General features: G+C 67.6%; 99 protein-coding genes, 1 tRNA gene and 1 pseudogene (2 of these 101 only partly in view). 58 read left to right on the top strand and 43 right to left on the bottom strand.

Going from position 1 to position 111,098, the window contains the following annotated elements:
* On the bottom strand, positions 1–1,286 hold the 5' portion of the coding sequence (locus tag ACZ5V4_RS08585) for a methyl-accepting chemotaxis protein (protein ID WP_464317767.1). It extends 760 nt beyond the left edge of the window; 1,286 of the gene's 2,046 nt are visible here — the first part of the coding sequence; its start codon is at positions 1,284–1,286; its stop codon lies beyond the left edge, outside the window.
* A gap of 9 nt (positions 1,287–1,295) precedes the next feature.
* Positions 1,296–1,757 carry a multiheme c-type cytochrome gene (locus tag ACZ5V4_RS08580; protein ID WP_464317766.1) on the bottom strand — a complete coding sequence of 154 codons (462 nt, stop codon included), beginning with the start codon at positions 1,755–1,757 and terminating at the stop codon, positions 1,296–1,298.
* A gap of 212 nt (positions 1,758–1,969) precedes the next feature.
* Here ACZ5V4_RS08580 and ACZ5V4_RS08575 point away from each other — a divergent pair, with 212 nt between their 5' ends.
* The 5 genes from ACZ5V4_RS08575 to ACZ5V4_RS08555 all read left to right on the top strand — a co-directional run bounded on the left by ACZ5V4_RS08575 (position 1,970) and on the right by ACZ5V4_RS08555 (position 6,508).
* Positions 1,970–2,578: a hypothetical protein gene (locus tag ACZ5V4_RS08575; RefSeq protein WP_464317765.1), complete on the top strand. Its 609-nt coding sequence runs from the start codon at positions 1,970–1,972 to the stop codon at positions 2,576–2,578.
* 182 nt (positions 2,579–2,760) lie between these two features.
* Positions 2,761–3,138: a hypothetical protein gene (locus tag ACZ5V4_RS08570; protein ID WP_464317764.1), complete on the top strand. Its 378-nt coding sequence runs from the start codon at positions 2,761–2,763 to the stop codon at positions 3,136–3,138.
* Between the two features lie 77 nt (positions 3,139–3,215).
* Positions 3,216–4,469 (top strand): sulfite exporter TauE/SafE family protein, encoded by a 1,254-nt coding sequence (locus ACZ5V4_RS08565; protein WP_464317763.1) that lies wholly within the window; start codon positions 3,216–3,218, stop codon positions 4,467–4,469.
* Positions 4,470–4,472: 3 nt separating this feature from the next.
* Complete coding sequence (locus ACZ5V4_RS08560) at positions 4,473–5,240, top strand: hypothetical protein (protein ID WP_464317762.1); 768 nt, start codon at positions 4,473–4,475, stop codon at positions 5,238–5,240.
* A 170-nt stretch (positions 5,241–5,410) separates the two neighbouring features.
* Complete coding sequence (locus ACZ5V4_RS08555) at positions 5,411–6,508, top strand: NADH:flavin oxidoreductase/NADH oxidase (protein WP_464317761.1); 1,098 nt, start codon at positions 5,411–5,413, stop codon at positions 6,506–6,508.
* Positions 6,509–6,590: 82 nt separating this feature from the next.
* Here ACZ5V4_RS08555 and ACZ5V4_RS08550 read toward each other — a convergent pair whose 3' ends face one another.
* A complete protein-coding gene (locus tag ACZ5V4_RS08550; RefSeq protein WP_464317760.1) occupies positions 6,591–7,901 on the bottom strand; it encodes a homoserine dehydrogenase in 1,311 nt (436 codons plus the stop codon).
* A complete protein-coding gene (locus tag ACZ5V4_RS08545; protein WP_464317759.1) occupies positions 7,898–9,076 on the bottom strand; it encodes an aminotransferase class I/II-fold pyridoxal phosphate-dependent enzyme in 1,179 nt (392 codons plus the stop codon). The genes ACZ5V4_RS08550 and ACZ5V4_RS08545 overlap by 4 nt, the downstream gene beginning before the upstream one ends.
* Positions 9,077–9,197: 121 nt before the next feature.
* On the opposite strand from ACZ5V4_RS08545, the gene ACZ5V4_RS08540 reads away from it, so the two are divergent.
* Positions 9,198–9,291, top strand: a tRNA-Ser gene (locus ACZ5V4_RS08540).
* 288 nt (positions 9,292–9,579) lie between these two features.
* On the opposite strand, the gene ACZ5V4_RS08535 is transcribed toward ACZ5V4_RS08540, so the two are convergent.
* The 3 genes from ACZ5V4_RS08535 to ACZ5V4_RS08525 are packed head-to-tail and all read right to left on the bottom strand — an operon-like array spanning position 9,580 to position 14,544.
* Entirely contained in the window at positions 9,580–10,716 is a 1,137-nt protein-coding gene (locus ACZ5V4_RS08535; RefSeq protein WP_464317758.1) for an ABC transporter permease, read from the bottom strand.
* Positions 10,717–10,720: 4 nt separating this feature from the next.
* Positions 10,721–13,462, bottom strand: coding sequence for a ribosome-associated ATPase/putative transporter RbbA (rbbA, locus tag ACZ5V4_RS08530; protein WP_464317757.1), 2,742 nt, complete (start codon positions 13,460–13,462; stop codon positions 10,721–10,723).
* The gene (locus ACZ5V4_RS08525) at positions 13,459–14,544 is read right to left on the bottom strand and encodes an HlyD family secretion protein (protein ID WP_464317756.1); all 1,086 of its coding nucleotides are present in this window, start codon (positions 14,542–14,544) and stop codon (positions 13,459–13,461) included. Before ACZ5V4_RS08525 ends, rbbA begins: the two co-directional genes overlap by 4 nt.
* A gap of 268 nt (positions 14,545–14,812) precedes the next feature.
* Between ACZ5V4_RS08525 and ACZ5V4_RS08520 the strand changes: the two genes are divergently transcribed.
* Both ACZ5V4_RS08520 and ACZ5V4_RS08515 read left to right on the top strand, forming a co-directional pair.
* Positions 14,813–15,499 (top strand): TylF/MycF/NovP-related O-methyltransferase, encoded by a 687-nt coding sequence (locus ACZ5V4_RS08520; RefSeq protein WP_464317755.1) that lies wholly within the window; start codon positions 14,813–14,815, stop codon positions 15,497–15,499.
* The gene (locus ACZ5V4_RS08515; RefSeq protein WP_464317754.1) at positions 15,496–15,693 is read left to right on the top strand and encodes a YwbE family protein; all 198 of its coding nucleotides are present in this window, start codon (positions 15,496–15,498) and stop codon (positions 15,691–15,693) included. Before ACZ5V4_RS08520 ends, ACZ5V4_RS08515 begins: the two co-directional genes overlap by 4 nt.
* A gap of 212 nt (positions 15,694–15,905) precedes the next feature.
* Here the strand turns inward: ACZ5V4_RS08515 and ACZ5V4_RS08510 are convergent, their stop codons facing one another.
* A complete protein-coding gene (locus tag ACZ5V4_RS08510) occupies positions 15,906–16,898 on the bottom strand; it encodes an iron-sulfur cluster assembly scaffold protein (protein WP_464317753.1) in 993 nt (330 codons plus the stop codon).
* A 262-nt stretch (positions 16,899–17,160) separates the two neighbouring features.
* Here ACZ5V4_RS08510 and ACZ5V4_RS08505 point away from each other — a divergent pair, with 262 nt between their 5' ends.
* From ACZ5V4_RS08505 to ACZ5V4_RS08485, 5 genes are all read left to right on the top strand, one after another.
* On the top strand, positions 17,161–18,528 hold the full coding sequence (locus ACZ5V4_RS08505; protein ID WP_464317752.1) for a sigma-54 interaction domain-containing protein: 1,368 nt from the start codon (positions 17,161–17,163) through the stop codon (positions 18,526–18,528).
* Between the two features lie 373 nt (positions 18,529–18,901).
* Positions 18,902–19,648, top strand: coding sequence for a helix-turn-helix domain-containing protein (locus ACZ5V4_RS08500; RefSeq protein ID WP_464317751.1), 747 nt, complete (start codon positions 18,902–18,904; stop codon positions 19,646–19,648).
* 832 nt (positions 19,649–20,480) lie between these two features.
* Positions 20,481–20,783, top strand: coding sequence for a hypothetical protein (locus ACZ5V4_RS08495; RefSeq protein WP_464317750.1), 303 nt, complete (start codon positions 20,481–20,483; stop codon positions 20,781–20,783).
* 39 nt (positions 20,784–20,822) lie between these two features.
* Positions 20,823–21,224 carry a DUF669 domain-containing protein gene (locus ACZ5V4_RS08490; protein ID WP_464317749.1) on the top strand — a complete coding sequence of 134 codons (402 nt, stop codon included), beginning with the start codon at positions 20,823–20,825 and terminating at the stop codon, positions 21,222–21,224.
* A gap of 164 nt (positions 21,225–21,388) precedes the next feature.
* Positions 21,389–21,568, top strand: coding sequence for a hypothetical protein (locus ACZ5V4_RS08485; RefSeq protein WP_464317748.1), 180 nt, complete (start codon positions 21,389–21,391; stop codon positions 21,566–21,568).
* A 145-nt stretch (positions 21,569–21,713) separates the two neighbouring features.
* Here ACZ5V4_RS08485 and ACZ5V4_RS08480 read toward each other — a convergent pair whose 3' ends face one another.
* Positions 21,714–22,109, bottom strand: coding sequence for a Ros/MucR family transcriptional regulator (locus ACZ5V4_RS08480; RefSeq protein ID WP_464317747.1), 396 nt, complete (start codon positions 22,107–22,109; stop codon positions 21,714–21,716).
* 346 nt (positions 22,110–22,455) lie between these two features.
* On the opposite strand from ACZ5V4_RS08480, the gene ACZ5V4_RS08475 reads away from it, so the two are divergent.
* Positions 22,456–23,103, top strand: coding sequence for a riboflavin synthase (locus tag ACZ5V4_RS08475; protein ID WP_464317746.1), 648 nt, complete (start codon positions 22,456–22,458; stop codon positions 23,101–23,103).
* Between the two features lie 13 nt (positions 23,104–23,116).
* On the opposite strand, the gene ACZ5V4_RS08470 is transcribed toward ACZ5V4_RS08475, so the two are convergent.
* Positions 23,117–25,363 (bottom strand): PAS domain S-box protein, encoded by a 2,247-nt coding sequence (locus ACZ5V4_RS08470; protein WP_464317745.1) that lies wholly within the window; start codon positions 25,361–25,363, stop codon positions 23,117–23,119.
* Positions 25,364–25,705: 342 nt separating this feature from the next.
* On the opposite strand from ACZ5V4_RS08470, the gene ACZ5V4_RS08465 reads away from it, so the two are divergent.
* The 4 genes from ACZ5V4_RS08465 to leuS are packed head-to-tail and all read left to right on the top strand — an operon-like array spanning position 25,706 to position 30,385.
* Positions 25,706–26,923, top strand: a complete 1,218-nt coding sequence (locus ACZ5V4_RS08465; RefSeq protein ID WP_464317744.1) for a bifunctional 3,4-dihydroxy-2-butanone-4-phosphate synthase/GTP cyclohydrolase II — start codon at positions 25,706–25,708, stop codon at positions 26,921–26,923.
* 10 nt (positions 26,924–26,933) lie between these two features.
* On the top strand, positions 26,934–27,404 hold the full coding sequence (gene ribH / locus ACZ5V4_RS08460; protein ID WP_464317743.1) for a 6,7-dimethyl-8-ribityllumazine synthase: 471 nt from the start codon (positions 26,934–26,936) through the stop codon (positions 27,402–27,404).
* Positions 27,404–27,880 carry a transcription antitermination factor NusB gene (gene nusB, locus ACZ5V4_RS08455; RefSeq protein WP_464317742.1) on the top strand — a complete coding sequence of 159 codons (477 nt, stop codon included), beginning with the start codon at positions 27,404–27,406 and terminating at the stop codon, positions 27,878–27,880. Before ribH ends, nusB begins: the two co-directional genes overlap by 1 nt.
* 15 nt (positions 27,881–27,895) lie before the next feature.
* A complete protein-coding gene (gene leuS / locus ACZ5V4_RS08450; RefSeq protein WP_464317741.1) occupies positions 27,896–30,385 on the top strand; it encodes a leucine--tRNA ligase in 2,490 nt (829 codons plus the stop codon).
* 93 nt (positions 30,386–30,478) lie between these two features.
* Here the strand turns inward: leuS and chrA (ACZ5V4_RS08445) are convergent, their stop codons facing one another.
* Together chrA (ACZ5V4_RS08445) and chrA (ACZ5V4_RS08440) are read right to left on the bottom strand one after the other, a co-directional pair.
* A complete protein-coding gene (chrA, locus tag ACZ5V4_RS08445) occupies positions 30,479–31,624 on the bottom strand; it encodes a chromate efflux transporter (protein WP_464317740.1) in 1,146 nt (381 codons plus the stop codon).
* Positions 31,625–31,641: 17 nt separating this feature from the next.
* Positions 31,642–32,790: a chromate efflux transporter gene (chrA, locus tag ACZ5V4_RS08440; RefSeq protein WP_464317739.1), complete on the bottom strand. Its 1,149-nt coding sequence runs from the start codon at positions 32,788–32,790 to the stop codon at positions 31,642–31,644.
* A 177-nt stretch (positions 32,791–32,967) separates the two neighbouring features.
* On the opposite strand from chrA (ACZ5V4_RS08440), the gene ACZ5V4_RS08435 reads away from it, so the two are divergent.
* From ACZ5V4_RS08435 to lon, 6 genes are all read left to right on the top strand, one after another.
* Positions 32,968–33,534 carry a flavodoxin family protein gene (locus ACZ5V4_RS08435; RefSeq protein ID WP_464317738.1) on the top strand — a complete coding sequence of 189 codons (567 nt, stop codon included), beginning with the start codon at positions 32,968–32,970 and terminating at the stop codon, positions 33,532–33,534.
* Positions 33,531–34,205: an NAD(P)H-dependent oxidoreductase gene (locus ACZ5V4_RS08430; protein WP_464317737.1), complete on the top strand. Its 675-nt coding sequence runs from the start codon at positions 33,531–33,533 to the stop codon at positions 34,203–34,205. Before ACZ5V4_RS08435 ends, ACZ5V4_RS08430 begins: the two co-directional genes overlap by 4 nt.
* A 44-nt stretch (positions 34,206–34,249) precedes the next feature.
* Positions 34,250–35,185: a DNA polymerase III subunit delta gene (locus ACZ5V4_RS08425; RefSeq protein WP_464317736.1), complete on the top strand. Its 936-nt coding sequence runs from the start codon at positions 34,250–34,252 to the stop codon at positions 35,183–35,185.
* A gap of 113 nt (positions 35,186–35,298) precedes the next feature.
* Positions 35,299–35,985 (top strand): RadC family protein, encoded by a 687-nt coding sequence (radC, locus tag ACZ5V4_RS08420; RefSeq protein WP_464317735.1) that lies wholly within the window; start codon positions 35,299–35,301, stop codon positions 35,983–35,985.
* Positions 35,986–36,044: 59 nt separating this feature from the next.
* On the top strand, positions 36,045–36,317 hold the full coding sequence (locus ACZ5V4_RS08415; protein WP_464317734.1) for an acylphosphatase: 273 nt from the start codon (positions 36,045–36,047) through the stop codon (positions 36,315–36,317).
* A 21-nt stretch (positions 36,318–36,338) separates the two neighbouring features.
* Positions 36,339–38,843, top strand: coding sequence for an endopeptidase La (gene lon, locus ACZ5V4_RS08410; protein WP_464317733.1), 2,505 nt, complete (start codon positions 36,339–36,341; stop codon positions 38,841–38,843).
* Between the two features lie 100 nt (positions 38,844–38,943).
* Here the strand turns inward: lon and ACZ5V4_RS08405 are convergent, their stop codons facing one another.
* A complete protein-coding gene (locus tag ACZ5V4_RS08405; protein ID WP_464317732.1) occupies positions 38,944–39,483 on the bottom strand; it encodes a hypothetical protein in 540 nt (179 codons plus the stop codon).
* Entirely contained in the window at positions 39,480–40,838 is a 1,359-nt protein-coding gene (locus tag ACZ5V4_RS08400) for an HD domain-containing protein (RefSeq protein ID WP_464317731.1), read from the bottom strand. Before ACZ5V4_RS08400 ends, ACZ5V4_RS08405 begins: the two co-directional genes overlap by 4 nt.
* Positions 40,839–41,007: 169 nt before the next feature.
* Here ACZ5V4_RS08400 and aroC point away from each other — a divergent pair, with 169 nt between their 5' ends.
* Positions 41,008–42,066: a chorismate synthase gene (gene aroC, locus ACZ5V4_RS08395; RefSeq protein ID WP_464317730.1), complete on the top strand. Its 1,059-nt coding sequence runs from the start codon at positions 41,008–41,010 to the stop codon at positions 42,064–42,066.
* Here aroC and ACZ5V4_RS08390 read toward each other — a convergent pair.
* From ACZ5V4_RS08390 to ACZ5V4_RS08370, 5 genes are read right to left on the bottom strand one after another with little or no spacing between them, the layout of a single operon-like run.
* Entirely contained in the window at positions 42,049–42,495 is a 447-nt protein-coding gene (locus ACZ5V4_RS08390) for a hypothetical protein (RefSeq protein ID WP_464317729.1), read from the bottom strand. The genes aroC and ACZ5V4_RS08390 overlap by 18 nt on opposite strands.
* Positions 42,492–42,881, bottom strand: a complete 390-nt coding sequence (locus tag ACZ5V4_RS08385) for a diacylglycerol kinase (protein WP_464317728.1) — start codon at positions 42,879–42,881, stop codon at positions 42,492–42,494. Before ACZ5V4_RS08385 ends, ACZ5V4_RS08390 begins: the two co-directional genes overlap by 4 nt.
* Positions 42,871–44,694: a protein-disulfide reductase DsbD family protein gene (locus tag ACZ5V4_RS08380; RefSeq protein ID WP_464317727.1), complete on the bottom strand. Its 1,824-nt coding sequence runs from the start codon at positions 44,692–44,694 to the stop codon at positions 42,871–42,873. Before ACZ5V4_RS08380 ends, ACZ5V4_RS08385 begins: the two co-directional genes overlap by 11 nt.
* A 51-nt stretch (positions 44,695–44,745) precedes the next feature.
* Positions 44,746–46,014 (bottom strand): putative Na+/H+ antiporter, encoded by a 1,269-nt coding sequence (locus tag ACZ5V4_RS08375; protein WP_464317726.1) that lies wholly within the window; start codon positions 46,012–46,014, stop codon positions 44,746–44,748.
* Positions 46,015–46,025: 11 nt separating this feature from the next.
* Positions 46,026–46,493: a chemotaxis protein CheX gene (locus tag ACZ5V4_RS08370; RefSeq protein ID WP_464317725.1), complete on the bottom strand. Its 468-nt coding sequence runs from the start codon at positions 46,491–46,493 to the stop codon at positions 46,026–46,028.
* 323 nt (positions 46,494–46,816) lie between these two features.
* Between ACZ5V4_RS08370 and ACZ5V4_RS08365 the strand changes: the two genes are divergently transcribed.
* Positions 46,817–47,929: a J domain-containing protein gene (locus tag ACZ5V4_RS08365; protein WP_464317724.1), complete on the top strand. Its 1,113-nt coding sequence runs from the start codon at positions 46,817–46,819 to the stop codon at positions 47,927–47,929.
* Between the two features lie 102 nt (positions 47,930–48,031).
* Here the strand turns inward: ACZ5V4_RS08365 and amrA are convergent, their stop codons facing one another.
* Positions 48,032–48,586 carry an AmmeMemoRadiSam system protein A gene (amrA, locus tag ACZ5V4_RS08360; protein ID WP_464317723.1) on the bottom strand — a complete coding sequence of 185 codons (555 nt, stop codon included), beginning with the start codon at positions 48,584–48,586 and terminating at the stop codon, positions 48,032–48,034.
* A 132-nt stretch (positions 48,587–48,718) separates the two neighbouring features.
* Here amrA and ACZ5V4_RS08355 point away from each other — a divergent pair, with 132 nt between their 5' ends.
* The 5 genes from ACZ5V4_RS08355 (at position 48,719) to ACZ5V4_RS08335 (ending at position 53,435) form a co-directional block, all read left to right on the top strand.
* Positions 48,719–49,735 carry a glycosyltransferase family protein gene (locus ACZ5V4_RS08355; RefSeq protein ID WP_464317722.1) on the top strand — a complete coding sequence of 339 codons (1,017 nt, stop codon included), beginning with the start codon at positions 48,719–48,721 and terminating at the stop codon, positions 49,733–49,735.
* Entirely contained in the window at positions 49,722–51,311 is a 1,590-nt protein-coding gene (locus tag ACZ5V4_RS08350; RefSeq protein WP_464317721.1) for a glycosyltransferase, read from the top strand. Before ACZ5V4_RS08355 ends, ACZ5V4_RS08350 begins: the two co-directional genes overlap by 14 nt.
* 113 nt (positions 51,312–51,424) lie before the next feature.
* The gene (locus tag ACZ5V4_RS08345) at positions 51,425–52,282 is read left to right on the top strand and encodes a diguanylate cyclase domain-containing protein (protein WP_464317720.1); all 858 of its coding nucleotides are present in this window, start codon (positions 51,425–51,427) and stop codon (positions 52,280–52,282) included.
* A 7-nt stretch (positions 52,283–52,289) separates the two neighbouring features.
* Positions 52,290–52,979 carry a protein phosphatase CheZ gene (locus tag ACZ5V4_RS08340; protein ID WP_464317719.1) on the top strand — a complete coding sequence of 230 codons (690 nt, stop codon included), beginning with the start codon at positions 52,290–52,292 and terminating at the stop codon, positions 52,977–52,979.
* A gap of 9 nt (positions 52,980–52,988) precedes the next feature.
* Positions 52,989–53,435: a DUF3795 domain-containing protein gene (locus ACZ5V4_RS08335; RefSeq protein ID WP_464317718.1), complete on the top strand. Its 447-nt coding sequence runs from the start codon at positions 52,989–52,991 to the stop codon at positions 53,433–53,435.
* Positions 53,436–53,499: 64 nt separating this feature from the next.
* On the opposite strand, the gene ACZ5V4_RS08330 is transcribed toward ACZ5V4_RS08335, so the two are convergent.
* The 4 genes from ACZ5V4_RS08330 to ACZ5V4_RS08315 all read right to left on the bottom strand — a co-directional run bounded on the left by ACZ5V4_RS08330 (position 53,500) and on the right by ACZ5V4_RS08315 (position 62,444).
* Positions 53,500–57,342, bottom strand: coding sequence for an AsmA family protein (locus tag ACZ5V4_RS08330; protein WP_464317717.1), 3,843 nt, complete (start codon positions 57,340–57,342; stop codon positions 53,500–53,502).
* Between the two features lie 76 nt (positions 57,343–57,418).
* Complete coding sequence (locus tag ACZ5V4_RS08325) at positions 57,419–60,034, bottom strand: cobyric acid synthase (RefSeq protein WP_464317716.1); 2,616 nt, start codon at positions 60,032–60,034, stop codon at positions 57,419–57,421.
* A complete protein-coding gene (locus ACZ5V4_RS08320) occupies positions 60,031–60,933 on the bottom strand; it encodes a LysR family transcriptional regulator (RefSeq protein WP_464317821.1) in 903 nt (300 codons plus the stop codon). The genes ACZ5V4_RS08325 and ACZ5V4_RS08320 overlap by 4 nt, the downstream gene beginning before the upstream one ends.
* Positions 60,934–60,938: 5 nt before the next feature.
* On the bottom strand, positions 60,939–62,444 hold the full coding sequence (locus ACZ5V4_RS08315) for an aminotransferase-like domain-containing protein (RefSeq protein WP_464317715.1): 1,506 nt from the start codon (positions 62,442–62,444) through the stop codon (positions 60,939–60,941).
* A 103-nt stretch (positions 62,445–62,547) separates the two neighbouring features.
* Here ACZ5V4_RS08315 and ACZ5V4_RS08310 point away from each other — a divergent pair, with 103 nt between their 5' ends.
* From ACZ5V4_RS08310 to ACZ5V4_RS08300, 3 genes are all read left to right on the top strand, one after another.
* A complete protein-coding gene (locus ACZ5V4_RS08310) occupies positions 62,548–62,901 on the top strand; it encodes a DUF2917 domain-containing protein (protein ID WP_464317714.1) in 354 nt (117 codons plus the stop codon).
* A 49-nt stretch (positions 62,902–62,950) separates the two neighbouring features.
* Positions 62,951–63,991: a GGDEF domain-containing protein gene (locus ACZ5V4_RS08305; RefSeq protein ID WP_464317713.1), complete on the top strand. Its 1,041-nt coding sequence runs from the start codon at positions 62,951–62,953 to the stop codon at positions 63,989–63,991.
* 216 nt (positions 63,992–64,207) lie between these two features.
* Positions 64,208–67,168: an FAD-dependent oxidoreductase gene (locus ACZ5V4_RS08300; RefSeq protein WP_464317712.1), complete on the top strand. Its 2,961-nt coding sequence runs from the start codon at positions 64,208–64,210 to the stop codon at positions 67,166–67,168.
* Between the two features lie 226 nt (positions 67,169–67,394).
* Here the strand turns inward: ACZ5V4_RS08300 and ACZ5V4_RS08295 are convergent, their stop codons facing one another.
* From ACZ5V4_RS08295 to groES, 6 genes are all read right to left on the bottom strand, one after another.
* Positions 67,395–67,658, bottom strand: a complete 264-nt coding sequence (locus tag ACZ5V4_RS08295) for an RNA recognition motif domain-containing protein (RefSeq protein ID WP_464317711.1) — start codon at positions 67,656–67,658, stop codon at positions 67,395–67,397.
* Between the two features lie 180 nt (positions 67,659–67,838).
* Positions 67,839–68,348 carry a hypothetical protein gene (locus ACZ5V4_RS08290; RefSeq protein ID WP_464317710.1) on the bottom strand — a complete coding sequence of 170 codons (510 nt, stop codon included), beginning with the start codon at positions 68,346–68,348 and terminating at the stop codon, positions 67,839–67,841.
* 21 nt (positions 68,349–68,369) lie between these two features.
* A complete protein-coding gene (locus ACZ5V4_RS08285; RefSeq protein WP_464317709.1) occupies positions 68,370–68,720 on the bottom strand; it encodes a hypothetical protein in 351 nt (116 codons plus the stop codon).
* The gene (locus ACZ5V4_RS08280; protein WP_464317708.1) at positions 68,672–69,697 is read right to left on the bottom strand and encodes an HD domain-containing protein; all 1,026 of its coding nucleotides are present in this window, start codon (positions 69,695–69,697) and stop codon (positions 68,672–68,674) included. Before ACZ5V4_RS08280 ends, ACZ5V4_RS08285 begins: the two co-directional genes overlap by 49 nt.
* 131 nt (positions 69,698–69,828) lie before the next feature.
* Entirely contained in the window at positions 69,829–71,466 is a 1,638-nt protein-coding gene (gene groL / locus ACZ5V4_RS08275) for a chaperonin GroEL (protein WP_464317707.1), read from the bottom strand.
* A gap of 43 nt (positions 71,467–71,509) precedes the next feature.
* Positions 71,510–71,800: a co-chaperone GroES gene (gene groES, locus ACZ5V4_RS08270; RefSeq protein ID WP_464317706.1), complete on the bottom strand. Its 291-nt coding sequence runs from the start codon at positions 71,798–71,800 to the stop codon at positions 71,510–71,512.
* Positions 71,801–72,227: 427 nt separating this feature from the next.
* On the opposite strand from groES, the gene motA reads away from it, so the two are divergent.
* Positions 72,228–73,082, top strand: coding sequence for a flagellar motor stator protein MotA (gene motA / locus ACZ5V4_RS08265; RefSeq protein WP_464317705.1), 855 nt, complete (start codon positions 72,228–72,230; stop codon positions 73,080–73,082).
* Between the two features lie 81 nt (positions 73,083–73,163).
* On the opposite strand, the gene ACZ5V4_RS08260 is transcribed toward motA, so the two are convergent.
* On the bottom strand, positions 73,164–73,745 hold the full coding sequence (locus ACZ5V4_RS08260) for a hypothetical protein (RefSeq protein ID WP_464317704.1): 582 nt from the start codon (positions 73,743–73,745) through the stop codon (positions 73,164–73,166).
* 495 nt (positions 73,746–74,240) lie between these two features.
* On the opposite strand from ACZ5V4_RS08260, the gene ACZ5V4_RS08255 reads away from it, so the two are divergent.
* The 7 genes and pseudogenes from ACZ5V4_RS08255 to ACZ5V4_RS08225 all read left to right on the top strand — a co-directional run bounded on the left by ACZ5V4_RS08255 (position 74,241) and on the right by ACZ5V4_RS08225 (position 81,863).
* Positions 74,241–76,181: an NADH-quinone oxidoreductase subunit 5 family protein gene (locus tag ACZ5V4_RS08255; protein WP_464317703.1), complete on the top strand. Its 1,941-nt coding sequence runs from the start codon at positions 74,241–74,243 to the stop codon at positions 76,179–76,181.
* Complete coding sequence (locus tag ACZ5V4_RS08250) at positions 76,181–77,026, top strand: respiratory chain complex I subunit 1 family protein (protein ID WP_464317702.1); 846 nt, start codon at positions 76,181–76,183, stop codon at positions 77,024–77,026. The genes ACZ5V4_RS08255 and ACZ5V4_RS08250 overlap by 1 nt, the downstream gene beginning before the upstream one ends.
* Before the next feature lie 19 nt (positions 77,027–77,045).
* Positions 77,046–77,498, top strand: a pseudogene (locus tag ACZ5V4_RS08245) (NADH-quinone oxidoreductase subunit B family protein); the annotation flags it as partial.
* Between the two features lie 24 nt (positions 77,499–77,522).
* On the top strand, positions 77,523–77,909 hold the full coding sequence (locus ACZ5V4_RS08240) for an NADH-quinone oxidoreductase subunit C (protein ID WP_464317701.1): 387 nt from the start codon (positions 77,523–77,525) through the stop codon (positions 77,907–77,909).
* A 5-nt stretch (positions 77,910–77,914) separates the two neighbouring features.
* Complete coding sequence (locus ACZ5V4_RS08235; protein ID WP_464317700.1) at positions 77,915–78,988, top strand: hydrogenase large subunit; 1,074 nt, start codon at positions 77,915–77,917, stop codon at positions 78,986–78,988.
* Positions 78,989–79,003: 15 nt separating this feature from the next.
* Positions 79,004–79,378, top strand: coding sequence for a 4Fe-4S binding protein (locus tag ACZ5V4_RS08230; protein ID WP_464317699.1), 375 nt, complete (start codon positions 79,004–79,006; stop codon positions 79,376–79,378).
* A 403-nt stretch (positions 79,379–79,781) separates the two neighbouring features.
* Entirely contained in the window at positions 79,782–81,863 is a 2,082-nt protein-coding gene (locus ACZ5V4_RS08225) for a methyl-accepting chemotaxis protein (RefSeq protein WP_464317698.1), read from the top strand.
* 103 nt (positions 81,864–81,966) lie between these two features.
* On the opposite strand, the gene ACZ5V4_RS08220 is transcribed toward ACZ5V4_RS08225, so the two are convergent.
* The 5 genes from ACZ5V4_RS08220 to ACZ5V4_RS08200 form a co-directional block, all read right to left on the bottom strand.
* The gene (locus tag ACZ5V4_RS08220) at positions 81,967–82,836 is read right to left on the bottom strand and encodes a tetratricopeptide repeat protein (protein WP_464317697.1); all 870 of its coding nucleotides are present in this window, start codon (positions 82,834–82,836) and stop codon (positions 81,967–81,969) included.
* 82 nt (positions 82,837–82,918) lie between these two features.
* Positions 82,919–84,085, bottom strand: coding sequence for a GNAT family N-acetyltransferase (locus ACZ5V4_RS08215; protein ID WP_464317696.1), 1,167 nt, complete (start codon positions 84,083–84,085; stop codon positions 82,919–82,921).
* A 37-nt stretch (positions 84,086–84,122) separates the two neighbouring features.
* The gene (locus ACZ5V4_RS08210) at positions 84,123–84,461 is read right to left on the bottom strand and encodes a hypothetical protein (RefSeq protein WP_464317695.1); all 339 of its coding nucleotides are present in this window, start codon (positions 84,459–84,461) and stop codon (positions 84,123–84,125) included.
* 9 nt (positions 84,462–84,470) lie between these two features.
* The gene (locus ACZ5V4_RS08205; protein ID WP_464317694.1) at positions 84,471–84,821 is read right to left on the bottom strand and encodes a hypothetical protein; all 351 of its coding nucleotides are present in this window, start codon (positions 84,819–84,821) and stop codon (positions 84,471–84,473) included.
* A gap of 20 nt (positions 84,822–84,841) precedes the next feature.
* Positions 84,842–86,158 (bottom strand): EAL and HDOD domain-containing protein, encoded by a 1,317-nt coding sequence (locus ACZ5V4_RS08200; protein WP_464317693.1) that lies wholly within the window; start codon positions 86,156–86,158, stop codon positions 84,842–84,844.
* 95 nt (positions 86,159–86,253) lie between these two features.
* Here ACZ5V4_RS08200 and ACZ5V4_RS08195 point away from each other — a divergent pair, with 95 nt between their 5' ends.
* Complete coding sequence (locus ACZ5V4_RS08195; RefSeq protein WP_464317692.1) at positions 86,254–87,942, top strand: GspE/PulE family protein; 1,689 nt, start codon at positions 86,254–86,256, stop codon at positions 87,940–87,942.
* A 120-nt stretch (positions 87,943–88,062) separates the two neighbouring features.
* On the opposite strand, the gene ACZ5V4_RS08190 is transcribed toward ACZ5V4_RS08195, so the two are convergent.
* Complete coding sequence (locus ACZ5V4_RS08190; RefSeq protein ID WP_464317691.1) at positions 88,063–88,698, bottom strand: class I SAM-dependent methyltransferase; 636 nt, start codon at positions 88,696–88,698, stop codon at positions 88,063–88,065.
* A gap of 566 nt (positions 88,699–89,264) precedes the next feature.
* Here ACZ5V4_RS08190 and ACZ5V4_RS08185 point away from each other — a divergent pair.
* Positions 89,265–89,423: a hypothetical protein gene (locus tag ACZ5V4_RS08185; RefSeq protein ID WP_464317690.1), complete on the top strand. Its 159-nt coding sequence runs from the start codon at positions 89,265–89,267 to the stop codon at positions 89,421–89,423.
* Between the two features lie 220 nt (positions 89,424–89,643).
* On the opposite strand, the gene ACZ5V4_RS08180 is transcribed toward ACZ5V4_RS08185, so the two are convergent.
* The 5 genes from ACZ5V4_RS08180 to ACZ5V4_RS08160 all read right to left on the bottom strand — a co-directional run bounded on the left by ACZ5V4_RS08180 (position 89,644) and on the right by ACZ5V4_RS08160 (position 94,519).
* Positions 89,644–90,006 carry a hypothetical protein gene (locus ACZ5V4_RS08180; RefSeq protein WP_464317689.1) on the bottom strand — a complete coding sequence of 121 codons (363 nt, stop codon included), beginning with the start codon at positions 90,004–90,006 and terminating at the stop codon, positions 89,644–89,646.
* 205 nt (positions 90,007–90,211) lie between these two features.
* Complete coding sequence (locus ACZ5V4_RS08175; RefSeq protein WP_464317688.1) at positions 90,212–91,744, bottom strand: AlbA family DNA-binding domain-containing protein; 1,533 nt, start codon at positions 91,742–91,744, stop codon at positions 90,212–90,214.
* 39 nt (positions 91,745–91,783) lie between these two features.
* Entirely contained in the window at positions 91,784–92,233 is a 450-nt protein-coding gene (locus tag ACZ5V4_RS08170) for a hypothetical protein (protein WP_464317687.1), read from the bottom strand.
* Positions 92,230–93,414, bottom strand: a complete 1,185-nt coding sequence (locus tag ACZ5V4_RS08165; RefSeq protein WP_464317686.1) for a type IV pilus twitching motility protein PilT — start codon at positions 93,412–93,414, stop codon at positions 92,230–92,232. The genes ACZ5V4_RS08170 and ACZ5V4_RS08165 overlap by 4 nt, the downstream gene beginning before the upstream one ends.
* Before the next feature lie 25 nt (positions 93,415–93,439).
* On the bottom strand, positions 93,440–94,519 hold the full coding sequence (locus ACZ5V4_RS08160) for a type IV pilus twitching motility protein PilT (RefSeq protein ID WP_464317685.1): 1,080 nt from the start codon (positions 94,517–94,519) through the stop codon (positions 93,440–93,442).
* Between the two features lie 685 nt (positions 94,520–95,204).
* On the opposite strand from ACZ5V4_RS08160, the gene ACZ5V4_RS08155 reads away from it, so the two are divergent.
* The 13 genes from ACZ5V4_RS08155 to ACZ5V4_RS08095 all read left to right on the top strand — a co-directional run bounded on the left by ACZ5V4_RS08155 (position 95,205) and on the right by ACZ5V4_RS08095 (position 109,064).
* A complete protein-coding gene (locus tag ACZ5V4_RS08155; RefSeq protein ID WP_464317684.1) occupies positions 95,205–97,058 on the top strand; it encodes a hypothetical protein in 1,854 nt (617 codons plus the stop codon).
* Positions 97,059–97,598: a hypothetical protein gene (locus ACZ5V4_RS08150; RefSeq protein ID WP_464317683.1), complete on the top strand. Its 540-nt coding sequence runs from the start codon at positions 97,059–97,061 to the stop codon at positions 97,596–97,598.
* A gap of 3 nt (positions 97,599–97,601) precedes the next feature.
* Positions 97,602–98,093 carry a hypothetical protein gene (locus ACZ5V4_RS08145; RefSeq protein WP_464317682.1) on the top strand — a complete coding sequence of 164 codons (492 nt, stop codon included), beginning with the start codon at positions 97,602–97,604 and terminating at the stop codon, positions 98,091–98,093.
* A 34-nt stretch (positions 98,094–98,127) separates the two neighbouring features.
* Positions 98,128–99,993 (top strand): secretin N-terminal domain-containing protein, encoded by a 1,866-nt coding sequence (locus tag ACZ5V4_RS08140; protein ID WP_464317681.1) that lies wholly within the window; start codon positions 98,128–98,130, stop codon positions 99,991–99,993.
* 1 nt (position 99,994) lies between these two features.
* Complete coding sequence (locus ACZ5V4_RS08135) at positions 99,995–101,587, top strand: AAA family ATPase (RefSeq protein ID WP_464317680.1); 1,593 nt, start codon at positions 99,995–99,997, stop codon at positions 101,585–101,587.
* A 4-nt stretch (positions 101,588–101,591) separates the two neighbouring features.
* On the top strand, positions 101,592–102,815 hold the full coding sequence (locus ACZ5V4_RS08130; RefSeq protein ID WP_464317679.1) for a type II secretion system F family protein: 1,224 nt from the start codon (positions 101,592–101,594) through the stop codon (positions 102,813–102,815).
* The gene (locus tag ACZ5V4_RS08125; protein ID WP_464317678.1) at positions 102,812–104,149 is read left to right on the top strand and encodes a sigma-54 interaction domain-containing protein; all 1,338 of its coding nucleotides are present in this window, start codon (positions 102,812–102,814) and stop codon (positions 104,147–104,149) included. Before ACZ5V4_RS08130 ends, ACZ5V4_RS08125 begins: the two co-directional genes overlap by 4 nt.
* An 834-nt stretch (positions 104,150–104,983) precedes the next feature.
* Positions 104,984–105,391, top strand: coding sequence for a type IV pilin protein (locus ACZ5V4_RS08120; protein ID WP_464317677.1), 408 nt, complete (start codon positions 104,984–104,986; stop codon positions 105,389–105,391).
* Positions 105,392–105,553: 162 nt separating this feature from the next.
* Entirely contained in the window at positions 105,554–106,099 is a 546-nt protein-coding gene (locus ACZ5V4_RS08115; RefSeq protein WP_464317676.1) for a hypothetical protein, read from the top strand.
* Positions 106,096–106,494, top strand: coding sequence for a type IV pilin protein (locus ACZ5V4_RS08110; RefSeq protein ID WP_464317675.1), 399 nt, complete (start codon positions 106,096–106,098; stop codon positions 106,492–106,494). The genes ACZ5V4_RS08115 and ACZ5V4_RS08110 overlap by 4 nt, the downstream gene beginning before the upstream one ends.
* On the top strand, positions 106,491–106,985 hold the full coding sequence (locus tag ACZ5V4_RS08105; protein ID WP_464317674.1) for a type II secretion system protein: 495 nt from the start codon (positions 106,491–106,493) through the stop codon (positions 106,983–106,985). The genes ACZ5V4_RS08110 and ACZ5V4_RS08105 overlap by 4 nt, the downstream gene beginning before the upstream one ends.
* An 8-nt stretch (positions 106,986–106,993) precedes the next feature.
* On the top strand, positions 106,994–108,427 hold the full coding sequence (locus ACZ5V4_RS08100; RefSeq protein ID WP_464317673.1) for an L-type lectin family protein: 1,434 nt from the start codon (positions 106,994–106,996) through the stop codon (positions 108,425–108,427).
* A gap of 73 nt (positions 108,428–108,500) precedes the next feature.
* Positions 108,501–109,064 (top strand): lytic transglycosylase domain-containing protein, encoded by a 564-nt coding sequence (locus ACZ5V4_RS08095; RefSeq protein WP_464317672.1) that lies wholly within the window; start codon positions 108,501–108,503, stop codon positions 109,062–109,064.
* 101 nt (positions 109,065–109,165) lie between these two features.
* Here the strand turns inward: ACZ5V4_RS08095 and ACZ5V4_RS08090 are convergent, their stop codons facing one another.
* Complete coding sequence (locus ACZ5V4_RS08090) at positions 109,166–109,951, bottom strand: prepilin peptidase (protein WP_464317671.1); 786 nt, start codon at positions 109,949–109,951, stop codon at positions 109,166–109,168.
* 130 nt (positions 109,952–110,081) lie between these two features.
* Here ACZ5V4_RS08090 and ACZ5V4_RS08085 point away from each other — a divergent pair, with 130 nt between their 5' ends.
* Positions 110,082–111,098, top strand: the start of a protein-coding gene (locus tag ACZ5V4_RS08085) for an ATP-binding protein (RefSeq protein ID WP_464317670.1). Its footprint extends 1,503 nt past the window's final position; only the first 1,017 of its 2,520 coding nucleotides appear in the window; it begins with the start codon at positions 110,082–110,084; its stop codon lies beyond the right edge, outside the window.

The raw sequence follows: 111,098 nt of genomic DNA, 5'->3' as shown, positions 1-111,098 counted from the left end.
TGGATGCGGTTGCGCTGGTGGCTCGTGCCCTGGCTGGTCTCGTCGATGCGCGTGAGCAGCTGCTCGGAGGCCCCGGCCAGGTGCCTGGCGATGCCGTCGGCCTGCCCGGCGGCCTGGGCGATGACCGCGTTCTGCTCCTCGATGAGGCGCTGCTGGTCGCGGCGCTGGGTCACGTCGCGCCAGAAGGTGATGGAGCCCAGGAGCACGCCGTCCATGTCGAAGAAGGGCGTGGTGTTGATGGCCACCATGCGTCGGGTGCCCTTGGGCGATATCCACTCGATCTCGGCGGTCATGGCCTGCCTGGCCTTGATGGCCTTGTCCGAGAGGGTCTCGCGGTTCTCGTCGTTCCAGAAGAACTTGCCCGAGCGCAGGCCCTTGTAGCTCATGGGCTCGCCGGTCTTTTCGAGCAGCTCACACATGAGCGCGTTGGTCCAGAGGATGTTGAAGTCGGGGCCGACGATGCCGCAGGGCACGGGGATGCCCGCGAGCACGCCCTCGGAGAAGCCGAGCTTGTCCTTGAGTTGTCCGACCATGGTGCCGATGTCGCCCGCGAGCATGGAGAGTTCGTCCGAGCCTTCGGCGTCGAAGCGCACGTTGAAGTCGCCCGAGGCCACCTGCTCGCTGCCCTTGGCCAGGGCCTTGATCCTGCGGATGAAGAGCGCCCGCACCGCCCAGACCGACGCGCCGATGAGCAGCGCCACCCCGGCGAGGCCCACGGTCCCGGCGGTGAAGAGCTGCGAGGTCATGGCGCTCCAGGCGCCGGTGACGTCCGAGAGCAGGATCATCTGCCCGATGATCGGCTCGGAACCGCCATGACAGTGGTGGCATTTGGGCTGGTTGGGGATGGAGATCACCCGGGCCAGGATCTTCTTGCCGTCCAGGTCCACGAAGGCGGATTCGCGGATGTTCTGCTTGAGGCCGCGCCTGTGCAGTTCGGCCAGGGCGTCGCTCTTCAGCACGGAGGCGAAGTCCTTGCGCACGGCCGAGGGGTCGGTGCTGTAGGTGACGTTGCCCGTGTAGGCGGTCATGTAGGCGGAGAGGTCCTTGAACTTCTCGCGGATGGCCGCGAATTCGGCGATGGTGCCCTTGTTGTCGCCCACGATCATGGGCTTCTCGATGCCCATGTAGGCCAGGTCCGCCTCGGTCTCGGCGGCGTGGCGGATGAGCTGCGAGGTGAGCTTGCTTGTGCCCACGGCCTCGAAGACCATGATGCAGGCGATCACCGCCAGGGAGATGGCGGCGATGACCACGGTGACCTTCACGTTCAGCGAGCGTGCTGCTTTCATGGCGGGGTCCTAGTGCGCTCCGGAGAAAAGGAGCGGCTTGAAGCGGAAGTCCTCGACGCGCTGCGGATTGTGGCATTGCGTGCAGGTCTGCGTGGCGGGGCGGCGCGTGACGAGCTTGGGGTCGCCGGAGGCGGCGTGTTCGGAGCCGGGGCCGTGGCAGGTCTCGCAACCCACGTCGGCCAGCTGCGGGGTGGACTCGATGCTCACGAAGCCGCCCGGCTTGCCGTAGCCCGTGGTGTGGCACTCGTAGCACTGCTTGAGCTCGTTTTCCTTGAGCTTGGGCTTCATGATGGCCACGGACTGCCAGGAATGGGCCTTCTTGGAGTATTTGGAGAAGTTGGCGTGCTGTTGCTCATGGCACTGCGCACAGGCTTTGGAGCCGATGTAGGAGCGCTCGCCAGCGGCGTTTCCGGGATCAGGAAAACAAATGAGGACACAACAAAAGCCGAACAGCAAAAGAATCTGTCCCATGATCACCCCCGAAATACTGTCACCCAGGGCCGGATTGCTACGGTGGTACGAAATTGTCAAGGTTTGTCGGGCAAATCGCCCCCAAACTTCCGGGTGGGGCGGCGCCGCCGGGCCTCGGCGCGCTTTCCCGGCCCGTTGCCCCGTCTTGAGGCTTTTCAGGCGCGCAGGCCCGGGCTATACTTTCGGCCCTCGATCAGAGACGGAGGTGTCGGATGACCACAGAGAGGCTCGATCTCTTCGCAATGAGCAAGGCCGAATTCGCGGCCTCGGCCAGGCCCAGGCTCGTCACGGTTGACGCGGGCTGGTTTCTCTGCGTGGACGGCCTGGGCCACCCCGGGGGGGACAGGCACGCGGCGGCCCGCGAGGCCCTCTCCGCCGTGGCGAGGTCCCTGCGCGAGGCCAGCAAGGCAGCCGGGCGGGACTACGCCGTGCCCCGGTTCGAGTGCCTGTGGAGCCTGGAGCCGGGCTATTTCGAGTTCGACAAGGCCCCGCACTCGGCCTGGAACTGGACGCTTCTTCTGCGCACGCCCGACTTCATCGGCGAGCGCGACCTGGACAAGGCCGTGGCCGGACTCCTGGACCGGGGCGCGGGCGACGCGGTCCGGCGCGTCGAGCTCATGGGCTTCGAGGAGGGCCGGTGCGTGCAGTCGCTCTGCGTGGGCCCCTTCGGCAAGGACGGCCCCGAGGTGCTGGCCCTGCGCGCCTTCGCGGAGAAAAAGGGCCTGACCGTGGTGGGGCGGCTCCACGAGATAGAGGCCTCGGACTCCAGGCGCACCCCTGCGGAGCGGTTCAAGACCATCATCCGCCTGCCCGTGATCTGATCGCGGGCAGGAAGGCGACAATCTTCTTTTACCGGGTGTAAAAAAACTGGACACCCCGGGCCGGACGCCACATGGCGTCCGGCTTTTTTTATTTATTCATTCCGGCATGTTGGGTTGTTGCTCTTTCGGCACGGGCTTTGCCTTTGCCAGGTATGGCATCGGCTGCTCCAGCATCTCCCACCGTGATCCTGACGGATCGCAACCGGCACGTCCGGGAACTCCTGGCCAGGGAGTTCGCCAGGGCGGGATTCGAGGTGAGGTGCTTCGGGCTGGGCAGGGAGGCTGCCTGCCTGGCCGAGCGCGAAGGCGACGTGCTGGTCGTGGACGGGGACCTCCCGGACATGGACGCGACCAGCGTAGTGCGCAAGGTCAGGCTGTCGAGGCCGCGCATCCCGGTGGCGGTGCACGGCCACGACAGGGAGGAAGCCGGGGAGAGCCTGGCCGATGCCCTGGTTTTCTTCGTCCCCAAGGCTGACGACCCGGCGCTGCTCGTGGGCCGGGTGCTGGAGGTCCTCGGGGCGGCGTCCGGCTCCCTGGGGGGGGCGGACCGGAATTCATAGGCAAGGGCGGACGCCAGGCCGGGCGTTCGAGGCGAAACAGAGGGGTGTCAACCAACCCGGAAACGGAGGTGCGGCGGATGCGATTCTTCAGAGAAGTATACGAATTCATGATGGTAGCGACCCGGGCCCACGCGCGGTGGGACTACGAGGTCTCCATGAACATCATCAAGAACCGCAAAAAGCTTTTGATTCTCGCGGTTCTGGCCCTGCCCATCCTGGGCTTCAGCCTGGTCGAGGCGGCGGACGTGATCGGCGGCAAATCCGCCTACATGCCCTCCTACTACAACACCACCATCTTCCTGGCCTCCATCGGGGTGGGCCTGGCCGCAGGCCTGATCACGGGCTGCATCGGCGCGGGCGGCGGCTTCATCATCACCCCGGCGCTCATGGCCGCTGGCGTGAAGGGCATCCTTGCCGTCGGCACGGACCTCTTCCACATCTTCGCCAAGGCCATCATGGGCACGGCCGTGCACAAGAAGCTGGGCAACGTGAGCGTGAAGCTGGCCATCGGCTTCCTGCTCGGCTCCGGCTTCGGCGCGGTGGCGGGCGGCACCCTGAACAAGATGCTCTACGAGTCCGACCCGTTGATGTCGGAACTGTTCATCTCCTCCATCTACGCGGTGCTCCTGGGCTTCCTCGGCTTCTACGGAGCCTATGACTTCCTGAAGTCGCGCAAGGAGGAAGGCGCGGGCGACGCCCACGGCGGCCCGGCCGGCGCTGGCGTGCCTCCCCTGGCCCAGAAGGTCCAGGCCCTGAAGATTCCCCCGATGATCACCTTCGACGAGGACTTCGTGCCCGGCGGCCGTCAGCTCTCCATCTGGGTGCTGGCCGCGGGCGGCTTCATCGTGGGCGCGTTGGCCGCCATCATGGGCGTGGGCGGCGGCTTCGTCACCTTCCCCATGTTCGTGTACGTCTTCGGCGTGTCCTCCATGACCACGGTGGGCACGGACATCCTGCAGATCATCTTCACCGCCGGTTTCGCGGGCATCGCGCAGTACGCCGTGTACGGCTTCGTGTTCTACACCCTGGCCATGGGCATGCTCATCGGCTCGCTGCTGGGCATCCAGGTCGGCGCGCTGGTGACCAAGGTGGTCAAGGGCGTGCACATCCGCGGCTTCTACGCCCTGTCCATCATCTCCGGCTTTATCAACCGTGCGGCCACCCTGCCCAAGAAGCTCACCGAACTCGGCTACCTGAACTGGTCCCCCCAGCTCAACAACATGATCGAGGACGTGGGCAACATCGTGTTCTGGGTCAGCGTCGGCCTGTTCGGTGTGTGGGTGTTCGGAAAGTTCTTTGCCAACATCGGCATGCTGCGTGGGGAGGAATAACCGATGACCATCTACAACAAGGGCGCATTCGGCAAGGGTGCACTGCTTCTGGCGAGCTTCTGCGTGGTCTTCGCGATGATCATGTCGCCCATGTTCAAGGACCACAACGGCAAGGCCCAGACCGGGCTCGAGTTCGCGGACGACTTCTTCAACAAGCTCTCCAAGAACTCGTCTGACTACTTCGACCAGGCCAAGCAGGCCGCGGCCAAGGAAAAGGGCAAGCAGGTCGTCGTCACTGCGATCATCGCCAAGCCCGACCCCAAGGTCGAGCCCGACGACGCCAAGGCCCAGGCCAAGGCCAACAAGGACGCCCAGGATATCGGCAAGGCCCTGCAGGCCGCCGGCGCCACCGTGGAGATCAAGGACAACTCCATCAACATCAAGGGCGACCTGGGCGCCATGCTGGAATACGGCGTGACCAAGGGCCAGAGGCTCTTCCCCCTGGTCGGAGCGGAAGCCGACAAGCCCGAGAACATCAACGACCGCAAGCAGCTCAAGCTGCTGTGGCAGGGCTTCGGCGCCATGATCAAGCCCCTGCAGAAGGAGCTGAAGGTCGGCGAGGCCAAGGCCCTGGACTCCGTGATGAAGAAGGGACTGGAGCCCGCCTACAACTTCTACGGCATCCCCGGCGAGCCCGTCTCGCAAAACATCTTCCTGCTGACCTTCCTGCTGTCGTTCTACGTGGTGTACACCATGTGGTACGGCTACGGGATCTTCTTCCTCTTCGAGGGCATCGGTCTGTCCATGAAGAAGTCCAAGAAGAAGCACTAGTTTCCCAAACCCTATAACCCCCCCTACCCAGAGAGGCCGCCTTCGGGCGGCTTCTTTGTTTTCCGGGGCTTGCCCTGCCCAGGGGCTTTCGTGCTATCAAGGAGCGAAACCGCCCCCTCGCCGCGCCCTCGACGAAGGCCCGCGCGGCGGGAGAAGCAAGGAGTTCCCCCATGAGCACGCAGGAAACCGCCGCCTCCCTGGCGCTCTTCACCCCGCTCGCCCTGCGCGGCGTGACCCTCCCCAACCGCATCGCGGTCTCGCCCATGTGCCAATACAGCTGCACCGACGGCCTGGCCGACCACTGGCACCTGGTGCATCTGGGCAGCCGCGCGGCTGGGGGGGCCGGGCTCGTTTTCGTGGAGGCCACGGCAGTCACCCCCGAGGGGCGCATCTCCCCCGGGGACATGGGCCTGTGGAGCGACGCCCACGCCGAGGCCCTGGCCCCGGTGGCCTCCTTCATCCGCCGCATGGGCGCGGTGGCCGCCATCCAGATCGGGCACGCCGGGCGCAAGGCCAGCTGCCTGGCGCCCTGGCTGGGCGGGGCCAGGATAGTCTCCCCGGACGAGGGAGGCTGGATCACCCACGCGCCCTGCCCGCTGCCCTTCAAGCCCGGCGAGCCCCTGCCCGCGCCCTTGGACCTGAAAGGCATCGAACGCGTGAAGGCCGCCTTCGTGGCCGCGGCGAAGCGCGCGGTCATGGCGGGATTCCAGGTGGTGGAGTTGCACGCGGCCCACGGCTACCTGATGCACCAGTTCCTCTCGCCCATCTCCAACGTGCGCGAGGACGCCTACGGCGGCAGCCTGGAGAACCGCATGCGCCTGCCCCTGGAGACGGCGGCGGCGGTGCGCGCGGTCCTGCCGGACGACATGCCGCTCTTCGTGCGCCTCTCGGCCACTGACTGGGTGGACGGCGGCTGGGACCTGGAGCAGTCCGTGGCGTTTTCCGGGGAGCTTTCGAAAATCGGGGTGGACCTGATCGACGTGAGCACCGGCGGGCTCGTGCCGGAGGCGAAGATCCCGGTGGCCCCGGGGTTCCAGGTTCCCTTCGCCGCGGCCATTCGCGAGCGCGCCAAGGTCATGACCAGCGCCGTGGGGCTCATCACCGGGCCGGCCCAGGCCCAGGAGATCGTGGAGTCCGGCAAGGCCGACGTGGTCATGCTGGGCCGCCAGATGCTCCGCGAACCGTACTGGGCCCTGCGCGCGGCCGAGGAACTGGGCGCCGCGCCCAACTGGCCCGTGCAGTACGGCTACGCCGTGCGCAGGCGGTGACGCGCGACGCGGCACGGAAAAATAAAACGGCGCGCCCGGGTGTTCCGGGCGCGCCGTTTCGGCTTCTGGAGGCTCGCGGGGACTAGAGGACCCGCAGGTGCATGGGCTCGGCCTTGACGAAGGGGAAGGCCCTGATCTTTTCCAGGGCCGCGTCCACGTCGCGCTGCCTGGCCTGGTGGGTCATGAACACGATGGGCACGATGGACTCGTCCGCCGTGTCCGGGTCCACCTTCTGCACTGCCTGGTAGATGGAGATGCCGACGTCGCCCAGGGCCTTGGCCAGGGCGGCCAGCACGCCGGGCTTGTCCTCCACGGTGAAGCGGAAGTAGCGCCTGCTGGTTTCCTCCTCGTGGGGCAAGAGCTCCGCCGGGGGGAGGGTCTTCTCCGGGAAGCCCGTGTTGTTGGGCGCGGCCCCGTCGCGGGCCAGGGCCATGATGTCGGCCAGCACGGCGCTGCCCGTGGGGCGGCCTCCCGCGCCCTGCCCGTAGAGCATCACCGCGCCCACGGCGTCGCCCACCACGCGCACGGCGTTGAACGCCCCGCTGACCTGGGCCAGCAGGTAGCTCTTGGAGAGGAGCATGGGGTGCACCCCGGCCATGATCTTGCCGTCCGCCATCTTGGCCTGGCCGATGAGCTTGACCTCGCAGCCGAACTCCCGGGCGTAGGCGATGTCCAGGGGCGTGACCCCCGTGACGCCGGTCACGGGCAGGGCGGCCAGGGGGTAGTCCCGGCCGTAGGCCAGCCTGATGAGCACGATCAGCTTGTGCGCGGCGTCCAGGCCTTCCACGTCCAGGGTGGGGTCGGCCTCGGCGTAGCCCTTCTTCTGCGCCTTCTTCAGGGCCTCGGCGTAGGAGAGGCCCTTCTTGGTCATGCGCGAGAGGATGAAGTTGGACGTGCCGTTGAGTATCCCGGTCACGGCCAGGATGTGATTGCCCGCCAGAGACTCCTTGAGGGTCTGCACGATGGGGATGCCGCCGCAGACGCTGGCCTCGTAATAGAGGCCCACGCCCTTGGCCGCTGCCAGGGCGAAGAGCTCCTCCCCGCGTTCGGCCAGCAGGTGCTTGTTGGCCGTGACCACGTGCTTGCCCGAGGTCAGGGCCAGGCGGATGAGGTCGTAGGCGGAGGTGAGTCCGCCCATGAGCTCCACCACGATGTCCACGTCCTCGGCGGCGGCCAGCTCCAGGGGGTTGGCCGTGATGCGCGTGCCCTCGGGCAGGGCCACGGGGCGCGGCTTGCCCGGGTCGCGCACGGCGGCGGCGGCGACGCGCACCGGGCGGCCCAGGCGGCGCTCGATCCAGTCCGAGCTTTCGGTCAGGATGGAGACGAGCCCCTGGCCCACGGTGCCGAACCCGGCCAGGCCCAGGCGCACGGGCGAGGCGTCCCGGGCGCTCATGCGCCCCTCGACAGGGCCTTCTTGATGCCCCGGGTGGCCTGGTTGATGCGGTGGCGGTTCTCCACCAGGGCGAAGCGCACGTGGTCGTCGCCGAAGTGGCCGAAGCCCAGGCCCGGGGACACGGCCACGTGGCCCTCGCGCAAGAGCAGCTTGGAGAACTCGATGGAGCCCAGGTGGCGGTACTCCTCGGGGATCTGGGCCCAGACGAACATGGTGGCCTTGGGAGGCGGAACTTCCCACCCGGCGCGGGACAGGCCCTCGATCAGTGCGTCGCGGCGGTCGCGGTAGATGTCGCAGATCTCCTGCACGCAGTCCTGCGGGCCGTTCAAGGCCACGGCGGCCGCGATCTGGATGGGCTGGAAGATGCCGTAGTCCAGGTAGCTCTTGATGCGCGTGAGCGCGTAGACCATGTCGCGGTTGCCGCAGCAGAAGCCCACGCGCCAGCCCGCCATGGAGTAGCTCTTGGAGAGCGAGTAGAACTCCACGCCCACGTCCTTGGCGCCCTTGGCCTGGAGGAAGCTCGGGGCCTTGTAGCCGTCGAAGCAGAGGTCGGCGTAGGCGAAGTCGTGGATGACGAGCATGCCGTGCTCTTTGCAGAACTCCACGATCTTTTCGAAGAACGCCACGTCCACCACTTCGGCAGTGGGGTTCTGGGGGTAGCTGATGATGAGCAGCTTGGGCTGGGGCCAGGTCTGCTTGGTGGCGGTCAGGAGGTCGTGGAAGAAGTCGCGGCCCTTGCCCAGGGGGATGCGCCTGACGTCCGCGCCGGAGATCACCGATGCGTAGGGGTGGATGGGGTAGGCCGGGTCCGTGGCGAAGACCACGTCGCCGGGCTGGAGCATCACCAGGGCCAGGTGGGCCAGGCCTTCCTTGGCGCCCATGGTGACCACGACCTCGGAGTCGGCGTCGAGCTCCACGCCGAAGCGGCGCAAGTACCAGTTGGCCATGGCCAGGCGCAGGCCCGGGATGCCCTTGGAAGCGGAGTAGCGGTGGTTGACCGGCTTCTGGGAGGCCTCGATGAGCTTGTCCACGATGTGCTTCGGGGTCGGGATGTCGGGGTTGCCCATGCCGAGGTCCACGATGTCCACGCCCTGGCGGCGCATCTGCATCTTGAGTTCCGTGACCACGGCGAAGACGTAGGGAGGCAGGCGCTCCATGCGCGCGAACTTTTGCATCGCAGACGGCTCCTTCTGAGGTGAATGAATCTTTGAGATGTAACGGCGGCCGGGCCTGGTGTCAAAGGTACACATTGGGCCTTGACCGGAAAGGCCCGTGAAGGTATGGGCTTTGTTTCGCGGAGAGGTGGCCGAGCTGGCCGAAGGCGCTCCCCTGCTAAGGGAGTATACTGGCAAAACCGGTATCGAGGGTTCAAATCCCTCCCTCTCCGCCAGTTTTTACGTTGAAAAGCCCCGACGGGAGACCGTCGGGGCTTTTTTGATTCGCGGCTAGGTTTCGGGAAAAAGCCTGGGAAAAAGCGTCTCGGCCGAGTCCACCGTGACCCGCAGGTGCACCGGGCCTTTCGGGGTGCCCGAGGCCGGGATGCCGTCCCCGGTCAGTTGGGACGGCAGGGCGTGGACAGTACGCTCCGCCAGGCCGGTACACGCAGGCCTCGGCGCGCACTCTAGCCACGTTCAGGCGGCCGTCCGGCCCGCTGCTTGCGCTTCAACCCTTTCCCCTCTCACTGCATTGCCCCGATCATCTTCCGCAGGCGCGTGAGCGCAAGCACGAAGAACCCCAGCCCGATTCCGGACATCAACAGGATCTGCGGGGCGATCACGGCCAGGTCCGCGCCCCTGAACAGCACGGCTTGGGCCAGGCTCACGTAGTGCGTGGTGGGCGTGAGCGACATGAGCCACTGCACGCCCTCGGGCATGCTCTCGCGCGGCGTGGTGGAGCCGGACAGGATCTGGAGCGGCAGAAGCACCAGGATGGCCATGAGTCCGAACTGCGGCATGCCCCGCGCCAGCGTGGCCATGAAGATGCCGATGGAGGCGGCAGCGAACAGGTACAGAAGCGTGCACAGCCCAAAGAGCACGGCCGAGCCGTTCAATTGCGCGCCCAGAATCCCCTTGGCCACCACCTGCAGCGAAAACGACGACGCCACCAGCACCACGAGGCCCATGGACCATATCTTGGAAAGCATGATCTGAAGCGGAGTCACGGGCATCACCAGCAGGTGCTCGATGGTGCCGTGCTCGTTCTCGCGGATGAGCGCGGCCCCGGTGAGCAGGATGCCCAGGAGCGTGACGTTGTTGATGATGGCCGACACGCCCGCGAACCACGAGGCAGTGAGATTGGCGTTGAAGAGCACCCGGATGTTCAGCTCCACCGGCGTGGACTGCTGCGAGCGGTAACGCTGCACGAAGGCCCGCACCTCGTCGGAGATGATGTTTTCGATGTAGCCCGTGCCGGTCTGGGCCTGGCTCAGGCGCGTGGAGTCCACGTTGAGTTGGATGGCTGGCTGGCGTCCGGCCAGCACGTCGCGCTGGAAGTTCGGCGGGATGTCGATGACGAAGGTGTAGCGGCCGCTGTCCATGCCCGCGTCCATCTCGCCGAGCCCCACGCGCTCCGGCGGCAGGAACTGCGGCGGGTGCAGGGCCATGACGATCCGGGTGGAGAGCTGCGAGCGGTCCTCGTCCACCACGGCCACGGAGGCGCGGTTCAGGCTTTCGGGCTTGGCCTTGGCGTCCGCGTACACCGAAGCCGTGAACATGAACAGGATGAGAAACAGCATCACCTTGTCGCGTAGAAGCGAGCGGAATTCCTTGACCCCAAGGTTGTAGACGTTGGCGAGGCTTGAAAGACGCGCGTTCATCGAGCTACCTGGCCTGCTTCCTGAGAAGCGCCGCCGAGGCGGCCGTGAGCACGGGGATGGCGATCATGAGCGGCAGGAAGGAGCCGGTCAGGTCGGAAAACCCGAGCGCCTTGGAGAAGGTCCCCCGGCTGATGGTCAAGAAGTGCGCGGTCGGGTACACGGTGCCCACGAGAGCCCCGAAGCCCTCCAGGGTGGACACCGGGTCCATGAGCCCGGAGAACTGGATGGCGGGCAGCAGGGTGGCGATGGAGGCCGCGCCGATGGCCGCCACCTGGCTGTCGATGAGCGTGGAGGTCAGCAGGCCCAGGCCCGTGGTGGCCGTGACGTAGAGGAGCGCGCCCAGGCACAGCGTGGCCAGGCTGCCCTTGAAGGGAACCTGGAAGAGCGCGAGCGCCGCCAGGTACATGAGCGCGAAGCTGACCATGGACAGCCCGATGTAGGGCAATTGCTTGCCCACCAGGAATTCCAGGCGCGTCACGGGCGTGGTGTAGACGTTGAGTATCGAGCCCAGTTCCTTTTCGCGCACCACGCCGAGCGCGGTGAGCATGGCCGGGATGAACACCAGGAGCAGCGGGATCACGGCCGGGACCATGGCTATGATGCTCTTGAGCTCCGGGTTGTAGCGGTAGCGCACCTCGATGCGGGCCGGGGCCGTGGATTGGCCGGACTCCCCGGCCAGGGCAGCCGTGTGCAGGCCGGCCACGTAGCCGCGCGCCACTTCGCCGCGCATGGGCATGGCCCCGTCCAGCCAGACGCCGACTTCAGGCTTGGCCCCGCGCGCCAGGTCGCGCCCGAAGCCGGGCGGTATCTCCAGGGCCATGGCCAGCCCTCCCTCGCGCATGCGCTTGTCCAGGTCCGCGTGGCTTTCCAGGGGCTTTTGCTCCGAAAAGTAGCGCGACCCCAGGAAGTTGAGCGTGTAGGCTTGGCTCGCCGTGCTGTTGTCCAGGTCCAGCACTGCGTAGCTCAGGTTCTCCACGTCCATGGTCAGGCCGTAGCCCATGACCAGCATGAGCAGCAGGCTGCCCAGCAACGCCAGCGACAGTCGCACCGGGTCGCGGCGCAGCTCGAGCAGCTCCCGGTGGCTGAAGCTCCAGAGCCTGGTCGGGCTGAACGCGGCCGGGCGCAGGCGCTCGGGCGCGGAGGCGGGCATGGATGGGGCCGGGGCAGGGCCGGAAGTCCCGGCCGAGAGCCCGGCGGCCTGCTCCAGGCGGGCGATGAAGGCATCCTCCAGGCTTTGCTCACCGCTTCTCTGCACAAGGGCCCGGGGCGAGTCGCAGTCGAGGATCCTGCCCGCGTGCATGAGCGATATCCGGTCGCAGCGCTGAGCCTCGTTCATGAAGTGGGTGCTTATGAAGATGGTCACCCGGTCGTTGCGCGACAGGCCGATGATCATCTCCCAGAAGCGGTCGCGCGCCACCGGGTCCACGCCCGATGTGGGCTCGTCCAGGATGAGCACGTCCGGGGCGTGCAGCACCGCCACGGCCAGTTGCAACCGCTGGCGGAGGCCCAGGGGCATGTCCCCGGGCAGGCTGTGCAGCATCCGGGTGAGCTCGAAGCGCTCGGCCAACTCGTCGATGCGCCTGCCCGCCTGGTCCTTTGGCAGGTGGAAGAGCCTGGCGTGCAGTTCGAGGTTCTGGAGCACCGTTAGCTCGCCGTAGAGCGAGAAGGACTGCGACATGTAGCCCACCCTGCGGCGCGTCTCCATGTTTTTCGCGTCCACCGGGCGGTCCAGCAGCAGGGCCGTGCCGCGCGTGGGCTGCTGCAGGCCCGTGAGCATGCGCATGGTGGTGGACTTGCCGCAGCCGTTGGAGCCCAGGAAACCGAAGATCTCGCCCCGGCGAACCTCAAGGTTCACGTCGTCCACGGCCGTGAAATCCCCGAAGCGCATCTGCAGCCCCTTCGCCTCGATCACCACCTCGCCGGGATCGAGCGGCGGGACGGCGAGTTCGCGGTGCCCGCCGAGGCGCTCCGGCGGCAAGAGCGCCAGGAAGGCCGACTCCAGGCTGGCCGCGCCCGTGCGCTCCAACAGTTCGGCCGGGCTGCCCACTGCCAGCACCTTGCCCCGGTCCATGGCCGCCAGCCAGTCGAAGCGTCCGGCCTCCTCCATGTAGGCCGTGGCCACGAGCACGCTCATGTGCCGCCGGTTGGCCCGGATGCTCCCGATAAGTTCCCAGAACTGGCGGCGCGACAGCGGGTCCACCCCCGTGGTGGGCTCGTCCAGGATCAGGAGGTCCGGGTCGTGCACCAGGGCGCAGCAGAGCCCGAGCTTCTGCTTCATGCCGCCCGAGAGCTTGCGGGCCTGGCGGTCCGCGAAGGCGGACATGCCCGTGCCAGCGAGCAGGCCCTCGATACGCTGCTCGCGTTCCTTGCGGGGCTGGCCGAACAGGCGGCCGAAGAAATCGATGTTCTCGAACACCGAGAGGGTGGGGTAGAGGTTCCTGCCCAGGCCCTGGGGCATGTAGGCGATGCGCGGAGTGAGGGCCTCGCGGTGGGCGCGGTCGGCCATCTCGCCGCCGAGCACGCGCACGGACCCCTCCTGGAGCCTGCGCGCGCCGGCCACGAGGCCCAGGAGGGTGGATTTGCCCACGCCGTCAGGCCCGATGAACCCGGCCATGCCCCCGGCCGGGATGTCCAGGCTGACGCCATCCACGGCGCGCACCGGGCCGTAGCGGTGCACGAGGCCCCGCAGGCTGGCCACGGGCGGGAGGACGTCCGGTGGCGGAGGCTCGTTCTCGCGGCCGGTCATCCGGGCGCTCCGTCTGGCAGCCTGACCTTGAGCCGGTCCGGCCAGGGGCGGTTCTGGTCCAGGCGCACGTAGGCCATGCCGGGCAGGCCGGTCTTCACGTGCTCGGCGTAGGCCCGGAGCAGTTCGGGCTCGATGCGCGCCTTGACGCGAAACATCATCTTCTGGCGCTCGCTCTTGGTCTCCACGGTCTTGGGCGTGAACTGGGCCACGCTGGCCACGTAGGAAACCTGCGCCGGGATCACATACTGGCTGGCCGCGTCCAGCACGATGCGGGCTTCGCTGCCCATGGCCACGCGCCCGGCCTCCAGCTCGGGCAGAAAGAAGGTCATGTACACGTCGGACACGTCCACGAGGCTCAGTACCTTGCCCCCGCCCGCCACCACCTCGCCGGGCTCGGCCACGCGGTACTGCACGCGCCCGGCGCGCGGGGCGCGCAGGATGCCGTCGTCGAGCTCCGTGCGCAGGCGCTCCACGGAGGCCATGGCCGCCTCGACGCCCGCCTGGGCCTGGTCCACCTGGGCCTGGGCCGCCCGCACCGCGCTCTCGGCCGCCAGGACCTGGGCGTGGGCAGCGTTCACGCTGGCCTTGGCGTTTCGCGCCTTGGCCGCGCTTTCGTCGGCCTCCTGGGCCGAGAGGGCGCGCTCGGAGAAGAGCTTGCGCGTGCGGGCGTCGGTCTTTGCGGCGAAGTCCAACTCACTTTGGCGCTGCACCAACACGGCCTGGGCAGCGGCCAAGTCCGCCTTGCGCTGGGCTACCTGGGCCAGGGCGGCCTCCTTCGAGTTCTTCGCGCTGGCCGCCTCGGCCAGGGCCTGGTCGAGTTGGGCCTGCACGGACTTCATGTCCATGCGCGCCACCACCTGCCCCTCCTGCACGAAATCGCCCTCGTTGACCTCGATGCTCTCGACGCGCCCGGCCGTCTTGGCCGCGACGTCGATCTCCGTGGCCTGGATGCGGCCGTTGCCCTGGGCGATGAAGCCGTCGTCCGCAGGCCCGGCCGAGAACCGCCATGCGCCCCACGCGGCCCCGGCGAGAATCGCCAGCAGAGCCGCCCTCTTGAGCCAGGGGTTGGAGAGGATGTTCATCTGCGCGCCTCTCTCCTTGCCGGGCGTCCCGTCCGCCAAGGAGCATGTTCGTTATGTACACGAAGTTTCTGATATGATATATCTTCCGCTACGGCCGATCTACAAAAAACCGCTTCCGGAAGGGCTGTTTCGACAAGTGCGAGGCCCTTTGCGCGTGGACAGCGTCTCACGCATGTCTTTACTTAGCCCCGAGGGGCGGCGGTTATCCGGGCTCGCCGCGAAGCCGTCCGTCACAACCCCTAGGCCACCCGGGCCGCAAGGAGCGTCCATGTTCTCCCAGGAACACATCCAGGCCGCCGTGAAGCTGCTTCTCTGCGGCGACGTCGGCGTGTGGGAGCAGGGCTATTACGACCTGCTCTTCAGCAAGACCATGCCCGCCAAGGTCCAGGGCTTGGATCTCCTCTCCTACGAGTACGAGCGCCGCGACGTCCTCTACAGGGCCGTGCACGACCTGGCCGTGAAGAACAGGCCCATGGACTACCTGGAGTTCGGCGTGTTCCAGGGCGACAGCATGCGCAAGTGGACCTCCATCAACACCAATCCGCAGTCGCGCTTCTACGGCTTCGACAGCTTCGAGGGCCTGCCCGAGGACTGGGCCAGCGGCCAGCGCGAGAAGGGCGCGTTCACCACCGGCGGCGAGGCCCCGGTGATCGACGACCCGCGCGTGGGCTTCGTCAAAGGCTGGTTCAACAAGTCGCTCGTGCCCTTCCTCTCCACCTTCGAGCCGCGCAACCAGCTGGTGCTGCACATGGACGCGGACCTTTACTCCTCCACCATGTACGTGCTCATGACCCTGGACCCGATCATCAGGCGCGGCACGGTGGTTGTCTTCGACGACTTCAACCCCCGCGACGATTTCGCGGCCCTCTACCAGTACGCGCGCTGCTGCGGCCGGGAATGGACCGTGCTGGCCGCGCGCGAGAACCTGGGCAAGCTCGGGGTGGTGATCCATTGAACCCCACGAAACGGGCCGACATCCGGCCGGGCCTGCGCGTGCTGGTGGTGCTCAAGAAGGACCAGCGCACGGGCAAGGCCACCGAGGGCGTGGTGAAGGACATCCTGACCAAGGCCCCGGTGCACACGCGCGGCATCAAGGTGCGCCTGGCCGACGGCCAGGTCGGGCGCGTGCGCGAGATCCTGCGCGGCTGAAGCCTCAATCCCCGCCGGCGGCCGAAAGAGGACCGCCCCGGACGGGATCGTCCGGGGCGGCGTTTGGGTGCTCGGGAAGGTCGGTGGGGCGGCTGACCCGACCCGAGGCCCTGGCGGGAGGTATCTGGGTCCGCCTGCCTGATTCCCCTCCGGCGGCCCCGCAAGGTGTGCGGGGGGAGCGGGGCCGCCGGAAGGGAGGGGCGTGGGGCGGACTATGCGGCGTTTCTCTTTTCCCAGTTGCGCAGCGCGATCTTCATGGCTCCGACAGTGAAGGTGTCGCAGTCGAGCTTGGGGAACACCTTGGGCAAGAGGGGCCGGATGTCCTCGTTGCTCACGGGGTAGCAGTCGTAGACGGACCTGCCCGTGACCAGCTTGGCCAGCGCGGCCAGGCACTGCTTGCTGTACTCGCATCCGGCGGCCTCGCCTCCGGCCTGGACCACCACCTCGTTCTCGATGCGCAGCTCCACGCGGATGGAGTTCTTGCAGGTGGTGCAGCCGTGCTGGCCCACCGCGTTGGGGACCGACACGGGGATGACGAAGTTCTGCGGGTTGATCTCGCAGGACGGGGCCAGGTCGACGGGCGCGGGCCTGGACGCGCTGGCGGCCACCTCGGGGGCCTGGGCCGGAGTTTCCATCGGCGCTGCGGCCGGGGACTCGATGCCAAGCTCGCGGCGGACCTCCTCGAGGTCGATGACCCTGGGGTCCACCAGGCTGAAGCCGCAACTGCCGCCCCAGTCCTGCTCGTCCGCGAAAGCGCCCTTGTAGCGCACGTCGTCGAGGATCAGGAAGTCCTGCTCGCCCAGGATGCGGTCCCAGCGGTGCACGAAGAAGTCGAAGCCCGAGGGGTCGTAGTCCTCCACGTTGCTCCACTTCCAGACCATGTGGCAGTACTCGTCGTCGTAGCCCAGGAGGGCCAGGTAGCGCGCCTTGCTCTCGAGGTAGTGGCGGCGGCGCAGGAGCACCGCGCCGTCGGCCATGCGCTCCGTGGCGTAGGGCACGCTCGAGCCGTCCAGGCTCACGCGCACGGAGCACTCGTCGTCGAGCTTCATGCCGCAGGTGCTGGTGTTGCCGTTGCGCCACCAGTGGATGTACTTCTTGGTGTAGAACTTGCTGCCGAGAGCCTGGATGCGTTCCACGGTCTTGGCGGAAACCGGATGCAACGAAAGATCGCATCTGCGACCCGATATGGTAAAGATGAGTTCCATTTTCCTTCCTCCTATTCAGGTAGCTGCCCGGCCACCCAAGGGGATTGTTTTCCGGGACGCGCCCACGCCCCGTTTGTGAAAAAAGGAGCATAAAACGGGCCAACATAGTTTGTTATTTTATTCTAATATGTTATCAAAAAAATGCGGAAACGGCTGGCGCGCGCCGGACGAGAAATTCGTCCGGGCGGTTGACCGCGCCAGCCCGGAAGGGTAGATTTGGGCCGGGCAGACAAGGGAAAGAGTGGCCGTCAAAGGGGCGATGATGAAGACGTTGGGGAAGCCGTTTCCCTGCACGTCCATGTGTTCGTTCATCATGGACAGTGTTGCGGACGGCGTATTCACGATTGATAGGGACTGGTCCATCACCTATTTCAACCGCGCAGCCGAGGAGATCACGGGCATCGCCTGCTCCGAGGCGCTGGGCGAGAAGTGCTGGGACGTTTTCCAGACCAAGGACTGCAAGCAGGCCTGCGTGCTGCGGGCCTGCATGGAGGAGGACCGGCGCATCGCCCACCGGGTGATGACCATCACGCGCGGCGACGGGCAGCCCGTGCACGTGAGCGTGAGCGCCGCCCCGCTCAAGGACCACAAGGGCCGGATCATCGGCGGGATTGAGACCCTGCGCGACCTCACCGGCGTGGGCGAGGACCAGGCCCTGGGCGGATGGAGCTCGCCGCGCGAGTTCTGCACGCGCGACCCGCAGCTGGCCGAGATCGTACGCATCCTTCCCCAGATCGCCGAGAGCGACGCCACCGTGCTGCTGCTCGGGGAGTCGGGCACCGGCAAGGAACTCTTCTCCCGGGCCATCCACAACCTCTCGGGGCGCAGGCACGGGCCCTTCGTGGCCGTGAACTGCGGCGCCCTGCCCGCGCAACTCATGGAGTCCGAGCTGTTCGGCTACAAGGCCGGGGCCTTCACGGACGCCCGCAAGGACAAGCCCGGCCGCTTCCATCTGGCCGAGGGCGGCACCCTGCTTTTAGACGAGATCGGCGACCTGCCGCTCTCGCTGCAATCGAAGATCCTGCGCGTGCTCCAGGAGCGCGTGTTCGAACCCCTGGGCGGCGTGGAGGGCGTGGCCGCGGACGTGCGCATCGTCGCGGCCACCAACCGCGACCTGGCGCGCATGGTGGAGGAGGGCTCCTTCCGGGGCGACCTCTACTACAGATTGAACGTGGTGCAGCTGAACCTGCCGCCCCTGCGCGAGCGCAGGCAGGACATCCCGCTCCTGGTGGAGCACGCGCTCAAGAACCGCCGCGTGGCCCACGGCAAGGACATCCGGGGCGTCTCGCGCGAGGTCATGGGGATACTCAGCCGCTACGCGTTCCCGGGTAACATCCGCGAGCTCGAGAACGTCCTCGAATACGCGAGCATCCTCTGCCCGGGCGGGCTCATCCAGGTGGAGAACCTGCCGCGCCACCTGCGCCCGGCCGTGAACCACGCCCCGGCGGACGGCCCCATGACCATGGACGAGGTGCGCTACCAGGCGGCGGTCAAGGCCGTGAAGCGCAACCAGGGCAACCGCAACGCGGCCTGCCGGGAGCTCGGCATTTCCAAGGACACCTTGCGCAAAATCCTCAGGCTGGTCGAAACGGACGAAAATCTCGTCCGGGAAAGCGCCGGAACGAAATAATCGTCCGTACCGGTGATTCCTTGAGGGGAAGCTGAAAAGCGCCTTGCGAAAAAAAACGCCGCAGGGCGCTTTTTGCGTTCCTTAAGGCGGAGACGGTGGAGAGTCCGGAGTGTGGGAAAGGGGGCGGCGCCGTCCGCCTGGGGCTGCCTTTTCATGGCCGGGCTTCTTCGCGCGTCTCGCCCCGACCCTTGGAGCGGGCCGTGGTCCGGCCATCCTGTCATGTTTTTGGTTGCAATTGAAGAGATTTGCTTTACAAGTGCTTTCCATGATAGGCGACGGCGGATGGCTCCAGGTCTGCCAGGGATATATTCCTGTTTGAAAGTGACCAGGAGTGTATACTCCATTTAAGCATCCCCAGCAAGGAAGCACGCCCATGAGCATGTTCGAAAAAGTGAGGCAGGGCATCGCCAGGCTCGCCCGCGATCATGGAGGCCCCTCGGCGCTGGCCGAGAAGGCCGGGGTGGGGCAGCCCAACATCTCCAAGTTCCTGTCCGGCAAGGCGGTGCCGCGCTTCGACACCGTGGCCCGCATCCTGGAGGCCCTCGGGGCCAGGGTCTCGTTCCCCGACGAGGAGCGCGACACCACCAAGAACGTGGTCTTCGTGGCCAACCGCCGTTCCAGCGGCGTCACCGAATCCTCGGGCCAGCCCACGGCCGAGAACTACATGGCCGTGCCCCTGGCACAGGGGGCCGTGGCCGCGGGCCCCGGGCTCATCGCCGAGGACGCCGTGCGCGGCTGGGTGCTGGCCATGAAGGACCAGTCCTCCATCCGCTACCGGGTGAACCTGGTGGCCGTGGAGGTGGGCAAGGGCCAGGAATCCATGGTGCCCACCCTGCACCCGCTGGACATCGTGCTCATCGACCGCGACGACTTCCGGCCCGAGCCCGACGGCTCCATCTTTCTCGTGCGCGAGCCCGGCCCCGACGCCGAGGTGGCCATCAAGCGCGTGTACACCAGCCGCAAGGACGGCCAGACCCTGATCACCTTCATCTCCGACAACCCGGACAAGCGCTCCTACCCGCCCTCGGTGCACAGCCTGGAGAGCGACTACCAGGGCGACCTGCGCCGGGCCATCGTGGGCCGGGTGGTCTGGGCCTGGTCGGACATGACGCGCAAGTAGCCCGGAATCCTCCCTGGCCGGCTCGAGGCAAAACGCGACAGGCGGACCGGGGCCGCGCGCCGCGCCCCCACGCCCAGGGCGGCCGGGGTCTCCCGTCCCGGGCGCCCGCCCCCTGCGCCCGGCTCCCCCGCGCCTCGTGCGCGTCCCGCGCCGACGGTCTTCTTCCTCATGTCTTCCTGGGCCACCCGGCGATCCCGCATGCCTTTTCGTCTCGGAGGGCTGCTCCTTCCATGCACGGTTGCCTCGGGTGAGCCTGTACCGCCGGAACGGCAGCAGGGCCTGCGGGCAGGTGCTGTCCTTGCCTCAATATTCTTTTTCGTTTGCAGTCAGCTATATTCAATTCTAGAAAGCGAGTGGTTGCGAGGCTTACGAAGGCTAAGTCTAATCAATACAGCATTTTTTCTCGTATTCTAATAAGTAAAAGCGGTGTTGACAAAAATACGAAAAAGAATAGATTCGGGCCGACGCATGCGCACGGGAATGCGGCAAGCGCGGGGAGGCCGGTACCGGAAGGCCCAAGGCGCAAGACGCCCCCAAGCCCAATAAAGCGGGACAGGCGGGAGCGAGGGAAGGCCGCAAACCGGCGGCCGCAGAACCCGACGCGTTGTGCGTACAATGTCCGTCCAGACAGGACGGTCCCAAGGCCGGTGAGGGGACACGCACCCGGCCCCCCGCAACTCCACGGGGGCGCAGGCAGCCACGCGGCATTCACCAGGGCCGGGACGGCAAACGCCAGGGACCGTCCCGGCCCATCCTTCTCAAGGAGTCCAGGCATGATCCGCGAGGTCTTCCCGCTGGCCCGGCCAGGGGCGCCCCGCCGGGGGCGGGCGGCATGATCGATCCGAACTGCGCCGATTGCGTCCACTGGGACAGCCGTGACGGGCTCGTGGGCTTCTGCGCCGAGATCACGGATCACCTGGGCAACGACCCCGTGGTGCTCGTGCACGGCCTGGCTCCCTGCCGGACGTCGGCCTCGGGCCGCTGCGCGCGCTTCGAGGCCTCCGGGCAGGCCCTGGACAGGCTGGGCGCCGAGCGGGCCCACCTGCGCGCCCTCGCGAGGAGCGCGGGGGCGGACTATCCGGCAAGCTTGGCTCCGGCCCCAGGATATCCCAGGGCCGCCGCGGCAGGGGCCTGAGGGCGGGCGACACAGACAACCAACGGAAGCGAGGTGCACATGGCCATCATCGACGTCAATCTCGAAGCGGTCCAGCCGGGGCTCTCGGAGCCGCTGCCCCCCGGCGACTACGAGTGCCGCGTGGCGGACAGCCTGCTCATACGCTCGAAATCGGGCAGGCCGCTCCTCAAGTTCATCTACGACGTGCTGGGCGGTCCCCATGGCGGGCGCAGGCTCCTGGACGCCATGCTCCTGGACCATGAGGCCGGGCTTTGCAGGCTGAAGACCCTGGCCCTTCGCGCGGGCCACCCCAACCCCAATTTCCTGCACGACTCCGACGAGCTGCACGGGATGCGCTTCGTGGCCAAGGTGCTCCTGGAGACCGACGAGACCGGGGCGCTGCCCCCGCGCAACCTGGTGAAGGCCTACAGGCCCGCCGGGGCTGCGGCGCAGGGACGCTAGCGCTGCGGACTCGCTACGGATGGAGGGTTTCAGCGGGGACCGCCCGGCGAGGCGGGTATCCAGGCCCCGGAAGACGCACGCGCGTTTTCGGCGGGCGACGCCCGGTGAAGACTGGTGTTTGATCGTTGCGACGCCCCGTCGGGGCGGGAAAAGGAGGCGAGGCCATGTGGTGCCCGGTGTGCGGCAAGGACACGAGGGTCGTGGAGACGGACAAGCTGCAGGACACGGTCACGCGCGTGCGCTGGTGCCGCAACAGCGGGTGCCGCCACCTGTTCGAGACCTGCGAGGTGATAACCGTGAAGGCCTCCGGCACGGGCCAGGCCCCGGCCGGCCGGGCGGGCTGAGGCCCGCCCGGGGCTTTCCCGGACGGCGCGGCGAACCCGGTCCGCCGCGCCGCGAACGCCCCGGAAACAACACCGCCCCCGTGGCGGTCGGGCCAGGGGGGCGGTGCTGCGGGTGGTGGAAAGCGCCGGGGTGGTGCGTCGGCGCTTATTTGTTCTTCTTGCGCTTTTCCCAGAGCTTCATGTCTTTCATCTTGGTGCGGCGCTCGCGCTGCAGCGACTTGCTCACCAGGGGCGTGCCTTTCTTGTAGCCGTACTTGGCCCTGTACTCGTCGGCGGTCAGGCTGTGGGTGGCAAGGTGCTTCTTGGTGAGGATCTTGAAAGTCTTGCCGCACTCCAGGCAGGTGACGGACTTTTCCTTGATGGCCTTCTTGGGGTCCGCGGTGGGGGCGGCGCCTTCCTCAACAACGGCGACGCCTTCGCTGATGCCGCGAATTCCTTCGGCGACCTTCTTGACCATGGAGGTGATTTCCTCCTCGGTCATGTTGCGGACGCTCGCCTGGGCTTTGACAATTTCCAATGCTTCCTTGAGATAGTCGTCCATGTGGTTCTCCTCGCAACGGCGGGTGGTGTCTCGACCCGATACACGAAACTGCGGAACAATGTAAATATCGGAAATGCACCTTTTCTGCGTAAGTCTCGAACTGCGGTCTTGTTGCCGGTAGTTGTGCAATACACGGGTCGGCTGTTGCGGGGCTCTTCGGCGAGCATCATGCGCAGTGTTTCTAGAAGTTGGGGGTAAGGCGCAAAGGGGCTTGCTTAAGGGCGGGGCGGGAACGCAACAGGGCGTCGATCTGCGTGGCTTGGGTGGCGCGTTGCGTCGGGCGCGGGGCTTTGACAAAGGCGCTCCGGCGAGGCAAATGACGCCCAGGAATCGAAGGGGGAAACCGATGTTCACGGGACTGGTCCAGGGAATGGGCATGGTGGACGCGCTCGAAAGGCGCGGAGGGCAGATGCGTCTGACCATCGGCGCGTTGTTCAGGCTGCCGGACGTCGTGCTGGGCGAGTCCATCGCGGTCAACGGGGTGTGCCTGACCGTGGAGAGCTTCTCGGGCGATTCGTTCTCCGCCTACGTCTCGGCCGAGACGCTGGACAAATCCAACCTGGGCGCGCTCTCCACGGGCTCGAAGGTGAACCTGGAGCGGGCCCTGGCCGTGGGCGACCGCCTTGGCGGCCACCTGGTGAGCGGCCACGTGGACTGCCTGGCCCGGGTGGAGAACTCGAGGCCGGAGGGCGAATCAACGCGCTACACCCTGTCGTTTCCCGCGCAGTTCGGGGTCTACGTGGTGGAGAAGGGCTCGGTGTGCCTGGACGGCATAAGCCTCACGGTGAACGGCTGCGGGGACGACTGGCTGAGCGTGAACATCATCCCGGCGACCCAGGCCGAGACCACGATCTCGGGCTGGAGCGCGGGGCGCGGCGTGAACATGGAATGCGACATCATCGGCAAGTACGTGGCCAGGATGCTCGCCCCGCACGCGCAAAAGGCCAGGCCCTCGAACATCACCGAGGACTTCCTCAAGATGCACGGTTTCTAGATACGCCCCCGCCTCATTCCTGGGGTTTGAAATGCACGGTGACGCTGGTCTGCCCGGGCACGGAGCAGTCCAGCGACAGGCTCCAGCCGTGGGTGGCCGCGATGAGCCTGGCCGAGTAGGTCCCGAGCCCCGTGCCCCACTTCTTGCCCTGGGTGGAATACTTCTCGAAGAAGCGCTCCCTGATCCCCGGCGGCACCTCGCCCATGTTGCGCACGGTCAGCGTGCGTTCCCGCCCGTCCAGGAGCACCAGGACCTCCCGGCCCTCGGGCGAGGCCTCCACGGCGTTCTTGAGCAGGTTCTCGAGCATGGTCAGGCACAGGGGCTCCTCGCCCTGGACCATGAAGACGTCCATGGGGCCGGGCTCGGCCCCGTCCAGCAGCACCCGCACCACCGCGCCCCCGAGGCTTCCGGATTCGTCCACGGCGCGCCTGGTCAGCGCGAGCAGGTCGAATTCCGCGCGGTCGCATTCGTAGGTGCCGGACTCCATCTTGTAGAGCGCCAGGGACATGTTGATGGTGCGCAGCATCCTGTAGCCGGACTCGCGGACCATCTCCAGCATCTCGCGCTGCCTGGGCGTGAGGTTTTCGTCGCGCAGCATCAGGTTGGGCATGTGCACCACGCCCATGAGCGGGGTCTTCAGGTCGTGGCGGGTGATGCGCTCCACGTCCTCGCGCAGCTGCTCGAGCTTCTTGCGCTGGGTGGCGTCGCTGAAGACCACCTGGAGCAGGTTGCGGTTGATGCACCGGTTGACCACGTCGGCCGGGATCTGCTCCCCGGTCTTGGCCACGAACACGCGCTCGGCCATGAGCGTCTCGCCCGAGACCGCGTCCTCGATCTTGAGCGGCGTGGCCGCCAGGTTGTCCGGGTGGATGAGGGAGGCGTAGGGGAGCCCGGTGAGCTCCTCCTGGGTGTAGCCCAGAAGCGAGAGCGCGGCCGGGTTGGCGTCCACCACGGAGCCTTGGGTGTCCAGGATGAAGATGCCCACGGCGGCCTGCTCGTAGAGCGAGCGGTACATGCGCTCGCTTTCGCGCAGGGCTTCCTCGGCGCGCCCGCGCTCGAACATCTCGGACTTGAGCCTGCGGTTGGCGTCGCGCAGCTCGGCCGTGCGCGCGAGCACCCTGAGCTCCAACTCCTCCCCTGCCTTTTTGAGCGCCTTCTCGTAGAGCCCGCGCTTCTCGTCGGCCTGGGCCAGGGCCTCGGCCATGGCGTTCACGCTGCGCTCCAGGCTGCCCAGGTCGCCGCGCCGGGCGGGGTTCTCGAGCCTGGCCGAGAGTTGGCCCGCGCCGAGCCTGCCGGTCACGTCCACCAGCCTCTCGATGCGCCTGCCGAGCACGGGCCGCCAGAGCGTCCAGGAGATGGCCAGGGCCAAAAGCGTGGCCAGGGCCAGGAGCTCCAGGTTGCGCACCAGCGAGGCGTTGGCCGCAGCCTGGCTTTCCTCCTCGGGGATGCCCACCAGGATGTGCATGTAGGGCAGCTCCCCGGGCGAGAGCCTGAGCTGCGTGTAGCCGTAGATGCGGCGCACGCCGTCGGCTCCGGCCTGCACGGTGGTCCCCGGCTTCTCCGCCCGTGAGACGGTCTCCCACAGCTCGGGCGGCAGGGGCTGGCCCGCGCGGGCGGCGGGGTCCAGGGGGAAGCGGCAGATGCGCACGCCGTTGCGGTCCGCCAAGGTGATCACGGAATTCTTGGGCAGGTCGGCCTTGCCGAAGAGTTCGCCGTAGGCGTCCAGGGCGATGGCCGCGCCCAGCACGGCGAGCGGGCGCCCGGAGGCGTCCTCCAGGGGCTGGGCGAAGGGCAGCACGGGCACGTTCACGATGCGCCCGATCTGGTATTCGCCCACGGTGAACCGGCCCGTCTCCATGGCTTCCTTGAAGTAGGGCCGGTCCTGCACGGTGGCGGGCTCGAAGGGCAGCGAGGCGGCCAGGACCCTGCCGTCGGTCCCGGCGAGGAAGAAGATGGAGAGCACGGGGTCGGCCCCGCGCACGCCGGCCAGCAGCTCGGCGGCCTCCCTGGAGGCGGGGTTCTTGACCTGGGGGGCCCTGGAGAGCGCGGAGAGCAGCAGGCGGATGTTCTGGGTGGTGCGGTCCTGGATGTCGGCCATGGAATTGGCCAAGCGCAGGGCCGAGACGCGCGCGCCTTCGAGGTCCTGGAGGCGGTTCTCCACACCGGAGTAGAGGATGATGCCCAGCGCCGGGAGCACGGACGCGAACACGAGGATGAGCAGGGCGCGGCGTATGGAGCCGTCGATCAGGGAAAGCCGCATACCCCTCCCGGACGCGCGTCAGGCTGGATCGGCCCGTGCCGCGAGGGGCGGCAGGGGAAAGGCGTCCGTAGCGCGGTTCGTGTGGAGCGCGAAACAACGTCCGGAACAATGTCCAAGCCGACCGCAACCGCTGAAACATTGCAATTGTCCTCAATAAAAGGAAAAGAGTCAAGCGGGCCCGGGCCGCGACGCGGCAGTCCGCGAGAGGCCGGAGCGCCTCCCGGCAGCCCCGGCGCGGGCCGGCCCTCTCGTAGGCCCCTGCTTGCCCTTTTTCGGTTTACGCACTACTGCAAAGTGTTCCGGCGGCCGCCCCCGGCTGGCCGCCTTCAGGAGGATTTTCCCATGCCCCTTTGCACCACTGAAGAAGCCATCGAGGAGATCCGCCAGGGTAAGATGATCATCCTGGTGGACGACGAGGACCGCGAGAACGAAGGCGACCTGACCATCGCCGCCGAGAAGGTCACGCCGGAGATCATCAACTTCATGGCCGTCCACGGCAGGGGACTCATCTGCCTGCCCATGTCGCCCGACTGGATCGACAAGCTCAAGCTGCCCATGATGACCAACCAGAACCAGTCCCAGTTCGGGACCGGATTCACCGTGTCCATCGAGGCGCGCCGCGGCGTGACCACGGGCATCTCCGCCTACGACCGGGCCACCACCATCCTCACGGCCGTTGCCGACGACGTGAAGGCCGAGGACATCGTCTCCCCGGGCCACATCTTCCCCCTGCGGGCCAAGGAAGGCGGCGTGCTCGTGCGCGCGGGCCAGACCGAGGGCAGCGTGGACCTGGCACGCCTGGCCGGGCTCAAGCCCTGCGCCGTGATCTGCGAGATCATGCGCGACGACGGCAACATGGCCCGCATGCCCGACCTGATCGAGTTCGCCAAGACCCACGGCCTGAAGATCGCCTCCATCGCGGACCTGATCCGCTACCGCATGCGCTTCGGCCACCTCTCCGTGACCAAGTCCGCCGAGGCCGAGCTGCCCACCTGCTACGGCGAGGGCTTCAAGGTCATGGCCTTCGAGACCGCCGGGCCCGAGAGCAAGACCCACGTGGCCATCGTCAAGGGCGACATCACCCCGGGCGAGCCCACCCTGGTGCGCGTGCACTCCGAGTGCCTCACCGGCGACGTGCTGGGCTCGCTACGCTGCGACTGCGGCGGCCAGCTCCAGCAGGCCCTGCGCATGATCGACCGCGAGGGCAAGGGCGTGGTGCTCTACATGCGCCAGGAGGGCCGGGGCATCGGCCTGGCCAACAAGATCAAGGCTTACGCCCTGCAGGACCAGGGCCTCGACACCGTCGAGGCCAACGTGAAGCTCGGCTTCAAGGCGGATCTGCGCGACTACGGCATCGGCGCGCAGATGCTCGTTGCCCTGGGCGTGACCAAGATGCGGCTCATGACCAACAACCCCAAGAAGATCGTGGGCCTCGAAGGCTACGGCCTCGAGGTGGTGGAGCGCGTGCCCATCGAGATGAACGCCTGCGAGCAGAACATCGACTACCTGCTCACCAAGAAAGAGAAGATGGGCCACATGCTCAACCTCGAGAACAAGTAAGGAAGGAAACATGCACCACATCCGCACCGTCGAAGGCCAGATGACCGCCAAGGGCCTCTCTTTCGCCATCCTGGCCGCCCGCTTCAACGACACCATCGTGGACCGCCTGGTGGGCGGCGCGGTGGACTACCTGCTGCGCCACGGGGCCGAACGCGAGAACCTGACCATCGTGCGAGTGCCCGGAGCCTTCGAGATGCCCCTGGCCGCCAAGAAGCTGGCCGCCTCGGGCAAATACGCGGCCGTGATCTGCCTGGGCGCGGTGGTGCGCGGCCACACCCCGCACTTCGACTTCGTGGCCGGCGAGTGCACCAAGGGCCTGGCCCAGGTCAGCCTGGAGCACGGCGTGCCCGTGGGCTTCGGCCTTTTGACCACGGACAACCTGGAGCAGGCCATCGAGCGCGCCGGAACCAAGGCGGGCAACAAGGGCGTGGAGGCCGCTTCGGCCGCCCTTGAGCTCGTGCGCGTGCTGGAGCAGCTCTAGTGTCGGGACCGCAGACCCCCAGGCGCAGGGCCAGGCGGCGCGCCTTCCAGGTGCTCTACGGCTTCGGCTTCGAACCCCCGGTGAACGACCGCGCCCTGAAGAAGGCCGTGGCCGAGGCCCCGGCCGACCCCGACTCCTTCGAAGGCGCGGACCAGGCCCAGGCCTACGTGTCCGAGCTGGTGGCCGGGGTCTGGAACGCGCGCGCCGAGTTGGACGCGCTCATCCAGGAGCACTGCCAGAACTGGAAGATCGGCCGCATCGCCAAGGTGGAGCTGACCATCCTGCGCCTGGCCCTCTACGAGATTCTGCGCGTGGAGGACATCCCCCTGCGCGTGGCCCTCAACGAGGCCGTGGAGCTCGCCAAGGAGTTCGGCGACGAGAACTCCCCGTCCTTCGTCAACGGCATCCTGGACGCCGTTGCCAGGGCCGTGGACCAGGGCCGCTTCCCCATCAAGAAAGACCTCTCCCGAACCTAGAGAAGACACCCCACGATGAAACGCTACGAACCGCTCGCCATCGAGGCCAAGTGGCAGGACAAGTGGACCGCGGGCCGCCATTTCCATGCGGAGGCCGACCCGTCCAGGCCCAAGTACTACGTGCTGGAGATGTTCCCCTACCCCTCGGGGCGCATCCACATGGGGCACGTGCGCGTGTACACCATCGGCGACGTGGTGGCGCGTTTCAAGCGCATGCACGGCTTCAACGTGCTGCACCCCATGGGCTGGGACGCCTTCGGCCTGCCCGCCGAGAACGCGGCCATAAAGAACAAGCTGCACCCGGCCAAGTGGACCTACTCCAACATCGACAACATGCGCGCCCAGCTCCAGAAGATGGGCTACTCCCTGGACTGGGAGCGCGAGCTGGCCACCTGCGACGCCTCCTACTACCGCTGGGAGCAGCTTTTCTTCGTGAAGCTCTTCGAGAAGGGCCTGGCCTACCGCAAGAACTCCCCGCAGAACTGGTGCCCGGACTGCCACACCGTGCTGGCCAACGAGCAGGTGGAGGACGGCAAGTGCTGGCGCTGCGACTCCGAGGTGGAGCAGAAGGACCTGGAGCAGTGGTTCCTGCGCATCACGGACTACGCCGAGGAGCTTCTGGCCGACCTGGACACCCTGGCCGGGGCCTGGCCCGAGCGCGTGCTGACCATGCAGCGCAACTGGATCGGCAAGTCCGTGGGCTGCGAGATCGATTTCCCCCTGGAGGACGGCGCGGGCAAGGTCACGGTGTTCACCACCCGCCAGGACACCCTCTGGGGCGCGACCTTCATGTCCCTGGCCGCCGAGCATCCCCTGGCCGCGAAGCTCATCGCGGGCAAGCCCGAGGAGGCCCAAGCCAAGGCCTTCATCGAAAAGATCCGCGGCATGGACCGCATCAAGCGCCAGGCGGACGACCTCGAAAAGGAGGGCGTGTTCACGGGCAGCTACTGCGTAAACCCCGTCACCGGGGCGCGCATGCCCATCTACCTGGCCAACTTCGTGCTCATGGGCTACGGCACCGGGGCGGTCATGGCCGTGCCCGCCCACGACCAGCGCGACTTCGAGTTCGCCAAAAAGTACGGCCTGCCCCTCAAGGCGGTGATCCACCCCAAGGGCGGGCGCGTGGACGCGGACGCACTCACCGAGGCCTACTCCGACCCGGGCGTGCTGGACGACTCCGGCCCGTTCTCCGGCCAGGACTCGAGCGACGCCAAGGCCGCCATCGCGGACTGGCTGGAGGCCCAAGGCAAGGGCACGCGCGCCGTGAACTACCGCCTGCGCGACTGGAACATCTCCCGCCAGCGCTACTGGGGCGCGCCCATCCCCATGGTCTATTGCGAGGCCTGCGGCGTGGTGCCCGTGGCCGAGCAGGACCTGCCCGTGCGCCTGCCCCTGGACATCCAGGTGCGCGACGACGGCCGCTCCCCCCTGCCGGACTGCGCCGAGTTCGTGAACGTGGCCTGCCCCAAGTGCGCAGGCCCCGCCAGGCGCGAGACCGACACCATGGACACCTTCATGGAGTCCTCCTGGTACTTTTTGCGCTACGCCTGCCCCGGGCTCGACACCGCGCCCTTCGACAAGGACGCCGTGGACTACTGGTCCCCGGTGGACCAGTACGTGGGCGGCATCGAGCACGCCATCCTGCACCTGCTCTACGCGCGCTTCTACGTGAAGGTCCTGCGCGACATGGGCTACGTGAAGCACGCCGAGCCCTTCGCCAACCTGCTCACCCAGGGCATGGTGATCAAGGATGGGGCCAAGATGTCCAAGTCCAAGGGCAACGTGGTGGACCCCGACGAGATGGTGGCCCGCTACGGCGCGGACACGGTGCGCGTGTTCATGCTCTTCGCCGCGCCCCCGGAAAAGGACCTGGAGTGGTCCGACACGGGCATCGAGGGCGCCTCGCGCTTTCTGTCGCGCGTGTGGAGGCTGGTCACCGAGGAGCTCGCCGGTCTGATCGACCCGGTCAAGCCCTGCCAGGCCCTGGACCCGGCCGCGCTCTCGCCCCTGGGCAGGGAGCTGCGCCGCCGCGAGCACGCCATGGTGGCCAAGGTGGCCAAGGACATCGAGGGCCAGTTCCAGTTCAACACGGCCATCGCCGCCGTGATGGAGATGGTCAACTTCCTCTACTCCAACGTGGAGGCCCTGCGCGCCGAGAACCGCCAGGCCCTTTCCTCGGCCGTGAATTCGCTCTTGACCGTGCTCTCGCCCATGGCCCCGCACGTCTGCGAAGAGCTCTGGGAGATGCTCGGACACACGACGCTCCTGGCCGAGGAGCCCTGGCCCGCGCACGACCCGGCGGCCCTGGCCACGGACACCGTGACCGTGGTGGTCCAGGTCTGCGGCAAGCTTCGGGGCAAGATCGAGGTGGCCGCCGACGCCGACGAGGACTCGGTGAAGCAGGCCGCCCTGGCCGAGGACAACGTGGCCCGGCACATCGAGGGCAAGACCGTGCGCAAGGTGGTCTACGTTCCGGGCAAGCTCGTGAACGTGGTCGCCTCCTGATCCCGGCGACCGCCTAAAATGCAAGCGCCCCCGGCGGAAGTTTCCGCCGGGGGCTTTTTTCGTTTTCAGGCAGCCTGATGCGCGGCGAAGGCGTCAAAAGAGCAGCGCGCTCACGGCCGTTCCGCCGAGCACCACCCAGAGGGTGTCGATCCTCCTGGCCAGGGCGATGACGGCCAGGGCCAGGAGCGCGCCCTGCGGCCAACCCCAGTCCACGCTCCTGGCGAAAACCGCGCCCACGGCCACGATCATGCCGCCGAGCGCGGCCATGATTCCGGCCACGGCGTTCCTGGCCCACTCCCAGCGCAGGACGGCGTCCCTGGCGGGGGCGGCGGCCAGCAGGAGCAGGAAGGACGGCGCGAAAACGCCGATCCAGCCCGTGAGAGCCCCGGCGATGCCCTTGAGGTGGTAGCCCACGAAGGCCGAAGCCACCAGGAAAGGCCCGGGCGTGACCTGGGCCATGGCCATGGCGTCCATGAAGCTCTTCTCGTCCAGCCAGTGCCTGGCGCGAACCACCTCGGCGAACATCACCGGGAACGCGCCGAAGCCTCCGAAAGCCTGGAGGTCCACCTTGCCCATGGAGAGCGCGAGCCTGCCCAGCAGCGGGTCGGCCAGGAACATGGCCGCGATGAACCCGGCGTAACTGGCGAAAAGCAGCACCGGAAAACGCCAGCCGTAGGCGGCGGGCTTGGCCGGGCACTCCGGCCGGGACTCGTCCTTCATGAGCAGTACGCCCAGGATGGCCGCGCCCAGGAGCAGCGAAAAGGGCTTGATCCCGATGAAGAAGAGCACGCCCGCGCCGCCTGCCACGGCCCTCTGGACCCAGTGCCCGGTGAAGCGCCGCAGGAAGTCGATCCCGGAGACGAGGCAGATGGCGGCCACAAGGATCTTGAGCCCCGCGAACAGCCCCGCCAGGGCGGAGATGTCGGCCGTACGGGCGTAGAAGGCCGCGAAGGCGGTCATGATCGCGAAGGCGGGCAGGCTGAAGCCCGCGAAGGCCGCGGCCGCGCCGGGCACGCCGCGAAGGTTCAGGCCCACGTAGGCGGCCATCTGCATCATGGAGGCCCCTGGGATCACCTGGGTCAGGGCCACCCCTGCCTTGAATTCGCCTTCGGTCATCCAGCCGAGGCCGTTTACCACGCGCCTGCGCATGGCGGGCAGCATGGCCGGGCCGCCGAAGGCCGTGAGCCCCAGGCGGAAAAAGGCCGCGAAAATGGCCGCGAGGCCGGGAGTGTCGCGCAAATGAGGCTCCTGTGCGGTCAGTAGAGAAACATGGAGGCCACGGCGGCCGCGGGGACTATCCAGTACACCTGGACCTTCCTGGCCAGCGCGGCCAGGGTCAGCACCAGGATCAGCGAGGACTGCCAGCCCCAGGGCACGGCCTTGGCGAGCGTCCAGCTCACGGCCACGATCATGCCCCCGAGCGTGGCCAGCACCCCGGCCAGGGCCTGGCGCGCCCGGCGCGAGCCCACGATGCGGTCGCGGTAGTGGCATGCGGTGAGGGCCACCACGAACGAGGCCCCGAAGATGCTCACCGAGGCCACGATGGCCCCGGGCACGCCGCGCACCATGTAGCCCATGAAGGCCGAGGCCAGCATGCTGGGGCCGGGCGTCACCTGGGCCACGGCCATGCCCTCGATGAAGGTGGACTCGTCTATCCAGCGGCGGTGCTCCACCACCTCGGCGTACATCACCGGGAAGATGCCGAAGCCGCCGAAGGCCAGCATGTCCACCTTTATCATGGAGACGGCGAGGTCGAAAAGGAGCCTGTCGAAAACGAACAGCGCGCCAAGCCCCGCGAGCATCACCGCGCCCATGACCCCGGCCAGCCCAAGCGCGCCCGTGGTGTCCTGCCCGCCGCCGGGCTCGGGGGCCGCCCCGGGGTCCAGGAAGAACATGCCCAAAAGCGCGGCCCCGCCCACGATGGGCACGATGCCCGCCCCGGTGAGGAAGAGCGCGGCCGCCCCGGCCGTGAAGGCCTGGTGGCGGCGCGTGGGCGCGAAGCGCTTCACGAAGTCCAGGCAGGACATCAGGCAGATGGCCAGCACCACCACCTTGAGCCCGGAGTAAACGGCCTGGGCCAGGGGGGTTTCGCGCGTGCCCGAGTAGAACGAGGCCAGGAGCGTGATGAGCAGGAACGCCGGGGCCGAGAATCCCAGGTATCCGGCCAGGGCCCCGGGCAGGCCGCGCAGCTTGAGCCCGATGTAGGCCGCCAGCTGCATGAGCGTGCCGCCAGGGATGATCTGGCACAGGCCCAGCCCCAGGCGGAACTCCTCGCGGCTGACGAAGCCGCGCTTGTCCACCACCTCGGTGCGCATGGCGGGCATCATGGCCGGGCCGCCGTAGGCCGTGGCCCCCACGACGAAAAATCCCTTGAAAATGGTCCAGACCGATGGTTTGGAAGGCATGGCCGCTCCGTGTGGAAAGATGATCCGGGCGAAGACGATACGGCCAACCGCCGCAAAAGAAAACGTGTTCCGGCCGGTCCGGTATCTCCCCGCGCCAGGCGGCCAACCCGACGGGCGCGGGGCGGGACGAGCGGATAAGGCGTTGACGTGGGCGCGCGCTGCGGGAACAATCGCCCCATGAAAGCCGTGCTCTTCGACGGGACGCCGCCCGGGAACGACCCCTGCCGCCTGGGCGCGGACGCCCTGCTCAGGGCGCTCTCGGACGCGGGGTACGAGGCCGCGCGCTTCGAGTTGGCCGGGCTGCCCATGGCCCCGTGCCGGGGCTGCTTCGCCTGCTGGACCGACACCCCGGGCCGCTGCCCCTTCGAGGACGCCTCGCAACCGGCCGTGGCCGCCTTCGCGGGCGCGCGCGTGGCCGCGTTCTACTCGCCCCTGGCCTTCGGGGCCTGGTCGCACACGGTGAAGAAGCTCCTGGACAGGATGATCTGCCTGGTGTCGCCCTTTTTCGAGGCCTCCGCGCCCACGCGCCACAAGGCGCGCTACGAGCGCCTGCCCGCGCTTCTCGGGGCCTGCTGGCTTCCCGCTCCGGACGCGCAGCGCGAGGCGGCGTTCACGCGCCTGGTTGAGCGAAACGCCTGGAACCTGCGCGCCCCGGCCTGGCGCGCGGTGGCGCTCGCCCAGGGCAGGCCCTGGTCTTCCTGGCGGGAGGACTGCCGGGCCGCCGTGGGGAGGCTCGCCCCGTGATAAGCGCGCTTCTGCTCGTGGGGAGCCCCAAGCGCGAGAGCACCTCGCGCGTGCTGGGCGAGGCCCTGCTTGCCGGGCTGGCCGCGCGCGGCTGGGGCACGCGCTCGCTCGACCTGCCCGGGCTTTTGGACGCCCATGGCGGCAGGGCCAGGCTTTTGGCCGAGTTCGCGGCGGCGGACCTGACCATCCTGAGCGCGCCCGTGTACGTGGACGCCCCGCCGGCGCCCGTGATGCGCGCCCTGGAGTTTCTCGCCGGCGAGCCTGCCGCCGGGCCTGCCGCGCCAGCCAAGAGGCGCTTCGCGGCCGTGTTCAACTGCGGCTTTCCCGAAACGGAGCACACACACCTCTGCCTGGAGGTCTGCCGCCTCTTCGCCCGGGACGCTGGGCTCGCCTTTGCCGGGGGGCTCGGCGTCGGCTGCGGCGGGGCCCTGGACGGGCGGCCCCTGGAGGCGCGCGGGAGGCTCACGGCCAGGCTGCGCAAGGGGCTCGACATGGCGGCCCAGGCCCTGGCCTCGGGCCAGGATGTGCCCGAGGAGGCCCGAAACCTCGCCAGCGCGCCGCTGGCGCCGCGCTGGATGTATCTTTTCCTGGCCGAGGCGGGCTTTCTCGTCCGCGCGGCCAAACGCAAGACACTCTTCAAACTCGGGGACAAACCCTTCAGGCAGCGATGAACCAACGCCCAGGATTTTCCTTTCTCGTCTGTCCGGACCCGGAAATGCTCAAGCGCCAGCTGGACCGCCAGGCCGCGTCCGCCGGTGGCGGCTTCGCCCGGCAGGTCTTCTGGGGCGACGCCGACGAGTTCGACCCGGCCTACTGGCAGGCCCTCGCCGCCGTGAGCCTCTTCGCCGAGCCCAAGATCGTGCTCCTGCGCCGCGCCGAGGGCCTGAACGCCGATTTCTGGGAGAAGCTCGCCCGGCCCCTGGCCGGGTTCAACCAGCACGTCTGGCCCGTGGTCTGCCTGGAGGGCCCGCACGACGCCAAGAAGGGCCCCTCGCTGCCCAAGGGCCTGGCCGAGCGGCCCTACTGGAAAGTGGCGGCGGAAAAGGGCTGGCTGTGGATGTCGCCCGGGCTCACCGAGGAGACCATGGTCCCCACCCTGCGCGACTGGGCCAACGCGCGGCGCCTGGGTTTCGACAAGGGCGTGCTCCAGGAGTTGGCGCGCATCCTGCCAAAGGACATGACCGCTGCCGCGCGCGAACTCGAGAAGCTCGAGCTGGCCGCGCCGGACGGCGTGATCCGCATGCAGGAGCTCTCGCTCCTGAGCGCCGACACCGAGCTCGAGATATTCAACTTCCTGAAGGCCCTGGAGGAAGGCCGCGACCCCGTGGGGGTCTGGAGCACCGTGTTCGGCCACCAGCAGGCCAGCGACGACGGCTTCCTCTTCCAGTTCCTGGCCATCCTGGCCCGCGAGGCCAGGGTGATGTGGCAGCTTTTGCACGAGGACCCGGAATGCAAGGTGCACCCCTACGTGCGCAAGCTCAAGACCCCCATGGCCGGGCGGCTGGGCGCGGCCGGGCTGGCCAGGCTCTGGGACATGGCCATGGAGGCCGAATCCGGGGTCAAGTCCGGGAGCAAGTCCCCGGACCAGGCCATGGAGATGCTCGTGGCGGACCTGCACGTCCTCTTCTCCAGGGTCAGAGCCAGGGTTTGACCCGCAATCACCGTTGAAACCGCGTCGATTTCCGGTAATGCTGCCTTGATGGCGGGATTTCTCCCCGCCTTCGCATCAATTGCCCCTCCCGGGGCTTGCGCAGGGGCACGATCATGCTTACAAAAGAGGACCGCCCGCACTATCTCGGGCACAGAAGCCGCCTGAAGGAGAGACTCAGGAAGGATTCGCGGGCCCTGGCGGACTACGAGATCCTTGAACTGCTCCTGAGCTACGCCAACCCGCGCAAGGACGCCAAGCCCCTGGCCAAGGCGCTGCTCGCGCGCTTCGGCACGCTTCGCGGCGTCTACCAGGCGCGAATGAGCGAGCTGGCCTCGGTTGACGGGTTCGGCGACGGGCTCGAGACATTCTGGACGCTCTGGCGGGAGTTCCTGGCCCGCCTGGGCGAGCAGGACGTGGCCGAGCGCGTGCAGGTGGACGACGCGGCCGTGGTGGCGGAACTCGCGCGCGAGCGCCTGGGGCACCTGGCCTCCGAGGAATTCTGGGTGCTCCTCTTGGACGGGGCCAACAAGGTCCTGGGTTGGGAGAGGGTCAGCCAGGGCACGGTGGACCAGACCCCGGTGTACCCGCGCGAGATCATGGCCCTGGCGCTCAAGCGCCAGGCCGCAGGGGTGATCATGGTGCACAACCATCCCGGGGGCGACCCCAAGCCCTCGCGCATGGACCAGGAGATCACCCGGCAGGTGGCCCTGGCCGCCCACGGCCTGGGGGTCAAGGTGCTCGATCACGTTATTGTGGCGGGCAAGTCATTTTTCAGTTTCAAGAAGGCCCGGATGATGTAAGAGGGTCGGAAGCCCTCCGGCGTCGTGGGGCGCCCGGCCGGGCCTAACTGGAGCGTGCGGTGAAGAGCGTGCGTTTTTTCGTCCGGGGCCGGGTGCAGGGCGTGTTCTTCCGGGGCTACGCCCGGGAGCAGGCCCTTGAGCTCGGCCTCGCGGGCTACGCGCGCAACCTGTCCGACGGCCGGGTGGAAGTGCTGGCCCAGGGCGGGGACGAAGCCCTGGCCATGTTCGCGGCCAGGCTGGCCCGTGGGCCGCTTCTGGCCCGGGTGGACGGGGTGGAGACCGCACTCGAGGAGCATGAGCCGCAGTTGGCGGATTTCCGGATAGTACGCTGAAGCGAAATCAAGGAGCGATCCATGAGCATAGAAAACGATCCCGTATCGAGCGCCGGTCCGGAGCCCCTGCACGAGGAGCCCGTCACCGAGGAGCACGGAGAGCAGGGCCCCGAGCAGGCCAAGCTGGACATCCCGGCCATCCTGCCGGTGCTGCCCGTGCGCGACATCGTGGTCTTCAACTACATGATCCTGCCGCTGTTCGTGGGCAGGGAGAAGTCCGTGGCCGCGGTTGACGCCGCGCTCAACTCCAACCGCTACATCCTCATCCTGACCCAGAAGGACGAGAAGGTGGACGAGCCCGGCCCGGACGACCTGCACGTCACCGGCACCGTGGGCATGATCATGCGCATGCTGAAGATGCCCGACGGACGCCTGAAGGTGCTGGTGCAGGGCCTCACGCGCGCCCGGGTGCGCCGCTTCACCAAGACCGACCCCCACCTGGAGGCCGTGGCCGAGGTGCTGGAGGAGGCCGAGGCCAAGGACGTGGGCGTGAGCGAGGAGGCGCTGATGCGCTCCGCGCGCGAGCAGAGCGAGAAGATCCTCTCCCTGCGCGGCATCTCCGCCACGGACATCATGAGCGTGCTCAACTCGGTCAACGAGCCGGGCAGGCTTGCCGACCTCATCGCCTCCAACCTGCGCATGAAGGTGGAGGAGGCCCAGAAGATCCTCGAAACCCTGGACCCCATCGAGCGCCTGGAGCTGGTGAACTCCCAGCTGACCAAGGAGGTCGAGGTGGCCTCCATGCAGGCCAAGATCCAGTCCATGGCCAAGGAAGGCATGGACAAGGCCCAGAAGGACTTCTTCCTGCGCGAGCAGATGAAGGCCATCCGCAAGGAGCTGGGCGAGGGCCAGGAGGAGACCGACGAGCTCGAGGAACTGCGCAAGGCCATCGACAAGGCCGGGCTGCCCAAGGAGGTCCGCTCCGAGGCGGACAAGCAGCTCAAGCGCCTGTCCTCCATGCACCCGGACTCCTCCGAGGCCACGGTGATCCGCACCTACCTGGACTGGCTCACCGAGCTGCCCTGGAAGAGGATGTCCAAGGACCGCCTGGACATCAAGCAGGCCAACGCCATCCTCCAGGAGGACCACTACGGCCTGGACAAGGTCAAGGAGCGCATCCTCGAATACCTTTCCGTGCGCAAGCTGAACCCCAAGATGAAGGGCCCCATCCTGTGCTTCGTCGGCCCCCCGGGCGTGGGCAAGACGAGCCTTGGGCGCTCCATCGCCAGGTCGCTCGGGCGCAAGTTCGTGCGCATGTCGCTTGGCGGCATGCGCGACGAGGCCGAGATCAGGGGCCACAGGCGCACCTACATCGGGGCCATGCCCGGGCGCATCGTGCAGTCCATCAAGAGCGCCGGGACGAAAAACCCCGTGATCATGCTGGACGAGATCGACAAGGTCGGGGCCGACTACCGTGGCGACCCCACGTCGGCGCTCCTCGAGGTCCTGGACCCGGAGCAGAACTTCTCCTTCCAGGACCACTACCTGGGCGTGCCCTTCGACCTCTCCAAGGTGATGTTCGTGTGCACGGCCAACATGCTCGACACCATCCCCGGCCCGCTCCTGGACCGCATGGAGGTGATCCGCATCCCCGGGTACACCGAGCAGGAGAAGGTCAAGATCGCGCGCAAGTACCTCCTGCCCAGGCAGGTCAAGGAGAACGGGCTGAAGAAGGACGACATGGAGCTCACCGACCAGGTGCTGGCCAAGGTCATCCGCGAGTACACGCGCGAGGCCGGGCTCAGGAACCTGGAGCGCGAGGTGGGCACCATTTGCCGCAAGCTCGCGCGTAAGAAGGCCGAGGGCGAGAAAGGCCCCTTCAAGGTCACGGCCAAGCTCCTGCCGCAGCTTCTGGGCATCCCGCGCTTCATCGACGAGGAAAAGGAGCGCGAGCTGCCCCCGGGCGTGGCCGTGGGCCTGGCCTGGACCCCTGTCGGCGGCGAGATCCTGCACATCGAGGTGACCACCATGCCCGGCAAGGGCCAGCTGATCATGACCGGCAAGCTGGGCGAGGTGATGAAGGAGTCGGCCCAGGCCGCGCTGTCCTACGCCAGGGCCAAGTCCGGCAAGCTGGGCATCGACCCGGCCTTTTTGGAGAAGCGCGACATCCACATCCACATCCCGGCCGGAGCCACCCCCAAGGACGGCCCGTCCGCAGGCGTGACCCTGGTCACCGCGCTCATCTCCGCGCTGACCAACACGCCCATCTGCAACGACATCGCCATGACCGGCGAGATCAGCCTGCGCGGGCGCGTGCTGCCCGTGGGCGGCATCAAGGAGAAGATCCTGGCGGCCGTGAGCGCTGGCATGAAGCGCGTGCTCATCCCGTCGCGCAACGAGAAGGACCTGGCGGACATCCCCAAGGATCTGCGCGGGCGCATCAAGGTGCAGCTCATCGAGCAGATCGACGAGGTCTGGCCCCTGGCCTGCGCCCGGGAGTCCGTGACCGCCGCGCCCGAGGCCCCGGAGAAGGAGAAGCCCGCCGAGGCCAAGCCCGCGCCGAAGAAGAAGGCGGCCAAGGCCTAACCCGCGCGCCGAGACGAATGGATATCGAATGATAAAAGGCCCGGGGGCGAAAGCCTCCGGGCCTTTGTTGTAAGCGTTGGCGCGGCGTTATGCCGGCCGGTCAGGCCGTCGCGAACCGGGGAAGGATGGACGTCTTCAATTCGGAGAAGGCTTCCAGTGCTTCCTCCTTTGAAACGTGCGGCTTGAGTCGGTGCACTTTCTCGGCGATCAGGTTCGCGTCTTCCGTGCCTTCCTGGCGCATGAGAAGCAGTGCGGTCCCCAGCTTTTCGAGCTCGCCGACCTTTTTATGTCCAAGGCAGTCCGCGACGTTTTCAAGCGCCTTGTTCCAGGGGGCCAACCGTTCCCTGTTCTTCTCCAGGAGGGCGCGGCCTTTTTCCGTCAGGGCGTAGCGCGGGCCATAGGGCGGATTGAGTTCCAATTCCGCGAGGCCTTGAACACGCAGGCTGGCGAGCAATTCCCGGAAAGGGAATGAATAGGGGCCATGCTTGTAAATGATGAATTCGTAATCCGACGGGATCCTCCCGAGGGATTCAAGGAAGAACATCGATTTTTGCAGGTGAGTTTCGCCGCACCAACTTTGCTTTGCGCGAAGCAACTGGATCAGTTCCAGGGTGATGGAAATCTTCTCGAGTTCGTTCATGATTGATAGCCCTCCGCGTTCTGGCACCGGGCAAGTTCCAGGCGACTGCGCTCAAGCCACCGTCTGGCTTTGTCGCGCAACCCCGACTCGATAAAGACATAGTCCGCGACAGCCGGAGGCATATTCCGAAGGACAGCCGATTCGTTCCAGGCCGAGGAAACCTCCCCGTTGGACAGGAGGACAGGAAAATCCGGTGACAAGCCGCTTTTCTCATACTTGTACGCGCGCACGTTATCAACACCGAACTTGCCTTCGAGGCCCTTGCGGACCGCCTCGCCCATTGTCGGGTTGGCGTGGCATTCCTGCGAGTTTTTCTCCCAGGCGAGCTTGAAATGCTCCCGGTCGAGAATCCTCTTGGCGTGGGTGTGCAGGGGGTCGCCTGCTTTTGATGCGACCTGGCGCATGGTGCCCAGGACCTCGATGTCCGTGATGGCGAGGAACTTCTCCAGGTCGGTTACCGGGAATTTGTCGCCGTCCAGCAACGTGAGCATGAAGTCCTTGAGGTGAAGGTCGTAAATTGTCCTGACGGGATGAAGGTAGACTTGCGAGAACATGAGATAGCGTGCCCAAAGAAGGGATTCCGCCGCCTGGAGCCCGCCTTTTTCGATCCCGATGCACGGTTCGGCGAGGCTTTGGTCGTCTTCCTCCCCTTCCTGGGGCTTGGGAAGGATGCGCAGCGTCTTGATCAGGCGGAGATGATCGAACCGGCCGTATGCGACGCCGGAGTGGTACGCGTCGCGCAGAAGGTAGTCGATCCGGTCCGCGCCGAACGCGTCGCCGACGATGATTTCCGCGAGCAGCGTTTCCAGGATGTCGAATTCGACTTCCGGCGGGGCGTCCTTTTTGCCGACGGCAAGCTTCGCGACATGCTCAGGATTGACCTTGACCTTGTCCCAAAGCGGCTTCATCGCCTCGGACAGGATCAAGTTCCATGAGATGTGTTCATGTTTCGTTCCTGATGGAAGAAGATCTTTCTCCGCCGCATGGGAAAAGGGGAGGTGCCCGAGGTCATGGCAAAGGGCACCCATTCTCACGGCTTTCTTCCAATACGGCCTGTCGAGGCCGTCGCCGCCGACCAGCTTGGCGAGGGGGCGGTACGCCGCCTCTGGTAGCTTACGCAGGTTGTCCGGGTCGAGCAGTTCGTCATAAATCCGGGACGCGAGGTCCATGACGCCCAGGGAGTGTTCGAACCGTCGGTGCGTGGCTCCCGGATACACCAGGTAGGTCAGCGCCAGTTGATGGATGTGGCGCAGGCGCTGAAAAGGAGGAGAGTCGATGACGGAACGTTCGTCCAGGCTGTAGCTGATGAACCCGTGGATAGGGTCGCGGACTTCGTGATCTTGTTTCGAGGACATGGGCACCCGGGAGTGATTGGCTGTTTGTTTTCGCTAGTCCCGGTTTTCTGTCGTGTAAAGTTATATCATGCGGTCTTGCGCATATTCCGGCGCGGGTGAGGCTCGTTGCTTGGGCTTCGGGCCCTTCCCCCTTGCCTCGCCCCGGGCTTTGGGGCTAGCGTGCGCGGCCATGAGCGCAAGCAACACCTTCGGACGCCTCTTCAGGCTGACCACCTTCGGCGAGTCCCACGGCCCGGCCATCGGCGCCGTCATCGACGGCTGCCCCGCCGGGCTGCCCCTAACCGAGGACATGATCCAGGAGGGGCTTAACAAGCGCCGCCCCGGCCAGGGCGGCGTGGCCTCCACGTCCAGGAAGGAGCCGGACCGGGTGCGCATCCTCTCCGGCGTGTTCGAGGGAGTGACCACGGGCACGCCCATCGGGCTCCTCATCGAGAACGCCGACCAGCGTTCGCACGACTATTCCAAGATCAAGGACGTGTTCCGCCCGGGCCACGCCGACTTCACCTACCAGGCCAAGTACGGCGTCCGGGACTACCGCGGCGGCGGCCGGGCCTCCGGCCGCGAGACGGCCGCGCGCGTGGCCGGCGGCGAGGTGGCCAGGCTCCTTCTGGCCAAGGCCGGGGTGGAGGTCTACTCCTACACCAAGGAGCTGGGCGACGTCCCGGCCCAGTGCATGGACGTGAAGAACGCCCCGTCCAGGCCCTTCTACGCGCCCGACGACTACGTGGTGGACATCTGGGAGGACCGGGTGCGCCAGGTGAAGGCCGAGGGCGACAGCCTGGGCGGCGTGGTCTGCGTGACAGCCAGCGGCGTGCCCGCCGGGCTCGGCGAGCCGGTGTTCGACAAGCTGGACGCCAGGCTGGCCTACGCGCTCATGGGCGTGGGGGCGGTGAAGGCCGTGGAGATCGGCGAGGGGCTGCAGGCCGCGCGCAACTACGGCTCCAAGAACAACGACGCCATCACGGCGCAGGGGTTCGCCTCCAACCGCGCGGGCGGGACGCTCGGCGGCATAAGCTCGGGCCAGGACGTGGTGGTGCGCTGCGCCGTGAAGCCCATCCCCTCGGTGTCCATCGCGCAGCGCACGGTCACGTTGGCCGGCGAGGAGACCGAGATCGTGGTGGGCGGACGCCACGACGTGTGCGCCATCCCGCGCATCAACCCCGTGCTCGAGGCCATGGTCTGCCTGACCCTGGCCGATTTCTGGCTGCTCTCAGGAAGGAGCTTCTGAGTCGTCGTCTTCCTCGGGGGCGTGGCGCTTGGCCAGCTTGTGGAAGACCAGCACGGGCAGGGCGGTGAAGAGCAACTCCGGCCAGGACGCCACTTCGCCGCGCCCCATGTACTCGGCCCAGCACTGCAGGAAGTAGGTCACCCCGGCGTAGGCGAAGGTCAGGCGCATGGGGTCCACTCCCCTGGCCAGGCGCAGGAAGGCCAGGGCGAACACCCCGGGGAAGAGTATCCACGCCCCCAGGATCAGCCAGGCCCCCTGGCTGGTCAGGGGGAATTTGAGCCTGCCCAGCGTCTCCGGCCCGAACGGGAAGAGCGCGGAGAGCGCCCACGTTATCGCGGCCGTCGCGGCCATGGACCCCAGAAGGATCACCGCGCCGGTCACGGGGTCGATGGGGCGCTTGGCCTCGGGCTTGTCCTCTTCTTTGGTCATACCAGATCCCATCCGAAAAGGTTGAGTGTTTCGAAGACGATCACCAGGAGCCAGGCCAGGATGCTGATCCCGGTGGCCGCTGCGGCCATGTCCTTGATGGCCTTGATTTTTTCGTCCTTCGCCGTCTGGAGGTAGTCGCAGATCGCCTCGATGGAGCTGTTGAAGATCTCCGCCGAGAGCATGAGCGCCGTGGCCACCAGGACCATGAGCACGTCGATCCAGGCCCGGTACGCGAAAGAAAGCAAAAGCACCACCGCCGAGAGCGCCACCTTGTAGGCCACGGACAGGTCGTAGACCACGGCGTAGCGCAGCCCCGAGGCGATCACCTTGAGCTTGCGCCAGGGGTTGAACCCGGGCTCGCCCGTGCCCAGGAACTTATTTCGCATCCTTGAGGGCCTCCTTCACGGCCTGCTCCAGCTGCCCGGACGTGAACAGGTCCCTGAGCACCACCGGGCGCGCGGACGCCTCCCCGGCCGGGAACACCGCGGCCAGCGGGATGGAGGCCGAGCCCAGGGAGCGCAAGAGCGCAATGGTGTCCGGGTCCTGGCGGGTCATGTCCACGCGCACGGCGGTCAGGCCGTAGCGCTTCTTGAGGTCGTCCACCGCGTCCGGGGTGAGCACGGTGCGCTCGAGCGCCTTGCAGGTGGGGCACCAGTCCGCCGTGAAGTCCACGAGCATGGGCCTTGCTCCGAGCGTTTCCGAGAACGTCTTCTTGTCGAACTCCTGCCAGACGGCCTCGCGCGGGGCGGGCGGGGTCACGGCCCACGCGCAGGCGGCCACGGCGAAGGCCACGGCGCACAGGCGGATTGACCAGCGCGTGAAGGCCCCCTGGGAGAGGCCTGTCCAGCCGCCCCAGGCGTGGCAGGCCAGGGCCACGGCCAGGAGCGCGGCCAAGGCTGGGACGAGCATCCCCTGGGGCAGGATGCTCAGGAAATACAGGCACGCGGCCATGATGAAGAACCCGGCCAGCTTCTCGAGGTGCACCATCCAAGGCCCGGGCCTGGGCACGAAGCGCACCAGCTCCGGCCTGGCGGCCAGCACCAGGTAGGGCGAGGCCATGCCCAGGCCGATGCCAACGAACACGGCCACCACCACGGACACGGGCTGCATGAGCGTCCAGGCCAGCACTCCGCCCAGAAACGGCCCCGAGCAGGGCGTGGCCAGGAGCGTGGCCAGAAAGCCCGTGGCCAGGGCCTGGGCCTTGTGGCTCTTGCCAGGGCCTGTGCCCATCTTCAGGTCGATCACGGGCAGGTGGAACACTCCTAAGAGCGAAAGCCCCAGGGCGAAAAGCACGGCCGTACCGCCAAGCACCACGCCGGGCTTCTGGAAGAGCTGGCCCCAGGCCATTTCGGCTAGCCCCAGTATCAACGCCAGCAGGCAGAAATAGGCCAGCACGCCCAGCGAGAAGAACACGTTGTGCTCGCGGATGAGCGCGTGGCGGTCGCAGAATTCCCCCTCGCGGCACACGGCCAGGAGCCCCGAGAGCTTCAGGCAGGCCACGGGCAGCACGCAGGGCATGAGGTTCAGGATGATCCCGGCCAGGAAGGCCAGGGGCAGCGCCTTGAGCAGCCCGTCCACTTCCAGGTGCGGCGTGGCGGAGCGTGGCGCGAACGTCCAGCGCGAGGCCTCGGGCCTGGCCTTGGCCACCGCTTCGGCCACCGGAGCCTGGGGCGAGGCGGCGGCGAGCTCGGCGAACCGGCTCCACCAGGGAAGGTCCTGGGCCTGGGGAGGGGCGGGGAATTCGCGCGCGGACATGCTCGTCTCGATGGACATGGGCCAGCAGCTGGTGTCCGTGCAGGCCAGAAGCGACACCCTGGCCTCCAGGCCGAAGCCCGGCGGCGGGGCGGCGGGCAGGGGGATGAAGAGCGGGGTGGGGCCGTCGTAGACGTTCACCAGCTTGTCCGGCTCGTAGATGTCGTTCACGGGCTTGCCCGCCGGGTAGAGCACGGGCAGGGCCTCGCCGGAGGGCAAAAGGCGCGCCTCGGCCCGGGTGGGCATGCCTGTCTGGCCGGGGTCGTGACCGTAGGTCTTGAAGCCCTGGCCCGGGGTGAGCCAGAGCACGGCCACCAGGCCCTGGCCGGGCAGTGCGGCCAGCTCCCAGCGCGTGGACACGGGCTGGTCCTGCTGGGCCTGGGCCGCCGGTGGCAGGAGCCAGAAAAGGGCGAGGAGCAGGGCGAGGACTCTGGTCTGTCGAAGCATGTGAGACTCCCTGGCCCGCCCGCCTGGCGCGCGGGCCGTGGTGAAAAGGCGCTAGGGCGTGAGCAGGAGGAACGCGCACGCGGCCACGGCCGTGGGCGCCAGCGCCGCGAGCAGGAGTCCCAGCGGGTTTATCGCCCCGTCCTTGAAGCCGTGCTTGAGTATGGAGAAGCCCGCGGGGTTGGGCGCGTTGGCGATGACCGTGAGTCCGCCGCCCGTGACCGCTCCGGCCAGCAGGGCGAACTTGTTGCCGTCGGAGAGGTCCTCCACCAGGGTGCCCAGGAAGGTCAGGGCGGCGTTGTCCGTGATGGCGGTCAGGCCCATGGCCCCGAAGTAGAGCGTGAGGGAGTCCATGCGCGCGAGCAGCGCCTGCACCCACCAGCGCTGCGGCGGCCCGAGGATCACCAGCCCGGCCAGGAACACCCCCACCAGGAGCCCGGCGCGCACCATCAGCGCGGACTGGTGCTGCGGGTAGGCGGCCGTGAAGCCCAGAAACACGACGAACACGGCCATGAAGGCCGCCGGGTGGTGCAGGAGCGCCACGAGCAGGCCCAGCACGCCCACGTGCACGGCGGCCACCCAGGCCGGGACGTCCTCGCGCAGGGATTCGGGGATGCGCGCGTCCACCCCGCGCAGGGTCTTGCGGAATACCAGCGTGAGCGCCAGGGAGTTCACGGCCACGGCCACGGCGGCCTTCCACCCGAAGTTGGAGAACATGTGCCACATGCCCCAGCCCCACTTGGGCGCGCTCATGATCACGGGCGGGGCCGCGAAGTGGGTCATCACCCCGCCGATGGAGATGTTCACGAAGAGCGTGCCCAGAAGCGCGTACTTGAATTTCTCCGGCAGGGGCTGCTGGAAGAAGACGAAGTAGAGCATGAGCGCGGTGACGGTCATGGCCGCGGGCTCCGTGATGAAGGAGCCCATGAGCGGGCCCAGGGTCATGGCCGTGAAGCACACGGCCATGCCGCGCGGCATGGGCAGCTTCGCCGCGACGCGCAGGATGGCCTTGGAGGCCAGGGACACCGTGGGCTTGGTGGATGCCGCGATCATGATGGCGAAGACGAAGGCCGGTTCGCCGAACTGCACGGATTCGATGTAGTCCACGGCGGCGCCGGGCCCCGTAAACAGCGCCAGCAGCGCGAGGAACACGGCGGCCCAGAAGCCGAAGGCCACCTCCACCTCGCCCAGCAGGTGCCAGAGTTCCTTGTGCGGGGTTTCGCGCTGGGACATGCGCGCGAAGCGCCCGGCCAGGAACGTGTGGGCCACGGCCGCCGCGAAGGCGGCTGTTCCCAGGATGGTGGCGGCCCAGGACGTCTGCATGGCTTCGGGGGTTACTGGAAACAGAACTCCACGGTGAAGTCGCCGTGTTCCGTGGAGAAGGGGATGGCCACCACCGGCCCGGAGGTGACGTGGGAGATGGTGTGGTTGTCGCCGAAGACGATGGTCGGGGTGGAGGCCTGCATGGTCAGGCCCATCTGGGCGAGGCCCGCGCGCGCCTGGCCGGAGATCATGTTGGTGATTTCGCCCACGGCGTCCTTGGCGTCCTGGATGATGTCCTGGATGTCGTCGCCCAGCATGTTCTTCACGATGGCCACCGCGCACTTGCGGCTGAACGAGATGGAGATGCTGCCGTGCTTGTCCCCTGTGAGGCCCACCACGGCGGAGACGTCGCCCGCGGCCATGTCGTTTTTCTTCACGTAGGGCTTGCCCGGCGTGGGGTCGAGCATGGCCATGGTGGTCAGCACGTGCTTGGTGGCCTGGATGAACGGCTTGGCTATGTCGGCGTCGGTGGGGTTCATGGCCCTGTCCTTGGGGGTCGGTAACGTGTTCGGGGGCAAAAAGAGCAGGGCCGCGCATGGTCTGCGCGGTCCGCTCGTCCGCCCTGAGTCATATCTAGTAGCGTTTCGCAGGGGAGGATTACAAGGCATTTTTGATCCCTTCGCGGACTGGCTGGGTGTTGCCCTGCCCGGCTTGCCATTTCGCTGCCGCTGATGTACCCCCCCATGGAACACGCCTCGGACACGGAACCGGAAGGTGTGCTCAGGGTGCGGCACGGGCCGGTTCGCGGCGGGCGGACCCCCAGGCTGGCCCGCCGGTTCCAGCCCCGCGAAGCGGACACACGATGCCAAGCCGACACCAGTCAGCGTCCCACCAGAGAAACCGGGCCACCGGCTTCACCGACGCCGACTGGGGAGCCCTGGAGAAACGCCTCTCCGACACCAGGGACCTCCTCAAGGACATCCTCCTGCACCTGCGCAAGGTCCTGGACAATCTCAAGACCGCCGGAACGCACTACCAGAGCGCCGGACGCGCCTGGCGCAAGCCCGGGGCGTACGCGCAGGGCGCGGGCCGCCAACAGTGGCATCGGCCGGAAGGTCCCGCCGCCGGTGCCAGCAAAGCTTCAGGGGCCTCAGGTTCCAGCCGCCAATCCTCCGATTTCAAGCACTCCTCGCCTTCCTCCGGACAGACCGGCTCCACGGGTTCCTCCTCCGCCGGTTCCTCGCGCTTCGCGGGCGCGGCAGGCGCTGCGGGATCCGCCACGGCTGCGTCCTCGTTCAGGGCCTCGACCGCCTCCGGGGCCGGGGCGTCCGGCGCGCAGGGGGCGTCCTCCAGGGCCTCGGCCGCCGGCGCGAACTTCGGCTCGCAGAAGACCGCCGGACCGTCGTCGCGGGCCTCCTACGAGCGCCAGGCCGGCAACGGCTTCTCCTGGAGCCAGCGCGGCAAGGCCGAGCCCGGCCAGGACCAGGCCGGGGCCAAGTCCACCTGGCGGGCCTCCTCGGCCAATTCCGGGGACAAGGCGGGCGAGCGCGCCACCTTCACCGGCGGCCAGCGCCCGGGAAGCCAGGCGGGCGCGCAGGCGGGCGGGCAATCCTCCGGGGCCTCGGGCAGCTGGAAGCGGGAGCAGGACCGCGCCCGCGAGGAGCGCCAGGAGCACCGCCACCGCACCACCGGCCCCGGCGGCGGGTCGAGCTACCAGGACTACAGCAAGCGCAACCACAAATCTCCTCTGGGCAGCGGCAGGATGACCCTGACCCAGGCCTGCGCCCTGCTCTGCGTGAGCTACCCCTGCTCGGCGGACGACGTGCGCGTGGCCTACCGCAAGCAGGCCCGCAGGCACCACCCGGACCTGGGCGGCGACGAAGAGATGATGAAGACCATCAACCAGGCTTACGAGCTGGCGCTCTCCTGGTGCGCGCCCCTGCGCGCCAAGCCCGGCAGCCCCTGGGCGGCCTAGCGGCCCGCAAAGGACTCCCGCTGGCCGCGGGGACCGGCTTTTCGGCGCGCGGCCGGTCCAGTCGGGGCTTTGCACGTTTCTAGCGCCGTTTCCGGCGCGTTTCTAGAACACCTCGGCCTCGAACCAGTAGATCTCCGTGTTCGGCTGCCTCCAGGCGTCGGGCGTCAACCCGGCCTTGCAGCAGGTCTGGGCCAGGAAGGTCTCGCGGTCCCATCCCCACTCCACCGGCACCTGGGGCAACAGGAGCCCCTGGCGCATGCCCCGGCGCATGATCAGCCCGTGGCGGCCCACCTCCACCAGCTCCGGGTCCGGGCAGCGGGTGATGGGGCCGAGGATGGATATCTCCACCTCGATCCCCTCGAACTCCGCCCCGGTCAGGGGCGCGAAGCGCGGGTCCTCGAAGGCAGCCGCTCGGGCCATGGCCGAGATGGTCCGGTGAAGCGGCGCGTCCGGGGCCAGGTGGCCGATGCAGCCGCGCAGCTGGCCCTGCTTGCTCAGGGTCACGAAGGCCCCGAAGCGCTTGGAGAGCCTGGGCGTCGGCGGCTCGGGCGGGGCCCAGCCCCCCTCGCCCGCGAGAACGGCCCGGATGCTTCGCCTGGCCACGTCCTTGAGGTACGCCTTTTCCTCGCCGGTAAGCTCGAACCGGAACGTTTCCATGTGGATCCCTCCAGCGTCTTGCGGCCACGCTAGCACGCCCGGCCGGGCCTTTCCAGCGGCGCGCGAAGGCCGCGCTGGCTTTCGCGGGGAAGCCGGGCTAGAAGGGCGCGAAACCGCAACCGGACCGGCCCCATGCTCGTGATCGCAGCCTTTTCCCTGGACCTGCCCGCCTACGCCTGCGCCCGGTACAGGATCACAGGCCCCGCCTCCAGGCTCGGCGGGCGCGTGGCGCTGCGCTGGGCCGCGCGAAGCGACGGGCGGGACTACGCCATCGACGCCTCGGCCATGGACGGTGCGGACCTGATCCTCTTCCAGCGCCACTTCCCCATGGAGGCCACCTGGCCGCTGGTGGAGCGCGCGCTCGCCTCCGGCACCCCCGTGATCTACGAGACCGACGACGACTTCCTGCACGTCCCGCCCGGCCACCCCATGGCCGAGCGCCTGGCCCCGGGGGCGCGCTACGTGGCGGAGCTCGCCGCCAGGGCGGACCTGGTGACGGTCTCCACGCGTGAGCTTGCGCGCTCGCTCTCGCAGGCCGCCAGGGAGGTGCGCGTGCTGCCCAACCGCCTGGACGAGCGCCTCTGGGGGGCGCTCCCCGCGGCGCGCCCCGGCGGGCCCGTGCGCATTGCCTACGCGGGCACGCCTTCGCGGTCCGGCGATTTCGAGGCCGTGGCCCCGGCGCTCGCGCGTCTGAAGGCCCGGCACGGCAACGCCGTCGAGACCCTTTTCCTGGGCTTCGACCCCGGCCCCGCCCTGGCCGACCGGGCGCTGCCCTTCCGGGAGGACTACGCGGCCTACGCCCGGGAGCTTCGCGCCCTGGCCCCGGACATCGCCCTGGCCCCGCTGGCGGACACGGCCTTCAACCGCTGCAAGAGCGCGGCGAAGTGGCTGGAGTACTCGGCGGCCGGAGCTGCCGGGATATTCTCGGACGCCCCGGCCTACGCGCCCGTGCGCCACGGCGTCACCGGGCTCAAGGCCGCCGCCGAAGGCGAGTGGGAGGACGCCCTGGAGCAACTGATGGGCGACGATTCCCTGAGGCGCTCCCTGGCGGGGGCCGCCAGGGCCGAGGTCCTTGGGCGGTGGGGGCTTGCCAAGGGGGCCGAGGCCTTTTACGCGGCCTGGAGGAGCGCAGCCCGTGGACGTACCTGATTTTCCCTGGTCCGCGCTGCCGGACGGACTGCGCCACGGGCTTGCGCTCGGCGGCTCCGGCAGGCCGCACCTGGCCGGGCTCGCCTCGGCCGCCCTGTCCTCCCCGGACACCCTGGCCCTTGGCTGCGACCTGCTGCTGGCCGCCTGGGAGGCCGCGCCCCTGGACGGGGGGCTGGCCCGGACGCTCCTGGCCGTCGACGCCAGGGCGAACTTCCTCGACCCCGCCAGGCGCGCGCTGGCCGGGGCCTGCGCGGGAAGCTGGCGCGAGCCCGGGCAGGCCCCGCTGGTGGCGGCCCTGGCCGGGGAGCGCCGCCACGGAGAGCTACTGGAGCTTCTGGGCGCGGGGCTCGGTTCCGAGCCGGGGAACCTCTTCTGGCGCGCCCACCTCCTGGACCTGGGCGCCTACCTGGGCGAGCCCGGGGCCACGGCCCAGGCGCTCCAGGCCCCCTGGCCCGAAGGGCTCGGCCAGGTTCGCGAGAAGTTCCTTGGCGACGAGGCCTTCCGGCGCGGCGATTTCGAGGCGGCCCGGGCGCGCTACTCGAAAGCCCTGGCCCTGCGCCCGGCGCGCGGCCGCATGGCCGAGGCGCTCTGGCGCTCGGGCAGGCCCGGGGAGGCCCTGGCCCAGTGGCGCAAGGCCCTGGCCCAGGCTCCCTGGAACGTGGACGTGCTGCTGCGGCTCTTCGACCGCGCGGCCGGGCTCGACGAGCCGGGCGCGCCGCTCGGCGGCCCGGTGACCGTGTGCCTGTACACCTGCGGCAAGGCCCGGGAGGTCGACGCCACCCTGGAGGCCCTCTTCGCCTCGGACATGGGGGACGCGCGCGTGCTGGCCCTGGACAACGGCAGCCGCGACGGGACTCCCGCCGTGCTCGGAGCCTGGAAGGAGCGCTTTGGCGGGGCCATGGAGGTGCTCACCCTGCCCGTGAACGTGGGCGCTCCGGCCGCGCGCAACTGGCTGGCCAGCCACGAGCGGGCGGCCTCGGCCGGCTACGTGGCCTACCTGGACGACGACGCCCTGGTCCCGCCGGACTGGCGCGCGCGCATGGGCCAGGCCGTCGGGGCCTATCCCGGGGCAGGCGTCTGGGGCTGCAAGGTGGTGGACCTGGCCCACCCCGGGCGCGTGCAGCACACCGAGGTGAACCTCCTGGACGCCTCCGGCCCGGAGCCGTCGTTTTCCTCGCTGTGCACCCAGGACCTGGACTACGGCCAGTTCGGGCGCGTCCGGCCCTGCCTGTCCGTCACGGGGTGCTTCCACCTCTTCAGGGCAAGGACCCTGCGGGAGTCCGGCGGCTTCGACATCCGCTTCTCGCCCACCCAGTACGACGACCTGGACCACGACCTCCGCCTGCGCCGCTCGGGCCTGGGCGCGGTCTGCCAGGGGCACCTGGGCGTGCGCCACGCCAGGCTCTCCGGGGCGCTCCTCCACCAGGACGGCCCGGCCAGCGGCAACAGCTCAGGCAACCTGCGCAAGCTCGCGGCCAAGCATCCGCCCGAGGTCCTGGAGGCCCTGCGCCTGGCCGTGGCGGCCGAACTGGAGGCCGATCTTGCGGCCAAGCTCGAAAGCCTGCGTCGCGCCTAGGCCCGGCCCGGGCAGTCGGCCACGGGGCGCATCCGTCACAATTCCTTCGTTGCGATGACATGGAAAATCGGCCATCATCAGGGCCAGGACGTTGCCTCACGGAGTCGCCCCCCATGTCTGGCCCCCACCTGCTCGACCTTATTTTCGACCCGGCCTGCCTGGCGGATTCCAACGGGCGTCTGACCCGCGTCAACGAGCCCCTGGCCGAACTCCTGGGCCTGGCCCCGGGCTTGGCGTGCGACGCGGCCCTGGCCGACATCCTGGGCCAGGGCGACTTTCAGGACATCTCGCGCAACGCCTCCGACGGCGCGGTGCTCTTCAAGCGCGTGGTGGTCCGCTGCCGCGACGGCCGCGCCTGCCCGGCCGAGGCCCGCTGCCTGCGCCTGCCGGACGGGGGCGAGCTGGCAGTGTCGTTCAAGGTCACGGCGTGCTCCATGCCCGGCGGGAGCGCGGAGTACATGGCCCTGCACGACGCGCTCACGGGCCTGCCCAACCGGGTGCTGCTCATGGACCGCCTGGGCCAGACCCTGGCCCGCACCAGGCGGCGCGACGATTTCGCGGCCGTGGTCTTCATCGACCTGGACGGGTTCAAGCCCATCAACGACACCTGGGGCCACGACTGCGGCGACGAGGTGCTCCGGGTCACGGCCTCGCGCCTGCTCACGGTGGTGCGCGGGGACGACACGGCAGCGCGCATAGGCGGGGACGAGTTCGTCATGGTGCTGGGGGAGCTGAAGAACGGCCTGCACGCCGGGCTCACCGGCAACCGCATCATCAAGGCCATCACCCAGCCCATCCCCTGGGAGGCCGGGACCGTCTCGGTGAGCGCGTCCGTGGGCATCGCCATCGCCCCCAGCGACGGCATGGACCCGGAGGAGCTTTTGCGCAAGGCGGACGAGGCCATGTACGTGGCCAAGAAGTCCGGAAAGAACGGCTATTCCTTCCACAACGAATCCAGCTACTTCGAGTGAGGTGAGCATGGACGCTGCCACCATGGACGCACTCGCGGCGAAGCTCGCCGAATCGCTCAGGCCCCACCTGAAGGAGATGGCCCGCCAGGCGGTGCGCGAGGAGTTCGCGGCCCAGGCCTGCGGAGGCTCGCCGCAGGACGACTTCTTCAGGCGCCTGAACGAGGAGATCATGGGCAGCCTGGGCGACATCTACCGGGAACTGGCCACCTTCCAGCAGCCCGGGGCCAGCAAGGAGGGGGCCCAGGGCATGGCCCAGGCCGGGGAGCTCATGGACGAGGCCTCCCAGCGCCTGGATCAGGTGATCCAGGCCACGGAGAAGGCCACCTTCGAGATCATCGAGCTGGTGGAGCGCAACATGTCCGCCCCGGAGGAACTCCTGGGGCTCCTCGCCCGCGAGGTGGGCGACCCGCAGGCCAGGGCCAAGGCCTCGGCCGTGTGCAAGCGGCTCTCGGACGACCTGGTGGAGATCATGACCTGCCTCTCCTTCCAGGACCTCACGGGCCAGCGCATCAAGCGCGTCATCGACATGCTGGGCAGGGTGCGCGACATGATCGCGGAGCTCTACGTCTCCACCGGGCTCCTGGTGAAGGCCCGCGAGCGCGCCCCGGCGCAGCCCCTGGAAGAGCTCAAGAAGGACGCCCGGGCCAAGGTCTCCCAGTCCGAGGTGGACGACCTCTTGGCGCAACTCAACCTCTAGGGGCCTGCCATGCAATCCTGGACCGTCACCGACCGCCTGGCCCCCTGCGGGCTGCGTTGCGACGCCTGCCTGGCCCGCCGGGGCGGCGAGATCGAGACCCTGGCCGCGTCGCTGCGCCAGCGCCTGGGCAACTTCTCGGCCATGTGGGAGCGTTTCTCCGGCATGGACCCGGCCTTCGCGGACTATCCGGCCTTCGAGCGCCTGCTCGATCACCTGGGGAAAGGCCGTTGCGGGGGCTGTCGCAGCGGGGAGTGCCTGCTCGAGGGCTGCCCGGTGCAGCCGTGCGCGGCCGCGAAGAACGTGGATTTCTGCTACCGGTGCGACGGGTTCGCCGCGTGCGGCGCGCTCGACGCCATGCCCTTCCTCAAGGACCGCTGGCGCAAGGCCAACCTGCGCATGGCCGAGATAGGCCCCGAGGCCTACTGGCTGGAGGTGCGCGACACTCCCCGCTACTGAGGCCAGGCCCGGGCGCCGCTTGATATCCTCGAAACAAAGGTACGTTTCTTTTGGGGACGCCGCGCTAGAACACCCGGCGCAACTGCTTGAGCACGCTGCCCGGGATGGTGAACACGCTCTTGAACATGTTCACGATGGTGTCCCCGAGCACCTTGGATTTGTCGATGTCCATTTTCGGGTCGTAGAGCGGCCCGGTGATGTGCACGGGCACGTCCCCCACGTCCGGCACCCTGGCCATGAGGCTCAGGTCGATCTTCTCGTCGTCCAGGTTGACCCAGCCGTCGCCCTTGGCGCTCAGGGCCGCGCCGGTGAGCACGAAGTCCCTGGTCACGGCCATGCCCTCGCGGATGCTGAAGCTGGCCCCCAGGCGCGAGAAGGCCAGGCCCCCGGGCTGGGGCGGCGGATCGGGCCTGGGTCCGTCGTTGTCCCTGGTCAGGGTCACGGGCTCCTGGGGTTGCCTGGCGGGCACGTCCCTGACGCCGCCGAGCGCGCCGCCGCGCACCTCGAAGCCCGCCGTGCCCGCGGCGTGCCGCCTGAGCGCGCGGTCCGTGCTCCCCTTGCTCTCCACCTTCACGAAGAAGTCGGCCCTGCCCCCCGACACGGAGTCGGCCCCGGCCAGGTCCGAAAGCAGGGGGCCGGGCGAGAACCCGGTCAGGCGCAGGTCCATGACGGCCTTGAGCTCGTCGCCGCGCGCGTCCCCCTTGATGTCCATGAGGTACGGCCCCCCGTAGAAGTCCGGGGCGCTCTGGCGCAGCTGGAAGCGGCCGTCGCGGGCCGTGAACTCGGTCTGGGCGTTCTGGAAGATCAGGCGGTCCTTTTTCAGCCAGCCGAAGCGCACCTTGGCCTCCAGGGCCAGCTCGCGCAGCTGGGCCAGGGGCAGGGGCTCCTCGGGCCGTTTCGCCGGGTCGTGGTGGCGCGGGGCCGGAGCCAGGCGGTCCAGGTCCAGGGTGGTCACGGAGAGGTCCAGGCGCGTGGCGCGGCCGCTGACAAAGGCCTGCCCGGTGATGGCGGCGTCGTCCAGGGAGGCCTGGATCTTGCCCAGGCGGACCTCCTTGGCGTTGCCCCCGATCTCGGCCGCGAAGCGCGCCCGACGCCAGGAGTTCTGGTCGGCGTCGGGCGGGATGGCGAAGCCCAGGCGCTGGGCCGCCACCCTCGGGGTGAACTCCGGCAGCTCCACGAAGCCCGAGAGCTCCATGGCGTCCTTGCCCGGCTGGCCGCCCACGCTGGCGCGGCCGGGAAACCCCGCCACGTTCAGTTCCAGCGGCCCGGCCGCGAAGCCTCTCGCGTCGAAATCCGCGTCCAGCCTGCCGCTCCAGGATATCAGCGCGGAGGAGCCGCGCGGCGCAAACGGGATGTCCAGGGTGAGCGCGCCCTCGGCCTTGGGCTGGCGCAGCCACAGGGGGGTGCCCGAGGCGTCGAGCCCGGCCTGGCCCTTTATCTCCATGCGCGACGAGCGCAGCATGCCCGGGGAGTCCACGCGCACCGAGCCGGACACGTCGGCCAGGGCCGCTTCCCTGGCCTTGCCGTTCTGGCCGGAAGCTGGCGTTGCCCGGAGGGCGAACCTGAGGCTGGCCTGGGCCCTGTCCACGGGCCAGGGGCGCGCGCCCTCGGGCTGCTGGGCCAGCGCGAGCGCACCCCGGCCCAGGCGCATCTCCGCCTGGCCGGAAAGCCCCTGCCAGAGGGGCGCCCCCCCGTCGGCAGAGGACTCCACGCTCACCTTCGCGTCCAGCGCGCCCGAGAGTTTGGGTAGGTCCGGCCTGAGCGCCGCCGCCTGCGCGGCCTGGACGCCCGTGGCCGAGAGCGACGCCGAAAGGGAGCGCGAGGCGCGCCCGCCGCCGTGCCCGGAGTTGTCCACGAGTTCGAGCGAGCCCGTGAACTTCCCGCCCAGGGCCGATCCCGACACGGCAGGCAGCCTGAATTGCCTGGGCGAGGCGTCCAGCGTGGCCGAAAGGTCGTCCACGGCCACGTTCCAGGCCGTGAAGCGCTTGGCCGCCACGCGGGCCTCCACGGGCCACGGGGCGTACCCGCCCAGGCCCTTGTCCCACACCGAGCCCAGAAGCGTCAGGCGCTCCAGGTCCAGCTGGTCCGCCTGGAGGTCCAGGGTGGTCTTGTCCTTGGCGAAGTCCGCGCTGCCCGTGACGCGCGAGTGCGCGGTGCGCGCGTCCAGGTCCCTAAGCGAAAGAGTCGCGTCCTGGCCCGGGGGCAGCGAGAAGGAAGCCGCGAGCGTCCCCCCGCCCAGGATGGCCCAGGCCTTGGCGGCCTCGGCCGAGAGCCAGGACGGGGACCAGTTCTTGGAATGCTCGGCCGCCACGGCGCGCACCGTGCCCGCAAGGCCCTGCGGCCCGTCCCTGCCCGCGAGCGTCAGATCCAGCATGGTTGCGGGGGCTCCGCCAGGGCCGGAGCTTCCCCGCAGGGCCTGCACTGCGGCCTTGCCCGTGAAGGTCCGGGCCTCGCCGTCGGACCCGGCGCGCACGTCCGCCGTGAACATGGAATGCGCCAGGCGCGCGGTGACGGGGTAGAAGCGCACGTCCCCGCCCCGGCCTTCGGCGTTCACCTGGGCCTCCTCGACCTCGAGAAGCCCCAGGCGCAGGTCCCTGGCCGCGATGCGCCCGCGGAGCGTCCCTGCGCCCGCGCCCGTTGCGGCCTTGGAGGCCGCCCGGGAGAAAAACTCCGTCACGGCCCCGGGCAGGCGTCCGGGGAGCCAGCGCCCCAGGTCCAGGCTGACCGCGTCCACGTCGAACCAGACCTCGCCCGCCGAGTCACCGGCCATGGCCGCGAGGCTCGCCTCGCCGTCCCTGAGCGAGGCCCTGCGCACCACCCAGCCGCTGGGCGTGGACCCGAAGAGCAGCCGGGCCTCCACCGCGCCCGTTCCCGGGGCGCCGCGCAGCTCGGGCCCGCTCGATGCCCCCGGGGCCTTGACCGCCTCGCCGCCGGTGCGGCCGAGGTCCAGGAGTCTCGCCCACTGGCCTTCGCGGGCCGCCGTGGCCGCCAAATCCAGGTGCACGTAGGGCACGGGCTCGTAGAGCCCGGCCGCGTTCACCTGGCCGGTGATCTTCGCGCCCAGGCCCTCCACGGCGAGGTCCGCCACCTCGAAGGCCCCGCCCTCGCCATGCACGGCCAGCCGCCCGGAGAAGAGCGCCTTCTGCCCGGAGACGCCCAGCGACGGCGGCAGCTCCACCCACCCGGCCACCTTGGAGCGGTTGACGAACACGTACCCGCCGCTGGAGCCGTAGCTGCCCTGGCCCTGGGCGTGCACCTCGCCGGCCAGGCCCCAGGGGGAGGCCGTCACTTTGCAGGAGAGGGAGAAATCGAAGGGGCGCGAGGACGAGGTCTTCAGGTTGAGGGCCGTGACGTCGAGGGCCAGGCCCGTGGCCTCGTCCTTGAAGGAGAGGGTGGCGTTTTCCAGGGAGAGCCCCGTGGGCAGCGAGGAGAGCTTCCAGCCCTCCGGCGCGGCGGGCAGGGGGATGGCCGCCTCGGGGGCGATGATCCAGTTCTCCCGTCCCGAGGCGTCGCGCGCGAGGTTCACCCGGGCCGAGGCCAGCGAGACGGAGTCCACCACGACGTTTTTTTTCAGGAGCGCGGTCAGGTCGAGGCTGATGGCCGCCGACTCCATGCGCAGGAAGGGCTCCTCGCCGAAGCCCGGGGCGTTGGCCACCGTCACGGGGCCGGTGCGCAGCCCGAACCAGGGCGAGAGCGTGAGGCTAACGCCGCCCGAGACCTCCACCTGCCTGTCCAGGGCCAGGGCCAGGGCGGCCTGGGCGTGGGCCTTGAGCTCGTCCTGGCCCACGAGGCGGGTCGCCGCCAGGGGCAGCAGGTAGACGGCCATGGCGAGCGCGGCCAGCACCGCGTACAGGGCGCGCTTGGATGCCCGGCCGGACCGGGAGGGGCTTGCGGAAGGTGTGCTCATGTTTGGCCGCCGGTGGTTGCCCGGCCTGTGCGCAGTAACCCTGTTCGCATGGTCCGTTCAAGTGAAAGGCGCGTAATCAGAGCCCCATGAGCGCGTACACCGCCTTCATGTCCAGGCTTTGGCGCACGATCCCGGCCAGGCGGTCCAGGGCCTCGTCCAGGCCGGGGCCCTGCCGGGCCGGCAGGGGCGCGAGGCCCTTTTTCGCGCGCAGGGCATTGAGCCACCAGCGCCTGAAGCCGTGCTCGTCGAACACGCCGTGCAGGTAGGTGCCCCACGCCTCGCCCGGGCGGCCCCAGGCCAGGGGGCGGCCGCCCTCGCCCACGGCCAGCACCTGGGCCCCCGGCCCCGTGGCCGAGGTGACCCCGTGGTGGATCTCGTAGCCCGAGAGGGCGAGCCCGGACGGCAGGTGCGTGGCCCTGGAGAGGAGCAGGGTCTTTTCCCTCTCCAGACGGGTGGTGAGCGGCAAGAGCCCCAGGCCCTCGCGGCTGCCCAGGCCCGATTCCAGGCCCAGGGGGTCCTCCAGGCAGGCCCCGAGCATCTGGAGCCCGGCGCACACGCCCACGACCTCGCAGCCCTCGAGCCCGGCCACGGCCCGGGCCAGGCCGCTCTCGGCAAGCGCGGTCAGGTCCGCCAGGGTGTTCTTGCTGCCGGGCAGGATCACCGCGTCGGGCCTGCCCAGGTCCCCGGCGCGGCGCACCACGCGAAGCGCCACGTCGGGCTCGGCGGCCAGGGCGTCGAAGTCGGTGAAGTTCGATATGTGCGGCAGGTCGATCACCGCGATGTCCAGGTCGCGCGGGCCGTTGCCGCTCCAGCACGCGCCCGCCTTGAAGCTCACGGAGTCCTCCTCGGGCAGGCCCAGGTCCGCGATGTGGGGCACCACGCCGAGCACGGGCCTGCCCGTGGTCTCGAGCATGAAGCGGTGCGCGGGGGCCAGAAGCGCCGGGTCGCCCCGGAAGCGGTTCAGCACGTAGCCGCCCACCAGGGCGCGCTCGGATTCGCTCAAGCACTCCATGGTGCCCAGCAGCGCGGCGAACACGCCGCCCCGGTCGATGTCGCCCGCCAGCAGCACGGCCGCGCCCGCGTGGGCTGCCATGGCCATGTTCACCATGTCGTGGCTCTTCAGGTTCACCTCGGCCGGGCTGCCAGCTCCCTCCAGGACCACGGCGTCGAACTCCCCGGCCAGCGAGTCGTAGGCCTGCTTGGCCGCCTCGAAGGCCCTCGGCTTGTAGGCCACGTACTCCATCACGCGCATGTTGCCCACGGGCCTGCCCATGACGATCACCTGGGAGCCCGTGTCCGAGCAGGGCTTCAGGAGCACAGGGTTCATGCGCGCCTGGGGGGCCAGGCCGCAGGCCCTGGCCTGGAGCGCCTGGGCCCGGCCGATCTCCTCGCCGAGCGCCGTGACGTGGGAGTTGAGCGACATGTTCTGGGCCTTGAACGGGGCCACGCGCACGCCGTCCTGCCGTAGAATCCGGCACAGCGCGGCCACGAGCACGGACTTGCCCGCATTGGAGGCCGTGCCCTGGACCATGAGCGGCCGCGCCTTGCGCCTGGGCCCGCCAATGGGCTTTCGGGAGGCCCGGGGGCCTGGAGCCGCTTGCGCGGGGGCGGCGGAGGATTCCCCTTCCAGAATCTCTCCCATGGCCGCGAGCAGGCGCTCGTTGTCGTCGCGGGCGCGCACGGCCACCCGGAAGAACCGTTCGTCCAGGCCCGCGAAGTTGGAGCAGTCGCGGATGGCGATACGCTTTTGCAGGAGCGCGTTTTTCAGCCCGGGCGCGCCTCCGGGCGCGTCCAGGCGGCAGAGGAGGTAGTTGGCCGCGCCGGGGTACACCGTGATTCGGGGAAGTGCGGCGAGCCCCTTGGCCAAGTGTGCCCGAAGCTCCGTGACGGCCAGGCGCGTACGCTCCTCGAAGGCTTCGTCCGCCATGGCCCGCTCGCCAACGGCCTGGGCAAGGGCGTTCACGGACCACGGCGCGATCCCTTCGCGCACGGCCCGGGCGAGCTCGGGCGAGGCCACCGCGAGGCCCAGCCTGAGGCCTGGGACGGCGAACATCTTGGTCAGCGAGGCGAGCACGGCCACGTTTCCGGGCCTGCCCGCCGCGAGGCTTTCGAAGCCCCGCACGAAGGAGCCGAAGGCCTCGTCCACGGCGAAGAGGCAGTCCGGGTGGGCGGCGGCGAGGCGGCGCACGGTTTCGGCCGGGACGTCCCGCCCCGTGGGGTTGTTGGGCCTGGCGACGAAGACCAGGGCCGCCCCGCCAGCCTGGGCGATGGCCCGTGAGATCTCGGCCGGGTCCAGGGCGAAGGAGCGCTCTTCGGGAAGCGGGGCGCGCGTCACCGCCATGCCCGCGCGCAGGCAGGCTTCCTCGTAGTCCCGGTAGGCGGGGACCGGGATCACGGCGCGGGCATGGCCGCAGGTCCGGGCCAGGGCGAAAATGAGCTCGCTCGTGCCGTTGCCCGCGATGATCTCCTCCTCGGGCGCGCTCAGGCGAGCCGAGGCGGCCGAGACGAGCGCGCGGCAGTGCGGGTCCGGGTAGTGGACCAGTGAGGACACCGCCGACGAGATGGTGGTGCGCAGCCACTCGGGCGGGCCCAGCGGGTTGATGCTGGCCGAGAAGTCGAGAATGTCCTCGGGTGCGCAGCCAAGCTCCCGGGCCAGGCCGCGCACGTCGCCGCCGTGGGGGAAGTCCGTCATGCCGCCGCCGTGGCCTCGCCCAGGCCCCAGGCGCGGCCAGCGGCCTCCATCACGGCCTTGACCCCGGGGTCGGCCATGCGCCTGGTCAGGGCCACGATGTTCACGGGCAGCCCGAGGCCTCCTCCGGGCCACACGGCCAGGCCCTGGCCGGAGACGGGGCCGCGCGCCAGATCGTCGCGCAGAAGCGACAGCCCCCTGCCCGAGGCCACCAGGGAGCGGATGGTGTGCTCGTCGTTGATCACGGCGGCGGTCTTCACCGATCCACCCGTTTCGGCCAGGAGGTTCTCGGCCATGGCCACGAACGGGCAGCGCTCATGGAACCAGATCCAGGGCATCCCGGCCAGGTCGGCCAGGGTGGCCTTGGCCAGCCTGTCCTTCCAGGCGGGCGGCCCGACCACGCGCACCGTGGCCATGGACACGGGCAGGGCCGTGAGCTGCGGGTCCGCGTCGAAGCAGCCGTAGGCGAAACCCGCGTGCATGATCCCGGCCTTGAGCGCCTGGGGCACCTCGTAGGAGTCGCGGCAGCCGATGTGCACGAGCGCCTCGGGGTGCTCGCGGCCGAGTTCCTCCAGCACCTGGGGCAGGCGCAGGTAGTCGGCATCGGTGTTTCTGGTGAGCACGATGTCGCCGGTGACGCCGCCGCGCAGGGCCCGGGCCTCTTCCAGGAGCGCCTGGGCGCGGCGCAGGGCCTCGCGAGCGGTGACGGCCAGCCTGCGCCCGCTCTGGGTGGGTTCCATGCCCTTGGGCGTGCGCGCGAAAAGGCTCACCCCGAGTTCTTCCTCAAGGGACTTCACGTGGGCGCTCACGGCGGGCTGCGAGAGGTGCAGGCGTTCGGCCGCGCGCGTGAGGTTGCCCTCCTCGGCCACGGCCACGAAGGTGCGCAGGTGGTAGAGTTCCATGGTCTTCACGAATCCTTAAGGGAGCCTTCGGACATTGCGATTGGACCCTGCTCCCACGGGTCGCTTATCCGGTTCGCATGTCCGGCCGCAACCAATTCCCCGGCGATTTCCCCGAGGGTTTCCACGGCCCGGGTCAGCTCCCCGCTCGGCGGCACGCAGCAGCTGATGCGCGTAAACGAGCGGAAGCAGCCCTGGGAGGAGAAGATCGCCCCCGGGGCCACGCTGATGCCCTTTTCCAGGGCCCGGTGCATGAACCGCACCCCGTCGGCCCCGCCCGGCAGCTGCACCCACATCACGGTGCCGCCCTCGGGGCGCGTGGCCCGGGTGCCCGGAGGGAAGTGGCGGCCGATGAGCGCGTGCACGTTCTCCATCATGGCCTTGGCCGCCGGGCGCAGGCGCTTCAGATGCCTGAGGTAGTGCCCGCCGCGCAGGTACTCGGCGATGGCCATCTGGGTGGGGGTGGCGGTGGTCACGCTGGTGGTGGCCTTGATCTCCAGGGCCTTTTCCAGAAAGCGCCCCGCCAGCAGCCAGCCCACGCGGTAGCCCGGGGCGATGGTCTTGGAAAAGGACGAGCAGGTGAGCACCATGCCGCGCGTGTCGTAAGCCTTGCAACTGGCCGGGCGGGCCGGGCCGTAGTGCAGGTCCGCGTAGACGTCGTCCTCGATGAGCGGCACGCCCCGGCGCGCCAGGATGTCCACGATCTCGGCCTTGGCCCTGTCCGGGGTGAGCGCGCCGTCGGGGTTGTTGAAGTTGGGGGTGAGCACGCAGGCGGCCACGCGGAAGCGCTCCGTGACCTGGGCGATGTCCGGGGGGCGCACGCCCTCCCCCGGCCGCGAGGGCACCTCGATGACCCGAAGCCCCAGGACCTCGAGCATCTGGAGGAAGCAATAGTAGGTGGGCGAGGCGATGGCCACGGTGTCCCCGGGGCGGGTGACGCAACGCAGGGCGATGTGCAGGGCCTCCATGGCCCCGGAGGTGATCACGGTCTCGCGCAGGGTGCACTCCGCGCCGGATTCCAGGGTGCGGGCCACGATCTGGGCGCGCAGGGGCTCGAAGCCCTCCACCGGGCCGTAGTAGCCCACGCGCTCGCCCTCGTCGCGCAGCACCTGGGCCAGGATGCGGTTCACCTGCGCGAGCGGCAGCAGGTTCTCGTCCGTGCGGGCCACGCCGAGCGGCAGCATGTCCCTTCGGGACATGTTCTCCAGCACCGTGCGGATGATGAGCGCCCTGGCCAGGGGCTCCGGGGCCTCGGACGGGCAGGGCTTGGTCACGGGCTCGGGCAGGCTGCGGCCGGGCTCGCGCACGTAGAAGCCGGACTTGGGCCTGGCCTCCAGCACTCCCTCGCTCTCCAACTGGGAGTAGGCCAGCTGCGCCGTGGAGAGGCTCACGCGCATGGAAGAGGCCAGCCTGCGCAGGGACGGGGCCTTGTCCCCGGGCTCGAGCGCGCCCGAGGCGATCATGTCCAGGACGCTCTGGCGCACGCTCTCGTAGCGGAAGCTGTCGGTGTTCACGTGATCTGTCCTGGTTGATTTTGTTTTGATCTGTGTCTGTACTGGTAACAGTTTTTCCTGTCCAAGCAAAGGTAACAATCGTGAAGCCAAGGAGGAGGACGCCATGGCGCCTGAAATGACACCGAGGACGTGGCCCCAGCCGGGCAGGGGATTCGTGGACGACGCGGCGGCCGCCGGATGGAGAAACGCCGCGGCCCGGGCGCTTGCGCGGGTGGCCGCCAGGTTCGCCCCGTGGGGGTCGGTGACCGCGAGCCTGGAAAAGGGCCAGGCCATGGTCCTGGACGGGCCCTTCCTGGCCCGGGTGGAGTGCCTGAGCGGCGCGGCCTGGGTCACGAGCCCCGCAGACGGCCGGGACCTGGGCATCAAGGCCGGGGAGGCCCAGGCGTTCGAGCGGCCCGGGCAGGTGGCGGTGTCCGCCATGGGCGGCCCGGCCAGGGTGCGCCTGCGCTGGCGGTGAGCCGCTTTGGGGCTTGGCAAGGTGGTGGCTATTTTGTATCCGTGGGGCCATGAAGCTCCAGAACAACGGCGCTCCCGGCGCGCACCACTGCTTCGACGGCATCTGCGAAACCATGGACCGGCTGGGGGTCCCGCGCAATTCCAAGTGGCGGGCCCTCATCTTGTTCATGCGCTCCATCAGCGAGTACGACGTCTACACCCCGGAGCAGAAGCGCCTGATGCAGGAGCTGGTCGTCTCAGTGCTCAAGGAGCGCGACCTCACGGAAGCCAACTTCCAGTCGCTCTCGCGCAAGACCGAGGAGATCATGACCAGCCAGTGGCGGGCCAAGCTCTCGGCCGCGCTGGACGACCTGGCCAGGGCCGTTGAGGAGTCGCGCGGGATGCTCCTTCGGCGCAAGGGCGACATCGCCCAGCTGGGCGAATCCACGGAGCAGTCCGTGCGCACCGTCAGGGACGGCGGGGACATCGACGCCGTGCTCTCCGGGATCCGCAAGGGGTTCGCGGACGTGGTGCGCTACATGGAGGAGGACGCGGAGAAGCTCGAGCGGCTGAGCTACACCGACGTCCTCACCGGCCTGCACAACCGCCGGGCCTTCGAGGAGGCCCTGCGCGGGTCCGTGGCCCGGGCCCGGGCCGAGGGCAAGCAGCTATGCATGTTCATGGCCGACATCGACCATTTCAAGAAATTCAACGACCAGCACGGGCACCTCATCGGCGACCAGGCCCTGGCGGCCGTGGCCTCGGTCTTGCGCGACTGCCAGAGCCAGTTCGAGGCCCGGGGCGCCGCCGTGGCCACCGCCCGCTACGGCGGCGAGGAGTTCGCCGTGTTGGCCCAGGACATGGGCCTCGCGCAGGCCACGGCCCTGGCCGAGCATATCCGCCACCGCATCGAGACCTACAACTTCGTCATCCGGGACGTGGACGGCGAGATTCTCGACTCGGGCATCAAGCTGACCGTGAGCCTGGGTGTGGCCTGCCTGGACCAGAAGTGGCGCGACTCCCTGGAGCAGCGTCTTGTGAACGCGGCGGACGAGGCGCTCTACGCGGCCAAGCAGACAGGGCGCAACCGCGTGGTCGCCTACGAGGGCTGAGGCCCCGTCTTCAGGTTCCGGCCCGGGCCCGAGCGCCCGTGGCCCTTCGCATGCGGCCGCCCGGACCGGGCAGGGCCGCCGCCCCCGCGTCACGGCGGACGGGCCCGGACCGCGATCCTCCCACGCGGGCCGGGACTCTGCCGGAGATTGTTCCCTATTTGCTTTCGCGGGGGCAAGATTGTAAACCCATCGCAAATCGGCATGGCGGGAGGATTCATGGCGTCAACCTGGACCGAGGCCGTTTCCGGCAACACCCCCCTTCTCTCTCTGGCTCAGGCCCTTTCCGGCAGGGATTTGGCGTCCTGCCGCGAGTTCGGCTGCTTCACGGCGCTCGCCCGGATCAATGGGGACCCCCGCGCGCCGCTGGCCACGGTCCTGCGCGCATCCCGCCTGCGCGACGGGCGCTTCCCCTGCTGGCCCGCGCACCTGGCGTACTCGGCGCAGCACCCCCTGGAGGGCGTGCTCACCGTGGACGCGCGCGAGGCTTTCGCCGGGGACCCTCTGCCGGGACACCTGCTGCGCGCGCTGCCCTTCGTCCTGGCCGAGGCGTTGGCCCTGGCCGCCGTGGCCCTTGGGCGCTCGCGGGCGCGCCTGGTGGTCTCGCAAGGCGGCGAGGACCAGGCCGCGAGCGCCGCCCGCGGCCTGGAGCAGGCCAGCCTGGGCGGCGTGTCCGAAATCCCCAGGCTGGACGTCGAGGTCGTGGCCGGGACGCTCTCCCCGGACGACGCGCCCTTCGCCATCGATCCCCTGGACTTCAAGATGGACCTGCGGGCCTGGTGCCTGCTTCCCGTGGCGGCAGGCTCGGCCGACGCCTCCTCGCGGCTCTTTTCGCATCCCCAGGGCTTTGCCGAGGCCGCTTTCGGCGCGGACCTGCGCGCGGTGGCCGGACTCGAAGGTCCCCTGGCCTTCGACGAGGGCCTGGGCGGGTTCGCCCCGGCCGGGGCCGCCCCGGCCATGGACCCGGAACTCTTGTCCGCGCAGGGCGTGGACCCCGGTTTCTCGCGCCTGCGCGCCCTGTCTCCCAGCGAATGCCCCATCGACCTGACCCGCCAGGCCCTCTACCAGCATTGGCGCCTCGCCGCCGTGCGCGAAGGCCACCCCCACCGGGGGCTTCTGGCCCGCGCGGCCAGGCTGGCCACGGAGATCGCCCTGGGCCGGGGCGGGGAGGAGCAGCTGAACGAGCTGGGACAGGCCGCGCACCAGTTGGCGCACGAAGGGCTCAAGGCCGCGCGCGTGCTGGCCTCCTCCCTGGCCAGCTTCCCGGACGAATGGAGGCGGCACGCCGAGGGCGGGTGCGCCACGGGCGTCTGCCACGCCCGGCGCGTGGCCCCCTGCCAGGAGCGCTGCCCGTCGGGCATCGACATCCCCAATTTCCTCTCGCTCACCGGGCGCGGGGCGCACTCCGAGGCCGTCTCGGTGATGGTCCAGGACAACCCGCTGCCCTACGCCTGCGGCCTGGTTTGCCCGGCTCCGTGCGAGAAGGTCTGCCTGCGCGGCAAGGTGGACAAGCCCATCCACATCCGGGCCATGAAGGCCGTTTCCGCCAAGGCGGTAATGGCCGCCGGCGGGACCTACCCGCCCGTGTGCCAGAAGGCCCCGGCAACCGGGCGCAAGGTGGCCGTGGTGGGCGGCGGGCCTTCCGGGCTCTCCTGCGCGTCGTTCCTCGTCAGGCGCGGCCACCAGGTCACCCTTTTCGAGGCCATGCCCAAGCTCGGCGGCATGCTGCGCTACGGCATCCCGGAGTACCGCCTGCCCAAGGCCGTGCTGGACGCCGAGATCGCCACGGTCACGGGGCTCGGCGTGGAGGTGTTCACGGGAAAGGCCCTGGGCCGCGACTTCACCCTGGACGAGTTGGCCGCCAAGGGCTTCGAGGCGGTGTTCCTGGGGCTCGGGGCCTGGACCAGCCGGGCGCTCGGCCTCGAGGGCGAACGGCTCCTGGCCGGGGTGGTCTCGGGAACTGAGTTTCTCGTGGAGCTGGGGCTTGGCCGCAAGCCCGCCGTCGGCCGCAAGGTGATCGTGGTGGGCGGCGGCAACACGGCCATGGACTGCGCGCGCACGGCCGTGCGCCTTGGGGCCGAAGAGGTCCGCGTGGTCTACCGCCGCTCCCGGGCCGAGATGCCGGCGGCCGTGGAAGAGGTGGAGGAGGCCGAGCACGAGGGCGTGGTCTTCACCTTCCTGGCCGCGCCCACGCGCCTGGTGGGCGACGACGGCAGGCTCGCGGGCATGGAGGTGGTGACCATGGCCCTGGGCGAGCCGGACGCCTCGGGCCGCCGCCGCCCCGAGCCCAAGGCAGGGACCGAGCGCGTGCTCGGCTGCGACATGATCATCTCCGCCATCGGCCAGTTCTGCGACGAATCCTTCACCCAGGGCTCGGACGGAACCCTGGGCGAGGTCTGCCTGACCAAATGGAAAACCATCCAGGTGGACAAGGCCGACCTCTCCACCGACCGCGCGGGCGTGTTCGCGGGCGGCGACGCGGCCATGGGCCCGGCCACGGTGGTGGAGGCCATCCGCGACGGCAAGCGCGCCGCCTCGGGCATCGACGCGTTTCTCACCGGCAGGCCCTTCGACCCCGCCGAGGTGGAGCCCAGGCCGCGCTGGGAGCGCGAGCTGATCTGCTCCCCCCAGGGCTGCGGCTGGTCCGAGCATTCCAGGCCCGAGATCCCCATGATCGCGGTGTCCGCGCGAAGCCTCAACTTCGAGCAGGTGGAGCTGGGCCTGACCCAGGAGATGGCCGAGACCGAGGCCAGGCGCTGCCTGCGCTGCGACGTGTGCATCGGCTGCGGCCTGTGCCAGCTGGTCTGCTCCGAGGCCGGGGGCGACGCCCTGCGCTTCAAGGACGTGGGCGGGCGCCTGGTGTTCGAGGACTTCGACCGCCCCACCGAGAAGTGCGTGGGCTGCGGGGCCTGCACGCGCGTGTGCCCCACCGGGGCCATGCGCATGGTCCTGGAAAAGGGCGAGACCGCCATCGCCTTCACCGGGCACTCCATCAGCGAGATTCCGACGCCCCTGTGCGCCGAGTGCGGCAAGCCCCTGCCCGCCGAGCAGTACCTGGAGCACCTGCGCAGGCGCATGAGCGAGCACCTGGCGTCCAGCGCGCGCATGGACCAGGACCTCTGCCCGGACTGCGCCAGGAGGCAGCGGGGAGTGAGCTTCGTCAACAGCCTGCTGCGCTGAGGCGCGGAGGGAGAACCGGGAAGAGCGGGGCGCTGCCCCACGCCCCGCCAGGGCTCCGCCCTGGACCCGCAAGGGGCAGTGCCTGCCCCTTGACCCGGCGATAGCTTCGCGGGCTTCACCGGCCACTTGAAATATGGCCGCCCTTCCGGCTGGAAGCGAGCAAACTACTGGAGGGGCATCATGCCCCTGCCGGGCCGAGGGCTCTCCGCGTCGAGGGGAGGGGGCTTCAAAGCGGGGCGGTGACGTCGCCCGGGTTGAGCTCCTGGACGATGAGGTACTGCTGGCCCAGGGGCATGCGGTCCAGGGTGTCGATGATGCGTGCCACGTCTCCGGTGTCGATCTTCAGGAAACCGAAGCCGCGGAACACGCCGTTCTCCCTGTCGCCCACGAGGTTCACGGCCAGGACGTTTCCGTAGGGCGCGAACAGCTCGCGGACCATGGCCTCGTCGGTCTGGTAGGGCAGGTTGCCCACGAAGAAGGTGCGCAGCATGGCAGGCTCCCGTGGTGGTATGGGCACGACGGGAGTTGGAGTAGCAGGCGGGAGTTGAGATAGGGTTAAGGGCGCTTGACGATTGCGCTCGCACGAAAAAAAAGCTCCGGAGCGCACGCTCCCGGGCTTTGAATGTTAAGAATAACTTAATGATTTAAACGTGTTGAACTTTGAGGTAGGCTAAGAAAGTAGAGGTTTAATGCGGTCATAGGCATCCCGGATTCTGTCGGAGGAATACCTGTTGCCTTTCCAGCCTTTGAATTCCTTTTCAATCGCTCTGAACGTGGGTTTATTGCCCTGAAATTTCAGAACCTCGGTGCAATAGAGCGCTGTCCCTATGAGTTCAAGATTGTCGAAGGTGAACTCTTTGACGAGTTCACGAAATGCTTGGAGATTTGACTCAATGAGTGTCTCTTCATCTTTGCTTAGCTTTGGAATATTGTCTAGTGATATGATTTCATATGAGGTCTTTCTTTCTTTTAGTTCTTCCCAGAAGCACATATTGCTTAATGCCCTGGCAAGGTCAAAAGAAAAAGGGCCATAAGTATGTTCTTCAAAGCTAAGCCCTGTCTTAATCCCCTTGAAGGAAAGGAAGTACAAAAATTTATGCAAAGTGATTTTCTGGAGTTCGATTTCGTGCTTCTGGAGGATGCGAATTACACCAGCAATGATTATTTTTGAGTCAAACATATTTATCCTCCTTGTTGCCGCTTAGATGCGGGCAAGAAGTTGTTCTGCCAACGACTTCTTTTCGGGTGTGACGTAGATGCGATAAATGAAGGGTGGCGCGTGCGCCAACTTTTCAAATATCCATGAACGTTCACAGATGTCAACCTGTCGGGGGGAGTCTCCTCCTCGTTCCTTGGTCAAAAGGCTAATCAAGCCACGGGGCTGTGGTTTTGTTTTTTTTCTTGTTTTGCTAGCTCCCGGGGTGGCATTGTCCCATTTCAATACTTCAACGGCTTGTTCTTTTATGAAATAATCTTCTTCTTCCTTAAGGTCTGATGAATTCCTCAGTGATTGTACGAGTTTTTTGTATTGTTCTGTGCCATATTTCGACATTGAGCTTGTGTCGATGATCGGAACAAGGTGCTTAGATCTAAGAAGAAATGGAGCCCAGGGGTTGTTGTTCTTGCTTTCTGCTTGATTTTTTCGAAGATTTCGCAATCGTCAAGGAAGGAGAGTCTGTCTAGGTCGACATGACTCAAAATGTTATTGGTCACTGTGAATGGTTCTTTAAATTCTTCGAAGTCTTGCATGAAGCGCTTAAGAATAAGATCATAACCCATCCTCGTTCTGTGGTATGGTATTTGTATGTTGTAGTGGTACCTGGCGATAAGTAATGATTCAGCTACGTGGATGTCGTTTTCATCGACACAGAATGTTAGTTGGCCTGTGTCGTCTTCAATCGCAGCGAATATATTGAGAAAGCGAGCGAGGTCGTATTCGCCATATTTGACACCGCAACAGTGCGAGTCCCTTAAGAGATAATCGGCACGATCTGCATCAAGTTGTCCGGATACAATTTCACGCAATAAACGCAAGCGAGCTGGATTTTTCTTGGTGATAAGTGAGGAAACATCTTTTGTACTGATATCCGAGTCTGTTATCGTGTGTGATATTTCGTGGTCGTTTTCGATGATATATTGGCTCAGTGATTCATGCTTGAGCCCGCTAAGCCAGTGTGATTCGACGGCGTGAGAAAATGGAAGGTGTCCAATGTCGTGTAATAGTGCGGCAAAACGAAGTGTTTTTATGTACTTTATGTTTGGCGTGAAGCTGAGTTTGGTGTTTTTGTTGTCGATTATGCCAGCAAGCATCAGAGTGGCACAGTGCATGACCCCAAGTGAATGGACGAATCGGGAGTGCTCCGCAGAGGGGTAAACATATTTTGTGAGTGCGAGTTGGTGAACCCTGCGGAGCCGCTGGAAGAGGGGGGTATCGATTATCTGTTTCTCTGCGTCCGTCAGAAAAATAAAGCCATAAAGAGGGTCGCGAATCCTGTTCTTTGCATCGATCTCGTCGAGGAATTTTTCCATGATTCCCTTCTTGAGTTTTCGTGTGGGAATTTTGCACTTTTTATTTGGTTGTGCAAATAGAAAAAGCCCCGGAGCTTACGCTCCGGGGCTTCTCATTCAATGGCGGGTCAGGCTTGCGCCAGGCTTTTGGCCTAGTACATGCCGCCCATGCCGCCCATGCCGCCGGGCATGGCGGGGGCGTCTTTCTTGGGCTCGGGCTTGTCGGCGATGGCGCACTCGGTGGTGAGCAGCAGGCCGGAGACCGAGGCGGCGTTCTGCAGGGCGATGCGGGTGACCTTCTTGGGGTCGATGACGCCGGCCTTGATCAGGTCTTCGTAGTCGCCGGTGGAGGCGTTGAAGCCGAAGCCGTCCTTGCCGTCGGCCACCTTGGCCACCACGATGGAGCCTTCGAAACCGGCGTTGCCGGAGATCTGGCGCAGCGGAGCCTCGCAGGCGCGCTTCACGATCTCGATGCCGGCGGTCTCGTCGTCGTCCACGGGCTTGACCTTCTCCAGGGCCTTCAGGCAGCGCACCAGGGCGACGCCGCCGCCAGGCACGATGCCCTCTTCCACGGCGGCGCGGGTGGCGTTCAGGGCGTCCTCGACGCGGGCCTTCTTCTCCTTCATCTCGGTCTCGGTGGCAGCGCCGACGTTGATGACGGCCACGCCGCCCACGATCTTGGCCAGGCGCTCCTGGAGCTTCTCGCGGTCGTAGGAGGAGGTGGTCTCGTCGATCTGGGCGCGGATCTGCTTCACGCGGGCCTTGATGTCCTCGGCCTTTCCGGCGCCGTCGATGATGGTGGTGTTCTCCTTGTCGATCACCACGCGCTTGGCGCGGCCCAGGTCCTGGAGGCCCAGGCTCTCCAGCTTGATGCCCAGGTCCTCGGAGACGGACTGGCCGCCGGTGAGGATGGCGATGTCCTGGAGCATGGCCTTGCGGCGGTCGCCGAAGCCGGGGGCCTTCACGGCGCAGACCTGCAGGGTGCCGCGCAGCTTGTTGACCACCAGGGTGGCCAGGGCTTCGCCCTCGACGTCCTCGGCGACGATCAGCAGGGGCTTGGCCATCTTGGCGACCTGCTCGAGCACGGGCAGGAGGTCCTTCATGGAGGAGATCTTCTTCTCGTTGATCAGGATGAAGGGATCATCGAGCTCGCAGACCATCTTCTCGGGGTCGGTGACGAAATAGGGGGAGAGGTAGCCGCGGTCGAACTGCATGCCTTCGACCACGTCCAGGGTGGTCTCCAGGCCCTTGGCCTCCTCGACGGTGATCACGCCTTCCTTGCCGACCTTGTTCATGGCCTCGGCGATGATGTTGCCGATGGTGGCGTCGGAGTTGGCGGAGATGGTGCCGACCTGGGCGATTTCCTTCTGGTCGCGGGTGGGCTTGGCGAGCACGCCGAGCTCTTCGACCATGGCCTCGACGGCCTTGTCGATGCCGCGCTTGATGGCCATGGGGTTGCGGCCGGCGGCCACGAGCTTCACGCCCTCGTTGAAGATGGCCTGGGCCAGGATGGTGGCGGTGGTGGTGCCGTCGCCGGCCACGTCGGAGGTCTTGGAGGCGACTTCCTTGACCATCTGGGCGCCCATGTTCTCGAACTTGTCGGAGAGCTCGATCTCCTTGGCCACGGTGACGCCGTCCTTGGTGATCACGGGGGAGCCGAAGCTCTTTTCGATGACCACGTTGCGGCCCTTGGGACCCAGGGTGACCTTCACGGCGTTGGCGAGCTTGTCGACACCCTTCTTCAGCTTCTCGCGAGCCTGGGCGTCGTAGAGGATCTCTTTGGCGGACATGTGTTGTCTCCTTGAAATTTTGTGATGGGGTGGAGAGGGGGAACTAGCCTTCGATGACGGCCAGGATGTCGTCCTCGCGCATCATCAGGTGCTCCACGCCGTCGATCTTGATCTCGGTGCCGGCGTACTTGTTGAAGAGCACGTTGTCGCCCTTCTCCACGGCGGGCTTGCAGCGCTTGCCGTCCTCGCCCACCTTGCCGGGGCCCACGGCGATCACTTCGCCCTTCATGGGCTTTTCCTTGGCGGAATCGGGGATGATGATGCCACCGGCGGTAACCGTCTCTTCCTCCAGGCGCTTCACCAGGACGCGGTCGTTCAAGGGCTTCAGCTTCATAGCGGATTGTCCTCCGAAGTGGTTTTTTCTTCTTTGCCGTCTGTTAGCACTCACGGGCGGCGAGTGCTAGCGACGGGCAGCGTGATAGGAAACATAACCGAAAATGCCAACAAGGGAAGGGGAAAAATGAAGAAATCCGCAGGCGATTATTCGGGTGAAAGCGGCATATTTCTCGTTTTTTCTCATTAAATCTGAAAATATCTCCGGATTCCTCTTCCGGCTCCGGGCCGCGTCCGGGGCGCGGGCCCAGCCCGGCCCAACCCGCGCTTGACTTCCCGCCCGGTTCCGGGGATTTTCGGCACGCGGCGCGCCACCGCCAACGGCCGGGACCACCGGCCGTCCGACCCTCCGGCGCGGCGCGTCATCAAAGCATATCGACTCCGAGTCCCGGGCAGTCCAGCCGGGGCTGGCAGGAGAGACGGAGCATATGAACGCGATCATCGGTTTCGTGGTGGTGCTGGGCTCGGTCATCGGGGGCTACGTCCTCTCCCACGGCAAGCTGGCCGTGCTCTTCCAGCCGTACGAGTTCCTGACCATCGGGGGCGCGGCCCTGGGCTCGTTCTTCATCGCCTCGCCCATGAGCGTGGTGAAGGACGTCTTCAAGCACCTGCCCCACGTGTTCACGGCCAAGGAGGACTCCAAGGACTTCTACCTGGAGATGCTCTCGCTCATGTACGAGCTGTTCCAGCTGGCCAGGCGCTCGGGCGCGGTGGCCCTGGACGCCCACGTGAACCGGCCCGCCGATTCCGACATCTTCCGCCGCTTCGGCAACGTCTCCAAGAACAAGACCGTGCTCAACTTCATCTGCGACAACCTGAAGATCGTCATCGCGGGCAACATCGAGCAGCACCACTACGAGGCGATCATGGACACCGACATCTCCACGCGCAAGCACCACGACGCGCTGGCCGGGGCCTCGGTGAACAAGATCGCGGACGCCCTGCCGGGCCTCGGCATCGTGGCCGCGGTGCTCGGCATCGTCATCACCATGGGCGACATCAACCAACCCCCCGAGGTGCTGGGCAACCACATCGGCGCGGCCCTGGTGGGCACGTTCCTGGGCGTGCTCATGTGCTACGGCTTCATCGGCCCCATGGCCACCAACCTGGAGCACCAGGCAGCGGCCAAGGCCGCGCGGCTCAAGGTGGTCAAGAGCGCGCTCATGGGCTACTCCATCGGGCTGGCCCCGATCCTGGCCGTGGAGTACGCCAGGCGGGCCATCCCCTCCAACGTGCAGCCCTCCATGGAAGAGCTCGAGGAAGGAATGAAGAAGGGCGGCTAGGCCCCCGGCCCGCCGCCCCTGATAATGATCGTTCCGCCAGGCCGCGCCGGTTCTCCGGCGCGGCTTTTTTTTCGTCCCGCGCTAGCGCGCCCCGGCCTGGCCCTGGCGCTTGATGGACTCGATCTCCCGCAGGAGCCTCTCCAGGCGCAGCCCGCGCTGGGGCATGTGCTCCACGCCGCAGGCCTTGCGGTTCATGTCGTCGCACCACTTGGTCAGGTCCGCGATGCCGTACTTGGCGGCGTCGGCGAAGAACACGGCCTTGTCGTTCTGGTCGGGCACGCCGTCCCAGCGCAGCTTGAGCCCCAGGAAGACCCGCTCGTTGTGGTACTGGGAGTGCTTGACCTCGAACCCGGCCAAAAAGCTCAGAGGGTCGCCCGCCACGTCGCCGGGGTCCACCAGCTTGAAGTAGACGAGCATGCACACGCCCTTGAACTTGTCGACCTCCACGGTCTGGCTGGCCTTGAAGGAGAGGCAGACGCCCGTGGAGGAGACGTCCTCCAGGCGGGGGAAGGGCGGCTTGCCCTGGAGCATCTTGGGGTCGCCCAGGTCGCGCAGGTGGACGCGGCCGAGTTCCTTCATGCGCCGGAGCCACACGGCGAGCTCCAGCACGATGCTCTCGTCGACCTCCACCCTGAATGTGGCGCGGTAATCATCCTCGTCCATCGGGCCTCCCATGGCGCACCGGGCCGGGCGCCAACGGCTGGCGGGCCCGGCGAGCGGCGTAGAACCGGCGCCAATGCCGGGTCTGTAGCCAATTTTTCCCAGCAAGCAAAGCCGGTTGATTCAAAAGAGCCCGCAGGCCCGGGAAATTCTTGTCCCCAAGAGGTCTAGACGGCCCTGAAAACGCCGCCGTTCACCGAGTAAAATCGACCGTTCACCGGACCGATCCGGCCGCTTATGCGGGACCGCCCGCCGGGCGTCCGGGCGGTGGGTGACGAAACCCCGCGCCAGCCGTGATTCAGGCGTCCCTTGACCAAGGAATTTCAATTCCTTAAGAATACGTTCCAAGCTCATAGTCCAGGTTTTTCGTTGCCTGCCGGCCGGGGGGTCGGAGACTCTTCAACTGATCATACCGAAGAGAGGAGGTGTCTTCACGCCAGCATACGCGTGCGCACGAGGAGAGGTGATTGACTCGACACAACCTAACGTGAGGTGAATATGGACATCTTGGTTTTCGCGACCGTGGTGCTCCCGTTCCTGGCGGCAATTGCCCTGTTGCTGCTTCGGGACAAGGGCTCCAGAAGCCTGATCGTGGTCGGAACCGCGGTGGTCCTGGCCGCGGCGTCCCTGGCCCTGGTCGGGCAGGGATCGTTCGAGTACGCCCCGAAAAGCTTCCTGGGCGTCGGCCTGGACGGCTTCATCGCGTTGCTCGACTTCGCCCTTTTGTTTGTCATCCTAATCATGGCCTTGACGAAGCTGAAGAGCAATCTGGTCGCAGTCCTGACCGCAGCTCAGATCGTTGGGCTCATCTACCTCGAATTCTTCATGCCCGGTCACGCCGCGCCCTCCGCCCCCGCCATGTTCGCGGACCAACTCTCGCTCATCATGGTGCTCGTGATCTCCATCGTCGGCTCCCTCATCTGCGTCTACGCCCTGGGCTACATGCCCGGCCATGAGGAGCACCTGCACCTGGCTAAGACCAAGCAGCCCCGGTTCTTCTTCTATCTGGTGGCCTTCCTGGGCGCCATGAACGGGCTGGTGCTGGCCAACAACCTGATGTGGCTCTACTTCTTCTGGGAAGTGACCACCTTCTGTTCCTTCATGCTCATCGCCCACGACGGCGACGAGACCTCCGTGAAGAACGCCACCCGCGCCCTGTGGATGAACATGACCGGCGGCGTGGCCTTCGTGTTCGCGCTGATCTTCCTGCAGAAGACCGGCACGGCGCTCTACCTCACCGAGCTCCTGAAGCCCGGCTTCTCCGCCGCCGGCGCGGCCGCGCTGATCCCCTTGTTCATGCTCTGCTACGCGGGCATCACCAAGTCCGCGCAGGTGCCGTTCCAGAGCTGGCTGTGCGGGGCCATGGTCGCCCCCACCCCGGTCTCGGCCCTGCTGCACTCCTCCACCATGGTCAAGGCGGGCGTGTACCTCGTGCTGCGCCTGTCCCCGGCCTACTCGGGCACCATGCTGTCGGGCATGCTGGCCCTGTTCGGCGCCTTCACGTTCCTGACCACCTCGGCCCTGGCCGTGGGGCAGTCCAACGGCAAGAAGGTGCTGGCCTACTCCACCATCGCCAACCTGGGCCTGATCATCGCCTGCGCGGGCATCAACAACCCCATGGCCATCACCGCCGCGATCATCATCATCGTGTTCCACGCGGTGTCCAAGGCGCTCATGTTCCTGTGCGTCGGCACCATCGAGCAGAAGATCCACTCCCGCGACCTGGAAGACATGCGCGGGCTGTACATGGTCATGCCCAAGACCACCATCGTGGCCCTGATCGGCGTGTGCACCATGCTCCTGCCGCCCTTCGGCGTGCTGCTCGGCAAGTGGATGGCCATCGAGAGCGCCGCGGCCATGAAGTACATGCCCGTCACCGTGATGCTGGCGCTGGGTTCGGGCCTCACCGTGATGTTCTGGGCTCGCTGGGCGGGCATCCTGCTCTCCACTCCGTACCCCAAGAACGTGACCCCCGAGGCGCAGCCCTCCACGGTGCGCGCGCCCCTGGTGATGCTCGCCTACGGCGCGGTGCTCCTGTCGCTGTTCGTGCCCCTGCTGTATTCGGGCCTCATCGCCCCCGCGGTGAAGAGCTCGCACAAGGAGCTGGCCTACGCCGTGGGCCTGGCCTTCTCCAACAACATGGGCGTGTTCTACATCTATCCCTTGTTCATCGTGCTGGGCGCGGGCCTGTACCTGGCCATCCGGGCGGCCCGCAAGGTTGACCCGGCCACCTGCGTCGGCCCGTACCTCTGCGGCGCGCAGGCCGCCGATGACAACAAGGCCTTCGTGAGCACCGGCCGCGCCAACGTCGGCTACCAGGCCGGCAACTTCTACCTGTCCTGGATCTTCGGCGAGGAACGCCTCTCCAACTCCATCAACATGGTGGCTGGAGTGCTTCTCGCGGTCATGCTGGGACTCACGCTGGGAGGGTTTATCTAATGGGTAAGCTCCTGCTCGCCACCATCGCCGTGATCCTTGCCCCGGTCGTGGGCGGCCTCATCGCCGGACTCGACCGCAAGCTCACCGCCTGGCTCCAGTCCCGCGTCGGGCCTCCGATCCTCCAGCCCTTCTACGACGTGTTCAAGCTGCTGGGCAAATCGCCCATGATCATGAACCCCTGGCAGATCCTCTCCGTGTGGATCTACCTGGCCAGCTCCATGCTGACGGTGTTCCTGTTCTTCATGGGCTCCGACCTGCTGCTCATCTTCTTCGTGCTGACCGTGGGCGCCGTGTTCTTCGTCATGGGCGCGTTGTCCACCCAGTCGCCCTACGCCCAGGTGGGCGCGCAGCGCGAGCTGGTGACCATGCTCACCTACGAGCCCCTGATCATCCTGGTGTTCGTGTCCATCGCCATGGTCACGGGCAGCTTCAAGGTTTCGCAGGTCTTCGAGCAGAGCAAGCCGCTCCTGTACCAGCTGCCGCTCATGTTCATCGTGCTGGGCTACGCCCTGACCATCAAGCTGCGCAAGTCGCCCTTCGACATCTCCGCGTGTCACCACGCGCACCAGGAAGTCGTTCGCGGCGTGCTCACCGAGTACTCGGGGCCGCAGCTGGCCATGATCGAGATCGCGCACTGGTACGACGTGGTCTTCGTGCTGGGCCTGGTGGGCCTGTTCTGGGCCACCAGCTTCTGGGGCTGCCTCATCCTGCTGGCGGTGACCTACTTCGCGGAGCTGGTCATCGACAACGTCACGGCCCGCATGACCTACAAGTGGATGCTCAAGAGCGTCTGGGCCTGGGGCCTCGCCCTGTCGGTCCTGAACCTGCTCTGGCTGTACGCCTAAGCATCCCCACGGAGAACACACCATGAGCATGCTCAAAGACTGGATCAACAAGGGAAGGCTGAAGTCCCCGTGGATCGTCCACTTCGACTGCGGCTCGTGCAACGGCTGCGACATCGAGGTGCTGGCGTGCCTGACTCCCCTCTATGACGTGGAGCGCTTCGGCATCATCAACATCGGCGACCCCAAGCACGCCGACGTGCTTCTGGTCACCGGCACGGTGAACCACCGCAACAAGCACGTGCTGAAAAACATCTACGACCAGATGCCCTCGCCCAAGGCCGTCATCGCCATGGGCGCGTGCGGCCTCACCGGCGGCGTGTTCCGCGACGCCTACAACGTGGTGGGCGGCGTGGACAAGGTCATCCCCGTGGACGTGTACGTGCGTGGATGCCCCCCGAAGCCCGAGGCCATCATCGACGGCGTTGTCCTGGCCCTTGGCAAGGTCAAGGCCGCCCTCGAAGCCGCCGGTTAACCACAGTCGAGCGAGGATTGACACATGTTTGCCAATGAACAGGCCGTCACGGTGGACACCCTGATCCCCGAGTGCCAGAAATGCTACGACGCGGGCCTTCGCCTCGTGGGCGTCTCGGCCGTGGAGATCAAGCAGGACAGCACCTTCGACGTGCTCTATCACTTCGACAAGGACCTCTCGCTTTCGCACCTGCGCCTGAACGTGCCCAAGGAGGCCCCCGTGCCCTCCATCTCGGGCGTGTACTTCCCGGCGCTTCTCTACGAGAACGAGATCAAGGACCAATTCGGCGTCAACTTCCAGAACATCCTCATCGACTTCGGATGCACGCTCTACCTTGAGCCCGAGGTGGTGAAGAGCCCGTTCTGCACCTTCACCTTTGCCCGCAAAGAAAAGGGCAAAGAGGAGGCCTAGACAATATGCGTACCATACTGCCCTTCGGCCCCCAGCACCCGGTGCTGCCGGAGCCCATCCACCTCAAGCTGGTGGTTGAAGAGGAAAAAGTCGTCGAGGCCCTCCCCAACCTGGGCTACGTGCACCGCGGACTGGAGAAGCTCACCGACATCCGCGACTACAACCAGATGGTGAACATCGTCGAGCGCGTGTGCGGCATCTGCTCCTGCATCCACTCGCTCAACTACTGCGAGGCGGTCGAGGAGCTCATGAACCTCGAGGTGCCAGCCAGGGCCAAGTTCCTGCGAGTGATGTGGGGCGAGATCCACCGCATTCACTCGCACCTGCTCTGGCTCGGGCTCTTCGCCGACGGCTTCGGCTTCGAGTCGCTGTTCATGCAGTGCTGGCGCATCCGCGAGCGCGCCATGGACCTCATGGAAGCCACCGCGGGCAACCGCGTGGTCATCTCCACCAACATCGTGGGCGGCGTGCGCAAGGACATCACCCCGGACCAGAAGGCCTGGATCCTCTCCGAGATCGACCTGATCGAGAAAGAGACCCGCGCGCTCGACAAGACCCTCATGGACGACTACACCGTCAAGTCCCGCTGCTGCGGCAAGGGCGTGCTCACCAAGGAGCAGGCCCACATGCTGGGCGCGGTCGGCCCCATGCTGCGCGGCTCCGGCTGGGCCCAGGACGCGCGCCTGACCGGCTACGCCGCCTACGGCGAGCTCGATTTCGAGCCCGTGGTGGAATACGACGGCGACTGCATGTCCCGCAACAAGGTCCGCCTGCGCGAGGTCTACCAGGCCTGCGACCTGGTGCGCCAGGCCGTGGCCAAGATGCCCGAGGGCGAAATCAGCACCAAGGTCAAGGGCAAGCCCGAGGGCGAGGTGTGGCGGCGCGTGGAACAGCCCCGCGGCGAACTCTACTACTACATCAAGGGTAACGGATCGAAGAACCTGGAGCGCGTGCGCATCCGCACCCCAACCTTCGCCAACATCCCGCCGCTTCTGGCCATGCTGCCCGGTTGCGACCTGGCGGACGTGCCCGTCATCGTGCTGTCCATCGACCCGTGCATCTCCTGCACGGAGCGTTAAGAGAGGAGCCGCCACATGTTCGAGATGACCAAGAACGTCCTTCAGAACCTGATGGGGAAATCCTCCACCAGGCTCTACCCCTTCACCAAGCGCGAACCCTTCGAGCGCTTCCGGGGCACCCTGGACATCAACGTGGACGAGTGCATCTTCTGCGGCACCTGCGCCAAGAAGTGCCCCAGCCAGTGCATCGAGGTGGACGTGAAGGGCCGCACCTGGACCTGCGACACCTTCGCCTGCGTCTACTGCTCCGTGTGCGTGGAGGCGTGCCCCACCCAGTGCATGATCATGTCCAACGAGACCAAGCCGCCCGCGGGCGAAAAGGACCTGCTCTTCTACAAGGGCAAGCCCAAGGAGCCCAAGAAGAAGGAAGCCAAGGCCGAAAAGGCCTAGAATTCCTCGAGGCGTGACGTGAACGGGCGCCGGTCCGGGGTTTCCCGGGCCGGCGCTTTTTCGTTCCGGCTCCTCGCGAGGGGCGAAGGCCGTCGTGATCCCCGTGAGCGGCCGCTGGCCGCCTGGGGCGAGTCGCGCCGTGTCTGGAACGTTCAAGGAATGGTGGGGGGTACACTATTGCGAACAGGAAGGGGCTGCCAGGAGGGAGGGCGCAGCATCTTCTGCATGGGAAGAGTGAAAGCCCGTTGTTGCGGAAAATCAATTTTGTAAATTCTTGTGGACGAATGCGATAGGATGCGCTTGGTATTGCGGGTGATTCTTTATTTCGATAAAGTAAGAGTGAAGTGGAAGTAAAAGAAGGGGTGTGTCGATGCTCTCAAGTTTGTCGATCAGAGCGAAGTTGATGATCCTCGCGTTTTTGCCGCTCGTGGCTTTCCTCGTCTTGGCGGGGCAGGAAAGCCACTCCAGGTACGTGGCCTGGCGCAACATGGACACCATGGTCCAGGGCATGAACGTGATGGTGGGGCTTGGCAATCTTGCCCACGAACTCCAGAGGGAACGTGGGCTTTCAGCCGGATACGCAGCCAGCAAGGGGCAGAAATTCGGCACTGAGCTCAAGGCCCAGCGCGTGCTGAGCGACGGGGAGGCGAGGAAGCTGGAGGAGGTTTTGTCCGCTGCCCCGCAGGCCCTGGCCGATCCTTCCTTCGGCAAGTCCGTAGCGGACATGCGCGCATCGCTCGCCGGGCTGTCCTCCGCGCGGCCGGGCATCGACAGCCTCGGCGGGGACGCGCGAGGGGTGATCGCCACCTACAACACGCTGGTGGGCAAGGTGCTCGACGGCTGCTCGGCGGTCCTGACCATGGCCGCCGGCAGCGGCCTGTCGCGCCAGGCGTCAGCCTACGTGGAGCTCCTGCGGGGCAAGGAAATCGCAGGACAGGAGCGCGCCACGCTGAACGGGGCCTTCGCGGCCGGGAAATTCACGCCCGAGCTCCAGCGGGACTGGCTGCTGCGCGTGGGTGCGCAGGACGCCTGCTTCGCGGCCTTCACGGGCATCGGCGGCAAGGGCGCGGCCGCGCTCTTCGAGGCGAAGACCGCCGGGCCGGACCGGGAGGTCCGCTCGTTCAGGGATTTGGCGTTCGCCAACCAGGCCAAGCCCTCCCTGGAAGTCGACCCGCAGGCATGGTTCAAGGCCTCCACGGTGCGCATCGACGCGCTCAAGGAAGTGGAGGACGACTGGGCGGGCATGATCCGCCAGCGCGCCACGGAGATGGTCGCTTCGACCAAGGGCGCCTTCCTGGGAATGTTCGCCACGGCCATGGCCGTGGCCCTTGTGACGGGCACGCTGGGTATCCTCATCTACCGGGCCATCTCGCGGCCGCTGCTGGCCGCCGTGGGCTTCGCCGACGGCGTGGCCCACGGTGAGTTGCGGCAGGCCCCGTTGCCGCAGGGCAAGGACGAGATCGGCAGGCTGTGCGTCTCGCTGGAGTCCATGCTGGCGACCATCCGCGAGATGATCGCCCGGGCGGACGAGGCAACAGCCCAGGCCGCGCGCGAGGCGGAAACGGCCAGGGTCGCGGCCGCCGAGGCCCAGGAGGCCCGGCAACAGGCCGAGCGCGCCAAGCATGAGGGGATGCTCATGGCCGCGACGCAACTTGAGGACGTGGTGTCCACGGTGAGCGAGGCCTCGGACGCCTTGTCCGCCGAGGTGGAGCAGGCGAGCAAGGGGGCCGAGGTCCAGTCCGCCAGGATGGGCGAGGCGGCCACGGCCATGGAGCAGATGAACGCGACCGTGCTGGAGGTGGCCCGCAGCGCGGCCAAGGCCTCCCAGACCGCCGACGGGGCCAGGAGCGAGGCAATGAGCGGCGCGAAGGTCGTGGGAGACGCCGTGGAGGGCATCACCCGGGCCCGGGACGAATCGCTCGAGCTCAAGCAGCAGATGGGCGATCTTGACGGGCGTGCGCGGGACATCGGCCGCATCATGAACGTGATCTCGGACATCGCGGACCAGACCAACCTTCTGGCGCTGAACGCGGCCATCGAGGCGGCGCGCGCGGGTGAGGCCGGGCGCGGCTTCGCCGTGGTGGCGGACGAGGTGCGCAAGCTGGCCGAGAAGACCATGACCGCCACCAAGGAAGTGGGCGAGAGCATCCGGGGCATCCAGGGAGGGGCGGCGGCCACCATCGCCAACGTGGAGAGGGCGGTGTCGCGCATCGAGCAGGCCACGACCCAGGCCCAGGAATCCGGCAAGGCCCTGGAAGCCATCGTGCGGCTGGTGGACGAGACCTCCATGCAGGTCAGCTCCATCGCCACCGCGTCCGAGGAGCAGTCGGCCACCAGCGAAGAGATCAACCGCACCCTGGAGGACGTCAGCCGCATCTCCGCCGAAACCGCGCAGGCCATGGGCCATTCCTCGCTGGCCGTGTCCGACCTGGTGGGGCAGGCCGCCGCGCTGCGCGGTCTTATCGGTTCGCTGCGCGCGGCGTAGAGGGCTCATGCGCCAGCCGGGCGCGGCACTTCGCGAGCAAACGGCCGGCCAGGGGGGAAAGCCTCCCCTTGGCCGGCCGGTGAATTCGTCGTTCGCCGTGTTCCTACTTTTTCGCGGCAGGCGCGCGAAGCGCGGCCAGGCTCCTGGCGTCGGCGGGGTCGTAGGTCAGCGCCAGGCGCCAGAGCCGCACGGCCTCGTCGCGGCGGCCTTCGGCGAGCGCGCGCGAGGCCTTGCGGCCCAGCGCGTTCACCAGTCCGAAGCGTGCGCGCCACTGGCCCTGGTCGATGGCCAGGGCCTGGCGCCAGGCGCTCAGCGCCAGGTCGTCGAGGCCCACGAGCATGTAGGCCTCCCCGGCCGAGCACAGGGCGGCCGCGTCGCGCGGCGTAAGTTCCAGGGCGTGCTCCAGTTCCGCGCGGGCGTTCACCGCGAGGCCCAGGGCCAGGAACGTCTCGCCCAGGGCGCGGCGCAGGGAGGCGTCCTCCCCGGCTGCGTCGCGGGCCTTGGCCAGGGCCTGGGCGGCCTGCTTGTCCCGGCCCGAGGCCAGGTGGCAGCAGGCCGCGCCCAGGTGCGCCCAGGCGTTGGCGGAATCGAGCCCGAGCGCGGCCCGGTAGGACGAGAGGGCCTCCTCGGGGCGGCCGTCGGCCAGCAGCAGGTGGCCTTGCCAGCACAGGGCAAGCAGGTTGGCCGGGTCGGCCTGGAGCACGTCGGCGAGCGTGGCCTGGGCCTGGGCGCGCCTGCCCATGGCCGCGTCGATCTGGGCCAGGCGGATGCGCGCGTAGGCGTCCTGGGGGAAGGCGGCAAGGGCCGACTCCACCGCGCGGCGTGCGGCCTCCAGGTTGCCCTTGGCCTGCCACTCCTGGGCCGTGAAGAGGCTGTCCAGCAGGGGCTGCGGGATGGGGGAGGCCGCGCGCGGCGTGGGCGGGGCCGCCAGCGCCAGCAGGGTGGCCAAGGCCAGGAAGCAGAGATGTTTCATGGGCTGCACGGGCATCCAAGTAGCCTTTCCGGGACGAAAAGCAACCGGGCGGCCTGGTCCCGCGCGGCACATGGACGAGGTTTCATCCGAGCCTGAAGGCGCTCAGGGAGTCCAGTTCCTCGATGTAGTCGCGCGTGACGGCGTTGACCTGGGGGATGTGCGCGGCGAACACGCGCTCCATGGCCGGGTCCTGGAAGCGGTGCAGGCTCCTGGTCACGCGTGACGAGAACCCCCGGCGCGGCTTGTGCTCGCCGCCCATGCCCGGGTCGAAGAGCGCGAAGCCCCTTTCTATGGCCCACTGGATGGGCGCGTAGTAGCAGAGCTCGAAATGAAGGAAGGGGACTTCCCGGGCAGCGCCCCAGTAGCGGCCGTAGAGCGTGTCTCCGCCGTGGGCCAAAAGCGCCAGGCCCACGGGGTCTGCCTCCCCGGGCAGGAAGGCCGCCGAGAAGGCCAGGTGCTCCCGGAAGCGCTCCGCGAGCCCCAGGAAGAAGGCTTCCGGCAGGTACTTGCAGCCCCACTCCCCGAACTTGTCGTTGGTGCCCTCGTAGTAGCGGTGCATGAGCGCGAACCAGGCGTCCGGGGCGTCCTCCCCGGGGACCACCTCCACGCGCACGCCGGACTGCCGCAGCCGCTCCCGCTCGCGGCGGATGTTGCGGCGCTGGCCCGTGCGGAAGAGGGCCAGGAAGTCCTCGAAGGTTTCGAAACCCTGGTTCTCCCACTGGAACCCCTGGTGCTCCCAGGCGGTCATCCCCAGGCCTTCCAGGCAGTCGGCGAAGGCGTCCCCGGCGAAGAGCACGTGCAGGCCGGAGAGGTCGTTGGCCTGCATGAGCCTGTCCGCGCCGTGCAGCACGGCCTTGGCCGCGAGCCCGGGGTCCATGTCCGGGGCGGTGAGCACGCGGTAGCCGGACACCGGGGTGAAGGGGCTCGCGGCCACGAGCTTGGGGTAGTAGGGCAGGCCCATGCGCCGGGCCACGTCGGCCCAGAACTGGTCGTAGACGAATTCGCCCTGGCCGTGGCCCTTGACGTAGAGCGGCGCGGCCGCCGCCAGCTCGCCGTCCAGGCGCAGGGCGCAGTGGGCGGGCAGCCAGCCCGTTTCCGGGCGCACGGCCCCGGAAGACTCCAGCAGCTCCAGCCATTCCCAGCGCATGAAGGGGGTCGTGCCCAGGGCCATGGCGTTCCATTGCTCGCGGTCGAACGCGGACATGGAGGGCTCGAAGGAGACGGTCAGGCCTTGGCGGGGTGAGCTCATGGGAGGAAGGCCGGGGCGCGCGGCCCCGGCCCGGCGGTCATTTCTGGTACTTGCGGCGGCAGAACTGCTCGCACCAGTCCGTGGCGTTGCCCACGGTGGCCTCGCAGTCGGTCATGGCGTTGGCCATCCACAGCTGCCGGTCGAGGCCGTTGCAGGCCGCGACGCAGCTCTTCACGTCCACGAACTCCTGGGACAGGGCAGAGCTGTAGGAGGAGCAGATGGAGGACGAGTCGCAGTCCTGGTTCCAGGCGAACTCGTCGTTGCAGAACTCGGTGAACTCGTCCAGGGACATCTTCTTCGAGACCGTGGCTCCCTGGCAGCCCGCGAGCACGAGGCACGCGAGGGCCAGCACGGCGGGGAAGGTCAGCTTGCCCATGGCGGCCTCCTATTTGATGTTGGCCCAGGCTTCTCCGTTCTTGAGGAACAGCTCGATCTCCACTGCCTTGCAGATGTCGATGTCCTTGATGGTGTAGGCCATCTTCTCGCGCACAACGTACTTGAGGTCCCACATGCAGTCGCCCTGGTCGTGGGGCACGGCGATGTTCACGTTGCGTCCGGGATGGAGCTTCCACTTGGCGAGCAGGTTCGGGCCCCACTTGCCGGTCCCGGCGGGGGCCAGGTGGATGCGCTTGATCTCCTGGTCGGCGGAGTTGACGAAGACGATGCGCTTTTCCGCCGCGAAGGCCAGGGTGGCCACGGCCAGGGTCAGGACCAGCGCCGCAAGGGCTTTTCTCATGCTGTTCTCCGGGTTCGCGTTCACGAAGGCGGGGTTTCGTACAGGGCCTTGGCCCAGACCAGGGCCTCGCAGTAGGAGCTGGCCACGGTGATGGGGTCGAGCCCCAGGGTGCGGGTCAGCTCGTCGAGCTTGGACCAGTCGCCGGATTCGAAGCACTTGGCCACGTCCAGCCAGCGGCTGTAGGTGTTGGTCTCTCCGCACAGGGCGGCCTTGACCTCGTCCTCCAGGGGCAGCGACTCCACCAACTCGCGCATGGGCGTGTCCAGCATGGGCTCGAGCAGCGAGAACAGGCCCATGAGGAAGAGCGTCTCCGGGGACACGTCGCGCGCCAAGTGGTTGGCGCTGGCGCGCTCCAGGAACTTGGCCCGGATGGAGGAGAGGTAGGGCAGCTCGGAGGTCTTGTCCGAGGGCATCACGTCCGAGAGCACCACCAGCCACAGCCAGCTCTTGATCTGCTGCCAGCCGAGCATGAGGATGGCGTGCTTGATGGAGCTGACCTTGTAGCGCAGCCCGAAGGCCAAGGAATTGATGAAGGTGAGCAGCCTGAAGCTGATGGACACGTCGGACTCGATGTTGCGGGTGAGCTCCTCCAGGTCCATGTCGCCCTTTTCCAGGGTGCGGTAGATGTTCAACCGGGTGATCTTGTTGGAGGGCAGCTTGCGCCCCGGCACGATCACGGGCTTTTCGAAGAAGAACCCCTGGAAGAGGTGGAAGCCGAGCTTCTTGGCCAGCTGGAACTGGGTGTCGTCCTCCACGCGCTTGGCGGCCAGCAGGCACTCGCGGCCCTTGAGCCCCTCCAGGATGGCTTTCAGGGCCGCCTCGTTCTGGCCGGGCACGTTCACGAAGACGATGTCGGCCAGGTCCACGAGCCTGGGGTCGCACTGGCCCGGCAGGAAGTGGTTGATCGCCAGGGTGTAGCCGCGCCTCTTGATCTTGTGAAGCGCCGTCTCCACGGCCGGGTCGAGCTTCTCCACGGGCTCGACCTCCACCACGGTGCTCTGCGGCGGCAGGGCCGAAGGCACGTCGGAGAGGATGGACTCCAGCGAGAAGTGGATGCAGATCTTCTTGCCCGCCTGGTTGGGCTCGGGCGAGGCCAAAAGGGCCGTGGAGATCACCGAGAGGGTGGCCACGTCCTTGTCGGAGAAGTTGGCGGATTTTTCCAGGGGGCTTTTGCGGTAGAGCAGCTCGTAGCCGTAGACGTGCTTTTCGGCGTCGAAGACGGGCTGGCGCGCGAAGAAGGTGTCCACGTAGATCTGGGTTCCGGCTTGGCTGTCCATCGCTTGCATTCCTTGTCTAGTGATACTGCTCTTGACCACGTAGCGCACCTTGGCGTGCATGTCCATTTTCCTCCCGGCGCGGTTGGAAGGCGTGGACACCGGGGGCCGGGCGCGCTAAGGAACGTTCATATCCAAGCATTCCGGGAATTTTACGCATGAAGGCGCTGCACGAAAAACTTGTCGATTCGGGCCTGGTCACCAAGGGCGAGGTGGACCAGGTGCGCCAGATACAGCGCAAGTCGGGCTGGAAGATCGTCGAGTACCTGATGCACCAGGGGCGGCTCAACGAGAACGAGCTTATCGACTTCATCAGCCGTGAACTGAAGATCGACAAGTACACCGCCGAGAAATACCCGCTGGACAAGTCCTTGAAGGAGGTCCTGCCGGAGGAGCACGGCCGGAAGCTCGAGCTCGTGCCCCTGAAGGTGGAGCGCGACGTGCTCTTCGTGGCCACCGCCGACCCCGAGAGCATCAACCGCCTGGACCAGGTGGAGCGCGTGACCCTGCTCGAGGTGGAGCCGGTGTTCTGCACCAAGGCCGAGCTCGAGGACCTCATGGCCGCCCAGTACGGGGTGCAGTCGCACCTGGGCGACATGATGGGCATCATCGACGAGCTTCTGGTGCAGTCCGGCGAGGAGGCCGAGGAAGGGCTCGACCTGGCCGGGGCGCTCCAGTCCGCCGTGCAGGAAGCCCCGGTGGTGCGCCTGGTGAACCAGATCCTGGCCCAGGCCGTGCGCGAGCGCGCCTCGGACATCCACCTCTCGCCCATGAAGTCCACCATCCAGATGCGCTTCCGCATCGACGGCGAGCTGCGCGAGTTCCCCACGCCGCCCAAGTCGGTGTTCCTGACCGTGCTCTCGCGGCTCAAGCTTCTGGCCAACATGGACATCACGGTCACGCGCATCCCCCAGGACGGGCGCTTCAGCTTCGTGCTCGACGGCAAGGAGGTGAACGTGCGCGCCTCCACGCTGCCGACCATCTACGGCGAGAACCTGGTGCTGCGCCTGCTCATGCGCTCCTCGCGCGGCAGCGCGCTCGAGGACCTGGGCGTGAGCGAGGCCGACCGGGCCAAGCTCCAGAAGGGCATGGACCGGCCCTTCGGCATGATCCTGGCCACGGGCCCCACGGGCTCGGGCAAGACGACGCTCCTCTACGCGGCGCTCAAGCAGCTGGACCAGCCCGGGGTGAACATCATCACCCTGGAGGACCCGGTGGAGTACCGCATCGAGACCATCCGCCAGGTGCAGCTCAACGTGCGCGCGGGCATGACCTTCGCCTCGGGCCTGCGGGCCATCCTGCGCCAGGACCCGGACATCATCATGGTGGGCGAGATACGCGACGGCGAGACCGCCGGCATCGCCGTGCAGTCGGCCCTGACCGGCCACCAGGTGCTCTCCACCGTGCACACCAACTCCGCCTGCCAGGCCGTGACCAGGCTCATGGAGATGGGCATCGAGCCCTTCCTGGTGGCCTCCACCCTGGCGGTGGTGGTGGGCCAGCGCCTGGTGCGGCGCATCTGCCCCAAGTGCCGCGAGCCCTACCAGCCCGCGCGCGAGCTCCTGGACCTCTTCGAGATGCGCCACCTGAAGGGCGTGGAGTTCATGCGCGGCGTGGGCTGCCCGGACTGCAACGGCCTGGGCTACTCCGGGCGCGTGGGCGTGTACGAGGTGCTTTACGTGGACGACCTGGTGCAGGACCTCATCCTGCGCCGGGCCTCGGCGCGCGAGATCGAGCAGGCGTCCGTGGAGGCCGGGGCCTTTTCCACCATCAAGATGGACGCGCTCTCCAAGGTCGTGGCCGGGTTGACCACCATCGAAGAGGCCGCCAGCATCGCCTTCATGTAGCCCGGACTGCGTCCTTGAAAAACACGAAGATGTTTTTCAAGGATAAAATAATTTTTTCAACATGTTGGTTCCTCGAAATGAGTGTCCGTCTCTTTCGAGGACGCAACATCGCCCCCGCGCTCAAGCCCCGCGCACGGCCGCGCGCAGGGTGCCCACGGCCATGATCTCCCGAACCTCCCCCGAAGCCGCCAGCTCCTCGTAGAAGCGGGTCACGCCCGGAAAGATGCCGATGTCGTGGAAGGCCACGACCCCGCCCTCGACCAGCCAGGGCGACCAGGCCTCGTAGTCCGCGCGCGAGGCCTCGTAGGAGTGGTCCCCGTCGATGAACAGCAGGCGGATGGGGTGGCTCCAGGACTTCGCCGCGTCCGGCGAGCCCTCCCCCAGCACGCGCACCCAGTCGGCCACCCCGGCCGAGGCCAGGTTGCGCTCGAATCTCTCCCGCAAGCTTCCTCCGGTGACGAGAGAGGACTCGAACGCCCCGCCCGCGTGGTGCTCGGGCGAGCCCCGGAAGTGGTCCACCGCGTTGACCTTCTCGCGCCTGGCGCGCCGCGAGCCCGTGGCCAGCCAGGCCGTGGAGCGGCCCGCGAAGCTGCCTATCTCCACCACCGCGCCCACGCCCGGGCCGTGTTCGGCCAGCTGGAGCAGGGCGTAGCCCTCGATGGGGTCGAGGAAGCCCTCGATGGCGGCCAGCTTGTCGGAAACGAGCCAGTAGTCGGCGGTGACGGAGACGTTTCGCAGTACGGCGTCGAGGCTCATGGTGCGTGATGCCCTGGCGGCGTCGTGACGGAAGCGGGGGAGAGGGCGCAAAAAAGGCAGGACCTGCGCACGACGCCTGCCGGTGAGGGTTGGTGAGACGCGCCCCTGGGGTGAGACTAGCCGGGCGCGCGGCCGCCCGCAAGGGGGAGGGGTGCGGCTTGGGCCGTGCTTCGCAGGCCGCGCGGGGCAGGACGCTTCCGCACGTGGCCAGCGGGCGGACGATGCCGGACGGCTAATTGCACGGCTTGCTTTGGGGTGGAAAAGGGTGGACGGAATTGAATATGCCGGATTAATATATGTTGTACAATAGTTGCCATTGCGAAACGAACGAGGCTGAGGCATGATGCCGGCGCATCCCGCTCCGAGGGGACGCAGGGGTGGCGTTTCGTTGCGCGTCCATAGGATATGCGGGATTGGCGGATGGTTCTCCTGGCGCGGGCGTCTTGGAGGTGCAAGTGCTCAAAAGGGTGCTTTTCGAGTTGGCGGCCATGGGTGTCGGATGGGCTGCGGCGTACGCATGCTACCGCGTCGCCCGCTTGTTTTTCATGTAGCCGGAGGCTGACGCCATGGAACACGGCGGCAAGGACCAGCATCAACAAGATGATGCACGCATCGCGAAGGTGCTCAGGGGCATTTGGACGGCGGCGATATGGTTCGTGCTGCTGGCCGGTTTTTTGGGCTCGGGACTGCTGATCGACTGTGAATGGTATTGTATCGGGAAATGAAGGTGACCGCAATGAAAGGCATGCCGTCGCTCTGGAGCATATTCAGCGGGAGCTACCTGAACGATTGCAGCGGACGTCTTGAGTGGAAATACTTCTGGTGCAGCGCGATCAGATCGTTTCTGTGGTCCTGCGCACTTTATTTTTCGATCATGTTCAATTGCTACAGGTTTTGCGCGATTTCCGGGTGACTGCCGGGGCCAGGTGCCCCGGCCCCGGTCTCTTAAAGGTCGTTGTGAGGTTGCAGGTTTTGGAAACCTTCTTGCATCACGCCTCCAATCAAGTATGTGCCCGCAATCGCACTTCCCAATGAGCCGAGCCCAAGCCCGCCCGCGCCGAGCGCAAGCCCGATGGGGACCAAGCCAGTCAAAATCTTTTGGGCATTGTTCATACCTCTGATGTCTTTGATGTCCTTTCTGTTCCAATAGTCGTGCCTCGGCGGGGTGTGGTCGAAGCTGAATCCTCCTGACTCGGTCGAATGACCTCGCGCTCCCTTGCTCTGCTCTTGCTGTTCCAGGAAAAACCTCAGGGCGTCGTCGGTCCACCGGAATTCGGGGTGGGTGGTGTCCGCTGTCCTCTCGCTCATGCTGACCTCCTTTGGGATAGCGTTGTTGGTGCGAAGGGATGATACGCGGATGCAAAAGAAAAACACCCCACATACCGGTATGTGGACCGAGGCAGGAAAAAAGTTCGGCCCGAGGGACCCGGGTGCAAGCCGCGCCGGCAAGGAGAACATTGAGATCGGGATGCAAGCGCAGACGCGGGCGTTCGCGCCGTGAACCGCGCCGCCCCTACTTCGCGATGCGCCGCATGAACTCCGTCAGGCTGAGCCTGCGGCTGGACGGCCCGGCGCGCACGTAGAACTCCTCTTCCTTGCCGCCCTTGAGGATCACCGGCTCGGCGGACTTGGCGCACTCGATCAGGAGCACCTTGCGCTCGTCCGCGTCGCGCAGGGCGAAGCGCACCTTGGGCAGGTGCTCCACGCCGATGTGCTGGGCGAAAAGCGAGCTGAAGTGCCTGAGCAGGTGGTCGTCGTTCTCGAAGCCGTCGGCGTCCAGCCCGAGCGCGGCGCCCTGGTCGTCCACTCCCACGGCCAGGATGCCTCCGTCGGTGTTCATGAAGGCGGTCAGGGTCTTCATGGCCGCAAGCTCGATCTCCTTGCCGTGCTTGCCCGAGGCCAGGTTGAAGCGCAGCGTGGACTTGAACTCCAGCCGGTCGCTTTCTCCGCCCGCCAGGAGTTCCCGCACCTCCTCCCCGGTCTCGAAGAAGGGCTTCACCCCGTGGGAGCGCCTGCGCAGTTGCACCGCGATGAACGCGAGAAGCCCGATGGCCAGGGCGAAGCCAGCGGCCACGAGAAGCGGCCCCTTGCCTCCCTGCAGGAGGAGCGACACCAGGGCCTCGCGGGACATGATCACCCCCGCGTAGGTGCGCCCGGCGTTGCCCGCCAGGGGCTGGAGCGACGCCCAGTACCCGGTGCCGCCGGAGGTGAACCCGAACGCCGCGTCCTCGGGCGTGCCCGCCTTGATCCAGGCCTGGACAGCGTCTGCCGTCACCCGGTCCGAGGCGCGGGACATGGGCACGAAGGCCGGGGACGCTCCGGCCTGGCCGCCCGGCGCGGCGTCCAGCAGGTAGCCGTCCGGCGAGCAGACGAGCACCTTGGCGTCCTCGGGGATGACCTGCCCGAGCACCGCGAGCGTCTTGTCCAGGGCGAAACCGAAGTAGACCGCCCTGGAGCTGTCGCCGCGAGGGCCTGCCGGGGCCACCGCGCCTATGACCGTATGCCCCCCGGGCACGGCATGAATGTTGGTCCATCTGGGCCAGTCCTGGCTGCCGGTGCTCACGGTCCGGGCGATCAACGCGGCCTGGGCCGCGATGTCGGAAGCGGCCGGAGCGCCGTGGCCGAGCGTGGCGAGGTCCGGCCCCAGGCGCTGCCAACGGGAGTCGCCGCCGGATGCGTCCGGGCGCTGGTGGAAGAGGAAACCGTCGCCGGAGCGCACGGCCATGGCGGATATCCCCCCTGCGTCCCAGAGGGCGGCCGCGTCCAGGGCCGGCTCGTCGGAGAGGTTCGTGAGCAGCAGCGCCCTGGCCTCGTCCGGCCCGGGCCTGCCTTCGGGGGCCTGGGAGAGGATCCTGCCCGTGAGGGTCAGCGCGGCGATGGGCGGGGAGAGGTGCAGGGTCAGGCGGTCGCGCACGCCCCTGCCTTCGGACAGGGCCATGCGCGAATAGAACTCGGCGGCGAGCCTGCCGTATTCCAGGGAGCCGAGCGCGCCGGCCAGCACCACCAGGGCGATGGCCAGCACCAGGAGCGAGCGCGGTTTGTGCACGTATCCTTGCCGGTTGGAGGTGGAAACCTGGCAGGCATGCTATCCGGCGGAAGCCTCCTCCGCAAGCCGCCACGGTTCGCGCGAGGCCTCCTGGCGCTTGAGGGCCTCGGTGAGGAGCTCCGCCGCGCGCGGCGCGTCGCCTTGGCCCAGCACCCAGTCGGCGGCGCTGGAGAACGCGGCCCAGGAATCCAGGCTCGCAAAATCGCCCACGATGAAGAGCGCGGTCTCGCGCCGCCTGAGCCCGGGGCGGCCGTGCAGCTCGGCCAGCAGGGCGGCCTTGCCCTGCCCGGCAAGCACCACGTCCAGGGCGTTGAGCCTGGCCTTGGCCGCGGCCAGCTCCCCGTCCGGCTCGTCCATCAGGTAGTAGCCCTGGGCCGCGAAGTAGGCCGTGGCCGCGTCGCGCCAGGGCCCGGCGTCCAGGCAGACCAGGACGGCCTTCACGCCGTAGGGGATCATCTCCGGTTCCAGGGCGGGCTTTTCGGCGCTCACAGGTCTTCCTCCTCGCCGGGCTTCTCGGACTTGTTGTAGTCCATGTCGATCTTGAGCTCTCCCAGGTCGGAGACCTTCTCGCCGCGCTTCAGGCGCACCTGGTCGATGTTCAGCGTGAGCTTGGCGCGGTCGGTGGCGTTGGCCAGGGCCGTGTCGCGGTCGATCCGGTCCTTCTCGTAGAGGGCCAGCAGGTACTGGTCGAAGGTGAACATGCCGAAGGTGGAGCCGGACTCCACCACGTTGTAGTAGCTCTTCTCGCCCGATTCGCCGGACAGGATGATCTCGCGGATCTGCAGGTTGTTGCGCAAGATCTCGAAGGCCGCCACGCGCCCGCCGCCTGTCTTGGGCATGAGGCGCTGCGAGACCACGAACTTGAGGCTCCCGGCCAGGCGCTGGCGGATGAGCTGCTCTTCGCTGGTGTCGAACATGCCGATGACGCGGTTGATGGTCTGGCCCGTGTCCGAGGTGTGCAGGGTGCCGAGCACCAGGTGGCCCGTCTCGGCGGCCTGGAGCGCCGTCTCCACGGTCTCGCGGTCGCGCATCTCGCCCACCAGGATCACCTTGGGGGCCTGGCGCAGGGCCGCGCGAAGGCCCGAGGCGAAGGTGTCGAAGTCCTGGCCCATCTCGCGCTGGTTCACGGTGGAGCGCTTGTGCGGGTGCACGAACTCCACCGGGTCTTCCAGGGTGACGATGTGCACGGCCTTTTTCTCGTTGATTTCGTCAATCAGCGCGGCAAGCGAGGTGGACTTGCCCGTGCCCGTGGCGCCCGTGACCAGGATCAGCCCGAACTTCTCCTTGGCCATCTCCCCGAACAGGGCGGGCAGGCCCAGTTGCGCCATGGTGGGCGCGCGCGCCGAGAGCTGCCTGAGCACGATGGCCACGCTGCCGCGCTGCCAGAAGATGTTCACGCGGAAGCGGATGCCGCCGGGGTGCTCGTAGGAGAGGTCGCAGGAGCCCCGCTGCGTGAGGTCGCGGTAGAGCCGGACGCTTCGGCCCATGAGCACCATGGCCATGGCCTCGGTCTGGCGGGCGGCCAGGGGGCCGAGCGGCAGGTCCAGGTCCCCGAGTTCCCCGTGCTGCTCGGCCTGGATGCGCTTGCCCACGGTGACGATGATGTCCGAGAGCGAGGGGGCCTGGGCGAGGGCCAGGCCGATCAGGTGGTCGAAGTGCGATCTGAGCATGCGTGTGCTCCCGGGCCCTTGGGGCCTAGTCTTCCATGCCGCTCGGCGGCTGGGGCAGGAGGTCCTTGAAGCGCGATTTCTGCACGGCCTTGTTGTAGGCGTCGTCGGCCGTGATCTTACGGGCCTCGTAGAGCTCCATGATGGTGTCGTCCAGGGTCTGCATGCCCTGGTTCTTGCCGGTCTCGATGACGGAGTTGATCTGGAAGGTGCGCCGCTCGCGGATCAGGTTGCGCACGGCGGGCACGGCCACCAGGATCTCGAGCGCGGCGCAGCGCCCGGCCTTGTCCGCACGCTTGAAGAGCGTCTGGGCTACGATGCCGCGCAGCGACTCCGAGAGCGCCGAGCGGATCTGCTCCTGCTGGTCGCCGGGGAAGACCTCGATGATGCGGTCCACGGTCTTGGCCGCGCTTATGGTGTGCAGGGTGGAGAACACCAGGTGGCCGGTCTCGGCGGCCTCCAGGGCCAGGCGGATGGTCTCCAGGTCGCGCATTTCGCCCACCAGGATCACGTCCGGGTCCTCGCGCAGGGCCCCGCGCAGGGCGGAGTTGAAGCTTTTTGTATCGCGCCCCACCTCGCGCTGGTTGATCAGGCAGTTCTTGGGCTGGTGCAAAAACTCGATGGGGTCCTCGATGGTCAGGATGTGCTCCTGGCGCTGGGTGTTGATGAAGTCGATCATGGCCGCCAGGGTGGTGGACTTGCCCGAGCCCGTGGGGCCCGTGACCAGCACGAGGCCCTTGGGCAGCTTGCAGAACTCCTTGAGCACCGGGGGCATGGCCAGGTCGTCCAGGGTGAGGACCTTCTCGGGGATGGTGCGGAAGGCCGCGGCCACGCCCCGGCTCTGCATGAAGTAGTTCACGCGGTAGCGCGAGACGCCGGGCACGGCGTAGGCGAAGTCCACGTCGCCGGTCTCCTCGAACTCCTTGATCTTGGGCTCGGGGGTGATCTCGTAGAGGAGCTTCTTCAACTCCTCGTGCTCGAGCACCTTGAACTTCACCCGCTGGAGCACGCCGTGCAGGCGGATGATGGGCTGCGAGCCGCTGGAGAGGTGCAGGTCCGACGCGCCGAGCTCGTGCATCATGGAGAAGAAGGCGTCTATCTGGGCCATGGTGACTCCCGTGTTGATTCTTCCGGCCTGCTTTCTATACACCACCCGGCGGCGCAGTCCAATGCGCAGTTGCGCGCAAGGCCCGTTTCACGCCGCACGCGGACGGGAATGCGCCTTGCGCCCGCTCCCGCGCGACTCTTGCCCCGGGCGTGCCTTCAACAATCTTGCGGGCGAGCTCTGTTCCGGCACATGGCGGGACATGGCGGCCGTCTCCAAATTTTGGAGACGGCGACGCTGTTTCGAGGCCTGGCGGGCGCCGGACAAGCATCAAGAAAAGAAGGGCCGGGTGCATGACCGTCGATGCGGCCCTGTCGAGAGTCGCTTGAATGGAGGGTTGCCCAGTGCGGCCATGAGCGCGAAAGGATGCTTCGCGGGCTGCCTCGGGACGCTCAAGCGCGGCCACTGTGATTTGAAAATGCACTGCGTCGCCGGGAATGCTCTTGACTTTTCCATGCAAATTGCCATCCATGTGCTTCAGCATCAAGTGAGGAAGCGGAGCATTGAACGAGTGGATACGTCACGGAAAGCATCATCCACCGAGAAGCTCCTGGAGTTGATCCGGAGTTCGGACAAGAAGAAAGGCGGGGGGGAGACTCCTCCGCCCAGGAGCCTTCCGCTCCGGAAACGGTGGAACCTGGACCTGTCCGGGCTTTTCAAGCCGGCCGGTCCGGGCGGAGCGCGGGCCGTGCGCCTTGGCGTGGAGCTCACGGCCAAGGCCATCCGCATGGTCCGGCTGGAGAAGTCCTCGGGCAAGGCGCGCACGCTCTCGGTAAGGACCGTCCCCATCCCGGAGCAGGGTCCGGACGCCCCGGAGCTCTCGCTCGTGCTGCGCCTGGCCTTGCGCGACTTCCTCGGAAAGGCCGACGCCGACATCTGGGCCATGGTCCCGGCCGAATCCGCCGACCTGCGTTTCCTTCAGGTGCCCAAGACGGGCAAGAAGCAGCTCTCCAACGCCGTATTCTGGACCGCCAAGAAAGAGGCCGCCTTCGACGAGAACGAGGTGGTGTTCGACTACGAGCTCCAGGGCGAGGTCATGGAGAAGGGCTCGCCCAGGCTCTCGGTGCTGGCCTACACGGTCAAACGCGAGGAGTTCGAGAAGCTGCGCGGCGTGTTCATGCAGGCCGGATACCCGCTGACGGGCATCACCGTGCCTTCCGTGGCCATGCGCAACCTCTTGCGCCACGGCTGGGTGGAGGGCGGGGTGCGCACCCAGGCCTGCCTGCACCTGGGCGAGGAGTTCTCCCGCCTGGAAATTTTCGCCGAGGGCCAGCTCCAGTTCGTGCGCGTGCTCAAGGGCGGGCTCTCGGCCATGGCCCAGAGCCTGGCCGAGGTTTCCAAGGAGTACACGCCCAAGGCCCCGCCGCCCCCTCCCTCCCCCGAGGAGAAGCCGGGCGAGGCCGTGGTGGAGATGCCCGAGGCGCCGCTCTTTTCCGGGCCGATCACCGTGGAGATCGAGTCCATGGACGCGGGCGCGGTCCCGCAGCCGGCAAAACCGGCTGGCCTCACCCCGGCCCAGGCCCGCGAGGTGCTCGAGAACCTCTCCGGAGGCCCCGCGGCGCTCGGCGAAGGGCACCCCGGGAGGGCCTACTCCCCGGCGGACGTGCTGGAGATGCTCAAGCCCGCGTGGGAGCGGCTGCTGCGCCAGGTGCAGATGACCTTCTCCCACCACGCCGTGACGCTCGGCAACGAGCAGGTGGGGCTTTTGAACCTCGGCGGCCCCCTGGGCGCGGACCAGGCCGTCCTCGGATACCTGGGGGAAAAGCTCGGCCTGCCCTGCGCGCTCCTGGACCCGCTCTCGCCCGGCAACCTGGGCAGGCTGGCCGTGGCCGCGCCCGAGATGGATTTCGCCCGGCGCCAGGAATACGGCCTGGTGCTTGGCCTCACCGATTCCGACCGCGCGGCCTGCAACCTCCTCTACACCTACAAGCAGAAGGAGGAGGAGGACCGGGTCGAGAGCCTGAACAAGCTGGTGGCCCTGTGCTGGCTGGGCGTGGCCGGGGTGGTGGCCGGGTTCTTCGCCTGGCAGCAGACCCAGGCCTACCTGAAGGACCAGGAGCTCATGGCCCTGGAGAACCGCCTGGCCGAGTACCAGCCGCAGGTGAACATGCCGCTTCTTCTGGGCACGGGGTCCAAGGTGCGCTCCACGCTCGAGAACCTGCGCCGCTTCGGCGCGCGCAACCTGCCCTCGGCTGTCCTGCGCGACGTCACCGAACTGACCCCCGAGAACGTCCGGCTCTACGACATCTCCATGGACCTGGGCACCCCCGAGGAGCAGCCCGTGGCCATCCCCGAGGAGCAGCCCAAGCCCGGGGCGCGGCCCGCGCAGAAGAAGGAGCGCGAGGGCGTGAACACCCTGGTGCTCGAGGGCTACGTCACCGGGGACGCGCAGATACTCGAGTCGCTGCTTTCGGCCTACGTGGTGCGCCTGCGCACGTCGCCGCTCCTGGGTGAGCCTTCCGTGAGCAAGCGCTCCCAGGAAGTGACGGCCGCCGGCGAGGACGTCCTGCGTTTCACCCTTTCCTGCCAGGTGAGGCGATAGATGGCCGCGCGCCCGAACCAGATCAAGCTGCCGCCCAAGACCATGCTCTACCTGCTCGTGGGGCTGGGCGTGCTGGTGCTGTTCGTGCTGCTCGGGCTGATCCCCATGCAGCGCAAGCTGCACCAGTTGGACAGGCGCATCGAGCAGGCCAAGTTCCGCATCGAGGAGCAGTCCGCCCTGCACCCGATCTACATGAAGATGCTCGAAGTGGCCAAGGCGGGCGGGGCCACCGCGCCCAAGCTGCCGGACCGCGAGGGCCTGGGCCAGAAGGCCGTGTCCGAGCTGACCGACTTCATGGCCCAGCTCATCGTGAAGGCCGGGCTCGAGGCCCAGAGCGTGGTTCCGGACCCGGGGTCGCTGGGCAAGGGCTCCAAGTCCCTGGCCGTGAACATCCACGTGCGCGGGCCCATGGAGAAGTTCCGGGCGCTCCTCGGCGAACTCGCCATGCTGCCGAGCTTCGAGAACGTGGAGTCCATCAAGGTGGAGCCGGGCGGCGGCCCCAGGAACTACACCCTCAAGGTCTGGCTGGCCGCGGAGTAGGGCATGGACGTCTCCAAGCGCGAAAAAATACTTCTGGGCTTCATGGGCGCGGCCATCCTGGCCTCGGCGGCCTATCTGCTGTGGCCCTCCCAGGCCCCGCCCTCGCCCGAGATGACCCCGCAGAAGCTGGCGGACTCCAAGAAGGCGGCCGAGACCCAGCTCCAGGCCCTGGAGCGCGTCAAGCTCACCACGCGCGAGACACACGCGGTGCTGGGTTCGCAGCAGCCCTGGCCCCGCGACCCGCTGGCCCCCAAGCCCGCCGAGCCCGACGCCCCCGTGGACCGCGAGAAGTTCCACTACACGGGCTTCATCCGGATAGGCGAGCGCCGGCTCGCCGTGATCAACGGCCGGGAGTACCAGGTGGGCGAGCAGCTGGAGACCGGCGGGTTCGAGGTGGCGGAAATAACGCCCGAGGCCGTGGTGCTTCAGGGCCTCGTGCGCAAGAACAGCGTGCGCATACCCTATCAGGACCCGAGCTTCTTCACGGGGCGATAGCTTGGGCGCGCCCTGCCGCGCCAAGGAGCAAGAGATGGCCATCAGGAAAGAAACGATGAAGGGCTTGGCGGCGCTGGCCCTGGCGGTTGGGCTCGCGCTCGTGATGGCCGCGTGCGCGAAGAAGCCCGAGCAGGACCCCTTCATGCAGAAGTGGCAGAAGAAGGCCGAGGAGGTGAAGGACAACACCTACACCCCCAGGCCCCGCAAGGTGGACTTCTCCGAGGCCCAGGTGACCCCCGAGATCAAGCCCGCGGACGTGAAGCCCAAGCGCGAGCTGCCCACCATGCGCGTCTCGCTCAACTTCTACAACACCGACCTCCAGGCCGTGCTCCGGTCGCTCGCGCGCATCGCCAACCAGAACATCATCCTCTCGGCCGCGCTCCAGGCCCCGGAGAACCAGGGCAAGTACAAGGTCAACATCAACGTGAGCGAGACCCCCTGGAACCAGGCCTTCGAGTCCATCCTGAACGCCAACGGGCTCTCCCACGACTGGGACGGCGAGATCATCCGCGTGATGACGCTCGACGACCTCAAGAACCAGAACGACATGAAGAAGGCCGTGGCCGAGAAGCTGGCCCAGGCCGAGCGCATCAAGACCGTGGAGCCCGTGGTCACGGTGAAGGTGCAGGTGAACTACGCCGACGTGGCCGAGCTGGAGCGCACCATCCAGGGCTACCTCTACCCCAAGAAGGCCAACCTGGGCCAGGACGGCGGCGGCGGCACGGGAGCGGGCGGCGGGGCGGCCGGGGGCGGCGCCTCCGGGGGCGGCAGCGCGGACCAGGCCATCGACCTGGCCGGGCGGGTCAAGGGCTTCGTGGTGGCGGACAAGCACTCCAACTCCATCGTCATCCAGGCCACGCGCGAGCACGCGGAGCTCCTGGTGAAGCTGGTGGAGAAGCTCGACGAGCCGCGCCTGCAGGTGCACCTCAAGGCCTTCATCGTGGAGGCCACCAAGGACTCGCTCTTCGACCTGGGCATCCAGTGGGGCGGGGCCGTGGCCACGGGCAAGGACGTCAACGGCAACCGCCTCTGGGTCATGCCCGGCGGCAACAGCCTGCCCGTCACCGACAACGGCCAGAACGTGGCCTCCCCGCTCAACCCGCAGCTGGGCACGCAGTTCCCGCTTTACGGCTACGGCCCGGCGGGCACGGGTTACGGCCTGAACTACCCGGCGGCCATCTCCTCGTCCGTGAACGGGCTCGGCGCGCAGGGCGCGGCCCTCAACTTCATGTGGGGCATCCTGGACGGAAACCTGCTCCAGATGCAGATTTCCGCCCTGGCGCGCGAGGGCAAGATCAACATCGTGTCCGAGCCCTCCCTGACCACCCTGGACAACATGACCGCCTTCACCGAGAACGGCGAGCGCGTGCCTTTCGTCACCGTGTCCCAGAACGGCACCAACGTGCAGTTCATCGACGCGGTCCTGCGCCTGGAGATGACCCCCCACGTCATCGACGACCGCAACCTGCGCATGAAGATCACGATAAAAAACGACGAGGTGGTCACGGACCAGACCCGCTGGGTGCAGGGCAACCCGCCCATCCGCAAGAAGCAGACCGACACCACGCTCATCGTGGAGGACGGCTCCACCATCGTCATCTCGGGCCTGGCCAAGCACTCCAAGACCGACTCCGAGCAGGGCCTGCCGGGCTTGAAGGACATCCCCGTGGCCGGGTACCTGGCCAAGAACACCAGCAAGCAGAGCGCCAAGCAGGACATCCTGGTGTTCATCACCCCCACGGTGCTCAAGAACAAGATGGCGGGAACGGGCGTCCCCGGTCAGCCCCCGATTTCGTCCCCGGCCGCGCCCCAGCCGGGCAAGCCCGCCTCCCAGGACCGCCAGCCCATGCCCCTGGGGCCAGCGCCTGTCCCGGTCAACCCCGGGAGGGCCGGCGGCTGACATGCGCTATTTCGAGCTTTTGAACCTGCGGCGCGAGCCCTTTTCCAACTCGCCCGACCCGGACCTGTTCCACCGCACCAAGCAGCACCGGGAGTGCCTCCAGGCCCTGGAGATCGCCATCCGGCTCAAGCGCGGGCTCTCCGTGGTCACCGGCCACGTGGGCACGGGCAAGACCACGCTGTGCAGGCAGCTCATCCGCGTGCTCGCCGAGCGCCAGGGCGTCCAGACCCACCTGATCCTGGACCCGTTCTTCACCGACGCCAGGGAGTTCCTCATCCACCTGAACGTGCTCTTCGGCGTGGATCCGGAACAGACGCAGCGCCTGAGCGACTGGGAGCTGCGCGAAAACATCAAGGCCGCGCTCTTCCGCCTCGCCGTGGAGGAGGACCGCCTGGTGGTCCTCATCGTGGACGAGGGACAGAAGATGTCCCTGGAATGCCTTGAGATTTTACGGGAACTCCTCAACTTCGAGACCAACGAACACAAGCTTCTGCAGATCGTCATCTTCGGCCAGCTGGAGTTCGAACCCATCCTGGAGGCCAAGGCCAACCTGGCCGACCGGGTGAACCTGCGTTTCCGCCTGGGGCCGCTGGACTTCCAGGACACGCGCGAGCTCATCCAGGCCCGCCTGGCCATGTGCGCCAAGGACATCTCCCCCGAGGGGCTCTTCAGCTTCTGGGCGCTCCTGGCGGTCTACCTGGCGACCGACGGCTTCCCGCGCCAGATCGTGCAGCTCTGCCACCAGGCGCTTCTGGCCGTGATCATCAAGGAGAAGCCCCGCGTCACCTGGGGCGTTGTGCGCAGCTGCATGCGCTGGCGCACCCTGGGTCTGCCCAGGCGCAGGCGTTGGCCGCGCGCCCTGGCCGGGGCGCTTCTGGCCCTGGCCGTCGTTGGCGGGGCCGGGGCGTACCTGATGCTCGGCCCCTCCGGCCAAGTGGCGTTGGAGGCCCCGGCGCGGCTGGCGCGCGAGGCCGCGGACGCCGCCGGGGCCTGGGCAGGGAAGGTCTCGGCTTCCTGGAGGCCGGACCGCCAGGGCGGCCAGCAGGCCACCCCGGCCGTGGTGAGCGAAGTGGTGCGCCCGGACGCGGCGCAGGCCCAGCCCGGGGCCGCCGTCCATGCGCTGGAAGCCCCCCCCGCGCAGGCTCCCGCACCCGTCCAGGGCGACTCCTCCCAGGCCCAGCCCGGCGAGCCTTCCGCGCAGGCCCTCCTCCCCGTCCCGGGCGAGCCCGCCCAGGCCGAGCCCCCCGCGCCCGAACCCCCGGCCGCAAGGACCGGGCCGCCGCGCTTCACCGGCGTGCGCTCCGTGCCCTGCCCGGAGGGTGAATGCCTGGAGATACTGACCGACGCCCCCGTGGAGCGCTTCGAGGCCTCCTACAAGGCCGGGCCGCCCCGGGTGATCGTGGACCTGCCCGGGCAGTGGGCCCGGGCCGCCGACCGCGAGTTGGCCGTGGGGTCTGCGCGTATTGACAAAGTGCGCAACGCCGTTCATCCCGATAAACTGAGGGTGGCGCTCTATCTCAAGGACGCCCCGGCCGGGCCTGTCCGTCCGGTGGTGGAAAAGATTCCCCAGGGCCTGAAGGTCATCCTCAAGTAATCCGATGCCTTCATTCTCCTATCAGGTGCTCAACGAGTCCGGCAGGACCATCACCGGGAGCCTCGAGGCCGACAGCGCCGAGCAGGCCCGGCAGAAGCTCCTGGCCCTTGGCTACATTCCCGTCTCCGTGACCAGGGGCCGGGAAAAGGAAGGGCTCTCGGGCTGGCTCGAGGACCTCTCCGTGAAGATGACCAAGGTCTCCCTCAAGGACCTGATCCTCTTCACCAAGCAGTTTCGGACCATGGTCAAGGCGGGCCTCTCCATCCTCGAGATCATGCGCATCCTGGAGGAACAGTCCGAGAACAAGAAGCTCAAGCTCATCTGCACGGAGATGGGCGCGGCCATCAAGCAGGGCCGGACCTTGAACGAGGCCTTCTCCCTGCACCCCAAGGTCTTCTCCAACCTCTACAGGAACATGATCCTCGCGGGCGAGCAGACCGGCTCCCTGCCCGAGGTGCTCGACCGGCTCATCTACCTCGTCGAGCACGAGCACAAGGTCAAGTCCGACATCCGCTCGGCCCTGCAATACCCGATCATCGTGATCATCGCCCTGGTGGCCGCCTTCTACGTTCTGCTCAACTTCGTCATCCCCAAGTTCGTTGTCACCTTCAAGAAGGTCAACATCGATCTGCCCATGCCCACGGTGATCGCCATCAACCTCTACGAGTTCTTCGACCAGTACGGCTACTTCGTGCTGGGCGGCCTTGTCGTGGGGGTCTTTCTCTTCAACCGCTTCCTCAAGACCACCGGGGGCCGCCTCTGGTGGGACCGCCTCTGGCTGCGCATCCCCATCTTCGGCCCGCTCTTCACCAAGGCGGCCATGGCCCGCTTCGCGGCCATCTTCGCCATCCTCCAGTCCAGCGGCATAAGCGTGCTGGCCACCCTGGACATCCTCCAGGGCACCATCGGCAACTCGGCCATCGCCCTGGAGTTCGCCCGCATCAAGGAGCTGCTCAAGGAGGGCCGGGGCCTCTCCTCGCCGCTTCGGCAGGCCAAGCACTTCACGCCCATGGTCATCAACATGGTGGCCGTGGGCGAGGAGACCGGCAACCTGGAGGAGATGCTCATGGCCGTGGCCAACCACTACGACGTGGAGGTGGAGTACTCGGTCAGCACGCTCTCCGAGGCCATCAACCCCATCCTGGTGGTGGGCTTGGCCGCCGTGGTCGGCTTCTTCGCCCTGGCCATCTTCCTGCCCATGTGGGACCTGACCAAGATGGTGAAATGATGCTGCAACGCCTGCGCGTGGACATATCCCTGGGGGTGCTCATCCCCTTCATCCTGGGGGGCCTCGCCGCGCTTTGCGTGCTGGGGTTCTCCTCCGCCTCGGAGCTCGGCCTGCTGGGCGAGATGCAACCGCTGCGCCTGGGCTACCTGACCGCCGCCGTCACCGGTTTGAGCGTCTTCTGCCTGGCCATGCTGCTGGGGCGCCTCGTGCTCAAGCCCGTGAAGCAGTTTCTCGACAAGGCCAAGAGCCTACCCATGCTCAAGGAGCCCGCCGAGAAGATGGAGAAGGCCCGGGGAGCCGAGATCGAAGCCCTGGACATGATGTTCGAGCACGTGGCCCAGGTGCTCGGCAGCCTGGACGCCAAGGCCATGTTCCCGGGAGTCATCGGCGAGAGCCGGACCATCCGGGGCGTGCTGGCCCAGGTGAGCAAGGTCGCCCCGTCCGACGCCACCGTGCTGCTCACGGGCGAGTCCGGCACCGGCAAGGACCTCTTCGCCAACGTGGTCCACGGCCACTCCAAGCGCAAGGACAAGCCCTTCGTGGCCGTGAACTGCGCGGCCATCCCCCCCGGGCTCATGGAGAGCGAGCTCTTCGGCCACGAAAAGGGCGCGTTCACCGGGGCCATCGCGGCCAAGAAGGGCAAGTTCGAGCAGGCCTCGGGCGGCACGCTCTTCCTGGACGAGATAGGCGACATGCCCATAGAGACCCAGGCCAAGATCCTGCGCGCCCTGGAGAACGGCGAGGCCGAGCGCGTGGGCGGCGACAAGGCCGTGCGCTTCAGCGTGCGGCTGGTGGCCGCCACCAACAAGAACCTCCAGGAGATGATCACCAGAAACGAGTTCCGCGAGGACCTCTACCACCGCCTGAACGTCTTCCCCATCCTCCTGCCGCCGCTGCGCGTGCGCCCAGAGGACATCCCGCTCCTGGCCACGCACTTCCTGGAGCGCTTCGGCCCGGGCATGACCATCTCCACCGAGGCCCTGCAACTGCTCATGGCCTACTCCTGGCCCGGCAACGTGCGCGAGCTGCGAAACACCCTGGAGCGCGCGGCCGTGCTGGCGGGCGAGCACGGGGTGGTGCTGGGCGAGCACCTGCCCGCCCAGGTCAGGCTGGTCACGGCCTCGGAGCCGCAGCTGCCTTCCTTGCCCGAGACCAGGGCCAAGAGCCTGGACGAGCGCCTGGAGGAGATCGAGAAGAGCCTGATAATAGCCGCACTCATCAAGACCCACGGCGTGCAGGTGCGCGCCGCCGACATCCTGGGCATCAAGGAAAGAAGCCTCTGGCACCGGGTGAAGAAGTTCGGCCTGGACCCGGGATCGTACAAGCCCAATTAGCGGGGCGGCCGGTGGGGCGCTGCCCTGGCCCCGGAATCGTACAAGCCCGATCGAAAGGAACTCCTTGAGGGGAGCCGGATGCCTCCGGCGGCCAGAGGCAGCGCCTGCCCCTGGACCCGGCGTTTTGCTTCGCGGGCCTCACCGCACACGCGTCCGGCGCGGCGGGCCAGGGTTCGCCGCGCCATTTTTGGGCGGCCAGGCCCGCAAAGGCGCGCCGCGGGCCAAGGCGCTTTCCGAAGATGTGCCCCCCTCATTTCAGGTCGGAGCGCCCGGACGATGCGCTCCGGCCAGCTTATTTGAAATTCCCATTTTTTTGCCTTTCGAGGGCAACCTGCCGAAATGGTGTATTTTTCATGCTCTAGCGGCCTTCCGCGCCTCCCGAAGGCCCCTGCGCGGCCCCTCCCCCTCCACGCAGCGGGGCATCAAGTCGCGTAGGAAGCCGAAGAAAATCCTCCGCATGGGCGAGCCCGGCACTGCCCGCAATCCGGCTGGCAAGGCGTTGAGATAGCGGGATTATCCTGGGTGCTGGCCGGGAAGGCCTGCCCGGCGCGCCCTCCAGGGCGTGCGGAAAGGCCTCCAATCCATGGAGGAACAGGGGCCTTTGGATCGCGCAACTCCTTGCGCGAACGAGCATCAAGTCATTTTATTCCAGTATGTTATTGTGTGATGGCGCGGGTTGGCACGGGGCGTGCTTTATGGCTGGCATCGGCGCGGCCAAGCCCGCACCGGTACGCGGACAGAAAGAATCACGCCCCGAGAGGGGCACGCAAGGAAAGGGACGCCTCGGGGGAGGCGGACAAAAAAACAACCACCCAAGGACGAAAGGAGCCCATCATGAAGACCTCGAAGATCAACGCCAACGGACAGAGCGGTTTCACCCTGATCGAAGTCATCGCCGTGCTGGTTATCGTGGGCATGCTGGCCGCCGTGGCCATTCCCCGCTACCTCGACATGCAGACCGCCGCCGCCCGCAACGCCGTGCAGGGCGCGCTCGCCGCCGGCGCCTCCAACGTGACCATGGAGTATTCGCAGGAGCTTCTCTCCGGCACCTTCACCAACCTGGGCGCACTGGCCACCAACCTGGGCGTTGCCGCCTACACCACCGTCGGCGACTTCACCGTCAGCTACACCGCCACCGCCTCCGGCATCGACGTGGACCTGGCCACCGCCCCCTCGCCCATCTCCGGCCAGCTCGGCAACCTGACCGCAGCCGAGAAGAAGAAGTCCGTCACGCTCCAGTAAATCAAGCTGCCGAAAAACGGCCGCGCCAGGCCGGACGGGACCAGGGGGGTACCGTCCGGCCTGGAACCGTCCCGGACCTTGGCGAAAAACACAAGGATGAGTATCTTGGAAACATAAGCGAGCGAAATAAGCGCGGGGATGACCCGCCCGAAGGCCAGGACCATGAAACCAGACAGGAAGCAAGCCCGCCGCCAGGACAGCCAGCAGGGCGGCATGACAGCCCCGCGGGGAGAGAACCCGCGCGGGCAGTGGCGTTTCCTGCCGTTCATGCTCATGGCCTTCAGCCGCCTCGCCGGAATCTTCCGCATTGACCGCGGCACTGGAACCCAGGCCGGGATAAGCCTCTTCGAGCTCACCGCCGTGCTCGCCGTGGTGGCCGCCGTGGGCGTGGTGGCCGTGGCCAACCGGCCCGGGCTGGAGGCCGACGCCTTCGCCGACGGCGAGACCCTGCGCGGGGCCATCCGCGCCACGCGCACCCGGGCCATGGCCGACGTGGTCTCCTGGTCCTTCGTGGTGGCGGGCCAGACCGGCACCTACCAGCGAAACGGCGTGGCCAAGGCCACCGTGCAGTTCGCCACCCCGGGCGTGGCCCCCGGAACCGTCACCTTCGACACGCGCGGCGAGCCCTCGGGGACGTTGTCCTTCGCGGTGGCGGGTTATTCGCGCAGCCCGGTCACGGTCACGGCCGGAACGGGGTACGTGCCATGAGAAGCCGCAGCGCCCAGAAGGGCTTCACCCTGATCGAACTGATCGTGACCATCATGGTGGTCGGCGTGCTGTCCAGCATGGTGGTGCCCTATTTCCTCTCCGGCGTGACCAGGGGGGCGGACCCCTTGAACGAGATGCCCACTCCCCTGGGCCTGCAGTCAGTCATGGCCGCCATCGTCGCCGACTACTACAGCAGCGGCACCTACATGAACGACCTGGCGCAGCTGAACGCCAGCATCGTCACCGGCAAGTACGGCATCACCGCCGGCCACACCGTGACCAAGGACCCCAACTACAAGTTCGATCCCGCCGACACGAACAACGCGCTCAAGGTGACCATCCGCGACAACGCCACCAACCAGACCGTGACCTACGTGTTCACGAAGCAGCTATGAACGCCCCGGCCCGAAACGACAGGGGGGTGAGCCTCATCGAGACCATCGTGGTGGTGACCATCCTCGGGGCCGTGGCCGTGGGCTCGCTGACCTTCCTGCACCGCGCCACCCAGGGCATGCTCCTGGCCCGCAACGAGGCGGCCGCGGCCGAGAACGTCCAGGCCGCGCTCACGCGCATCACCCACGAGCTCGCCAACATGGACACCAAGCGCGCCTACACGTTCACCAGCACGAGCATCACCTACTATTACCGCAACGAGGCCTCCGCCTCCACGCTCACGCTCTCGGGCACCAACCTCACGCTGAACGGCAACGTGCTCCTGGGGAACGTGGTCAGCGGCTCGGGCTTCCAGGTCACGGCCCCCAACTACATCGCCTCCCCGGCCGTGCCAGTGGGGATCAGGATCCAGGTCAACGTGCCGGCCGTGACCGGAACCGTGACGAAAACCTACTCGACCAAGATCGAGCTCAACACGCAACGCTTCCAGTGAGGCGCGACATGGACGGCGACAGGACTGCTGACAACGGGCGCGCCGGATACGCGCTGGTGTGGGTGATCGCGGCCATCACGCTGATCGCGTCGCTGACGGCCGGGGTGCTCTCCATCACCACCACGGCCACGAAGAACGAGATGATGCTCACCTTCGACGTCCAGGCCAGGCTCCTGGCGGAGTCGGGCATGAACTACGCGGGCGCGCGCGCCGCCGAGATCCTGAGCGGCGCGAGCTTCGACCCGCTCACGGTGCTGGACGGCGAGGTCATCACCACGGGCCTGCCCGCCGGCCAGAAGATCACCTTGAGCGTCACGACCAGCGCCACAAACCCCTACGACTACGTGGTCACCTCCGTGGGCACCGTGAACTCGGGCAGGCTGGAGGAAGCCAACTACTCCGTGACCAACGTGATCAACGCCCCCACGTCGGGCACGGGCGTGTACATCGTGCAGTCCAAGCCGGGCACGGCCGTGGCCTCGCCCACGGGCGTGGCCGTCAACGCCAGCTCCTTGAACGACTACACGGCGGGCGTGAGCTTCGACCCGCGCTTCGCGGGCTCCGGCAACCAGGTGGCCAGCGCCAACTTCAACAACGGAATCGGCAGCCTGCTCACGGGCTTCCGGGTCTATTTCACCTACGCCATCTCCGCCGGGTCCAACGCGGACGGCTTCGTCTTCGCCATAAAGAACGGCACCTGGAACACCCCGCGCAACGCGGGCGGCCCCCCGGCAGGGTCCTCCCACGGATCGTTCCTGGGCTACGCGGGCCAGGGCTACCCCTACTGGGGTAACGGCCTGGGCATACGCCCGCCCAAGATCGGCGTGGAGTTCGACATCTACACCAACAGCGGCCACTCCGGCTCCCCGGCCGTGAGCAGCGACGGCCGCAACGACCCGGACAACCACCACATCGCCAACGTGTTCTGGGGCTCCACCTGGAACATCGGCACCGTTCCGCCCACCAACACCTACTCCACCACGTCCTACTACGCCTGGGACGACAACGTGCACAACTTCGGCTACGCCAACGACAAGACCGACCCCAGGCCCTTCAACCCGTCCTCCAGCTCAAGCGACCCGGGCGGGTCGGGCAGGCCGGGCTTCCTGACCATCAACCGGAACAACATGGTGGGCACGGCCGCCCCCGTGCCGGTGCGCATCGAGATAATAAGGCCCACCACGGTGGTCTCCACCAACAGCACCAACGCGCGCTACAACATGTACGCCTACGTGGTGAAAACCTGGCACGGATGCACGGGAACGGGCTGCGACGACATCACGGCGGACTACACCGGGACAGCCCCCACGCTCCAGTACACTGTCTACCTGACCAGCGCGCTGCATCAGGCCTTCGACTACTTCGTCTTCGGCTACCAGGTGTCCACGGGCGCGGCCACGGGAACATACACCTTCTCCATGCCCAAGATCGGCATGCGGTGAACCATGCGGGCCCGGGCAACATCCCGGTTGACTTGGCGGGGATATTGCAACAGACATGGCGGAGGGAAACGCCATGCAACTGCCCGCCGCACTCGCCCTGTACTCCTTTCTCGCCCTCTGCGCCGCATCGGGCGCGGCGGCCCAGACCATCTATCACTACAAGGATCAGGCGGGCACGGTGCATCTTTCCGACATCAAGACCCGCGACGACTTCCGCCCGTTCTTCTACTTCCGCATCCCGGCCGGCACAGACAGGGTCCAGCTCGCGGCGGTCATCGCCCGCGAGGCCAGGCGCCACGGCGTGGACCCGGGGCTGGTGACGGCCATGGTGGAGGTGGAGTCCGGTTTCCGGGTGAACGCGGTTTCGCCCAAAGGCGCGCAGGGGCTCATGCAGATCATGCCCGGCACGGCCAAGGACCTGAAGCTTACCGACAGCTTCGACGCCGCCAAGAACATCGAGGCCGGGACGCGCTACCTGCGCCAGATGCTGGACCGGTTCGGCGGGGACGTGAAGCTGGCCCTGGCGGCCTACAACGCCGGCCCGGGGGCCGTGAGCAGGAGCGGCGGGGTGCCGCCCATCGAAGAGACCAAGCGCTACATCGAAAAGGTCAAAACCCGCTACGGCAAGTCCATCTGAGCTGTGCCGGGGTTTGCGGCGCTTCTGCGGTGAAGCGTCGACATTCCGCCGGTCCTTGTGTTTTGCGCCCCTTGCGGCGAAGTTTCGCCGCGAGCCCGGCCTTAGAGCCGTCCCGCCAGAAGCAGCATGAATTTCTCCCCCCAGAGAAGCGCCAGCATGCACCCCAGGCACAAAAAAGGCCCGAAGGGGATGCGCAGGGGGCCGTCCTCCCCCTTGGCGAGCATCCTGAAGACCGGGGCCAGGGCCAGCGCGCTCACCGCCCCGAACAGGATCGCCGGGGGCAGGCCCATCCAGCCCGTGAGCGCGCCGATCATGGCCATGAGCTTCACGTCCCCGAGCCCGAGCCCCTCCACGCCCCGCGCGCGCATGTGCACGAAGCGCAGCAGCCAGAAGAGCCCGGCCCCGGCCGCCGCGCCGATCAGGCTGTCGGTCGCGGGCAGCCCGAGCGCCAGCACGCCCGTGGCCAGGCCCAGGACGATGCCCGGATAGGTGAGGATGTCCGGCAGGATGAAGATCTCCAGGTCGATGAACGAGGCCACCAGGAACACCCCGCCCACGGCCATGAGCATGATCCACGCGAGGCCCGGCCCGAAATGCAGGGCCAACGCCGTGGCCCAGGCGCAGCTTGCGGCCTCCATGAGCGGGTAGCGCCAGGAGATGGGGGCCTTGCAACCGGCGCAGCGCCCCCTCAGGAGCAGGAACGACAGGAGCGGGATGTTCTCCCAGGCCTTGAGCTTGCGTCCGCATTGAGGGCAGTGCGAGCCCGGCAGCACGATGGACTGGCCCGTGAGGTAGCGGTGCACGCACACCGTGTAGAAGCTGCCCAGAATCAGGCCCAGCAGCCCGGAAAACCAGGGGAAGAGCGGGAGGAGTTCCTTGGGGATCATGGCGCGTCCGTTTTTCGTTCCTGCTTACGGCAAAGCCCCCCGGTGAACAACAACCAAAGATTGACAAACAACCGGCCCTGGCGTTGTGTGGTCCGGAACCCGAAACGCGTCGGGACGCAAAGGAGCGCGCATGGCTCAACGCCTCGAGGATCTGGTGGACATCCAGGCCCTTGCGGAGCTTCTTTCAAGCCTCTACCAGGCCACCGGGCTCGCGTCCGTGGTCGTGGACCGCACAGGCTCCGTGGCGGCCTCGGCCGGCTGGATGCAGGGCTGCGGCATCAACCACCTTCCCCCGGGCTGCGCGGCCCTGGCCTGCCGCAGGGGCTCGGCGTTCTTCGGGCTCGACCCCGGCCCGTGCGGGGGGCACTACGCGCTGTTCAAGTGCTTCATGGGCTTCTGCGACGCGGCCGCCCCCATCGTGGCGGAGGGCGAGTGCCTGGGCAGCGTGCACCTGGGGCAGTTCCTCTGCGCGCCCCCGGACGAGGAGTTCCAGCGCGGGGTCGCCAGGCGGCGCGGCGTGCCCGAGGACTTCCACCTGGACATGCTCAGGCGCACCCCGGTGGTGGAGCCCGAGCGCCTGGGCGCGGTGATGGATTTCCTCTCCCGCCTCGTGGACACCCTGGCCGCCCAGGGGCGCAGGCGCTCCCGCCTGGCCGCAGCGGACCAGGCCCTGGCCGCCAGCGAGGCCCGCTACCGCAGGCTTCTGGCCTCCGTGACCAACTACATCTACACCGTGCGCCTGGACAAGGGCCGCATCGCCTCCGTGACCCATGGCCCGGGCTGCGAGGGCGTGACCGGCTACGCGTCCAGGGATTTCGAATCCGACCCCCTGCTCTGGCGCCGCCTGGTCCACGAGAAGGACCGGCAGGCCGTGCTGCGCTTCTTCGAGGCCGTGATGACCGGCCACGAGCCCGAGCCCATCGAGCACCGCATCCGGCGCAAGGACGGGGCCGTGCGCTGGATACGCAACACCCCCGTGGTCATGCGCGGCCAGGACGGCGGGGTGGCCTTGTTCGAGGGCCTCGTGCAGGACGTCACCGAGCAGAAGCTCATGGAGGAGGAGCTTCGCGCGGCCAGGCTCAAGGCCGAGCAGGCCAGCAGGGCCAAGAGCGAGTTCCTGGCCAACATGAGCCACGAGATAAGGACC

This window comes from Fundidesulfovibrio sp. YSD1 (assembly GCF_055397115.1).
The sequence above is the reverse complement of the archived record's forward strand: the minus strand, read 5'-3'. Positions and strand labels throughout refer to the sequence as shown.

What these genes read in the sequence shown, in the direction of transcription:
- ACZ5V4_RS08580 (WP_464317766.1), bottom strand. Translation starts at nt 1,757, where the DNA reads ATGGGACAGATTCTTTTGCTGTTCGGCTTTTGTTGTGTCCTCATTTGT.
- ACZ5V4_RS08575 (WP_464317765.1), top strand. Translation starts at nt 1,970, where the DNA reads ATGACCACAGAGAGGCTCGATCTCTTCGCAATGAGCAAGGCCGAATTC.
- ACZ5V4_RS08565 (WP_464317763.1), top strand. Translation starts at nt 3,216, where the DNA reads ATGCGATTCTTCAGAGAAGTATACGAATTCATGATGGTAGCGACCCGG.
- ACZ5V4_RS08560 (WP_464317762.1), top strand. Translation starts at nt 4,473, where the DNA reads ATGACCATCTACAACAAGGGCGCATTCGGCAAGGGTGCACTGCTTCTG.
- ACZ5V4_RS08555 (WP_464317761.1), top strand. Translation starts at nt 5,411, where the DNA reads ATGAGCACGCAGGAAACCGCCGCCTCCCTGGCGCTCTTCACCCCGCTC.
- ACZ5V4_RS08550 (WP_464317760.1), bottom strand. Translation starts at nt 7,901, where the DNA reads ATGAGCGCCCGGGACGCCTCGCCCGTGCGCCTGGGCCTGGCCGGGTTC.
- ACZ5V4_RS08545 (WP_464317759.1), bottom strand. Translation starts at nt 9,076, where the DNA reads ATGCAAAAGTTCGCGCGCATGGAGCGCCTGCCTCCCTACGTCTTCGCC.
- ACZ5V4_RS08535 (WP_464317758.1), bottom strand. Translation starts at nt 10,716, where the DNA reads ATGAACGCGCGTCTTTCAAGCCTCGCCAACGTCTACAACCTTGGGGTC.
- rbbA (WP_464317757.1), bottom strand. Translation starts at nt 13,462, where the DNA reads ATGACCGGCCGCGAGAACGAGCCTCCGCCACCGGACGTCCTCCCGCCC.
- ACZ5V4_RS08525 (WP_464317756.1), bottom strand. Translation starts at nt 14,544, where the DNA reads ATGAACATCCTCTCCAACCCCTGGCTCAAGAGGGCGGCTCTGCTGGCG.
- ACZ5V4_RS08520 (WP_464317755.1), top strand. Translation starts at nt 14,813, where the DNA reads ATGTTCTCCCAGGAACACATCCAGGCCGCCGTGAAGCTGCTTCTCTGC.
- ACZ5V4_RS08510 (WP_464317753.1), bottom strand. Translation starts at nt 16,898, where the DNA reads ATGGAACTCATCTTTACCATATCGGGTCGCAGATGCGATCTTTCGTTG.
- ACZ5V4_RS08505 (WP_464317752.1), top strand. Translation starts at nt 17,161, where the DNA reads ATGAAGACGTTGGGGAAGCCGTTTCCCTGCACGTCCATGTGTTCGTTC.
- ACZ5V4_RS08500 (WP_464317751.1), top strand. Translation starts at nt 18,902, where the DNA reads ATGAGCATGTTCGAAAAAGTGAGGCAGGGCATCGCCAGGCTCGCCCGC.
- ACZ5V4_RS08495 (WP_464317750.1), top strand. Translation starts at nt 20,481, where the DNA reads ATGATCGATCCGAACTGCGCCGATTGCGTCCACTGGGACAGCCGTGAC.
- ACZ5V4_RS08490 (WP_464317749.1), top strand. Translation starts at nt 20,823, where the DNA reads ATGGCCATCATCGACGTCAATCTCGAAGCGGTCCAGCCGGGGCTCTCG.
- ACZ5V4_RS08485 (WP_464317748.1), top strand. Translation starts at nt 21,389, where the DNA reads ATGTGGTGCCCGGTGTGCGGCAAGGACACGAGGGTCGTGGAGACGGAC.
- ACZ5V4_RS08480 (WP_464317747.1), bottom strand. Translation starts at nt 22,109, where the DNA reads ATGGACGACTATCTCAAGGAAGCATTGGAAATTGTCAAAGCCCAGGCG.
- ACZ5V4_RS08475 (WP_464317746.1), top strand. Translation starts at nt 22,456, where the DNA reads ATGTTCACGGGACTGGTCCAGGGAATGGGCATGGTGGACGCGCTCGAA.
- ACZ5V4_RS08470 (WP_464317745.1), bottom strand. Translation starts at nt 25,363, where the DNA reads ATGCGGCTTTCCCTGATCGACGGCTCCATACGCCGCGCCCTGCTCATC.
- ACZ5V4_RS08465 (WP_464317744.1), top strand. Translation starts at nt 25,706, where the DNA reads ATGCCCCTTTGCACCACTGAAGAAGCCATCGAGGAGATCCGCCAGGGT.
- ribH (WP_464317743.1), top strand. Translation starts at nt 26,934, where the DNA reads ATGCACCACATCCGCACCGTCGAAGGCCAGATGACCGCCAAGGGCCTC.
- leuS (WP_464317741.1), top strand. Translation starts at nt 27,896, where the DNA reads ATGAAACGCTACGAACCGCTCGCCATCGAGGCCAAGTGGCAGGACAAG.
- chrA (WP_464317739.1), bottom strand. Translation starts at nt 32,790, where the DNA reads ATGCCTTCCAAACCATCGGTCTGGACCATTTTCAAGGGATTTTTCGTC.
- ACZ5V4_RS08435 (WP_464317738.1), top strand. Translation starts at nt 32,968, where the DNA reads ATGAAAGCCGTGCTCTTCGACGGGACGCCGCCCGGGAACGACCCCTGC.
- ACZ5V4_RS08425 (WP_464317736.1), top strand. Translation starts at nt 34,250, where the DNA reads ATGCTCAAGCGCCAGCTGGACCGCCAGGCCGCGTCCGCCGGTGGCGGC.
- radC (WP_464317735.1), top strand. Translation starts at nt 35,299, where the DNA reads ATGCTTACAAAAGAGGACCGCCCGCACTATCTCGGGCACAGAAGCCGC.
- lon (WP_464317733.1), top strand. Translation starts at nt 36,339, where the DNA reads ATGAGCATAGAAAACGATCCCGTATCGAGCGCCGGTCCGGAGCCCCTG.
- ACZ5V4_RS08405 (WP_464317732.1), bottom strand. Translation starts at nt 39,483, where the DNA reads ATGAACGAACTCGAGAAGATTTCCATCACCCTGGAACTGATCCAGTTG.
- ACZ5V4_RS08400 (WP_464317731.1), bottom strand. Translation starts at nt 40,838, where the DNA reads ATGTCCTCGAAACAAGATCACGAAGTCCGCGACCCTATCCACGGGTTC.
- aroC (WP_464317730.1), top strand. Translation starts at nt 41,008, where the DNA reads ATGAGCGCAAGCAACACCTTCGGACGCCTCTTCAGGCTGACCACCTTC.
- ACZ5V4_RS08390 (WP_464317729.1), bottom strand. Translation starts at nt 42,495, where the DNA reads ATGACCAAAGAAGAGGACAAGCCCGAGGCCAAGCGCCCCATCGACCCC.
- ACZ5V4_RS08385 (WP_464317728.1), bottom strand. Translation starts at nt 42,881, where the DNA reads ATGCGAAATAAGTTCCTGGGCACGGGCGAGCCCGGGTTCAACCCCTGG.
- ACZ5V4_RS08380 (WP_464317727.1), bottom strand. Translation starts at nt 44,694, where the DNA reads ATGCTTCGACAGACCAGAGTCCTCGCCCTGCTCCTCGCCCTTTTCTGG.
- ACZ5V4_RS08375 (WP_464317726.1), bottom strand. Translation starts at nt 46,014, where the DNA reads ATGCAGACGTCCTGGGCCGCCACCATCCTGGGAACAGCCGCCTTCGCG.
- ACZ5V4_RS08370 (WP_464317725.1), bottom strand. Translation starts at nt 46,493, where the DNA reads ATGAACCCCACCGACGCCGACATAGCCAAGCCGTTCATCCAGGCCACC.
- ACZ5V4_RS08365 (WP_464317724.1), top strand. Translation starts at nt 46,817, where the DNA reads ATGCCAAGCCGACACCAGTCAGCGTCCCACCAGAGAAACCGGGCCACC.
- amrA (WP_464317723.1), bottom strand. Translation starts at nt 48,586, where the DNA reads ATGGAAACGTTCCGGTTCGAGCTTACCGGCGAGGAAAAGGCGTACCTC.
- ACZ5V4_RS08355 (WP_464317722.1), top strand. Translation starts at nt 48,719, where the DNA reads ATGCTCGTGATCGCAGCCTTTTCCCTGGACCTGCCCGCCTACGCCTGC.
- ACZ5V4_RS08345 (WP_464317720.1), top strand. Translation starts at nt 51,425, where the DNA reads ATGTCTGGCCCCCACCTGCTCGACCTTATTTTCGACCCGGCCTGCCTG.
- ACZ5V4_RS08340 (WP_464317719.1), top strand. Translation starts at nt 52,290, where the DNA reads ATGGACGCTGCCACCATGGACGCACTCGCGGCGAAGCTCGCCGAATCG.
- ACZ5V4_RS08335 (WP_464317718.1), top strand. Translation starts at nt 52,989, where the DNA reads ATGCAATCCTGGACCGTCACCGACCGCCTGGCCCCCTGCGGGCTGCGT.
- ACZ5V4_RS08330 (WP_464317717.1), bottom strand. Translation starts at nt 57,342, where the DNA reads ATGAGCACACCTTCCGCAAGCCCCTCCCGGTCCGGCCGGGCATCCAAG.
- ACZ5V4_RS08325 (WP_464317716.1), bottom strand. Translation starts at nt 60,034, where the DNA reads ATGACGGACTTCCCCCACGGCGGCGACGTGCGCGGCCTGGCCCGGGAG.
- ACZ5V4_RS08320 (WP_464317821.1), bottom strand. Translation starts at nt 60,933, where the DNA reads ATGGAACTCTACCACCTGCGCACCTTCGTGGCCGTGGCCGAGGAGGGC.
- ACZ5V4_RS08310 (WP_464317714.1), top strand. Translation starts at nt 62,548, where the DNA reads ATGGCGCCTGAAATGACACCGAGGACGTGGCCCCAGCCGGGCAGGGGA.
- ACZ5V4_RS08305 (WP_464317713.1), top strand. Translation starts at nt 62,951, where the DNA reads ATGAAGCTCCAGAACAACGGCGCTCCCGGCGCGCACCACTGCTTCGAC.
- ACZ5V4_RS08300 (WP_464317712.1), top strand. Translation starts at nt 64,208, where the DNA reads ATGGCGTCAACCTGGACCGAGGCCGTTTCCGGCAACACCCCCCTTCTC.
- ACZ5V4_RS08295 (WP_464317711.1), bottom strand. Translation starts at nt 67,658, where the DNA reads ATGCTGCGCACCTTCTTCGTGGGCAACCTGCCCTACCAGACCGACGAG.
- ACZ5V4_RS08290 (WP_464317710.1), bottom strand. Translation starts at nt 68,348, where the DNA reads ATGTTTGACTCAAAAATAATCATTGCTGGTGTAATTCGCATCCTCCAG.
- ACZ5V4_RS08285 (WP_464317709.1), bottom strand. Translation starts at nt 68,720, where the DNA reads ATGTCGAAATATGGCACAGAACAATACAAAAAACTCGTACAATCACTG.
- ACZ5V4_RS08280 (WP_464317708.1), bottom strand. Translation starts at nt 69,697, where the DNA reads ATGGAAAAATTCCTCGACGAGATCGATGCAAAGAACAGGATTCGCGAC.
- groL (WP_464317707.1), bottom strand. Translation starts at nt 71,466, where the DNA reads ATGTCCGCCAAAGAGATCCTCTACGACGCCCAGGCTCGCGAGAAGCTG.
- groES (WP_464317706.1), bottom strand. Translation starts at nt 71,800, where the DNA reads ATGAAGCTGAAGCCCTTGAACGACCGCGTCCTGGTGAAGCGCCTGGAG.
- motA (WP_464317705.1), top strand. Translation starts at nt 72,228, where the DNA reads ATGAACGCGATCATCGGTTTCGTGGTGGTGCTGGGCTCGGTCATCGGG.
- ACZ5V4_RS08260 (WP_464317704.1), bottom strand. Translation starts at nt 73,745, where the DNA reads ATGGACGAGGATGATTACCGCGCCACATTCAGGGTGGAGGTCGACGAG.
- ACZ5V4_RS08255 (WP_464317703.1), top strand. Translation starts at nt 74,241, where the DNA reads ATGGACATCTTGGTTTTCGCGACCGTGGTGCTCCCGTTCCTGGCGGCA.
- ACZ5V4_RS08250 (WP_464317702.1), top strand. Translation starts at nt 76,181, where the DNA reads ATGGGTAAGCTCCTGCTCGCCACCATCGCCGTGATCCTTGCCCCGGTC.
- ACZ5V4_RS08240 (WP_464317701.1), top strand. Translation starts at nt 77,523, where the DNA reads ATGTTTGCCAATGAACAGGCCGTCACGGTGGACACCCTGATCCCCGAG.
- ACZ5V4_RS08235 (WP_464317700.1), top strand. Translation starts at nt 77,915, where the DNA reads ATGCGTACCATACTGCCCTTCGGCCCCCAGCACCCGGTGCTGCCGGAG.
- ACZ5V4_RS08230 (WP_464317699.1), top strand. Translation starts at nt 79,004, where the DNA reads ATGTTCGAGATGACCAAGAACGTCCTTCAGAACCTGATGGGGAAATCC.
- ACZ5V4_RS08225 (WP_464317698.1), top strand. Translation starts at nt 79,782, where the DNA reads ATGATCCTCGCGTTTTTGCCGCTCGTGGCTTTCCTCGTCTTGGCGGGG.
- ACZ5V4_RS08220 (WP_464317697.1), bottom strand. Translation starts at nt 82,836, where the DNA reads ATGAAACATCTCTGCTTCCTGGCCTTGGCCACCCTGCTGGCGCTGGCG.
- ACZ5V4_RS08215 (WP_464317696.1), bottom strand. Translation starts at nt 84,085, where the DNA reads ATGAGCTCACCCCGCCAAGGCCTGACCGTCTCCTTCGAGCCCTCCATG.
- ACZ5V4_RS08210 (WP_464317695.1), bottom strand. Translation starts at nt 84,461, where the DNA reads ATGGGCAAGCTGACCTTCCCCGCCGTGCTGGCCCTCGCGTGCCTCGTG.
- ACZ5V4_RS08205 (WP_464317694.1), bottom strand. Translation starts at nt 84,821, where the DNA reads ATGAGAAAAGCCCTTGCGGCGCTGGTCCTGACCCTGGCCGTGGCCACC.
- ACZ5V4_RS08200 (WP_464317693.1), bottom strand. Translation starts at nt 86,158, where the DNA reads ATGCACGCCAAGGTGCGCTACGTGGTCAAGAGCAGTATCACTAGACAA.
- ACZ5V4_RS08195 (WP_464317692.1), top strand. Translation starts at nt 86,254, where the DNA reads ATGAAGGCGCTGCACGAAAAACTTGTCGATTCGGGCCTGGTCACCAAG.
- ACZ5V4_RS08190 (WP_464317691.1), bottom strand. Translation starts at nt 88,698, where the DNA reads ATGAGCCTCGACGCCGTACTGCGAAACGTCTCCGTCACCGCCGACTAC.
- ACZ5V4_RS08185 (WP_464317690.1), top strand. Translation starts at nt 89,265, where the DNA reads ATGGAACACGGCGGCAAGGACCAGCATCAACAAGATGATGCACGCATC.
- ACZ5V4_RS08180 (WP_464317689.1), bottom strand. Translation starts at nt 90,006, where the DNA reads ATGAGCGAGAGGACAGCGGACACCACCCACCCCGAATTCCGGTGGACC.
- ACZ5V4_RS08165 (WP_464317686.1), bottom strand. Translation starts at nt 93,414, where the DNA reads ATGCTCAGATCGCACTTCGACCACCTGATCGGCCTGGCCCTCGCCCAG.
- ACZ5V4_RS08160 (WP_464317685.1), bottom strand. Translation starts at nt 94,519, where the DNA reads ATGGCCCAGATAGACGCCTTCTTCTCCATGATGCACGAGCTCGGCGCG.
- ACZ5V4_RS08150 (WP_464317683.1), top strand. Translation starts at nt 97,059, where the DNA reads ATGGCCGCGCGCCCGAACCAGATCAAGCTGCCGCCCAAGACCATGCTC.
- ACZ5V4_RS08145 (WP_464317682.1), top strand. Translation starts at nt 97,602, where the DNA reads ATGGACGTCTCCAAGCGCGAAAAAATACTTCTGGGCTTCATGGGCGCG.
- ACZ5V4_RS08140 (WP_464317681.1), top strand. Translation starts at nt 98,128, where the DNA reads ATGGCCATCAGGAAAGAAACGATGAAGGGCTTGGCGGCGCTGGCCCTG.
- ACZ5V4_RS08135 (WP_464317680.1), top strand. Translation starts at nt 99,995, where the DNA reads ATGCGCTATTTCGAGCTTTTGAACCTGCGGCGCGAGCCCTTTTCCAAC.
- ACZ5V4_RS08130 (WP_464317679.1), top strand. Translation starts at nt 101,592, where the DNA reads ATGCCTTCATTCTCCTATCAGGTGCTCAACGAGTCCGGCAGGACCATC.
- ACZ5V4_RS08125 (WP_464317678.1), top strand. Translation starts at nt 102,812, where the DNA reads ATGATGCTGCAACGCCTGCGCGTGGACATATCCCTGGGGGTGCTCATC.
- ACZ5V4_RS08120 (WP_464317677.1), top strand. Translation starts at nt 104,984, where the DNA reads ATGAAGACCTCGAAGATCAACGCCAACGGACAGAGCGGTTTCACCCTG.
- ACZ5V4_RS08115 (WP_464317676.1), top strand. Translation starts at nt 105,554, where the DNA reads ATGAAACCAGACAGGAAGCAAGCCCGCCGCCAGGACAGCCAGCAGGGC.
- ACZ5V4_RS08110 (WP_464317675.1), top strand. Translation starts at nt 106,096, where the DNA reads ATGAGAAGCCGCAGCGCCCAGAAGGGCTTCACCCTGATCGAACTGATC.
- ACZ5V4_RS08105 (WP_464317674.1), top strand. Translation starts at nt 106,491, where the DNA reads ATGAACGCCCCGGCCCGAAACGACAGGGGGGTGAGCCTCATCGAGACC.
- ACZ5V4_RS08100 (WP_464317673.1), top strand. Translation starts at nt 106,994, where the DNA reads ATGGACGGCGACAGGACTGCTGACAACGGGCGCGCCGGATACGCGCTG.
- ACZ5V4_RS08095 (WP_464317672.1), top strand. Translation starts at nt 108,501, where the DNA reads ATGCAACTGCCCGCCGCACTCGCCCTGTACTCCTTTCTCGCCCTCTGC.
- ACZ5V4_RS08090 (WP_464317671.1), bottom strand. Translation starts at nt 109,951, where the DNA reads ATGATCCCCAAGGAACTCCTCCCGCTCTTCCCCTGGTTTTCCGGGCTG.